The 114,437-nt window shown below is 59.3% G+C and carries 99 protein-coding genes and 2 tRNA genes (1 of these 101 running past the window's edge); 53 read left to right on the top strand and 48 right to left on the bottom strand.

Translation table 11 applies throughout. From position 1 onward, the window contains the following. Nucleotides 1-1,321, top strand: partial view of a DNA recombination protein RmuC gene (rmuC, locus tag ACQUTG_RS13725; RefSeq protein ID WP_428919953.1) — the 3' portion only. Its footprint begins 68 nt before the window's first position; 1,321 of the gene's 1,389 nt are visible here — the last part of the coding sequence; its start codon lies beyond the left edge, outside the window; the stop codon is at nt 1,319-1,321. 5 nt (nt 1,322-1,326) lie between these two features. Continuing rightward, the gene (locus ACQUTG_RS13720; protein WP_428919952.1) at nt 1,327-2,184 is read left to right on the top strand and encodes a hypothetical protein; all 858 of its coding nucleotides are present in this window, start codon (nt 1,327-1,329) and stop codon (nt 2,182-2,184) included. Between the two features lie 5 nt (nt 2,185-2,189). On the opposite strand, the gene ACQUTG_RS13715 is transcribed toward ACQUTG_RS13720, so the two are convergent. Continuing rightward, nucleotides 2,190-3,209 carry an AraC family transcriptional regulator gene (locus ACQUTG_RS13715; protein WP_428919951.1) on the bottom strand — a complete coding sequence of 340 codons (1,020 nt, stop codon included), beginning with the start codon at nt 3,207-3,209 and terminating at the stop codon, nt 2,190-2,192. Nucleotides 3,210-3,388: 179 nt separating this feature from the next. On the opposite strand from ACQUTG_RS13715, the gene ACQUTG_RS13710 reads away from it, so the two are divergent. Continuing rightward, complete coding sequence (locus ACQUTG_RS13710) at nt 3,389-4,447, top strand: CaiB/BaiF CoA transferase family protein (RefSeq protein ID WP_428919950.1); 1,059 nt, start codon at nt 3,389-3,391, stop codon at nt 4,445-4,447. A gap of 52 nt (nt 4,448-4,499) precedes the next feature. On the opposite strand, the gene ACQUTG_RS13705 is transcribed toward ACQUTG_RS13710, so the two are convergent. Further along, complete coding sequence (locus ACQUTG_RS13705; protein WP_428919949.1) at nt 4,500-7,292, bottom strand: MECDP-synthase; 2,793 nt, start codon at nt 7,290-7,292, stop codon at nt 4,500-4,502. Between the two features lie 226 nt (nt 7,293-7,518). Then, the gene (locus ACQUTG_RS13700; RefSeq protein ID WP_428919948.1) at nt 7,519-8,292 is read right to left on the bottom strand and encodes an enoyl-CoA hydratase; all 774 of its coding nucleotides are present in this window, start codon (nt 8,290-8,292) and stop codon (nt 7,519-7,521) included. Between the two features lie 182 nt (nt 8,293-8,474). On the opposite strand from ACQUTG_RS13700, the gene ACQUTG_RS13695 reads away from it, so the two are divergent. Further along, on the top strand, nt 8,475-9,989 hold the full coding sequence (locus ACQUTG_RS13695) for a fumarate hydratase (RefSeq protein ID WP_428919947.1): 1,515 nt from the start codon (nt 8,475-8,477) through the stop codon (nt 9,987-9,989). Nucleotides 9,990-10,220: 231 nt separating this feature from the next. Here the strand turns inward: ACQUTG_RS13695 and ACQUTG_RS13690 are convergent, their stop codons facing one another. Beyond that, nucleotides 10,221-11,675 (bottom strand): protein adenylyltransferase SelO, encoded by a 1,455-nt coding sequence (locus ACQUTG_RS13690; RefSeq protein ID WP_428919946.1) that lies wholly within the window; start codon nt 11,673-11,675, stop codon nt 10,221-10,223. Nucleotides 11,676-11,743: 68 nt separating this feature from the next. Here ACQUTG_RS13690 and ACQUTG_RS13685 point away from each other — a divergent pair, with 68 nt between their 5' ends. The 4 genes from ACQUTG_RS13685 to ACQUTG_RS13670 are packed head-to-tail and all read left to right on the top strand — an operon-like array spanning nt 11,744 to nt 16,503. Further along, on the top strand, nt 11,744-12,694 hold the full coding sequence (locus ACQUTG_RS13685; protein ID WP_428919945.1) for a hypothetical protein: 951 nt from the start codon (nt 11,744-11,746) through the stop codon (nt 12,692-12,694). 22 nt (nt 12,695-12,716) lie between these two features. Beyond that, nucleotides 12,717-13,520, top strand: a complete 804-nt coding sequence (locus tag ACQUTG_RS13680; protein ID WP_428919944.1) for an HAD-IIB family hydrolase — start codon at nt 12,717-12,719, stop codon at nt 13,518-13,520. A gap of 14 nt (nt 13,521-13,534) precedes the next feature. Next, complete coding sequence (locus ACQUTG_RS13675; RefSeq protein WP_428919943.1) at nt 13,535-14,758, top strand: glycosyl transferase; 1,224 nt, start codon at nt 13,535-13,537, stop codon at nt 14,756-14,758. Continuing rightward, nucleotides 14,755-16,503, top strand: a complete 1,749-nt coding sequence (locus tag ACQUTG_RS13670) for a sugar phosphorylase (protein ID WP_428919942.1) — start codon at nt 14,755-14,757, stop codon at nt 16,501-16,503. Before ACQUTG_RS13675 ends, ACQUTG_RS13670 begins: the two co-directional genes overlap by 4 nt. Nucleotides 16,504-16,598: 95 nt before the next feature. Here the strand turns inward: ACQUTG_RS13670 and ACQUTG_RS13665 are convergent, their stop codons facing one another. Beyond that, nucleotides 16,599-17,624, bottom strand: a complete 1,026-nt coding sequence (locus ACQUTG_RS13665; protein WP_428919941.1) for an NADP-dependent oxidoreductase — start codon at nt 17,622-17,624, stop codon at nt 16,599-16,601. A gap of 427 nt (nt 17,625-18,051) precedes the next feature. Here ACQUTG_RS13665 and ACQUTG_RS13660 point away from each other — a divergent pair, with 427 nt between their 5' ends. The 6 genes from ACQUTG_RS13660 to ACQUTG_RS13635 all read left to right on the top strand — a co-directional run bounded on the left by ACQUTG_RS13660 (nt 18,052) and on the right by ACQUTG_RS13635 (nt 28,573). After that, nucleotides 18,052-20,172 (top strand): type VI secretion system Vgr family protein, encoded by a 2,121-nt coding sequence (locus tag ACQUTG_RS13660; protein ID WP_428919940.1) that lies wholly within the window; start codon nt 18,052-18,054, stop codon nt 20,170-20,172. Continuing rightward, a complete protein-coding gene (locus tag ACQUTG_RS13655; RefSeq protein ID WP_428919939.1) occupies nt 20,169-23,537 on the top strand; it encodes a toxin VasX in 3,369 nt (1,122 codons plus the stop codon). The genes ACQUTG_RS13660 and ACQUTG_RS13655 overlap by 4 nt, the downstream gene beginning before the upstream one ends. After that, nucleotides 23,534-24,616 carry a hypothetical protein gene (locus tag ACQUTG_RS13650; RefSeq protein WP_428919938.1) on the top strand — a complete coding sequence of 361 codons (1,083 nt, stop codon included), beginning with the start codon at nt 23,534-23,536 and terminating at the stop codon, nt 24,614-24,616. Before ACQUTG_RS13655 ends, ACQUTG_RS13650 begins: the two co-directional genes overlap by 4 nt. Before the next feature lie 219 nt (nt 24,617-24,835). Continuing rightward, a complete protein-coding gene (locus tag ACQUTG_RS13645) occupies nt 24,836-25,249 on the top strand; it encodes a TA system antitoxin ParD family protein (RefSeq protein ID WP_428919937.1) in 414 nt (137 codons plus the stop codon). Continuing rightward, on the top strand, nt 25,233-25,811 hold the full coding sequence (locus ACQUTG_RS13640; RefSeq protein WP_428919936.1) for an AAA family ATPase: 579 nt from the start codon (nt 25,233-25,235) through the stop codon (nt 25,809-25,811). The genes ACQUTG_RS13645 and ACQUTG_RS13640 overlap by 17 nt, the downstream gene beginning before the upstream one ends. A gap of 134 nt (nt 25,812-25,945) precedes the next feature. Further along, nucleotides 25,946-28,573, top strand: coding sequence for a DUF6351 family protein (locus ACQUTG_RS13635; protein WP_428919935.1), 2,628 nt, complete (start codon nt 25,946-25,948; stop codon nt 28,571-28,573). 5 nt (nt 28,574-28,578) lie between these two features. Here ACQUTG_RS13635 and ACQUTG_RS13630 read toward each other — a convergent pair whose 3' ends face one another. Continuing rightward, entirely contained in the window at nt 28,579-29,532 is a 954-nt protein-coding gene (locus ACQUTG_RS13630) for a DUF1853 family protein (protein ID WP_428919934.1), read from the bottom strand. Nucleotides 29,533-29,596: 64 nt separating this feature from the next. On the opposite strand from ACQUTG_RS13630, the gene ACQUTG_RS13625 reads away from it, so the two are divergent. The 3 genes from ACQUTG_RS13625 (at nt 29,597) to ACQUTG_RS13615 (ending at nt 31,869) form a co-directional block, all read left to right on the top strand. Beyond that, nucleotides 29,597-30,037 (top strand): VOC family protein, encoded by a 441-nt coding sequence (locus ACQUTG_RS13625; protein WP_092004352.1) that lies wholly within the window; start codon nt 29,597-29,599, stop codon nt 30,035-30,037. A 64-nt stretch (nt 30,038-30,101) separates the two neighbouring features. Further along, on the top strand, nt 30,102-31,523 hold the full coding sequence (locus ACQUTG_RS13620; protein WP_428919933.1) for a hypothetical protein: 1,422 nt from the start codon (nt 30,102-30,104) through the stop codon (nt 31,521-31,523). Further along, nucleotides 31,495-31,869 carry a hypothetical protein gene (locus tag ACQUTG_RS13615; RefSeq protein WP_428919932.1) on the top strand — a complete coding sequence of 125 codons (375 nt, stop codon included), beginning with the start codon at nt 31,495-31,497 and terminating at the stop codon, nt 31,867-31,869. Before ACQUTG_RS13620 ends, ACQUTG_RS13615 begins: the two co-directional genes overlap by 29 nt. A gap of 49 nt (nt 31,870-31,918) precedes the next feature. On the opposite strand, the gene ACQUTG_RS13610 is transcribed toward ACQUTG_RS13615, so the two are convergent. Continuing rightward, nucleotides 31,919-32,446, bottom strand: a complete 528-nt coding sequence (locus ACQUTG_RS13610; RefSeq protein ID WP_428919931.1) for a cold-shock protein — start codon at nt 32,444-32,446, stop codon at nt 31,919-31,921. A 161-nt stretch (nt 32,447-32,607) separates the two neighbouring features. Here ACQUTG_RS13610 and ACQUTG_RS13605 point away from each other — a divergent pair, with 161 nt between their 5' ends. Continuing rightward, nucleotides 32,608-32,826 (top strand): SlyX family protein, encoded by a 219-nt coding sequence (locus ACQUTG_RS13605; protein ID WP_428919930.1) that lies wholly within the window; start codon nt 32,608-32,610, stop codon nt 32,824-32,826. A gap of 166 nt (nt 32,827-32,992) precedes the next feature. On the opposite strand, the gene dapE is transcribed toward ACQUTG_RS13605, so the two are convergent. From dapE to map, 6 genes are all read right to left on the bottom strand, one after another. Beyond that, entirely contained in the window at nt 32,993-34,123 is a 1,131-nt protein-coding gene (dapE, locus tag ACQUTG_RS13600) for a succinyl-diaminopimelate desuccinylase (RefSeq protein WP_428919929.1), read from the bottom strand. A 164-nt stretch (nt 34,124-34,287) separates the two neighbouring features. After that, a complete protein-coding gene (gene dapD / locus ACQUTG_RS13595; protein ID WP_428919928.1) occupies nt 34,288-35,316 on the bottom strand; it encodes a 2,3,4,5-tetrahydropyridine-2,6-dicarboxylate N-succinyltransferase in 1,029 nt (342 codons plus the stop codon). A gap of 149 nt (nt 35,317-35,465) precedes the next feature. Then, complete coding sequence (locus tag ACQUTG_RS13590; RefSeq protein ID WP_428919927.1) at nt 35,466-35,810, bottom strand: ArsC family reductase; 345 nt, start codon at nt 35,808-35,810, stop codon at nt 35,466-35,468. Between the two features lie 3 nt (nt 35,811-35,813). After that, a complete protein-coding gene (dapC, locus tag ACQUTG_RS13585; protein ID WP_428919926.1) occupies nt 35,814-37,013 on the bottom strand; it encodes a succinyldiaminopimelate transaminase in 1,200 nt (399 codons plus the stop codon). Then, nucleotides 37,010-39,655, bottom strand: coding sequence for a [protein-PII] uridylyltransferase (locus tag ACQUTG_RS13580; protein WP_428919925.1), 2,646 nt, complete (start codon nt 39,653-39,655; stop codon nt 37,010-37,012). The genes dapC and ACQUTG_RS13580 overlap by 4 nt, the downstream gene beginning before the upstream one ends. Further along, on the bottom strand, nt 39,656-40,426 hold the full coding sequence (gene map / locus ACQUTG_RS13575; protein ID WP_428919924.1) for a type I methionyl aminopeptidase: 771 nt from the start codon (nt 40,424-40,426) through the stop codon (nt 39,656-39,658). A gap of 252 nt (nt 40,427-40,678) precedes the next feature. Between map and rpsB the strand changes: the two genes are divergently transcribed. The 17 genes from rpsB to ACQUTG_RS13490 all read left to right on the top strand — a co-directional run bounded on the left by rpsB (nt 40,679) and on the right by ACQUTG_RS13490 (nt 56,766). After that, on the top strand, nt 40,679-41,431 hold the full coding sequence (gene rpsB, locus ACQUTG_RS13570; RefSeq protein ID WP_428919923.1) for a 30S ribosomal protein S2: 753 nt from the start codon (nt 40,679-40,681) through the stop codon (nt 41,429-41,431). A gap of 93 nt (nt 41,432-41,524) precedes the next feature. Next, a complete protein-coding gene (gene tsf / locus ACQUTG_RS13565) occupies nt 41,525-42,394 on the top strand; it encodes a translation elongation factor Ts (protein WP_428919922.1) in 870 nt (289 codons plus the stop codon). A 178-nt stretch (nt 42,395-42,572) separates the two neighbouring features. Continuing rightward, on the top strand, nt 42,573-43,301 hold the full coding sequence (pyrH, locus tag ACQUTG_RS13560; protein ID WP_428919921.1) for a UMP kinase: 729 nt from the start codon (nt 42,573-42,575) through the stop codon (nt 43,299-43,301). A gap of 70 nt (nt 43,302-43,371) precedes the next feature. Beyond that, nucleotides 43,372-43,929, top strand: a complete 558-nt coding sequence (frr, locus tag ACQUTG_RS13555) for a ribosome recycling factor (protein ID WP_113863504.1) — start codon at nt 43,372-43,374, stop codon at nt 43,927-43,929. Nucleotides 43,930-43,996: 67 nt separating this feature from the next. Further along, on the top strand, nt 43,997-44,767 hold the full coding sequence (gene uppS / locus ACQUTG_RS13550; protein ID WP_428919920.1) for a polyprenyl diphosphate synthase: 771 nt from the start codon (nt 43,997-43,999) through the stop codon (nt 44,765-44,767). 22 nt (nt 44,768-44,789) lie between these two features. Then, nucleotides 44,790-45,629 (top strand): phosphatidate cytidylyltransferase, encoded by an 840-nt coding sequence (locus tag ACQUTG_RS13545; protein ID WP_428919919.1) that lies wholly within the window; start codon nt 44,790-44,792, stop codon nt 45,627-45,629. Between the two features lie 2 nt (nt 45,630-45,631). After that, entirely contained in the window at nt 45,632-46,816 is a 1,185-nt protein-coding gene (ispC, locus tag ACQUTG_RS13540) for a 1-deoxy-D-xylulose-5-phosphate reductoisomerase (RefSeq protein ID WP_428919918.1), read from the top strand. Between the two features lie 49 nt (nt 46,817-46,865). Beyond that, nucleotides 46,866-48,215, top strand: a complete 1,350-nt coding sequence (gene rseP, locus ACQUTG_RS13535; protein ID WP_428919917.1) for an RIP metalloprotease RseP — start codon at nt 46,866-46,868, stop codon at nt 48,213-48,215. A 44-nt stretch (nt 48,216-48,259) separates the two neighbouring features. Next, nucleotides 48,260-50,578, top strand: coding sequence for an outer membrane protein assembly factor BamA (gene bamA / locus ACQUTG_RS13530; protein ID WP_428919916.1), 2,319 nt, complete (start codon nt 48,260-48,262; stop codon nt 50,576-50,578). Between the two features lie 46 nt (nt 50,579-50,624). Further along, nucleotides 50,625-51,122, top strand: a complete 498-nt coding sequence (locus ACQUTG_RS13525) for an OmpH family outer membrane protein (protein WP_428919915.1) — start codon at nt 50,625-50,627, stop codon at nt 51,120-51,122. 45 nt (nt 51,123-51,167) lie between these two features. Next, a complete protein-coding gene (gene lpxD / locus ACQUTG_RS13520) occupies nt 51,168-52,193 on the top strand; it encodes a UDP-3-O-(3-hydroxymyristoyl)glucosamine N-acyltransferase (protein WP_428919914.1) in 1,026 nt (341 codons plus the stop codon). A gap of 11 nt (nt 52,194-52,204) precedes the next feature. Then, complete coding sequence (gene fabZ / locus ACQUTG_RS13515) at nt 52,205-52,642, top strand: 3-hydroxyacyl-ACP dehydratase FabZ (RefSeq protein ID WP_428919913.1); 438 nt, start codon at nt 52,205-52,207, stop codon at nt 52,640-52,642. Beyond that, the gene (gene lpxA, locus ACQUTG_RS13510) at nt 52,642-53,433 is read left to right on the top strand and encodes an acyl-ACP--UDP-N-acetylglucosamine O-acyltransferase (RefSeq protein WP_428919912.1); all 792 of its coding nucleotides are present in this window, start codon (nt 52,642-52,644) and stop codon (nt 53,431-53,433) included. The genes fabZ and lpxA overlap by 1 nt, the downstream gene beginning before the upstream one ends. Nucleotides 53,434-53,450: 17 nt before the next feature. Then, complete coding sequence (lpxB, locus tag ACQUTG_RS13505; RefSeq protein WP_428919911.1) at nt 53,451-54,632, top strand: lipid-A-disaccharide synthase; 1,182 nt, start codon at nt 53,451-53,453, stop codon at nt 54,630-54,632. Further along, nucleotides 54,632-55,312, top strand: coding sequence for a ribonuclease HII (gene rnhB / locus ACQUTG_RS13500; RefSeq protein WP_428919910.1), 681 nt, complete (start codon nt 54,632-54,634; stop codon nt 55,310-55,312). The genes lpxB and rnhB overlap by 1 nt, the downstream gene beginning before the upstream one ends. A 209-nt stretch (nt 55,313-55,521) precedes the next feature. Then, nucleotides 55,522-55,598: transfer RNA gene (locus ACQUTG_RS13495), tRNA-Met, on the top strand. A gap of 265 nt (nt 55,599-55,863) precedes the next feature. Then, entirely contained in the window at nt 55,864-56,766 is a 903-nt protein-coding gene (locus ACQUTG_RS13490) for a hypothetical protein (RefSeq protein ID WP_428919909.1), read from the top strand. Between the two features lie 30 nt (nt 56,767-56,796). Here ACQUTG_RS13490 and ACQUTG_RS13485 read toward each other — a convergent pair whose 3' ends face one another. Then, entirely contained in the window at nt 56,797-57,582 is a 786-nt protein-coding gene (locus ACQUTG_RS13485) for a hypothetical protein (protein ID WP_428919908.1), read from the bottom strand. 231 nt (nt 57,583-57,813) lie between these two features. On the opposite strand from ACQUTG_RS13485, the gene ACQUTG_RS13480 reads away from it, so the two are divergent. Beyond that, nucleotides 57,814-59,145: an NADH:flavin oxidoreductase/NADH oxidase family protein gene (locus tag ACQUTG_RS13480; protein WP_428919907.1), complete on the top strand. Its 1,332-nt coding sequence runs from the start codon at nt 57,814-57,816 to the stop codon at nt 59,143-59,145. A gap of 9 nt (nt 59,146-59,154) precedes the next feature. Here ACQUTG_RS13480 and ACQUTG_RS13475 read toward each other — a convergent pair whose 3' ends face one another. After that, nucleotides 59,155-59,901 carry an SDR family oxidoreductase gene (locus tag ACQUTG_RS13475; protein ID WP_428919906.1) on the bottom strand — a complete coding sequence of 249 codons (747 nt, stop codon included), beginning with the start codon at nt 59,899-59,901 and terminating at the stop codon, nt 59,155-59,157. A 27-nt stretch (nt 59,902-59,928) separates the two neighbouring features. Beyond that, nucleotides 59,929-60,669: an NYN domain-containing protein gene (locus ACQUTG_RS13470; protein ID WP_428919905.1), complete on the bottom strand. Its 741-nt coding sequence runs from the start codon at nt 60,667-60,669 to the stop codon at nt 59,929-59,931. Between the two features lie 351 nt (nt 60,670-61,020). Between ACQUTG_RS13470 and ACQUTG_RS13465 the strand changes: the two genes are divergently transcribed. Further along, nucleotides 61,021-61,395, top strand: coding sequence for a fibronectin type III domain-containing protein (locus ACQUTG_RS13465; RefSeq protein ID WP_428919904.1), 375 nt, complete (start codon nt 61,021-61,023; stop codon nt 61,393-61,395). 35 nt (nt 61,396-61,430) lie between these two features. On the opposite strand, the gene ACQUTG_RS13460 is transcribed toward ACQUTG_RS13465, so the two are convergent. The 4 genes from ACQUTG_RS13460 to ACQUTG_RS13445 all read right to left on the bottom strand — a co-directional run bounded on the left by ACQUTG_RS13460 (nt 61,431) and on the right by ACQUTG_RS13445 (nt 67,593). Then, the gene (locus tag ACQUTG_RS13460) at nt 61,431-63,311 is read right to left on the bottom strand and encodes an ATP-binding protein (RefSeq protein WP_428919903.1); all 1,881 of its coding nucleotides are present in this window, start codon (nt 63,309-63,311) and stop codon (nt 61,431-61,433) included. A gap of 120 nt (nt 63,312-63,431) precedes the next feature. Further along, on the bottom strand, nt 63,432-64,538 hold the full coding sequence (locus tag ACQUTG_RS13455; protein WP_428919902.1) for a FecR family protein: 1,107 nt from the start codon (nt 64,536-64,538) through the stop codon (nt 63,432-63,434). Between the two features lie 88 nt (nt 64,539-64,626). Next, the gene (locus tag ACQUTG_RS13450; RefSeq protein WP_428919901.1) at nt 64,627-65,355 is read right to left on the bottom strand and encodes a response regulator transcription factor; all 729 of its coding nucleotides are present in this window, start codon (nt 65,353-65,355) and stop codon (nt 64,627-64,629) included. 63 nt (nt 65,356-65,418) lie between these two features. Then, nucleotides 65,419-67,593: a DNA topoisomerase III gene (locus ACQUTG_RS13445; RefSeq protein ID WP_428919900.1), complete on the bottom strand. Its 2,175-nt coding sequence runs from the start codon at nt 67,591-67,593 to the stop codon at nt 65,419-65,421. A gap of 122 nt (nt 67,594-67,715) precedes the next feature. On the opposite strand from ACQUTG_RS13445, the gene ACQUTG_RS13440 reads away from it, so the two are divergent. After that, the gene (locus tag ACQUTG_RS13440) at nt 67,716-68,072 is read left to right on the top strand and encodes a BolA family protein (protein WP_428919899.1); all 357 of its coding nucleotides are present in this window, start codon (nt 67,716-67,718) and stop codon (nt 68,070-68,072) included. Further along, nucleotides 68,069-68,692, top strand: coding sequence for an L-threonylcarbamoyladenylate synthase (locus tag ACQUTG_RS13435; RefSeq protein WP_428919898.1), 624 nt, complete (start codon nt 68,069-68,071; stop codon nt 68,690-68,692). Before ACQUTG_RS13440 ends, ACQUTG_RS13435 begins: the two co-directional genes overlap by 4 nt. Nucleotides 68,693-68,726: 34 nt before the next feature. Here the strand turns inward: ACQUTG_RS13435 and ACQUTG_RS13430 are convergent, their stop codons facing one another. Then, nucleotides 68,727-69,374: an MBL fold metallo-hydrolase gene (locus ACQUTG_RS13430; RefSeq protein WP_428919897.1), complete on the bottom strand. Its 648-nt coding sequence runs from the start codon at nt 69,372-69,374 to the stop codon at nt 68,727-68,729. Between the two features lie 68 nt (nt 69,375-69,442). After that, the gene (locus ACQUTG_RS13425; protein WP_428919896.1) at nt 69,443-70,939 is read right to left on the bottom strand and encodes a diguanylate cyclase domain-containing protein; all 1,497 of its coding nucleotides are present in this window, start codon (nt 70,937-70,939) and stop codon (nt 69,443-69,445) included. A gap of 187 nt (nt 70,940-71,126) precedes the next feature. Here ACQUTG_RS13425 and ACQUTG_RS13420 point away from each other — a divergent pair, with 187 nt between their 5' ends. Continuing rightward, a complete protein-coding gene (locus ACQUTG_RS13420) occupies nt 71,127-71,789 on the top strand; it encodes an alpha/beta hydrolase (protein WP_428919895.1) in 663 nt (220 codons plus the stop codon). Nucleotides 71,790-71,825: 36 nt separating this feature from the next. Here ACQUTG_RS13420 and ACQUTG_RS13415 read toward each other — a convergent pair whose 3' ends face one another. After that, the gene (locus ACQUTG_RS13415; RefSeq protein WP_428919894.1) at nt 71,826-72,404 is read right to left on the bottom strand and encodes a Tll0287-like domain-containing protein; all 579 of its coding nucleotides are present in this window, start codon (nt 72,402-72,404) and stop codon (nt 71,826-71,828) included. Between the two features lie 118 nt (nt 72,405-72,522). Between ACQUTG_RS13415 and ACQUTG_RS13410 the strand changes: the two genes are divergently transcribed. Beyond that, the gene (locus ACQUTG_RS13410; RefSeq protein WP_428919893.1) at nt 72,523-72,825 is read left to right on the top strand and encodes a monooxygenase; all 303 of its coding nucleotides are present in this window, start codon (nt 72,523-72,525) and stop codon (nt 72,823-72,825) included. Between the two features lie 41 nt (nt 72,826-72,866). Here the strand turns inward: ACQUTG_RS13410 and ACQUTG_RS13405 are convergent, their stop codons facing one another. The 4 genes from ACQUTG_RS13405 to ACQUTG_RS13390 all read right to left on the bottom strand — a co-directional run bounded on the left by ACQUTG_RS13405 (nt 72,867) and on the right by ACQUTG_RS13390 (nt 74,906). Beyond that, nucleotides 72,867-73,562 carry a hypothetical protein gene (locus ACQUTG_RS13405; RefSeq protein ID WP_428919892.1) on the bottom strand — a complete coding sequence of 232 codons (696 nt, stop codon included), beginning with the start codon at nt 73,560-73,562 and terminating at the stop codon, nt 72,867-72,869. A gap of 15 nt (nt 73,563-73,577) precedes the next feature. Beyond that, nucleotides 73,578-74,312: a HupE/UreJ family protein gene (locus ACQUTG_RS13400; protein WP_428919891.1), complete on the bottom strand. Its 735-nt coding sequence runs from the start codon at nt 74,310-74,312 to the stop codon at nt 73,578-73,580. Nucleotides 74,313-74,360: 48 nt separating this feature from the next. Then, nucleotides 74,361-74,735, bottom strand: a complete 375-nt coding sequence (locus ACQUTG_RS13395) for a hypothetical protein (protein WP_428919890.1) — start codon at nt 74,733-74,735, stop codon at nt 74,361-74,363. 94 nt (nt 74,736-74,829) lie between these two features. Next, nucleotides 74,830-74,906, bottom strand: a tRNA-Arg gene (locus ACQUTG_RS13390). An 84-nt stretch (nt 74,907-74,990) separates the two neighbouring features. Here ACQUTG_RS13390 and ACQUTG_RS13385 point away from each other — a divergent pair. Beyond that, nucleotides 74,991-75,701, top strand: a complete 711-nt coding sequence (locus ACQUTG_RS13385) for a TIGR04283 family arsenosugar biosynthesis glycosyltransferase (RefSeq protein ID WP_428919889.1) — start codon at nt 74,991-74,993, stop codon at nt 75,699-75,701. Beyond that, the gene (locus ACQUTG_RS13380; RefSeq protein WP_428919888.1) at nt 75,688-76,320 is read left to right on the top strand and encodes a TIGR04282 family arsenosugar biosynthesis glycosyltransferase; all 633 of its coding nucleotides are present in this window, start codon (nt 75,688-75,690) and stop codon (nt 76,318-76,320) included. Before ACQUTG_RS13385 ends, ACQUTG_RS13380 begins: the two co-directional genes overlap by 14 nt. Before the next feature lie 5 nt (nt 76,321-76,325). On the opposite strand, the gene ACQUTG_RS13375 is transcribed toward ACQUTG_RS13380, so the two are convergent. Both ACQUTG_RS13375 and ACQUTG_RS13370 read right to left on the bottom strand, forming a co-directional pair. Beyond that, nucleotides 76,326-79,163: an insulinase family protein gene (locus tag ACQUTG_RS13375; protein ID WP_428919887.1), complete on the bottom strand. Its 2,838-nt coding sequence runs from the start codon at nt 79,161-79,163 to the stop codon at nt 76,326-76,328. 31 nt (nt 79,164-79,194) lie between these two features. Continuing rightward, complete coding sequence (locus tag ACQUTG_RS13370; RefSeq protein WP_092004079.1) at nt 79,195-79,494, bottom strand: hypothetical protein; 300 nt, start codon at nt 79,492-79,494, stop codon at nt 79,195-79,197. A 382-nt stretch (nt 79,495-79,876) separates the two neighbouring features. Between ACQUTG_RS13370 and ACQUTG_RS13365 the strand changes: the two genes are divergently transcribed. Then, nucleotides 79,877-81,862: an SDR family oxidoreductase gene (locus ACQUTG_RS13365; RefSeq protein WP_428919886.1), complete on the top strand. Its 1,986-nt coding sequence runs from the start codon at nt 79,877-79,879 to the stop codon at nt 81,860-81,862. Between the two features lie 58 nt (nt 81,863-81,920). On the opposite strand, the gene rnt is transcribed toward ACQUTG_RS13365, so the two are convergent. From rnt to ACQUTG_RS13350, 3 genes are all read right to left on the bottom strand, one after another. Further along, on the bottom strand, nt 81,921-82,577 hold the full coding sequence (rnt, locus tag ACQUTG_RS13360; RefSeq protein WP_428919885.1) for a ribonuclease T: 657 nt from the start codon (nt 82,575-82,577) through the stop codon (nt 81,921-81,923). A 43-nt stretch (nt 82,578-82,620) separates the two neighbouring features. After that, entirely contained in the window at nt 82,621-83,652 is a 1,032-nt protein-coding gene (pyrC, locus tag ACQUTG_RS13355; RefSeq protein WP_428919884.1) for a dihydroorotase, read from the bottom strand. Between the two features lie 87 nt (nt 83,653-83,739). After that, entirely contained in the window at nt 83,740-84,666 is a 927-nt protein-coding gene (locus tag ACQUTG_RS13350) for a histone deacetylase family protein (RefSeq protein WP_428919883.1), read from the bottom strand. A 210-nt stretch (nt 84,667-84,876) separates the two neighbouring features. On the opposite strand from ACQUTG_RS13350, the gene ACQUTG_RS13345 reads away from it, so the two are divergent. Then, a complete protein-coding gene (locus tag ACQUTG_RS13345; protein ID WP_428919882.1) occupies nt 84,877-87,630 on the top strand; it encodes a GNAT family N-acetyltransferase in 2,754 nt (917 codons plus the stop codon). A gap of 37 nt (nt 87,631-87,667) precedes the next feature. On the opposite strand, the gene rdgC is transcribed toward ACQUTG_RS13345, so the two are convergent. The 8 genes from rdgC to ACQUTG_RS13305 all read right to left on the bottom strand — a co-directional run bounded on the left by rdgC (nt 87,668) and on the right by ACQUTG_RS13305 (nt 93,498). Next, entirely contained in the window at nt 87,668-88,594 is a 927-nt protein-coding gene (gene rdgC / locus ACQUTG_RS13340) for a recombination-associated protein RdgC (RefSeq protein ID WP_428919881.1), read from the bottom strand. A 100-nt stretch (nt 88,595-88,694) separates the two neighbouring features. Further along, entirely contained in the window at nt 88,695-88,895 is a 201-nt protein-coding gene (locus ACQUTG_RS13335; RefSeq protein WP_428919880.1) for a DUF2788 domain-containing protein, read from the bottom strand. A gap of 24 nt (nt 88,896-88,919) precedes the next feature. Beyond that, nucleotides 88,920-89,690, bottom strand: coding sequence for a peroxide stress protein YaaA (gene yaaA, locus ACQUTG_RS13330; RefSeq protein ID WP_428919879.1), 771 nt, complete (start codon nt 89,688-89,690; stop codon nt 88,920-88,922). 12 nt (nt 89,691-89,702) lie between these two features. Then, nucleotides 89,703-89,936 (bottom strand): glutaredoxin family protein, encoded by a 234-nt coding sequence (locus tag ACQUTG_RS13325; RefSeq protein ID WP_113863769.1) that lies wholly within the window; start codon nt 89,934-89,936, stop codon nt 89,703-89,705. After that, complete coding sequence (locus ACQUTG_RS13320) at nt 89,936-90,688, bottom strand: YciK family oxidoreductase (RefSeq protein WP_428919878.1); 753 nt, start codon at nt 90,686-90,688, stop codon at nt 89,936-89,938. The genes ACQUTG_RS13325 and ACQUTG_RS13320 overlap by 1 nt, the downstream gene beginning before the upstream one ends. A gap of 61 nt (nt 90,689-90,749) precedes the next feature. After that, complete coding sequence (gph, locus tag ACQUTG_RS13315) at nt 90,750-91,421, bottom strand: phosphoglycolate phosphatase (protein ID WP_428919877.1); 672 nt, start codon at nt 91,419-91,421, stop codon at nt 90,750-90,752. Then, nucleotides 91,405-92,121 (bottom strand): bifunctional 2-polyprenyl-6-hydroxyphenol methylase/3-demethylubiquinol 3-O-methyltransferase UbiG, encoded by a 717-nt coding sequence (gene ubiG / locus ACQUTG_RS13310; protein ID WP_428919876.1) that lies wholly within the window; start codon nt 92,119-92,121, stop codon nt 91,405-91,407. The genes gph and ubiG overlap by 17 nt, the downstream gene beginning before the upstream one ends. A 33-nt stretch (nt 92,122-92,154) precedes the next feature. Then, nucleotides 92,155-93,498, bottom strand: coding sequence for a TRZ/ATZ family hydrolase (locus tag ACQUTG_RS13305; RefSeq protein WP_428919875.1), 1,344 nt, complete (start codon nt 93,496-93,498; stop codon nt 92,155-92,157). A 212-nt stretch (nt 93,499-93,710) separates the two neighbouring features. Here ACQUTG_RS13305 and mtnA point away from each other — a divergent pair, with 212 nt between their 5' ends. Continuing rightward, nucleotides 93,711-94,772, top strand: coding sequence for an S-methyl-5-thioribose-1-phosphate isomerase (gene mtnA / locus ACQUTG_RS13300; RefSeq protein WP_428919874.1), 1,062 nt, complete (start codon nt 93,711-93,713; stop codon nt 94,770-94,772). Here mtnA and ACQUTG_RS13295 read toward each other — a convergent pair. From ACQUTG_RS13295 to ACQUTG_RS13275, 5 genes are all read right to left on the bottom strand, one after another. Next, entirely contained in the window at nt 94,761-95,501 is a 741-nt protein-coding gene (locus ACQUTG_RS13295) for a helix-turn-helix domain-containing protein (RefSeq protein WP_428919873.1), read from the bottom strand. The two genes, mtnA and ACQUTG_RS13295, sit on opposite strands and share 12 nt — an antisense overlap. Nucleotides 95,502-95,516: 15 nt before the next feature. Beyond that, nucleotides 95,517-97,688 (bottom strand): carboxy terminal-processing peptidase, encoded by a 2,172-nt coding sequence (locus tag ACQUTG_RS13290; RefSeq protein ID WP_428919872.1) that lies wholly within the window; start codon nt 97,686-97,688, stop codon nt 95,517-95,519. 219 nt (nt 97,689-97,907) lie between these two features. Then, the gene (locus ACQUTG_RS13285) at nt 97,908-100,058 is read right to left on the bottom strand and encodes a 3-hydroxyacyl-CoA dehydrogenase NAD-binding domain-containing protein (RefSeq protein ID WP_428919871.1); all 2,151 of its coding nucleotides are present in this window, start codon (nt 100,056-100,058) and stop codon (nt 97,908-97,910) included. A gap of 29 nt (nt 100,059-100,087) precedes the next feature. After that, nucleotides 100,088-101,296: an acetyl-CoA C-acetyltransferase gene (locus tag ACQUTG_RS13280; RefSeq protein WP_428919870.1), complete on the bottom strand. Its 1,209-nt coding sequence runs from the start codon at nt 101,294-101,296 to the stop codon at nt 100,088-100,090. Nucleotides 101,297-101,446: 150 nt separating this feature from the next. Continuing rightward, nucleotides 101,447-103,912, bottom strand: a complete 2,466-nt coding sequence (locus tag ACQUTG_RS13275) for a DUF349 domain-containing protein (RefSeq protein WP_428919869.1) — start codon at nt 103,910-103,912, stop codon at nt 101,447-101,449. 188 nt (nt 103,913-104,100) lie between these two features. Here ACQUTG_RS13275 and ACQUTG_RS13270 point away from each other — a divergent pair, with 188 nt between their 5' ends. Further along, nucleotides 104,101-104,580, top strand: a complete 480-nt coding sequence (locus ACQUTG_RS13270; RefSeq protein WP_428919868.1) for a regulatory protein RecX — start codon at nt 104,101-104,103, stop codon at nt 104,578-104,580. A 12-nt stretch (nt 104,581-104,592) separates the two neighbouring features. Here ACQUTG_RS13270 and mltF read toward each other — a convergent pair whose 3' ends face one another. Next, on the bottom strand, nt 104,593-106,110 hold the full coding sequence (gene mltF / locus ACQUTG_RS13265) for a membrane-bound lytic murein transglycosylase MltF (RefSeq protein ID WP_428919867.1): 1,518 nt from the start codon (nt 106,108-106,110) through the stop codon (nt 104,593-104,595). Nucleotides 106,111-106,389: 279 nt separating this feature from the next. Here mltF and purL point away from each other — a divergent pair, with 279 nt between their 5' ends. Together purL and ACQUTG_RS13255 are read left to right on the top strand one after the other, a co-directional pair. Beyond that, the gene (gene purL / locus ACQUTG_RS13260) at nt 106,390-110,295 is read left to right on the top strand and encodes a phosphoribosylformylglycinamidine synthase (protein ID WP_428919866.1); all 3,906 of its coding nucleotides are present in this window, start codon (nt 106,390-106,392) and stop codon (nt 110,293-110,295) included. A gap of 414 nt (nt 110,296-110,709) precedes the next feature. Beyond that, the gene (locus ACQUTG_RS13255; RefSeq protein ID WP_428919865.1) at nt 110,710-111,021 is read left to right on the top strand and encodes an NGG1p interacting factor NIF3; all 312 of its coding nucleotides are present in this window, start codon (nt 110,710-110,712) and stop codon (nt 111,019-111,021) included. Here the strand turns inward: ACQUTG_RS13255 and ACQUTG_RS13250 are convergent, their stop codons facing one another. Beyond that, the gene (locus tag ACQUTG_RS13250) at nt 111,022-111,576 is read right to left on the bottom strand and encodes an NUDIX hydrolase (RefSeq protein ID WP_428919864.1); all 555 of its coding nucleotides are present in this window, start codon (nt 111,574-111,576) and stop codon (nt 111,022-111,024) included. It abuts the gene before it with no gap. Nucleotides 111,577-111,673: 97 nt separating this feature from the next. Between ACQUTG_RS13250 and ACQUTG_RS13245 the strand changes: the two genes are divergently transcribed. Genes ACQUTG_RS13245 through purT form a run of 4 tightly spaced genes read left to right on the top strand, consistent with a single transcriptional unit; the run spans nt 111,674 to nt 114,173 of the window. Beyond that, entirely contained in the window at nt 111,674-112,261 is a 588-nt protein-coding gene (locus ACQUTG_RS13245; RefSeq protein ID WP_428919863.1) for an NUDIX hydrolase, read from the top strand. Nucleotide 112,262: 1 nt separating this feature from the next. Further along, nucleotides 112,263-112,796: a gamma carbonic anhydrase family protein gene (locus ACQUTG_RS13240; RefSeq protein ID WP_428919862.1), complete on the top strand. Its 534-nt coding sequence runs from the start codon at nt 112,263-112,265 to the stop codon at nt 112,794-112,796. Further along, on the top strand, nt 112,793-112,975 hold the full coding sequence (locus ACQUTG_RS13235) for a DUF1289 domain-containing protein (protein WP_428919861.1): 183 nt from the start codon (nt 112,793-112,795) through the stop codon (nt 112,973-112,975). The genes ACQUTG_RS13240 and ACQUTG_RS13235 overlap by 4 nt, the downstream gene beginning before the upstream one ends. Before the next feature lies 1 nt (nt 112,976). After that, the gene (purT, locus tag ACQUTG_RS13230; protein ID WP_428919860.1) at nt 112,977-114,173 is read left to right on the top strand and encodes a formate-dependent phosphoribosylglycinamide formyltransferase; all 1,197 of its coding nucleotides are present in this window, start codon (nt 112,977-112,979) and stop codon (nt 114,171-114,173) included. Here purT and ACQUTG_RS13225 read toward each other — a convergent pair. Next, nucleotides 114,139-114,437 (bottom strand): hypothetical protein (locus ACQUTG_RS13225; RefSeq protein WP_428919859.1); only part of this gene is annotated, 299 nt, incomplete at its 5' end. The two genes, purT and ACQUTG_RS13225, sit on opposite strands and share 35 nt — an antisense overlap.

Raw genomic sequence — 114,437 nt, 5'->3', positions numbered from 1 at the left:
CCGCAAGGTCGATGCCTGGCAAAACCGGGCCTTTGACGCTGAGACCCGGGTGGCCGGTCTGGAATCGGACGTTGGCGGCAAGCGACAGTGGGTCGAACAGCTGGAAGGCGAGCGCAAAAATCTTCAGAACCGGATAGAGGATCTTTCCGGCGAGTTGCACCGTGTGAGGCTGAGGCTTCGGGAGCAGGAAGTGGCCCTGGACCGGGAGCGCCGCTCGGCAGCGGAGAAACTGGAGTTGCTGGAGCGCAACCGGGATGCGCTGAAACAGGAGTTCGAAAACCTGGCCAACCGGATTTTCGATCAGAAGAACGAGCGTTTCACCCAGGAAACCCGCACCAGCCTGGACAGCCTGCTTAACCCCTTCAGGGACCAGTTGCAGGATTTCCGCAAACGCGTGGAGGACGTTTACACCACCGAGACCCGGGACCGCCAGGCACTGCGCAGCGAGATCAAATCGCTGCAGGAGCTGAACCGGCAGATTACCGAGGAAGCAGCCAACCTGACCAAAGCCCTGAAAGGTGACAAGAAGATCCAGGGTAACTGGGGCGAGCTGATCCTGGAGCGGGTGCTGGAGAAGTCCGGGCTGCGCAAGGGCGTGGAGTACGAAACCCAGGGCAGTTACCGGGATGGTGATCACCAGCTGTTGCGCCCGGATGTGGTCGTGCACCTGCCGGATAACCGGAACCTGATTGTGGATTCCAAGGTGTCCCTGCTGGCCTACCAGCAGTGGGTCAACGAGGAAGACGAGAATGCGCGGGCGGATGCGCTGAAACAGCATGTGGAAGCAGTGCGGAACCATATCCGCACCTTGAGCGAGAAAGACTACAGCCAGCTCCACGGCCTGCATTCGCCGGATTTCGTGCTGTTGTTCATGCCCATCGAACCGGCGTTCGTGGCAGCTTTTCAGCAGGACGAGAACCTTTTCGCAGAAGCCTTCGAGCGAAAGATTATTGTGGTCACTCCGACCACGCTCCTGGCCACACTGCGGACCATCGAGAACATCTGGCGATATGAACGCCAGAGCCAGAATGCCCGGCGCATTGCGGACCGGGCCAGTGCGGTTTACGACAAACTGAGGGTCTTTGTCGAAGCCATGGAGCGCCTGGGTAGCCAGTTGCAGACGGCCCAGGGCAGCTATGATTCGGCCATGAATACGTTGACCCGGGGCCGTGGTAACCTGATTTCACAGGCGAACCGGTTCGTGGAGTTGGGCGTGAGGGTCAAGAAAGAACTTCCCCGGGGCATCCTGGAGCAGGCCGAAGTGGATGCCGGAGATAGCGAGATGGAAGCGGCGATGAACGCCGATAACCAGCAGGAGTAAGAGCGATGGCAGTAGCATCTGGAACATTTCAACGACTGGCCCGGTTTGTGGCCCTGGTCGCCGCCCTGTCGGCCGCCGGCCAGGCGCATGCCCTGGCTCCGGAGCACGAGATGCGCCGCTTGATGCTGGCCACAGAAGAGGCGGTCAATGCCGGTAGCTGGGGCGAAGCCGGGGAGTACCTGAATCGGCTCCAGCAGCTGGAAGCGAAGAAGCCGGCCGAGTACTTTTTTTACCGCGGCCGGGTGATGCTTCAGGCGGGCCATCTGAACGAAGCCCAGTCGGCCCTGGAAGCCTATGTCACCCAGGCCGGAACCGAGGGCAGCCACTACCAACAGGCCCTGAAACTAATTACCGAGGTGGAGCGCACCCGCAAGTCCGGCTCGGCCGATCAGGCCAATGGCAAGCAGCCGCCCAAGGTGGCCGTGATCGAACCGGCGGGTAATCAGAGTATATCGTCACTGCGCAAGCTCTATCTCACCAACAATGACCGGGACGCCCTGCTGATGCATCTCAACAGCCTGCTGGATATGGCCGGCTGGCGTGCGGATCAGTCGGTTGTCCGGCTGGATAAGCCTGCGGATGTTGCTTACGAAGTGAGTGCGACCGACAGCGTTATCAGCTTCCAGGAGATTCGTCGTGAGTCGGGCAGTCGCCTCGTACGCAAGACCCAGACCATGGAAGTCTATGGTGTGAATCCCATGATCGAGTGGGGCTGTGAGGCCGCTGTGGCCAGCTGCTGGATCTACGATCCCCGCGACGGCTCACGGTTGATGCAACTCGGTTTCAATCGGGAGCGGGCCGGTGAAATCGCCCAGACACTGGGGCAGCTGGTCCGTCACCTGCAGGCGCCTGCCGGTTCCTGAGCCAATCAGGACTCGAGATTTCCCCGCTCACCCTCGCGATAGGCGCCGGGGGTGACGCCCGTCCATTTCTTGAAGGCGCGGTGGAAGGTCGATGGCTCGGTAAAGCCCACTTTCTCCGCGATGTCATTGATCGGCAATTCCTGCCGGCCCAGGTAGTAAATGGCCATGTCCCGCCGCAGCAGGTCCTTGATCTCCTGGAAGGAGGTGTTTTCCTGTTTCAGCCGACGCCGGAGAGTTTGCGGGCTGGTATGCAGCTCCGAAGCAATCCACTCGAAATCGGGCAGGGGCTTCGAGAAATCCCGGCCAATCAGTGCACGGATCCTGCCGGTCCAGGTGTTGCTTTCGTCGGGCCGGGAGAGCAGGTCCGCGGGTGAGGTCTTCAGGAATTGGCGCATTTCCGGCTTGTCCCGGATGACCGGAGCCGAGAGAAAGCGCTTATCGAAGGTGAGGGCGGTCTGGCCTGCTTCGAACTCCAGCGGGCAGTGGAAAATATGTCGGTACTCATCACCGTGGGGCGGGCGGGCATAGTCGAACTCGGCTTTGTCCAGTTCCACCGGCTGGCCGATCAGCCAGCTTCCCAGGCGATGCCAGATCACCAGAATGCTCTCGCGCAAGAAGTAACTGGGATCGTAGATCTCGCCTTCGATACGCAAGACCAGCCGCGCCTGTTCTTCTCCGACTTCCAGCTCCATGGTCACCATGGGCTCGAACAGGCGAGAGAACTGGAAAGCCTGGCGGTAAACGGCCTCAAGATTGGGGCAATCGATGACCAGGGCGCACATGGTCGCAAAGGTGCCCGTGCGGGCCCTTCGTGGTCCCATGCCCATGAACTCATCCCCGGTGCGGTTCCAGAGCACCTGCATCAGCCGGCTGAACTGGTCACTGCTGACCCGTGCCATCTCGATGCGAAGCAGATCCGGAGAAATCCCCGCTTCCTTCAGCATCTCCCGGGTGTCCAGCCCCTGCGCCTCGGCACCGACCAAGGCTGCCTGTACAAAATGTCTTGAAACCGTGAGGTTGGGCATCGCGTTCGCCATTCCATGAAAACGAAACCCATCATAAAACCCCGGGGGAACATTGCAACCGGCCTAACTGCCTGACGTGTGGAAGAATTGGTAAACGGGAATGGGGGAACCGGTAGTTGGCCCCGGGAGCAAAACACGGCAGCATGGGAAAAAACAAACGTCACAACAAGGAGAAAACCATGGCAGGCCCTTTGAAGTCACTGAAGGTTCTGGATTTCAGCACGCTGCTGCCCGGCCCCTACGCCACCATGCTGCTGGCCGATATGGGGGCAGAAGTGCTTCGAATCGAGGCACCGGACCGGGTAGACCTCATCAAGGTGATACCCCCCTTTGATGGCAAGTTCAGCACCGCGTTTTCCTACCTCACCCGCGGCAAGGACACCTTGCAACTCAACCTGAAGAAGGAGGGGGCTGCCGACAAGGTGAAAGAGCTGGTCAAGGACTACGACATCGTGGTCGAGCAGTTCCGCCCCGGTGTAATGGACCGCCTGGGTATCGGCTATGAGACCCTGCGTGAAATCAACCCCGGGCTGATCTACTGTGCCATTACCGGCTACGGCCAGACCGGCCCCTACAAAGACCGCGCCGGCCACGACATCAACTACCTCTCGATTGCGGGCGTCTCCAGCCACTGCGGCCGCGCAGACAGCGGCCCGCCCCCCATGGGCATCCAGATCGCCGACGTCGCCGGCGGCTCCCACCACGCCGTCATGGGCATCCTCGCCGCCGTCATCGAACGCCAGCAGACTGGCAAAGGCCAGTTCGTGGACATCAGCATGACCGACGCCGCCTTTGCCTTAAACGCCATGTCCGGCGCGGCCTGCCTGGCCGGTGGCGTGGAGCAGAAGCCCGAGGGCGGCATGCTCAACGGTGGGTCTTTCTATGATTACTACCAGACCAGTGATGGCCGCTGGCTGTCGGTGGGTAGCCTGGAGCCTCAGTTCTCGGCACGGCTGTGTGACGCGCTGGGGCTATCCGAGATGAAAAGCCAGGCCTTGAGTCAGAAGCCGGATGATCAGAAGCAGCTCAAGTCGGCCATCCAGGAGAAAGTGAAGGAAAAAACGCTGGCGGAGTGGCAGGAAATTTTCGCCGGGCAGGACGCCTGTGTGGAGCCGGTGCTGACGATTTCAGAGGCGGCGGAGCATCCGCAGTTGAAGGCCAGGGGGATGGTGATTGAGGTTGATCGGGGGGATGGGGTCAGGCAAAAGCAATTGAGCTGTCCTGTCCGATTTGGCTAGGTTCTAACGAAAAAAACCCCGGCGTGGCCGGGGTTTTTACATTTCTACCCTATCAGTTCTGATCCAAAGCAAACTCAACAGTCATGCTATCACCCAAAACTGCGGGATTCGTAACCGGGATGGCTTGTTGAGTAACATTGCCAATAACCTCGCCAATCATATCTGCAAATGCGGCTGAGGTATTTGAGCCCTCCGGACACACCTCGTTAGCTGGTGCTGCTGGTGCTACAAATGTGCCATGGTTCGCGTTCACGCAAGGATTTTGCCCAAAGTAGAACGATGCGGCATTTGCTGGGCTACCCACTGGAACAGGGTTGCTGGCTGAGATCAGGTTAGTACCTGTCCCGTCATTAAGTACTCCGCCGCCTGCACCAATGTCGATCAGCGCCATCAGGGGCTCAGTGCCCGCCAACGGAGCGGAGAGGGCCTGATCCAGAGGTGCAACGTTAGCCTCATTGGGAACCGTTAAGTCACCGACCACTTCTGACACCAAAATGCCTGTGCCATTGGCGGTTGCGAATGCGCCCAAGTTCTTGCCGTGGTTGACCGGGTCAACATTGTCGATAGTGGACTGAAGTACATACAGGAATGCCTCAAGTGTCGAGGTTCCCTGGGATACTCCAGCAGCAGCTAAGCCACCGAGCACTGGCGGTGCAAGGGATGGGGAGTTCTCAACCAGCTTGGTGAGCTGGCCACCAGTGTTCATCAGAGAAATGGAGGCTAACTCTGGGTAAAACAGAGTCCCCGTAGCTGAGTTCGTTCCCCGGAGCGTCGGATTTTCCAGCATCGACGCAAACACTGATCCAGTGATACCCCCAAGGGAGTGGCCCACAAAGTGAACATTCTTGGTTTGAAGCTGGTTTTGGCCGTAATCTGTGTTGCTGCCATCGATGTCGAGTGAACCGTTCGCAATGGTTGCTGACAGATTCAGCAAATCCATAACACCCTGTCTCAGGTTGTCTCTGGTTGTCTGCATGCTTGTCAGGTTTATAAACAGGCTGCCTGAGCGCACATCAGTGATAGCACTCTCTTGTTGCGGACTGAAGGCACCCTCTGGAGTGCTGTAATAGAAGTGGCGCTCCCCGACATAATCTGCATCCGGGAAATCAGCCGGGTCGATATACTGATCTGCGGGAGTCAGTCCTGGAACGGTGCCGACAGTGGATCCACCGAGTCCGTGGAGCGGCTGGTCAATGGCAATTGTCGCAATGCACTTGCCTTGACTTATGGACTGCGCGGTTAGGTTAATGGCTGGGATCGTTGCAACACTCCGATCAACCGTTATGCCATGCTGGAAAATCACCACGTCTGTGATGCCTGACCCGGTTGCGGAGCTACAGTCCAGAGCGCCTCCCGTTGCAGCAGAGACTGCAGCTACGTTGGGATAATAGATGGTAACTGGTACTGCTACTTTCGCATTCTCCTCAGGGAACGGCATGTATTGAGTCAGGTTGAAGGTTCCATCGCTATCTCGGGGGAAGCTAAAGTTGGAGAGAGATGGGTAAGTCTCTTTAAAGGCATCAATTGTAGCGTTTAAGCCGGCTTCCGCTTGGGTATCGCCACGCCACATTCCAGTAATAAGTGGCGTTCCATCTGTGCCGGGCAACTTTTGGTAATAGGGAAGCTCAATCGCGCCCTCTGAAACGTTGACTAGCTGTGCAGCTCCAATCAGCGCGTCGTTACCGGAGTTTGAAATAGCTGTCAAAGAAGCGGAAGACTGGATGGTGGAGTCATATACAGCGGTTGTTCTAGGCTTGGGGAATGGCAGGTCGGGAACGATGGACCCTACTACCTGCGGACCTAATGTTTCATCCTGACTGTATGGAGCGACCGCTGCTCCGACTTTTTGAGCCAACTCGGTGTTGGTCGGACTGGCGCTAAGTGCGTCTGCCAGGGCTGCAAACACTGTCGACGCTGTCGCATCTTCCGGCAGGTTGTCTTGCACAACTTGCAAAGCAGAGTAGAGAACGACTTGCTGGCCAAGTGTTTCGAGGTAAGTACCGGGAGCGGTAATCGCGTTGAATACCGTTTTGGTATTTGACGTCGTCATGGTGTAAGCAAGTGTTACATCCTGCTCAATGCCGTTTGCCCCTAACCAGGCATCAGACAAATTAATCGCCGCGTTCAAAACGTCGCGAATAGACTGGAAGCCCGGGTTACCCAGAGGCCCATCTCCGGCGATCTGGCTATACGGAACAGACTGTTCGGTTGGGCGACCATCTGCACCTTTTACCCCGTCTGTCACTAGCACCAGATATTTGGTCTGGTCTGCCAGCGGCTCAAGCGGAGTGATTCGAATGACGTTGTCCGATCCACCGTCAAGTGAAACAACTTCGGCGCGGATTCTTTGAGCGCCAAGCTTTTCGAGGTCAAAAGGTTGTTCTGTGTCGATGTAAGAGGGATTTGCGGTCAGCTCAATGTTTGGAGTGGCTGCAGACACCGGTTTCATGTTGAGCGGAACCAGATGAACTGTCTGGTTTGCAATGACGGTCTCTGGGTCGACTGAGCCATTCATGCGAATGTCGATTTGGCCTGAAGTTGAGTAGCCTGCCAAATCGCTTACAGACGCAGAAGCAGGGTCAGTGCCCGTAGAAAACCCGGTAAAATCGTAGTTAGTGCTCTGGCCCGCACCCAGCAAAAGAACAAGGTCAAAGTTTGCCGGAATGTCGAAGGTGGGAGATGTCAGTACGGGATCAAAAATGGGCCTGACAAGGGTGTTGTCGATTGTGGTATCAGTAATCTGATAATCCGGATTAGCATTCGCCCCCTCGTCACCGCTGCTCCAGCAGCCTGTAAGTCCAACGGAAGACGCCACGGCAAGACTTATTAGTGTTTTCTTGAACATGGGTGGAACCTTTTCCTGTTGTTGTGTCGTTATGTTCTTCTGAAATTTTGGTCAGCGCTTTGAGCCAATTTCGTAACTCTGACTATAGCGACAGTCTGGCAAGTGTTGATCAGCCAAAAGTGTGATTCTGGCCTTTCGGGTCATCCTCGCACGGATGGAGTTCGGCCTTTCTGAAAAATAGTTGGCAATGAACGCTTTGTCGAGCCTCCTCAGTGGCTTTTGCGAGTCAGTCGAAGGAGGAAAAATCGGGCTGGCGTTTTTCCATGAACGCACGGAATGCCTCGGCAGCTTCGGGCGATTGCAGGCGTTCGCTGAACAGCTTCCCCTCGGTCAGCATGGTGTCTGTCAGATCCTCCATTACCGGCCGGTTGAGTAGCTGTTTGGTGGCACGGAGGGCAGCGGGCGCCTGGGCGGCCAGCTGGCGGCACAGTTCCCGTGCGTTGTCTTCGGTTTCCGCAGGATCACAAACGCGGTTGATGATGCCCATCTGCAGGGCGTCTTCCGCGGTGAATGCGTTGCCCAGCATCAGCAGTTCGGCCGCCCGTACCCGGCCGAGCCAGGCGGGTAAAAGCAGGCTGGAGCCGCCTTCCGGGCACAGGCCCAGGTTGGCGAAGGGCATCTGGAAGCGGGTGTTGGTGCCCGCCACCACCAGGTCGCAGTGCAGCAGCATGGTGGTGCCGATGCCAACGGCCGGGCCATTGACTGCGGCCACCACCGGTTTGGTAGCGGTTGCCAGTAATAAAAGGAAGCGGCCGACCGGGGTTTCCCGGAATTCACCGGGCAGGCCCTGGGCGAATTCGCTCAGGTCGTTGCCGGCGGTGAAGCACTCCTCGGCACCGGTGAACAGGGTGCAGCGGATGTCGCTGCTGGATTCTGCCTGTTCCAGGGCGTCGCCCATGGCGGTGTACATGTCGTGGGTGAGGGCGTTCTTCCGCTCCGGACGGTTGAGGCGAACGGTCAGAATTCGGTCTGTTTTCTCGGTGAGGATGAGGTCGGTCACGGTATCTCCTGCGAACATGTTGTTATTTTCCGGGGATCGTCCCCCTGATCGATTGTTTTGTTACTTCCTTTTATAGCGCCTTCGCCTTCCGTCGCATCACTCGTTCGAACGATTTTCTGGTAAACTCTCGCCTCCCGATTTTTCGATGACACGAAATAACGAAACAAGCTGATGAGGCGCCTATGACCACCGTAATCCGCCAGGACGACCTGATTGAGAGTGTAGCGGACGCGCTGCAATTCATTTCCTACTACCATCCCAAGGACTTCATCCAGGGCGTGTATGAGGCCTACCAGAAGGAAGAGTCCCAGGCGGCGAAGGATGCCATGGCCCAGATTCTGATCAACTCGCGGATGTGCGCCCAGGGCCACCGTCCGATTTGTCAGGACACCGGCATCGTTACGGTTTTCGTGAACATCGGTATGGACGTCAAGTTCGAGTGCGACCAGCCGCTGGACGACGTGATCAACGAAGGCGTCCGTCGCGCCTACACCCACCCGGACAACGTGCTGCGGGCATCCGTGCTGGCCGACCCGGATGGCAAGCGCCAGAACACCAAGGACAACACCCCGGCCATCATCCACTACAAGATGGTTCCGGGTGACACTGTTGAGGTTCACGTGGCTGCCAAGGGCGGCGGTTCCGAAGCCAAGTCCAAGTTTGCCATGCTGAACCCATCCGACTCTGTGGTGGACTGGGTGCTGAAGATGGTTCCGCAGATGGGGGCCGGCTGGTGTCCGCCGGGCATGCTGGGTATCGGTATCGGTGGTACTGCCGAGAAGGCGATGGAGCTGGCGAAGGAATCCCTGCTGGATCCGATCGACATCCACGATCTGCAGGCGCGCGGCGCTTCTAACCGCGCCGAAGAGCTTCGTCTCGAGCTGTTCGAGAAAGTGAACGAGTTGGGTATCGGTGCCCAGGGTCTCGGCGGCCTGACCACCGTGCTGGACGTGAAAGTGAAGGATTACCCGACCCACGCCGCCAACAAGCCAGTGGCGATCATCCCGAACTGTGCGGCCACGCGCCATGCGCACTTCACCCTGGATGGCACTGGTCCGGCCCTGCAGACCCCGCCGAGCCTGGACGACTGGCCGGAGATCACCTGGGAAGTGGGTGAGAACGTACGCCGCGTGAACCTGGATACCGTTACTCCGGAAGACGTCAAAGAGTGGCAGCCGGGTGAAACCGTCCTGCTGTCCGGCAAGATGCTGACCGGCCGTGATGCTGCCCACAAGAAGATGGTCGACATGATCGAGAAAGGTGAGGAACTGCCGGTGGATCTCAAAGGCCGCTTCATCTACTACGTTGGGCCTGTTGATCCGGTGCGCGAAGAAGTGGTTGGCCCTGCCGGCCCGACTACCGCCACCCGCATGGACAAGTTTACCGACACCATGCTGGAGAAAACCGGCCTGACCGGCATGATCGGTAAAGCCGAGCGTGGCCAGGTCGCGATTGACGCGATCAAGAAGCACGGCGCGGTGTATCTGATGGCGGTGGGCGGTGCGGCTTACCTGGTGTCCAAGGCTATCAAAGGCGCCAAGGTTGTGGCCTTTGAAGAGCTGGGTATGGAAGCCATCTATGAGTTTGAAGTGGAAGACATGCCGGTGACCGTGGCGGTGGATTCACGGGGCAGCTCCGTGCACCAGACCGGGCCGGTTGAGTGGCATGACAAGATTATTGCTGCCAAGGCGGTTTAAGGGCTGAACATGGGGTGAGAAGAACTCCGGGGTCTGATGAAAGCTTTCATCTGACCCCTTTTTTAGCTTTGGAGTGTGGTTTAAGTTGGGGTCAGAAGAACAAAGTTCTTCAGACCCCTGTGCTCCGGGGTCTGATGAAAGCCTTCATCTGACCCCTTTTTAGTTTTGGGGTTTGGCTTAATTTGGGGTCAGAAGAACGGAGCTCTTCAGACCCCTGTGCCTCATGACTCCTCAGCTGGAACAGCTGATATTCAAATGCTTCCCCCAGTCCGGCGGCAGCGCTGCATACTTCTCAAGCTCCGGCTGCTCATCAAACGGCCGCCTGAGCACCTCCAATAACTCCTCCATCGGCTGATAATCCCCGTTCTGCGCCTCCAGAATCACTTGCTGGGCCAGGTAGTTCCTCAGGATGTACTTCGGGTTCACCTTGCGCATGGCGTATTCCCGCTCGTCGTGGGCGCGGGTTTCTTTTTGCAGGCGTTGTTCGTAGCGTTCGAGCCATTCGTCCGCGACGCTGCGGTCTACAAACAGGTCGCGTACCGGGTCATGGCCCTTGTCATAGAGGTTGGAGAGGCCCCGGAAGAAACGGGTGTAGTCCACGTGCTGTTCGTGGAGCATGCTGAACGTTTCCATGATCAGGCTGAGGTCGGAGTCATCCGGTTCGGCCAGACCAAGCTTGTCACGCATGTTCTGCAGGAAGCGTTCGTTATAGATCACCTCGTAACGCCTCAGTCCCCGGCGGACGCTGTCTTCGTCCATCACCGGCAACAACGCATTGGCCAGGTACTGGCAGTTTACAAAGCCGACCTGGGGCTGGCGGTTGTAGGCGTAGCGGCCCCCCTGGTCAGTATGGTTGCAGATATAGCCGGCGTCGAAGTCGTCGAGGAAGGCGTAGGGCCCGTAGTCGAAGGTATCGCCGATGATCGACATGTTGTCGCTGTTCATCACGCCATGGCAAAAGCCCACGGCCTGCCAGTCGGCAATCAGCCGGGCGGTTCGCTCAACCACTTCCTCGAACCAGCGGGTGTGGCGCTCGTCCTCCGGCAGATCGATCAGGTGTGGGAAGTGCAGGGCGATCACATGTTCGATCAGGGTCTTCACCGCTTCCGGCCCCTCGTGATGGGCGGCGAATTCGAAGTGGCCGAAGCGGATATGGCTCTCGGCCACCCGCATCAGCGCGGCGGCAGTCTCGATGGTTTCCCGGCGAATCGGATCCCCGGCGCTGACCATGAACAGGGCCCGGGTCGTGGGAATGCCCAGGAAATGCATGGCCTCGCTGCACAGGTACTCCCGGATGGTGGAGCGCAATACAGCCCGGCCATCGCCGAACCGTGAGTAGGGCGTGGTGCCGGCGCCCTTGAGGTGCCAGTCCCAGCGTCGGCCATCGGGACCGATGGTTTCCCACAGCAGCAGGCCGCGGCCGTCTCCCAGTTCCGGGTTGTACATGCCGAACTGATGGCCGGTGTACTTCATGGCCACCGGGTCCATGCCTTCCAGTAGCTCCGTGCCGGCCCCGACGCCGGTCCATTCCTCTGCCGAGCTCACATGAAAGCCCATCTGGCGCGCCAGCTCATGGTTGAAGGTAACCATTCTGGCGTTGGTCAGCGGCTTTGGCTGTACCCGGGTGTAAAAGCTGTCCGGAAGCTCCAGGTAGCGATGTTCGATCCGGAAACCTGTGTCATTCATACAATGCGTATACTCTCAGTTGGTACAGATTCTGCTGCTTTCAATTTAAACCGATTCAGGAAACCACCGTGTCTGAAAACGAACTCAACATCACCATTGAGACCCTGATCAGCCAGGAAGGTCTGCCTTCCTCATACGGACACACCGTCGAACAGACCATTCTGCCCCTGGCGCACCGGATTCTCGAACTCCGGCAGCGGCTGGGGCGGCCGGTGCTTATTGGTATCCATGGGGCCCAGGGCACCGGGAAATCAACCCTGACCCTGTTCCTCAAAGAAATCCTGAGCCGCCACTTTGACACGGCCACAGCCAGCTTCTCCATTGATGATATCTACCTTACCAGAGCAGAGCGGCAGAGACTTGCCGGACTCGTGCACCCGTTGTTCATCACCCGCGGTGTGCCGGGCACCCACGATGTGTCCCTGGGCCAGAAGGTGATCGACCAACTGCTCGCCGCAAAACCCGGGGACCGGACCGCAATCCCCGCCTTCGACAAGGCCCGGGATGATCGCGCGCCCCGGGACCGCTGGCCGGTGTTCGAAGGCCCGGCGGAGGTCATTCTGGTGGAGGGCTGGTGCCTGGGGGCTGCGCCGGAACCCGAAGAAGCGCTGGCCCGGCCGGTCAACACGCTGGAAGCCGAGGAGGATCCTCATGCCACCTGGCGCAGCTATGTGAACGAATGCCTTAAAGACAGCTACCGGGCGTTCTTCGACCGGCTTGATTACCTGGTGATGCTCAAGGCGCCATCCATGGAGTGCGTGCTGGAATGGCGCACCTTGCAGGAACACAAGTTGGCCGCACGCCATGCCAATGCACCAGAACAGGGCGGCCGCGACACGAGTGCTCTCTCGTTGCGCATCATGTCCGACGAAGAAGTGGCCCGATTCATCATGTACTACCAGCGCGTAACCGAGCATTGCCTCCGGGAAATGCCGGGCCGGGCCGATGTCCTGATTCCCGTCGGTGCGGACCATTCGCTGGAGGCTCCTCAGTTCAGGGAGCCTCCGGCCTCCAGTTAGCAACCCCAAGCGAGGAAATACCATGCCCAGGCCCCACCTGATTCTGTTCACCGATCTTGATGGCACATTGCTGGACCACGAGGACTATTCCTGGGAGGCCGCCCGGCCCGCTCTGGCCAGGGTAAAAGCGGCGGGAATCCCCCTGATCCTCAACTCCAGCAAGACCGCGGCGGAGATCGCCGTACTCCGGAACGAACTGGGCAATGGCGATCCCTACATTGTCGAAAACGGTGCAGCGGTCGTGATTCCGGCCGGCACTTTTGGCAATTCCTCGGAACAGGTGGTGAATTTTGGCGCATCCCGGGCCGTGGTGTTGTCGGCACTGGGTCGGTTGCGGACCGCCGGTGCACGCTTTCGGGGCTTTGAGGACATGTCGGCGGAGGAGCTGGCGGATGTCACGGGACTGGATGTCACTGCTGCTTCGCGGGCGATGCAACGCCATGGCACCGAGCCTCTGATCTGGGAAGGTACCGAGGAGGAACTACGCCAATTCGAGGCCTCGCTGGCGTCCGACAACCTTCGTTTGGTGCAGGGGGGCCGCTTCTGGCACGCCATGGGCATCTTCGACAAGGCCGATGGGGCCCGTTTCTTGCTGGGTAAATACCAGGAGCGCTATGGCCGCGAACCGGTACTGGCCATTGCACTGGGTGACAGCCCGAACGATCAGGGCATGCTGGAAGCGTCCGATGTCCCGGTGGTTATCCGGGGCGTCAACAGTGGGAACGTCCAGCTACCGTCAGACCGCCGCCCCATACGCTCCCTCAGATCCGGCCCCGAGGGCTGGAATGACTGTGTACTCAATCTGCTGCTTGAGTACGGGTATTAAAAAGGAGAGCCGCCATGGGCGACTTTTACCAGAACGGCATAGTCACCACCCTGCATAACCTTGTCCGCCGGCCGGTCGAGGAGATGGAAGCGGAACTGATGAACTTCCGCAAGGCCCGGCCCATGTCCCTTGTGCTGCCGTCGTTGTATTCGGAGCTGGAGGGGCCGGCGCTGAAAAACATCGTCAGTGAACTGGCGAAGGTGCCTTACCTCGATCAGATCGTCATCGGGCTGGACCGCGCCGATGAAGAGCAATACCGGCATGCGCTCGAGTATTTCTCCGATCTGCCCCAGGAGTTCAAGGTACTTTGGAACGACGGCCCGCGGCTGCGCGCCCTCGACCTCAAACTGCGGGAGCAGAACCTGGCGCCGACCGAGATGGGCAAGGGGCGGAACGTCTGGTACTGCTTTGGCTATGTGCTGGCCTCCGGTGTCAGCAAGTCCGTGGCCCTGCACGACTGTGACATCCTGACCTATTCCCGGGACCTGGTCGCCCGCCTGATTTACCCGGTGGCCAACCCCGCGTTCAACTATATGTTCTGCAAGGGTTACTACGCCCGGGTGGCGGATTCGAAAATGAATGGCCGGGTCAGCCGCCTGCTGGTGACCCCGTTGATCCGGGCCCTGAAGAAAGTCTGTGGCCCCAGCGATTTCCTGGATTACCTGGACAGCTACCGCTACCCGCTGGCCGGCGAGTTCTCGTTCCGCACCGACGTCATCAATGACTTGCGTATTCCCAGTGATTGGGGCCTGGAGATTGGCGTGCTGTCCGAGATGAAGCGCAACTACGCCACCAACCGGCTATGCCAGGTGGACATCGCTGATACCTACGATCACAAGCATCAGGAACTGTCCCCGGAAGATGCCAGTCGGGGTCTGTCCAAGATGAGTGTGGACATTGCCAAGGCCCTGTTCCGGAAACTGGCGACCAACGGCGAAATCTTCTCTAACGAGAAATTCCGAACCATCAAGGCCACTTACTTCCGGATAGCCCTGGATTTCGTAGAGACCTACCAGAACGACGCCGTCATGAACGGCCTGACGTTCGACCGTCACAAGGAAGAGAAGGCGGTGGAGCTGTTCGCCCAAAACGTGATGCGGGCCGGGTCGTACTTCCTGGATAACCCTATGGACACCCCGTTCATCCCGAGCTGGAACCGCGTCACCAGTGCCATTCCGGACATCAAGGAGCAATTGCTGGAAGCGGTGGAGCTGGATAACGAGGAGTACCGGCCATGAGCCAGCCCCTCAAGGCCAAGCTGGTCGGCATGCTGGAGGTGGTATACCCGGAACTGGACTGCGATTTCCTGGCGGAACAGCTGCTGGGCACCATGGAGGTGGCCCCGAATCAGGAGCCGCCACCGGCACACCAGAACAACTGGGACGAGTCGGACATCGTCTTGATCACCTATGCCGATACCGTCCAGCGTGAGGGTGAGAAGCCGCTGCAGACCCTGCATCGGTTCCTGACGGATTGTCTGGCGGAAACCGTTTCGGCGGTCCACATCCTGCCGTTCTTCCCGTACAGCTCCGATGATGGCTTTTCAGTCATGGACTATCTCGCGGTGAACGAGTCCCATGGCTCCTGGAGCGATGTCGAGCAGATTGCCGGCGACTTCAAATTGATGGCGGACCTGGTGATCAACCACATGTCCGCGCGCAGCCGCTGGTTCGAGAACTTCCGAAAGCGGGTCGATCCGGGCAAGGATTATTTCTTTGAGGGAAACCCGAAAGACGATCTGAGTGCCGTGGTACGGCCCAGAACCTCGCCATTGCTGACCCCGGTGCAGACCGAGGATGGCGAGCGGTACGTCTGGTGTACCTTCAGTGAGGACCAGGTGGATTTGAATTTCGCCAATCCCAGGGTGCTGATCGCGTTTGCCGGCATCATCAAACAATACCTCGACCATGGAGTGGTCATATTCAGGCTCGATGCCGTGGCGTTTCTCTGGAAAGAGCCTGGCACGCCCTGCATCCACCTCCAGCAGACCCACGAGCTGATCAAGATCCTGCGCCTGCTGATCGAGCACCATACGCCCGAGGCGGTGGTGATTACGGAAACCAACGTGCCCAACCGGGAGAACCTGACCTATTTCGGGAACGCCAACGAAGCGCACGTGATCTACAACTTCTCCTTGCCGCCACTACTCATCAACACGCTTGTGACGGGGAATTGCCGCCATCTCAAGACCTGGCTCATGAGCATGCCCCCGGCGCAGGTGGGGACCACCTACCTGAACTTTATCGCCTCCCATGACGGTATCGGGATGCGGCCGACGGACGGACTGCTGGAGGACGACGAGAAACAGCGCTTGATCAATACCATGGAGTCGTTCGGCGGCAAGGTGTCGTACCGTCGCACCGCCGATGGCCGTGATCAGCCATACGAGATCAACATTGCCCTGTGGGATGCCCTGAAAGGCACGGCAGAGGGTGGGGCGGACCACTGCCAGCTCCAGCGTTTCCTGTGTGCGCACACCATCATGCTGGCACTGGAGGGGATTCCGGCCTTCTACATCCACAGCCTTCTGGGCACGGAGAACGATTATGCCCGGGTGGAGAACACCGGCCGGCTGAGATCCATCAACCGCGGGCAGTGGCAGCTGGATAAACTGGAGGAAGAACTGGAAAACCCGCTGCGCCACCACAGCAAGGTCTACCACGAACTCAAGCGCCTGATCGGCATCCGCCGCGCCCAGCCAGCCTTCCACCCCAATGCCACCCAGTTCACCCTCCACCTGGGCCTGCAGCTCTTCGGCTTCTGGCGCCAGAGCATGCGCCGTGACCAGTCCGTATTCTGCATACACAACATCAGCAACGAAGTGCAGCAAGTGGCGCTCAGCGACATCAACCTCATCGGCACCGACCAATGGGTAGACCTGATCTCCGGCATGGCCATCGACGACCTCTCCGGCAGCATCACCCTGAAGCCCTACCAAAGCGTCTGGCTCTCCAACAAACCCGGCAGTAACTCAGGGGTCTGATGAACTTGTTCATCTGACCCCAAGTTAGGCCCACCCCCAGACTCGCCGTTAAAATCGGGGTCAGAAGAAAACTTTCTTCAGACCCCAACTTCACCTCACTCCGAAACCCGAATCAGCTGCTTACCGAAGTTCTTCCCTTTTAACATCCCCTTGAACGCCTCCACCGCATTCTCCAGCCCCTCGGCAACAGTCTCCCGATACTTCAACTGCCCACTGGCCACCCGTGAAGCAAGAATGTCGGTAATCTCCTGATGCCGATCCTGCCACTCGGTCACCAGGAAAAACCGATGCTCCGGCACCGGATCCAGGGCCTTGAGCACATGAAACGGCGTTTCCACGTCCGTCATATCCTTGGCGTTGTATGCTGACACATACCCACAGATCGGCACTCGAGCGCCCGGATTAAGCAACGGCGCCACTGCGCGGGTCACCGCACCACCCACATTCTCGAAATAGATATCGATACCATCCGGGCAGGCCGCCTTCAGATCCGCCTCAAGGTTGCCAGCCTTGTAATCGACACAGGCATCAAACCCCAGCTCCTCGACCACAAAGCGGCATTTCTCCGGACCACCGGCCACACCAACCACGCGACAACCCTCGGTCTTGGCCGTCTGGCCAACCACCGTACCAACGGGCCCGGAAGCGGCAGACACAACCACGGTCTCGCCACGTTGCGGTTTACCGACATACATCAGGCCACAATAACCGGTGCGCCCTGGCATACCGGCAACACCCAGATACGCCTGCAGCGGGACGCCCTCCTTCTGCTGAACCCGGTAAACCATCGGCGCATCAGCAGGGAAGGTCACATACTCCTGCCAACCGGAATAGCAGGTAACCAGATCACCCACCTTCATCTTGTCTGAGCGGGATTCAACGATCTGCGCGACACTTTCGCCAACAATCACCTCATCAATCCCGATCGGATCCATATACCCCTTGGCATCATTCATCCGGGGACGCATATAGGGATCCAGCGACAGCCAAAGCACCTTGGCAACTACCTCGCCATCCTCAGGTGGGCGGACCGAGCGCTCCTCCATGACCAGATCACCTTCCTGAATTTCCCCCTCGGGCCGCTTCTTCAACACGATTGCTCGATTCTTGTATTCGCTCACTGGAGTACCACCTATTTAGGTTGCATGATGAAACCAGATTAGAGTGCCGGAGAATAGACGGTGGGTCAATGATCCACATCTTGGGGGCTAATTCGAGGTCAGGATCTGCCTCAGGGGTCTGATGAAAACCTTCATCTGACCCCAAGTTCAGCCCACCCCAAAAGCTTCCGGGTAAAGGCGGGGTCAGAAGAAGGCTTTCTTCAGACCCCAAGGTCTTGCTCAAGGCCCTACTCAGGGGTCTCATGCTCAGGGGTCTGATGAACTTGTTCATCTGACCCCATCTTCACGTCCACCCCCCCAAACCCTGGATTTTCTCCCAAACCGCTGGTACCTTCTCCAACTTCGCGGGCTCCCCCCCATCAAGGATCCGATGGCCAAAACCCGCACCGATTCAACGGACCGAATCAACCCTTCAAGGACTGAAGACATGCCCCAGGCAAGCGGACTGCAGTTCACCGCCCGTGTCGGTGACTTCCCCTCTGATCATTTCGCCGTGGTCGCCTTTGCGCTGACCGAGAGCCTCTCCGAGCTGTTCCAGGGCCGACTGGAACTGGCCAGCACCGATCCCGACGTCTCTGCCGAATCCATGCTGGAACAACCCGTTGACCTGGTGGTCTGGCAGGACGGCCAACCCCTGCGCCGTTTCACCGGCGTGGTCAACGAATTCGCCCGGGGCGACACCGGCCATCGGCGTACCCGTTACGAAGTGTTATTCCAGCCCCCGCTCTGGCGCCTGGGTCTGATGCACAACAGCCGTATCTTCCAGGGCCAGAGCCCGGAGACCATCGTCCGCACCCTGCTGGAAGAGCGGGGCATTGTGGATACGATTTTCGATCTCAAGCGGGGCCCTCAGGAACGGGAATACTGCGTCCAGCACCGGGAAAGCGACCTGGCCTTTATCGAAAGGCTGGCCGCCGAGGAAGGCTGGCATTACCGCTACCAGCACGGCAGTGTGGATGGGGAAGACCAACCGGCCCTGATTTTTGCCGATCACCATGGCGATGCCCCGAAACTGGAGCCGGCACCCTACAACGGCCGGGCCGGGGGCAGTACCCGGCAACCCTGTATTTTCCGCTTCAAATACCAGGAGCGGGTCCGGGCTGGCTCGGTGGCCCTTAAGGACTACACCTTCAAAAATCCCGCCTACGCCCTGCTGCACGAGCAGGCGGACGCCGACCTGAACCACCGGGAAGACTACCAGCACTACGACTACCCGGGTCGCTACAAGGCCGACGCCAGCGGCCAGCCCTTCACCCGGGCCCGCCTGGACGCTCTGAGAAACGATGCGGCCACCGGCCACGGAGAAAGCAACCGACCGGATTTAGCCCCCGGCGCCAAAGTCGCGCTCACCGACCATGACAACGAAGCCCTGAATCGGGAGTGGCTGCTCACCGCCGTTACCCATACCGGCAAACAGCCCCGGGCCCTGGAAGAGGAGGGCGGTCAGGAACCGACCACCTATCACAACTTCTTTAGCGTTGTGCCCGCCGACCGAACCTGGTGCCCGAGCTGCGAACACAAACCCTGCATGGACGGCCCCCAGATCGCCATCGTCACCGGCCCGGAGGGCGAGGAAATCCACTGCGACGAGCACGGTCGGGTCAAGGTCCGGTTTCCGTGGGACCGATACTCGAAAAACAACGAACACAGCAGCGCCTGGTTAAGAGTCAGCCAGGGCTGGGCCGGCGGCCAGTACGGGTTCATGGCGCTGCCCCGCATCGGCCACGAAGTGATCGTCAGCTTCCTGGACGGCGATCCGGACCAACCCATCATCACCGGCCGAACCTACCACGCCACCAATCAGCCACCGTACGAACTACCGGCGCACAAGACCCGCACCACCCTGAGAACCAAGACCCATAAAGGCGAGGGCAGCAATGAGCTGCGCTTCGAGGACGAGGCGGGAGAAGAGCAGGTCTACATTCATGCCCAGAAAAACCTGGACCTGCTCACCGAACACAACCGCACCGAGGTCATCCGGAACGACAGTCACCGAACCGTGGAGGGGCAGAACTTCAGCCATGTGAAAGGCACGGAGCACTGCACCACCAATGGGGAAAAACGGGTGTCCATAGAGGCCGACTGCAGCCAGACCATAACCGGCACTTTCCACCAGAAGACCGGCCACACCATGGCCTCCGAAGCCGGTACCGAAGTCCACCACAAGGCCGGCTCCAAGGTTGTCCTGGATGCAGGAGCGGAACTCACCATCTCCGGCGGCGGCAGCTTCATCAAGCTGGACGCCAGTGGCGTGACCCTGAGCGGTCCGGGGATAAAGATCAATTCCGGCGGTGCGCCGGGAAGGGGTTCCGGCCAGTCTGCGAGCCTCCCGGAGTTGCCCCGGCTGCTTGAGGGTGTTCCACCGGAATCGGTAAGTCCTGCAGCACTGGCGACCATGGATCAGCGCCAGACGCCCGGCCCGGAAAACGTCGTCCACGACGGGTATAAAACGCCGGAAAGAATGTTGATCGTGGACATCATCGGTGGCCAATCGACACCGGAAGAAGTAACCGTTGAAACCGTTTCGGATAAGGGGTCAAAGGAATGACCGATCTTGTGAACTTCACCGATGAGAACCTGGACCACTCCCTGCGCCGGCGAGCTGAGTACGATGACAATGAACCCGGCAATCTGGTTCTGAAGGTCCCCACCCGGGCCGGCGGCCCCCTGACCATTCTGCTGGTGGAGCGGGCCCGTTCCAACATTGAGCAGGAGGAGTATCAGGAAAACACCCTCCTGAGAATCAAGCCCCTGGCCGAGATCCAGAGCAATCTGCCGGTGAAATCCGTCGGCCTGACCTTCCACACCGGACGAAGCGTGGCGCTCCTGAGACCCGGCTACCTCTACGTTTTTCGTGGCGACACGCTGTGGCGGGAACTCGAGATCAATGCCGACGGCATGATGAGTGATGTGGATGTGCAATCGGCGCGCACTGAGTGGGAGGCGAAGCCCTCCGAGAGCTTCCGCGCCCGGCCGGCTGTGGGCGAGTGGCAGCACGACATCCTCGTCCCGGCCATGTTGCAGGGGCAAGCCGTTATCCAGGACGTTCGGGTCGCCTACAGCGAAGTGCAGTGGGATTGGCAGTATGTCCGTCGGCTGGAGCAGGATTCGAAAGCGCTGCGGACCAGGACAACGAACATAGATCATGCCTGGCCAGCGGCCTTTGTCGATGACATCAACTTTGCCCGCGGTTACCCCGCATCGCCGATTAAGCAGGTGGATGGACTTCGGGCAAGGGATCTTGGCATCGAGTTGATGTTGGAGAACCCCAGCGATTTTAAGGAGGGGTTTGAGGGACCTGGTGAGGGTGAGCTTTGCGTAAAACTCGCTGATCGGATAAAGCAAGGCGAGGAGGGATCCAGCGTCGCGATTGATCTCGAATTGAAGTGTGCCCCCGGAGAGGATTTGATTGCTGAACTTCGCGAACAAAAAGGCCTCGTCGGCATAGCTATTCCAGACCCCATTTTCCGTCTCCGCCATTCTCTTGCGCAGCTACACCTGGCCCTGCATTACCTGGATGCCGTGGATATTTCGATCCAGAGCAATCCAATAGTTCATTCTGCGATGCTGATTCGCCAGGCCATTTTCGATCCTCAGCCGGATGGTAGCCCTTCCAATTTGTCTCGTTATGCAAGTGCCATCGACCGACAAAAACTGGATAAGGTGCTTGATACCGAGGAAAAAGACCATGCCATTCGCGTGATAGATGAGCATGTTGAGCGGGCTCGTAACTTTCTGACCGAACCGTCATTCGCTGCTGCCCTGAATGACTACCGGGAATGCGGTGATCACGCCATCTGCGAAGCCTATCTGCTTGCGGCCGATCTGATAAATGTACTTCAACAGATCCCGGGCGTTGTAAAGGCTCAAGGCAAGTCCTGTGACGAGAGCATATATGCCACCCTGAAAAACTGGATAACCGATGAACGGTTCCTTGAAGCTTGGGCGCCTCAGGAGCGAGCTGGTGCTGGGGATGAGTCAGGGCCCGGAAAAATGTCGCCATACCAGTCGCTTGCAGAATTAGCACAGAGTCAGACGGAAATCGATGAGGCCTTGCTGGATCGGCTTAATCTGCAATCCCTTGTGTACCTCGAAAAACAGATTAGCGAGAGGGATTCGGGCGATAGCACACTGAAAGATCTCTCCAATGCCGGCAAAGTCGGAGGGCTTATTTCTGGCTCACTAAGCGAATGGAGTGCCGCTGTTCTGACTGTGTCCAGGCGCCTGATCGAACAGGGGGCCGTTGAGCAGATTGAACTACAGCGCGTGATGCAGGCGGCTGCATCCAATATGGTGCTCGCGGACCCTGATCTCGCCGGTATCCGGGTTATGGACAGGGCACGTGCTGTCAGCGAGGGCACGATCCTCGGAGTGCAGGGTAACGGGCTGAATCGCGGGCTGACGGAGTTTGATCGCACCGAGGGGGTGCTGACTCGGAAGAACGATTATCTGTATGCAGACCTGCTTGATGAGTCCGGGCAGGTGACGGCTTCAACGAGCCCCGCGCGTGCAGCGAGTGAATTTGAGGACACGATCAACAAAGTGGCTGCCGGTACTATGGTTTTCTACGTTGCCGAGGGCCACGAAGAAGCGAAAAAGCTGAGTTTGGTGAAAGTGGACTTCGCAAAGCGAGTGGGTCGAGTGGTTGATGGTCCAGTCGTTTCTCGTGGGTTAGTGGCTTTGGCGGCGTTTAATTTGTTTGTTGAGGCTCAGATGGTTTGGAAGGCCCGGAACTCAAACCCGGAGTACGTTTTGCTCGGGATGGCAAAACCATTCGCCGGATCATTATCTGAGCTGATTGCAGCATCCCTTAAAATGAGCCAGGTGCTGGGGGCTCCGGATGCTGATTTGAAGGGCTCTACCCGATTTTATCGAATCGCTACGAGGCCGTTATTCGACGTAAAAAATTGGTTCTTCATTGGTAACAGACTTACGCGTGTTAGGGCGCAGACTTTGGTTCGTACCGTCGGGCTGGCAAGTTTCGTCGCGGGAGCAGTGGGCATTGTATTGAGCGGCTGGGAGATGCGTATTTGTCTCTCCAATAAAGATTTTGATTCCGCTGCAGGACACGCGATCGCCTTGGTTGGAGGTCTGGTTTTTGTTTCGTCTCCTCTTATGGCGACGTTATTGGCCATTCCCGGTTGGGGATGGGCGATTCTCGGTATGGGCATGATTGTCGGCGGAAATTTATACGCAGGACAAGTTGCGGACGAGGAGTTTACGAAGTTGCTCAAGCGAGGTCCCTTGGGCACATATCCAAGCGATACGGCGGGGGATGAAAGCGGTGAGGCTTTCTACAGTCAACTACTTTCATTGCTTTCACCAATTTACGTAACAGCCCAGAAATACCGTGACATCACTCCGGATCCAGAGCTCTCTCATCCTGAATATTTACCTGATGGGGATGATTATGTCATTACAGTCCGGTTTCCACTTATTGGCCGACTGAGACTAAACCATGAGCCACGTGCAAACCTTCCGGCTAACCCCTTAAATGTGGTTGTACAAGAGGTAGCCTACTCTTCATCCAGTACAGATATTCCTGTCACTGGCGTTTTCGAATCAGTTACCAATTTACGGCTCCTTAAGGCGACGCCACTCACGAAAATTACGGCAAGACGGTCTCTGCCCGATCAATCCGCTGTACGGTTTTTGGTCAAGCGCGAGTTTCAGGATTGCGATTACAAGAGCCTATTCTACGAAGAATCGGTTACAACTCGAGTAAGAGTTGGACTGCAGGCCACGATCAATACAGAGATTGGGCCGCTGGTTTTCCCTGCCCCGGTTTTTGAGAATTACGAACCGTTTGATGTGTCGCGTCACAGTAGCCCGCCTCCCAAAGCCCGTAAAATATTTGATCCATACGGCCAACCGGATTCGCCGTATTGGTATTTCACTGAGGTAGCCACATGAATCAAGGACAAGGAATGTTAAAACCCGCGAATACCGCCTATAGAGGGATTAATGCAGAGCCGTTGCCCGATAGCCCGGTAAAAAGACAACGGATTGGTGAAGAATTACAGCCTTTTGGCGAATACGCGGGAGTAATTCCCTATTTGCAGACGATAGAGGATGTTGAGGCCGTTCAAGGGCATGAGAAAGATGATCCTGATTTTATCGATCAAGACTGGTGGTGGGATCACCAACGAATTCGGTTTTTGAACGGAAAGTTGGGCCTCAAGGCGTTGATTCTGGTAATCCCTTTAGTGTGGGTGCTCTTCCTATGGCTAAGCGGAATTGCATTGATTGTTTGGGGAGCAGCGGAGCTTGTCAGCCAGCCGAATTTCACCTCTGCAGGAGCTGCAATTGTTCTGGTAGTGGGTTTCCTGCTATCACTCGGGTGGTTTGTTTTTGCCATATGGGTAACGCCAATGACGACAAACTGGATCATGAGCACTGGAATCGGCTTTTTTCTGAAGCCCTTCGAAAAACAGCTTGAGGAGAAGTTCGATAAGTCCCTTGAAGATGGCTGCAGTGAATTCAATCGGGTTACCGGCCAGGTCCGTTTTGCGTTGGGGCGGAAACGTTTCTTTGAAGCGCCATTTGTGGAGTTTGACGCCTATGTCGAGCGAGTTGTTCAACAAGGAGGTATTTTTTACCGGTTAATGTTCGTCCACCGATACACTCAGAAAACCTTTAACCAGACTTGGCTCAGCGGTATTGAAGCTTCTAAAACCGAAGTCCTCGCCCTCTGGGACATGCTCCAGCGCTACATGGATGTAACCCAGCCCCTGCCGGATGTACCCCGCCTGGAACCGTTTCGCCATCTGGATCCGGTGACCCGGGAGCACGATGAAAAGACCGGGCGCAATCCGCGCTACTGGCGCGATCTGGATATTGAAGCCTGGAAGCACGGGGGAGGGGTAGAGCTGTTGAATAGGCTGCGGAGCTATCCCTGGGGGAGCCGGGTGTGCAAGCTGACGCCGCAGCTGGGTAAGGTTTCATTGCAGGAGTATCGGGAGATTCGGCCGGAGGGGGCTTGGCCGATTTGATAGGTCTGAGGGCTAGCATGAAGTTGGGGTCAGAAGAAGGCTTTCTTCTGACCCCGGAGTTTGGAGGCTTTGGCTTGGGTTTTGGTGCTTGGTCTGAAAATGGGGTCAGAAGAAGGCTTTCTTCAGACCCCTGGGGGAAGGCGTCAAAATGCAACGGGCGTTGCAAAACGCAACATTCGTGGTAGTCTGGTCAATATACGTATAACACGGGAGGCCGTCATGACCACCGCTATTCGCCTTGATGACAATCTGGTTCGCCATGCCGCTGCGGAAGGGCAGGTTCATCGGCGTTCCACGCCTAAGCAGATCGAGTATTGGGCCGAGATTGGTCGCGCAGTTGCCGGGGAGGTGAGTGCGGAGGATCTGATTGCCATTTTGCAGGGTATCCGGAAGGTGTCGGTTGAGCCTGTGACGGCGGAACCGGTGAGCAGTGATGAGCTGTGGGCAGAGGTGGATCAGGCGCGGGAAAGCGGCGAACTCGGCCGGTCTATTGCCCGTGGGCGTACGGTCTACCAGTCTTCTCCGGAAAAGCCGGGTTATCTCGAGGCCATTCATCCGGACGGTAGCCGGGAAGTTGGCCAGTTCCGCAATGGACGCTTTGAAGCACTGAGTGACCGTGACGACGCAGCCTGAGCTCTGGTTGCTGGTAGGTGGCAATGGCGCCGGCAAATCGACTTTCTATGAGCGTTTTCTGGCCCGTCGAAATATTCCGTTCGTCAACGCCGACAAGATCGCTCGTACGTTGTGGCCGGATTATCCGGAGAAGCACAGTTACGAAGCGGCCTTGATTGCAGAAAAGGAGCGGTTCCGGCTGCTGGAGGAGCGCCAGAGTTTCTGTTTTGAAACGGTGTTTTCCCATCCTTCCAAAGTGGATTTTGTTGGTGCCGCCAAGGCCCATGGTTATCGGATCAGGATGTTTTATTTCCACCTGGAGCTGTCTGATCTGAACAAGGCCCGGGTTGTGTCGAGGGTTCGTTCGGGCGGTCACAGTGTGCCTGAAAAGAAAATAGAATCGAGAATTCCCAGAACGCTCTCTAACCTTCGTCAATGCGCAGGCCTCGTTGATGAGCTTTTCCTTGTTGATAATTCCAGTGCGGACGATCCATTTTTGCGCATCGCCGCCCTGGTGGACGGTGAGTGGCGAACCTTCCACTCACCCTTGCCGGAATGGGCCCGGAGCCTGATTGACTCTTGATGCTTTGAGAGCTGGTTCACATATCTGACGATGCATTCGGTCGGCTGGACCAACGCTTGAGAACATGACACTCCCTTATTATTTGCCGGGTTTCGAAACGCCCTGATAACGCAAATAATAAAGAGGTTTCCGTTATGTTCTCCAGAAAGGCGCTGGTGGCGGCCGTGTTTGTCGGATTGACCGGTTGTGGTGGCTCAGACTCCGGCTCGACCCAATCTCCGGACTCAGCCCAAACCCCGGGCTCAGTCGTCCCTGAATCCAAACCTCCAGCACAGGTGGGCGACAATAAACCGCTTCCCGAAGCCGAAGGTGAAATAAAGGTTCTTTCAAACCGTTCGGATCTCATCAGTGGTGGTGATGCGCTGGTAGAAATTGTTGCTGATAATATTCAGGAAGCGCGCATTCTGCTCAATGACGAGGATGTCACCGGCCAGTTCCAGCTAGTGGAGCCCAATACGATCCGCGGGCTCGTTTCCGGGTTGGGGCTTGGTAGCAACACCCTGGCCGCTCTGCTCGATAACAGAAACAGCAAGCTGACAGCGAGTATTACCAACCACCCTGCAGGTGGTCCGGTCTTTTCAGGCCCTCAGGTTCAGCCATGGCGTTGCACTAACCCGGAAGCCCTGGATGATCAGTGCAACCAGGAACCGGAATATCGCTTCAAGTATGTGCCCGCAGACAAACTGACCAGACTGTTTACTGAGTTTGATCCCTCCTCTCCAGGCCTGCCGGAAGCCTTTCTGCCCTACGATCCCGAAAATCCCCCACCCGAGGATGACATTGCCGAGATCACCACAGATGAAGGGGTGACCATGCCTTTTATCGTCCGTGTCGAAACCGGAGTTTTGAACCGGGACCGGTACCAGGTCATGTCGCTCTTCCAGCCCGGAGAGAATTGGAGCGCACTTAGCCCCCAGGACCAGTGGAATGGCAAAGTCCTTATCCATCATGGCGGTAATGTCGGTGTCAGCTATGGTATGGGGCGGCCACCCAATGGGGATATTTCAGGCCTGACGAACGGAAATGAACTTCTGCTGGGTGACAGCATTTCTGTTGCCCTGGCCCGGGGCTTCATCACACTGTCAACGGCCCAGGCGAACCTGGGGCACAATGTGAATCTGGTGACCGCGGCCGAGTCTCTGATGATGGCCAAGGAGCATATCATCGAACAATACGGACCCATCCGGTACACCATCGGCACCGGGTGTTCCGGTGGTGCGATTGCCCAGCAGCATGTCGCCAACGCCTATCCGGGCATTTATCAGGGGTTGATCGTTCAATGTTCCTATCCCGACGTCTGGACAACCGCAACGCAGTTCGCGGATTACAACCTGATAAGCAATTACCTGGGGCTCCAGATGCCGGAGAGCCAGGAGGAGATGCCGGGGTTCTTTGAGGGCCTGCTGACTAATGGCCTCTTGCCGACACAATGGCCTTTCATCTATGGGCACTTGCCGATTAATCCGGTTGTTTCCGATATGGCGTTCTTCCCGGCGGCCTATCCGGATCAGGAAAACTGCCCCGGCCTTCAAGACGGCGTAGCGGTTTACCATCCGGAAGAGCGGCCTGAAGGTCTGCGCTGCGGCCTCATTGACTATATGGTGAACCAGTTTGGCAAGCGACCGCCTGAAGTCTGGTCGGTGAACGAGCAGATACTGGGTAAGGGCTTTGCCGGCATCCCGCTGGATAACGAAGGTGTCCAGTATGGGTTGAGAGCACTGCAGGAAGGCTTGATCACCGGGGCGCAGTTCCTGGATTTGAATCGCGAGATTGGCGGCTTTGATGTCGATATCAACTACCAATCCGAGCGTACAAGGGGTGATATCGAGGCTATCGAGAACGCCTATCGCACCGGTGCCATCAATACCGCTGAAAATCTTTCTGGCGTGCCCATGATTGATTTGAGGGGGCCAGACCCTGGCTTTGCCCATGATGCCTTTCACTCCTGGCAGACCCGGGCGCGGATAGAAGAGGTGCAGGGGCATTCACTGAATCATGTGATCTGGTACGGAGCGTTTCCGATTGCCGGCGATACCGTGTTTACCACCGAAGCGCTACTGACCATGGATCAGTGGCTCGCGGGAATCGAATCCGATGAACGGGGAGATACGCTCCAGAACAAGCTGATTCGGAATCGGCCGGCATTTGCCCGGGATCGTTGTCTCTCCCTGTCCGGAGCGACTGCCGAATGGGGCGTGATCCTGCCGCTGACCGGGGGACTCCTATACCCCGACCCCGTTATTCCCGGCGTGGACTATGCGCTGGAGCCAAGATTACCGGCAGTCACAGGTGAAATTCTGGACGTCGCGACGGGCCAGGTCTGCGGACTCGATCTGGGGGCGCTGGGGCTTCCTTCTGTTGTGGCCGATCCCTTGTCCCCAATCACGGATGAGGTTGTGAAGGCCCAGGAACTTGTTGTCCAGACGCGCTTCGGTATGCCAAGAACTGTTGCTGGCGATGATATCCGGACACTCAACAATAAATGCGCGCTGAAGCCGGTCGATCCGAAGGATTATCCTGCAAATATTCTGCAAGGCATTTATACGCCCGAGAACTTTGCCCAGCGGGTGGCGGAAATTTTCCCGAACGGCGTGTGCGATTACAGCAAGCCGCCTGTGGGTCAGTCACCAACTGTCACCTGGCTGAAGTACGGGAATGATCAAGAGGTGGAGTATGGAGGCGAGCCTTTGCCGGCAAATGATGAGTGGGTGGAAGGCTGGGCATCGCCGGCTTTTGACGTGAATCTATCCTCCAATCAGTAGAGCCTTCATCGGGGAGCGGGCGCTTGTCCGTTCCCCGCAGCTGTCTCCACGGTGTGCAATTCCGGCCAGGCGCCGGGAACGACAAAATACCGGGAGCGCTCAACCCAGCATTCCCGTCCCGGATGCCATTCCATTCCCGCAAAAAGTGTTGGAATCCTCCGTTTCTCAACCTCGTGTATGGCTGCCCGGGCAGCCTCAGCATCGGGTTGTTCAATCTGGCTCCAGGGACCGATCCAGTGTGGTTTTCTCAGGGGTACCGATTGTTCAAGTTCTGTTAACTCGACATCATTGGCATACCGCCAATGTCCGCGCAGGTGATTTCGGGGCACGTAATCCGGGGGGGCCACGGTTTCCCCGATAGTGGGATAGAACAGATAGCCCGGCATGAAGATCCGTGAGGTGAGGGGGCCGCTGATACCGAGTTGTTCCAGGAGGACCTGTGTTTCCGGTTGGTGGGTGCGACGGCTCTGGTGATGGATGAGGTTGTCGGTCTTGAGGTCCAGACGGTCACGGGCATTGGGACCGTACCAGAGCGTCTGCTGACCTGGCCGAGGTACCCCGAGGTAGTATTTCACGGCGATTTCATGGTGTTCAATCCGGTCTTCGGTCCGGTTATGTACCACAAAATCAAGCTCGCCGATGGTGCGCCCGTTTGACTGTATCTGCTGGTTCTTCAGAAGAATTTCCCAACCGAGCAGTTCCTCCAATAAAACCTGATACAGTCGCTCAAAATAGAATCCCAGCCGGCGTTGCGGTGGTTCCCGGAGTAATGCCGGTGCTATGCCGGGCTCACGGTCCCATGCCTTGAGCGTTTCCAGGTGGTTTGGAGGCAGATAGCGGGCGGGTTCAAACGAAAGTGGCGAACTCAGGAGTTGAGGGGTGTGACACAGCCACGCCAGGTGCCTGACGGCGGGAGTTTGAAGGGCGCAGGGAATATCGCCGGTTGTGATGTCGTCCATGGGCCAAGGATACCGTAAACTATGTCTAAGCGGTAAGATGACCCCGATTGCACAAGGAGCGCGTATGCAATACCTCCACACCATGATCCGGGTGAGTGACCTGGACGAGACTCTGCATTTCTTCTGCGACCTGCTGGGCATGGTCGAGATCAACCGGAAGAGCAGTGAGAAGGGCCGGTTCACCCTGGTGTTTCTGGCGGCACCTGAAGACGAGGCGCGGGCCCGGGAAGACCGTGCGCCGATGATCGAGCTGACCTACAACTGGGATCCGGAGGAATACACCGGCGGCCGCAATTTTGGTCACCTGGCCTACCGCGTGGATGACATTTACGCCCTGTGCGAGAAGCTTCAGGCCAACGGCGTAACCATTAACCGTCCGCCCCGGGATGGCTATATGGCGTTTATCCGGACCCCCGACAACATCTCCATCGAGCTGCTCCAGAAAGGGGAGGCATTGCCTCCGAAAGAGCCCTGGGCAAGCATGGAGAACACGGGTACCTGGTAAGAACTGCCCCGAACCGACCACGGAAAGGCATCAGGATGATGCCGACACAACAGGGAGAAGTTGAATGGAAGACTGGCAAGGATGCCTTGATCCCCAGTGCCAGACCGCATTGCTGCGGGCCCGGGACAACGTCAGCGGGCGAGGTGGCGCAGCCATCACCGTTGAAGATTTCCTGCTTGCGCTACTGGACACCGATCCGTCGATCATACGGTACCTGCGTGGCTGCGGCGTTGATCTGGACGAACTGGTTCGCACCATCCAGTGTGAGCAGCCGATCGTCACTGAAGTGGGCGGGGAGGGGCTGCTGTCCTCCCAGCTGATCTACTGGCTGGCAAGCGCCCGCGAGGCCTTCACCGTACCCTGGCTGGATTGGCCCCACCTGCTGGATACCCTGGCAAGGCGTGCGGAGCGACTCGAGGGCAAAGCCTACGTGGCTCTTCTGGAGCAGGTTCCGAGGTGGCCCGAGCCGGCGGAGCCGGCGCCCCCGGAGGATTTGACCCCGGATGCCCATGCACCGATTGCCATCGCCGACCCGGAGTGGATTGAGTTAGCCGACGATGTCGCGGTGACCGTGGCAGCTTGTTGCCGGGCTCTCGTCTGGGTACGTGGCCCCCGGGGATCAGGCAAATCCAGCTGGCTGCAGTACCTGCTACCTGTGCTCGAGCGGGACTGCGTCGAGATCGATCTCCGCCGGGAAGCAGAACTGATGGCCAGTGATCTTCCCGTCATACCGGTGCGCGAAGCGGATAATGAGGCAGACTGTTCCCGAAGCTGGCCATTGCTGGTGCTCGACAATGTGTCGCCGGCTGATCTTCTGGCGTTGATGGACGCGCCGGGAGCGTTGGCGTCGGAACTGCTTACGAGCTGGTCCGGCCCCGTGTTGCTGCTGGGCCCGCAAGGACCGGATGATGCGTCGGCGGCTCAGGCTCTGCAGCACCGGCTGGGGCGCCGCCTCGATGTCCTGGATATGCCGCCGGCCAGTCAAACACAGCGAAAAGCCATCCTGACTGCCCACCAGTCCGCTATCGAAAGGCAATGGAATATTCAGTTACCACATTCGGTCATAGGTTATGTCGTGTCCAGCCGAAGCCGTTGCGTGAGTACGCCCGGCGGCATGCTCGAGTGGGTCGGGCGCGCTGCGGCACGCTTGAGCCTGTTTGCGGGAAGAGGGCCGGTGGAAGCAGCGGCGCTGGCCGGGCAGGCGGATACCCTGAGGCGGCAGGGACTGGTTGCCATGGCGCGGCAGGAGGCCGTTGAGGAGTTTGAGCAGTCTCTTGACGACATTGAGCTCCGGCGAGCTGCCGCGGAAGTTGCCTGGCGCGAACGCAAGGCCGCCGGCAACCTGCGCCGACTTTCTGTCGAGGATTTGCGACGTGAACTGGAACAGTGGGTTGCAGCGGGCCCCGGCCCGGTTCACTATGTGCTGCATTGTGACCAACAGCATGGAGATTCCGCGAGTGCAGGATCTGGAAATCTACATTCGTGACCTGGCACCGAACCAGGTGTCACAGTGGCTTGAGGCCAACGTTGACAACCTCGCCCTGGACGACACCGATGTGTCCGCGGTTATCAAGGGTACTGCCTCCTACGAGGGGGTCTCAGTGCGTATTACGCTGTACCCGGGAGCCTTTGGCAAGCGCTTCACATCGCTGGTGCTCGAAGGGGAAGAGCTGCCCTGGGGTAGCGACCTGGATTGCGCACGAAGTGCCTGGAGGGCAATGGATACCGAGATCCGCTGCAGTCCGGGTGACTGGCAGGAAGGTGAGCCGGTCGAGGATGAGAAGTGGTGGCGCCTGGACAGTCGCGGTGAACAGAAGGTGGTCTGGAATTGAAAAAGGCAGCCGCGAAGGCTGCCTTTTTCGTTGTCTTCAGGGGGGCGGATCAGTCGCTCAGGATTGAGACGTTGTCGGCCTGAAGACCCTTGTCAGCTTCAACGACGTTGAAGCGAACCAGCTGGCCCTGGCGCAGGACCCGGCGGCCGCGACCACGGATGGCACGGAAGTGCACGAATACTTCGTCGCCGCTGTCACGGACGATAAAGCCGAACCCTTTCTTGACGTTGAACCACTTCACGGTCCCTTCTTCATCGCCTTCCGGGGTGCTGTCATCGAAATCGCCCTCGTCCTCGTCATTATTACGCTGGGGACGGGAAGGTGCGCGACGGGCATTGCTCTGTGCGGTCTGTTGCTTGGCAGAGAGTGTTACGGCCAGGAAGCCGGCAATGCCGAACAGGACCAGGGTGATGATGTAGGCAGCAATGCCCCGGTTGCTTCCGAGAGCTTCAATCACTTCGCCGGCAGCAATCAGGCGCAGCGGCTCAGGGGTGGCGGTCAGAATAAAGGCCAGGATCAATGGTGCGGGAATCGCGATCAGAACAGCGACAAGGATCGCTTTGGCTGGATTACGCATTGAAGGTAACTTCTCCATTTTTGTAACGCTAACGATAAAGAACCGGATATCAGGTAAACTCACGCATCCGGCCGGTGAAAACCGCCAGATCCTGAAAATAAGGGGAGGCTGGCGGAGAAAAGCGGCATATTACCAGATAATCCCGAGCGCTGACCAAACCGATGACACAGAAAGACCTCGAAGCCCGACTCGACGAACTCGAAATGCGGATCGCCTTTCAGGATGAAGTGATCAACACCCTGAGTGAGCAGGTGGCCAAGCAGGAAATGGATATCCGGGAGCTGTGGGAGGCGAAGCGATTACTGCACAAGCAGCTGAAGGATGTGTCGCCGTCGAATATCAAGCCGGAGGACCAGGAGGCGCCGCCTCCGCATTATTGAGCGGCCAGGTCGGGGGCAGGCCCGAAGATGGGGTCTAACTCGGGGGGCTGATGAAGACTTTCATCTGACCCCGGTTTCAACTTGACTCGGGGTCAGATGAACGAGTTCATCAGACCCCTGGGGTACTTCAGACCCCTGGGGTAAAAGCTTTCTTCTGACCCCTCTTTCACGCCAGCAATTCCACCAGAATCTGCTCATAAATCTCCGACAGCGTATCCAGATCCTCCGCCTTCACACACTCATCCACCTTGTGAATGGTCGCGTTGATGGGGCCGAGTTCCACGACCTGGGCGCCGGTGGGGGCGATAAAGCGGCCGTCGGAGGTGCCACCGGAGGTGGAGAGTTCGGTTTCGCGACCGGTTACGGTACGGATGGCGTCCTGGCTGGCGGATACAAGCGCACCGCGGTCAGTCAGGAAGGGGCGGCCGCTGAGGTGCCATTGCAGGTCGTACTTCAGCTTGTGGCGGTCCAGGATGGCAACTACGCGCTCTTCCAGGCTTTCCGCCGTGTTCTCGGTGCAGTAGCGGAAGTTGAAATGCACCAGGCACTCGCCGGGGATGATGTTGCTGCCGGTTCCCGCCTCGATCCTGGTGATCTGGAAGGTGGTGGGCGGGAAAAAGTCGTTGCCGTTGTCCCAGAACTCGTTGGCCAGGGCGTCCAGTGCCGGCGCCACGGAATGCACCGGGTTCTCAGCCAGGTGCGGGTAGGCGACATGGCCCTGGATACCGTGCACGGTCAGGTAGCCGTGCAGCGAACCGCGGCGGCCGTTCTTGATCACATCACCGACCTGGTGGGTACTGGATGGCTCACCGATCAGGCACCAGTCGATCTTCTCGTTGCGGGCTTCCAGGGTTTCCACAACTTTGACGGTACCCTCTTTCGCCGGGCCTTCCTCATCGCTGGTAATCAGTAATGCGATGGAGCCACGGTGTTCGGGATGTGCCTTCACAAAACGTTCACAGGCAGTGATGAAGGCCGCCAGACTGCCTTTCATATCCGCCGCGCCGCGGCCGTAGAGGTAGCCCTCATTAATCACCGGATCGAACGGCGGATGCGCCCAGTTTTTCTCCGGGCCGGTCGGGACCACATCGGTGTGACCCGCAAAAGCCAGTACCGGGCCCTCAGAGCCCTTGCGAGCCCAAAGGTTGTCGGTGTCCCCGAAGCGCAGGTTCTCACCATCAAATCCCAGCGGCGCCAGTCGGGACATCATCAGCTCCTGGCAGCCGGCGTCATCCGGGGTGACCGATTGCCGGCGAATCAGATCCATGGCGAGTTCCAGGGTGGGCGATGTGCTCATTGCTTGACCTTGTCTGGTGTAAGTGGGGCAGGTTCAAAGTCGGAGTCTGAAGAAAGCCTTCTTCTGACCCCATTCTCAGCTTTAACTTGGGGTCAGATGAACAAGTTCATCAGACCCCTGGGGTGATCAGCCCCCTGAGATAGGCCAGACCCCGGTTCGGCTGATCAGTTATTCGCGTGCAGCTCTTCGTTCAGCTCAATCGCGGTCTTGTTGGTCTTGCACTCGACCGCGCCGGTCTGGCTGTTGCGGCGGAACAGGAGGTCCGGTTTACCGGCCAGGTCGCGGGCCTTGATCACTTCCACCAGTTCGTTGCTGTCGTCCAGCAGGGCGACTTTGGTGCCGGAGGTGATGTACAGGCCGGCTTCCACGGTGCAGCGATCGCCCAGGGGGATGCCGATGCCGGCGTTGGCGCCGAGCAGGCAGTTCTCGCCCACGGAGATGATGATGTTGCCGCCGCCGGAGAGGGTGCCCATGGTGGAGCAGCCGCCGCCGAGGTCGGAGCCCTTGCCGATCATCACGCCCGCGGAGATCCGGCCCTCAATCATGGAGGTGCCTTCAGTGCCGGCGTTGAAGTTGATGAAGCCTTCATGCATCACGGTGGTGCCTTCGCCCACATAGGCGCCGAGGCGCACGCGGGCGGTATCGGCGATACGGACGCCCTTGGGTACCACGTAGTCGGTCATCTGCGGGAACTTGTCGACGGACTTCACTTCCAGGGTCCGGCCTTCAATACGAGCCTGGAGCTGGCGGTCGGCCAGTTCGTTCAGGTCGATGGCGCCTTCGTTGGTCCACGCCAGGTTCGGCAGCAGGCCGAAGATACCGTCCAGCTTGACACCATGAGGCTTGACCAGGCGGTGGGAGATCAGGTGCAGCTTGAGGTACACCTCCGGGGTGCTGGAGGCGGTATCGTCGCTGGCAAGCACGGTGACCACGACCGGGCGCTCACTCTTGGCTGCTTTCTCGGCCAGCGTGGCCTGGTCGGTCTCGCCAACCTGGCGGAGGGCGTTCGCGAACTGGAGCAGCTGTTCAGCGTTGGCCTCGATGGCCTGATTGCCGCCCTGGTAATCGAGCGCGCCTTCAACCACGTCGATCAGCGCCTTGTCGGGGGTCATGATCGGCTGCTGGTAGTAAACCTCCAGCCACTCGCCCTGGTTGTTCTGGGTGCCGATGCCGATACCGAATGCAAAACTCATCTGGTGGTTGCTCCTGTCTTTAAATTTGAACATGGGGTCTGAAGAACGCTTTCTTCTGACCCCTTTTTTGAAATCTCAACTCGGGGCTGGGGCTGAAAACGGGGTCAGATGAAGGCTTTCATCTGACCCCACCTTCACCTTCACCAAAATTAGCCAATCCCCTTTTCAGCCCATTCGTCGGCCTTGAAACCGACAAAAACGTCGCCGTCATGCTCCACCACCGGCCGCTTAATGATGGACGGGTTTTCGAGCATGATGTCGTGGGCGGATTGGGCGCTAATGGTATCACGAACCTCGTCGGGAAGTTTGCGCCAGGTGGTGCCGCGGCGGTTGAGCAGGGGCTCCCAGCCGATCGCCTGTTCCCATTCGCTGAGTTTCTCGCTGCTCAGGCCGTCCTTTTTGAAGTCGTGAAAGTCGTAGGAGATGCCCTGGTCGTCGAGCCACTTGCGGGCTTTCTTGACGGTGTCGCAGTTTTTGATGCCGTAGAGTTTCATGGTTTATCCATTCGCCTTCACAAACTCAACAATCCGCCTCGCTGCCTCCACACACTCCTCCAGCGGCGCCACCAGCGCCATGCGCACGCGGTTTTCGCCGGGGTTGTGGCGATCCACGGTGCGGGAAAGGTAGCGGCCGGGGAGTACGTGGACGTTCTGCTGGGCGGACAGCTCCCGGGCGAAGGTTTCGTCGTCCATCGGGGTTTCCGGCCAGAGGTAGAAGCCGGCATCGGGGAAGTCGACGTTCATCACTTCCCGCAGGATGGGCACCACGGCCTCGAATTTGGCCCGGTAGGCGGCGCGGTTTTCGCGCACGTGGTCTTCATCGTTCCAGGCGGCGATGCTGGCCAACTGGTTGTGAATGGGCATGGCGCAGCCGTGGTAGGTGCGGTATTTCAGGTAGCCCTTCAGCACGTCCGCATCCCCGGCCACGAAGCCGGAGCGCAGGCCTGGCAGGTTGCTGCGCTTGGACAGGCTGTGGAACACGATGCAACGCTTGAAGTCATGCCGGCCCAGTGCCGCGCAGGTTTGCAGCAGGCCCTCGGGCGGGTTGCCTTCATCCGGGTAGAGTTCCGAGTAACACTCATCGGAGGCGATGATGAAATCGTGCTGGTCGGCAAGTTCGATCACTTTGGCCAGAGTGTCCCTGGGAATCACGGCACCGCTGGGGTTGCCGGGGGAGCACAGGAACAGCAGCTGGCAATCTTCCCAGACGCTCTCCGGTACCGCGTCAAAATCCGGAATAAACCCGTTTTCCCCGTCGCAGGGCAGATACACCGGATCCGCGCCGGCGAGGAAGGCCGCGCCTTCATAGATCTGGTAGAACGGGTTCGGGCTCACCACCTTGGCCGGCTTGCGGGTATCGATGACGGCCTGGACCAGGGCGAAGATCGCTTCACGGGTGCCGTTTACCGGCACCACATTGGCCGTCGGATCCAGAGAGCCCGCGGAGAGCTTGAAGCGCCGGGTGGCCCAGTCGGCGATGGCCTGCCTCAGTTCATCCGTGCCCTTGGTGGTGGGGTAGTTCGCCAGTTTGTCCAGGTTGTCGGCGATCACCTGTTTCACGAACTCCGGAGAAGGGTGCTTGGGCTCACCAATCCCCAGGGAAATTGGCGCCAGATGCTCGGGCACGCTGATGCCGGCCTTCAGCTTGGCCAGCTTTTCAAAAGGATAGGGGTGTAATCGGTCAAGATTCTGGTTCATTGAATATCGTCCAGCATTTTACAGAGGGCATCCTGAAGGGCCTGGCATTTCGTGGGATCGCTGAGCGGGCCGCCGTGCTCGTCGGTAACAAAGAACACGTCCTCAACCCGTTCGCCCAGGGTGGCGATCTTGGCGTTGCTGAGGCGGACCCGGTGTTCCAGTAGCACCTGACCAATGCGGGCCAGGAGGCCCGGGCGGTCCGGGGTGATCACTTCCATCACCGTGCGCTGGTTGACCGTGTCATTGGAGAAAGTCACCTCGGTGGGGAAGGCGAAGTGCTTCAGCTGCCGCGGCGTGCGCCGATGGATGATGTCCGGATAGTCCTCGGGATCGTCCAGCTCCTCGATCAGGCGCTTGCGCACCCGCTCCTTGCGGGCCGGATCCACGCCCAGGGGCTGGCCCTGCTCGTCCAGCACCACGTAGGAGCTGATCGAGAACGGTCCCTCGCCGGAGCTGATGCGGGCGTCAACGATGTTGAGGTTCAGTTGTTCCAGCACCGCCGTCGTCGCAGCAAACAGCGCCACCCGGTCTTTCATATAGATGATGATCTGGGAGTAACCCTCGCTGGGCCCGCCCCGGGTGTCCCGGATCAGGATCAGCGGATCGGGGTTATCGCCGTGGCGGATGATGGCTGCGGTCTGCCAGGCAATATCCACCGTGGAATCCTGAAGGAAGTAGTCTTCATCCACCGTGTCCCATACACCGTCGATCTGCTCGTCCGTCATGTTCTGGGCGTGCAGAATCTCCCGGGCTTCGGACTGGGTGGCCCGCACCCATTCCTGCCGGTCCACCGGCGTTTCCGTGCCCCGGCGCAAGGCCCGCTTGGCTTCGATGTAAAGCTGCCTGAGCAGGGAAGCCCGCCAGGTGTTCCACAGCTTCGGGTTGGTGGCGCTGATGTCGCACACCGTCATGATGTACAGGTAGTCCAGGTGCGCCTGGCTGGGCACGGCCTTGGCGAAGGCATGGATGATCTGCGGGTCGGAGATATCCTTGCGCTGGGCGGTCATGGACATCAGCAGATGGTTCTCCACCAGCCAGGACACCAGCTGGGTGTCCCGCTCGCTCAGATGGTGCCGCTGGCAGAACGCCGCCGCATCCACTGCGCCCAGTTCGGAATGGTCACCGCCGCGGCCCTTGGCGATGTCGTGGTAAAGGCCGGCAATATACAGGGTCTCGAGCTTCGGCAGGTGGTGAATCAGCCGGGAGGCCAGGGGGTAATCCGACCGGGTCTCGGCACGGTTCAGACGAACCATGTTGCGGATGACCCGCATGGTGTGGGCGTCCACCGTGTAGATGTGGAACAGGTCGTGCTGCATCTGGCCGATGATCTGGCCGAACTCCGGCAGGTAGCGCCCGAGCACGTTGTACTTTTTCATGGCGCCCAGGGTCTGGTCCAGGTCGTGTGGGGTGCGCAGCAGTTCCATGAACAGGGTAGTTACCGCCAGGTCCGAGCGGAACGCATCGTCAATCAGGTGCCGGTGCGCCCGCAGGGAGCGGATGGTGGTCGCCCGGATGCCCTTGATTTCCGGGTGCTGGGCCATCAGCACGAAGATCTCCATGATGGCATAGGGCGCGTAGGCGAAAACCTGGTTGTTCACCGCCTCTATATAGCGGTTGCGAATCTGGAAACGCTTGTTCAGCGGCTGGAAGTCGTCCTCGTCACCGGCACCGAGAATGGCCTCGTCATAGTACTGGAGGATCACGTCGGTGAGCTCGGCCAGGGCCAGCACGGTGCGGTAATAGGACTGCATCATCAGCTCGACGCCCAGGCGTTTGTCTTCGTCCCGGTAACCGAGCATTTCGGCCAGGGCGCGCTGGTGATCGAACAGCAGCCGGTTCTCGTTCCGGTCGGCCAGCAGCTGCAGGCCGTAGCGGAGCTTCCAGAGCAGGGTCTCGCCCTGGTACAGAATCTGGTGTTCCTCTTCGGTCAGGATGCTGAAGCGGGTCAGGTCGGCAATGTTCTGCAGGCCGAAGTGCCGCTTGGTGATCCAGCCAATGGTCTGGATGTCGCGTAACGCACCGGGTGAGCCCTTCACGTTGGGCTCAAGATTGTATTCGGTATCACCGTATTTCTTGTGGCGTTCCTGCTGCTCTTCGCGCTTGGCAATGAAGTAGTCGCGATCGGTGCTGACGTCGTCCGAGTAGACCTGTTCACTCAGATACTGCCGCAGGCTGTCCGGGCCGGCGATGGTCCGGGTTTCCAGCAGGTTGGTGAGGATGGTGACATCCTCACGGGCGGCGGCCATGCTCTCTTCGATACTGCGAACGCTGTGGCCGATGTCCAGCTTCAGGTCCCAGAGCAGGGTCACGAAGGCACCGAGGTCGTCCTGCCATTCTTCCCGAATGCCGTCCCGGGTCAGGATCAGCAGGTCGATGTCGGAATGGGGGTGCAACTCGCCGCGCCCGTAGCCACCGACGGCGACGAGCGCGATATCTTCGGAACTGGCGAAGGGGTAGCGGTTCCAGATCAGTCTCAGAACCGTATCGATCGTGTCCGACCTGGAATGGACGAGGGCCCGGACATCCGCGCCCTGGCGAAACGCCTTGGCATCAGCGGTGTACCTTTCCTTTAACAGTTCCCTTGCCGCGGAAACCGGAGACGGGTCATTGCTGATGCGGTGTTCCAGGTCGTTTCGGTCCACTTAGAAGGACTCTTCCGATCGTTTGGTCAGAATCTCGTGGCCGTCGGCGGTCACGAGGATGGTGTGTTCCCACTGGGCCGAAAGCTTGTGATCCTTGGTGACCACGGTCCAGCCGTCCGGCAGCAGTTTGGTCTGGTACTTGCCCTGGTTGATCATCGGCTCGATGGTGAAAGTCATGCCTTCCTGCAGCTCCAGGCCGGTACCCGGCTTGCCATAGTGCATCACCTGCGGCTCTTCGTGGAACACCTTGCCTATACCGTGGCCACAGTAGTCCCGGACCACCGAATAGTGGTGCTTCTCGGCATGTTTCTGGATCACGTTGCCGATATCACCGAGGCGGGTTCCGGGCTTCACCAGTTCGATACCTTTATAGAGGCATTCCTGGGTGATCCGGATCAGGCGCTCGGTGCCTGGCTTGGGCTTGCCCACGATCCACATCTTGCTGGTGTCGCCATGGTATTCATCCTTGATCACGGTGACATCGATGTTGAGGATGTCGCCGTCCTTCAATACTTTCTTTTCGGACGGAATGCCGTGGCAGATCACATGGTTGACCGACGTGCAGATGGACTTCGGAAACCCCTTATAATTGAGAGGCGCGGGAATGGCCTTCTGAACGTTCACGATATAGTCGTGGCAAATGCGATCCAGTTCCTCGGTGGAAACGCCGGGCTTGATATGCTCGTCGATCATTTCCAGAACTTCCGCCGCCAGACGGCCGGCTACGCGCATTTTCTCGATTTCTTCCGGGGTCTTTATCGATACCTGCATCGGGCTTCCTGTTGATTTGAATCAAACCAGCATTTTAAGGGCGCGGGAAGCTGCGTACAAGGAAGCTTCCCGGCAAAATTAATGGCGTTGCCGGGGCGATTTATGGTATAAACGCGCCCGCCGGAAACGAATCCGGCAAATTCACACACGTGTCGGCACGTTGTCCCAGGGTGCCTTCTTCTGTTTTATACGGGAGTTGGTTGGGTCAATCGGACGCGTGGAGGCCTAACCCGAAGCTAAAAGGTAAATATCATGGCTCAGGTAAACATGCGTGACCTGCTCAAGGCAGGTGCTCACTTCGGTCACCAGACCCGTTACTGGAACCCGAAAATGTCCAAGTACATCTTCGGTGCCCGCAACAAGATTCATATCATCAACCTCGAGCAGACTGTTCCTGCCATGGAAGACGCGCTGAAGGTCGTTCAGCAGCTGGCAGAGAACAAGAACAAGATCCTGTTCGTCGGTACCAAGCGTTCCGCCGCCAAGATCATCAAGGAAGAGGCACAGCGTGCCGGTCAGCCGTACGTAAACCACCGCTGGTTGGGTGGTATGCTGACCAACTACAAGACCATCCGTCAGTCCATCCGTCGCTACCGTGATCTGGAAACCCAGAGCCAGGACGGTACTTTCGACAAGCTGACCAAGAAAGAAGCCCTGGACCGTACCCGTGAAATGGACCGCCTGGAGCGTTCTATCGGTGGTATCAAGGACATGGGCGGCCTGCCGGACGCCATGTTCGTGATCGACGTGGACCACGAGCGTATCGCCATCAAGGAAGCCAACAAGCTGGGCATTCCTGTCATCGGTGTGGTTGATACCAACAGCGATCCGGACGGCGTTGATTACGTGATCCCGGGTAACGATGACGCCATCCGCGCCATCCAGATCTACGTGAAGGCTGTTGCCGACACCTGCCTCGAAGCAGCTCAGTCTGCCGGCGCAGGCGCTGACGAGTTCGTAGAAGTCAGCGAAGACGCGCAAGGCGCCGCTCCGGCCGCCGAGTGACGCGTAAGTTTCACGTTTGAGATGTAAGGTATGCCCGCCTGTTTATCCGGGCATACCTCCCCACCGAATTCGGACTATTTAAGAGGATTGAACATGGCTGCAATTACCGCTGCAATGGTCAAAGAACTGCGCGAGCGCACCGGTCTTGGCATGATGGAGTGCAAGAAGGCACTGGTTGAGGCTGACGGCAGTGTTGACGCTGCGATCGAAGAGCTGCGCAAGTCTTCTGGCCTGAAGGCCGCCAAGAAGGCCGGTCGTACCGCGGCCGAAGGTGTTTCCCTGGTCAAGATCTCCGACGACAACACCGTTGCCTACATCCTGGAAGTGAACTCCGAGACTGACTTCGTTGCTCGTGACGACAACTTCATGGCGTTTGCCAACGACGTTCTGGACGTTGCCTTCGAGAAGGGCGAGACCGACGTGGCCAAACTGATGGAAGGCGATCTGGAAGCCAAGCGTGAAGCGCTGGTTCAGAAGATCGGCGAGAACATCACTGTTCGTCGCATCGTGAAAGTAGAAGGCCCGGTTGTTGGCGGCTACGTTCACAGCAACAACAAGATCGCTTCCGTTGTGGCCCTGACTGCCGGTGATCCGGAAGTGGCCCGCGACATTGCCATGCACGTTGCCGCCGTAAACCCGCGTGTAGGCAAGCCGGAAGACATGCCGGAAGAAGAGCTGGAAAAAGAAAAGGATATCATCAAGGCCCAGCCGGATATGGAAGGCAAGCCTGCTGAAATCGTCGAGAAGATGATGGGCGGCCGTATCAAGAAGTTCCTGGCCGAGAACAGCCTGGTTGAGCAGCCGTTCGTCAAGAACCCGGACCAGACTGTCGGTGAGCTGATCAAGTCTGCCGGCGCCGAGCTGGTTGGCTTTGTTCGCCTGGAAGTCGGTGAGGGCATCGAGAAGGAAGAAGTCGACTTTGCTGCCGAGGTTGCTGCTGCAGCCGGTACTGGCAAGGCCTGATCCTTCCTGACGGTGCCGGGGCTGGCCTCCGGCACCAACCTGAGTCTGCCACGTTAGCTGGGGATACCCGGCTCTCGTGGCGGGCTTGTATCTGAGATACCCCTTTTTACGAGGAGTATGTCAGATACAAGCCTGAAACCGTGTACGCGGATAGCCATCAGACGAAAAGGGGATCACCATGCCGACATCTTCGAAAAACCAGCCCAGATACAAGCGTGTTCTGCTCAAGCTCAGTGGCGAAGCCCTGATGGGCGATCACGATTTCGGTATTGACCCCAAAGTCCTTGATCGCATGGCCCTGGAAATCGGTGCCCTCATCGGCATCGGCGTCCAGGTTGGCCTGGTGATCGGCGGCGGTAACCTGTTCCGCGGCGCAGCCCTGAATGCGGCGGGCCTGGACCGGGTCACCGGTGACCACATGGGCATGCTGGCCACCGTGATGAACGGCCTGGCCATGCGGGACGCCCTGGAGCGTTCCAACATCCGCACCCGCGTCATGTCGGCCATCCCCATGAGTGGTATCGTGGAGCATTATGATCGCCGCCGCGCGGTGCGTGATCTGAAAGAAGGTGATGTGGTGATCTTCAGTGCCGGTACCGGCAACCCGTTCTTTACCACCGATTCGGCTGCCTGCCTGCGCGGAATCGAGATCGAGGCGGATGCGGTCCTGAAGGCAACCAAGGTGGATGGTGTTTACTCGGCGGACCCGAACCTGGATCCGACCGCCGTAAAATACGACCACCTCACCTATGATGAGGTGCTGGACAAGAAGCTGGGCGTGATGGACCTGACGGCTATCTGCCTGGCGCGGGATCACGGTATGCCGCTGCGGGTGTTCGACATGAACCGCCCGGGTGTGCTGACACGCATCGTGACCGGCGAAAAAGAAGGTACACTGATCGAATAAATAACACGGTAAGCCGGCCCGCCAGAAAGGGTCGGCTCACGGAATGACCTGACGAATCGAGGATGCTGAAGTGATTAACGACATCAAAGCAGAAGCCGAGAAGAAAATGAAGAAGAGCCTTGAGGCTCTGCACTCGGCGTTCAACAAGATCCGGACTGGCCGCGCCCACCCGGCAATCCTGGACAGCGTGATGGTTAACTACTATGGCCAGGAAACGCCGCTCAAACAGGTGGCCAGCGTCAATGTGGAAGACAACCGCACCCTGACTGTCTCCCCCTGGGAGAAGAACCTGGTGCCGACCATCGAGAAGGCGATCATGACCTCCGATCTGGGCCTGAACCCGGCCACCAGCGGCGACGTGATCCGCGTGCCCATGCCCATGCTCACCGAGGAAACCCGTCGGGAGATGGTCAAGCAGGCCAAGGCTGACGCGGAGCACGGGCGGGTCTCCATCCGCAATGCCCGTCGCGACGCCAACAACATGATCAAGGAACTGCTGAAGGAAAAGGAAATCACCGAAGACGATGAGCGCCGTGGTGAGGACGAGATCCAGAAGCTGACGGACAAGTACATCGCTGAAGTCGAGAAGATGCTCAAGAGCAAAGAAGAGGACCTGATGGCGGTCTGATCCGTCGCGGTTCTCAAAAGCAGCACAGACGGTCCGGAGAGGTGCTCCGGACCGCGCAGGGGATTTCATGACGGGAAATGTAACCGCGGAAATTCCGGTGTCGGCGGACAGCCGGCCCCGGCATGTGGCCATTATCATGGACGGTAATAACCGGTGGGCGAAAGCCCAGCGGCTGACAGGAGTGGCGGGCCACAAGGCCGGCGTGAATGCAGTCAAGGCCGTGGTCGAGACCTGCGCCCGCGAGGGTGTCGAGGTGCTGACCCTGTTCGCCTTCTCCAGCGAGAACTGGCGCCGGCCGAAAGACGAGGTCTCCGCGCTGATGCGATTGTTCCTCATCGCCCTGGAGCGGGAGGTCCGGAAACTGCACCGGAACAACATCCGGCTGCGGATCATTGGTGATCGCTCCGCCTTCAGTCCGGTGCTCCGGGAGCATATGGACAAGGCCGAGGAACTTACCCGCAACAACACCCAGATGACCCTGGTCATTGCCGCCAACTACGGCGGGCACTGGGACATCACCCAGGCGACCCGGCAGGTGGCCGAAAAGGTTCGCAAAGGCGAACTGGCACCCTCGGACATCACCGATGACATGATCCAGCAGCATCTGAGCATCGGTGACCTGCCGATGCCCGACCTGATGATTCGCACCGCCGGTGAGCAGCGGATCAGCAATTTCCTGCTCTGGCACCTTGCCTACACCGAATTCTATTTCTCCCCGGTATTCTGGCCCGACTTCAAACACGAAGAGATGGGTAAGGCACTAGAGGCCTATGCCGGACGGCAGCGCCGATTTGGTCAGACCGACGACCAGATCGCGGCCAAGGCCGCACAACAATAATGATGCATAAGCGATTCCGACCGTGCTCAAGACCCGAATTATTACAGCCCTGATCCTGGCTCCCATCGCCATTGGCGGTATCTTCTTTCTTCCTCCCCTGGGATTCGCACTGTTCACCGGCGCCGTGATTACCATCGGCGCCTGGGAATGGGCCAATATGTCCGGTATTGAAGGGCAGGGCGGCCGTGTGGCCTACGCCGCGGTAACGGCAGCCATTCTCTTTGGCCTGCTGAACGTGCCGGCCGTGCTCGTGCTCTGGCTGGCCCTGGCCTGGTGGTTCATCTGTTTCCTGCTGGTCCGCAGCTATCCCCAGGGTTCCGACCGCTGGGGCAGTCTCCCCATGCGCGCGCTGATGGGCCTCTTCGTGCTGGTGCCGGCCTGGGTGGGCCTGAACCACCTGCGCACCGGCGGTTTCGAGTTCGGGGACGTGGCTAACAATCTGTGGGTCATCCTGTACGTGTTCTGTGTGGTCTGGGTGGCGGACATCGGCGCCTACTTTGCCGGTCGCGCTTTTGGTAAAGCCAAGCTCGCACCCCGGGTCAGTCCGGGCAAGTCCTGGGCGGGTGTCTGGGGTGGTCTCGCCGCAGTCGGGATCTTTGCCGTGGTTGTCAGCAGTCTGGCCTCGGCCAGTATCGCCGAAACCCTGTTGCTGGTGGTTGCCAGCCTGTTCACCGGCCTGGTTTCCGTACTCGGCGACCTGCTTGAAAGCATGCTCAAGCGCTTCCGTGGCATCAAGGACAGTAGCCAGCTGCTCCCGGGTCATGGTGGCATCATGGATCGGATTGATAGCCTGACCGCCGCCATTCCCGTTTTCGCACTGATCATCACCCAGCTTGGCTGGCTGACCACCGGACAGTGGTAACCATGGCCCAACGCACCGTCACCCTTCTCGGAGCCACTGGCTCCATCGGACTGAGCACCCTGGATGTCATCCGGCGCCACCCGGACCGGTTTTCCGTGTACGCGCTGACAGCCAGCACCCGGGCCGAAGAACTGGCGGTTCTGTGCCGGGAGTTCCGGCCGGCGGTGGCAGTCATGGCCAGTGCCCGGGCAGCGGAAACGCTGAAAGAATTGCTTGCCGACCTGCCGGAAATTCGCGTGATGGCCGGTGAAGAAGGGCTGTGTGAAGTAGCGGCCGCCTCCGAAGCGGACACCGTGATGGCGGCTATCGTTGGTGCAGCCGGCCTTCCGCCGACCCTTGCCGCGGTCCGTGCCGGCAAGCGCGTGCTGCTGGCCAACAAGGAAGCCCTGGTGATGTCCGGCCAGCTGTTCATGGACGCGGTGGCCGAATCCGGTGCCGAAGTGCTGCCCATCGATTCCGAGCACAATGCCATCTTCCAGTGCATGCCGGCGGACAAGGTCCGGGACCCGCAGGGCGCTGGTATTACCCGGATCCTGCTGACGGCTTCCGGCGGGCCGTTCCGCACCCATACCGTGGAGCAGTTGCGCTGTGTCTCCCCGGCCGAGGCTTGCGCCCACCCCAACTGGTCCATGGGCCAGAAGATCTCGGTGGACTCGGCAACCCTGATGAACAAGGGCCTGGAACTGATCGAGGCCTGCTGGCTGTTCAACACCACGCCGGCGAACATCGAGGTGCACGTGCACCCGGAGAGCATCATCCATTCCATGGTCGAGTATGCGGATGGTTCGGTGCTGGCCCAGCTTGGCAGTCCCGACATGCGCACGCCCATCGCCAATGGTCTGGCCTGGCCCGAACGGATCGATGCCGGTGTCGCGCCCCTGGATCTGTTCGCCATCGGCCGCTTCCATTTTGAACGGCCGGATCTGGTGCGTTTTCCGTGCCTGCGTCTGGCCGCGGAAGCCTTTGTGGCCGGCGGCACCGCCCCGGCAGCGCTGAACGCCGCCAACGAGATCGCCGTGGCGGCCTTTCTGGAAGGAACACTGTGTTTTGCCGATATCCCCGTTATTATAGAGCGAACACTGGCGGCCACCGAGGTGGTGCCCGCAGACAGCTTTGAGACCATCTTCGCCAAGGACGCCGAGGCCCGTCGGCACGCCAGGGAACAGATCGGCCTGCTGACTGTCTGAAATCGTCGGCGGTTTTGCTGCCTGGCCTCAGTCACTAACCGGGAACGCTATGCAGATCATTGAAACCATTCTGGCCCTGGCGCTGACCCTGGGCATTCTTGTCACCCTGCACGAATACGGCCACTTCTGGGTTGCCAGGCGTTGTGGGGTGAAGGTTCTGCGATTCTCCGTGGGCTTCGGTAAGCCCATGTTCTCCTGGTACGACCGCCACGGCACCGAATTTGCCGTTGCCGCCATTCCCCTGGGCGGTTACGTCAAGATGCTCGACCAGCGCGAAGGCCCGGTCCCCGAGGAGCTGAAGGATCAGGAGTTCATGTCCAAGTCCCCGGCGCAGCGGATCGCCATTGCCTCCGCCGGGCCCATTGCCAACTTCCTCTTTGCCATTTTCGCGTACTGGGTGATCAGTGTGGTGGGTGTGACCGCCGTCGCGCCCATTGTTGGAGAGGTAGACCAGGGCAGCGTTGCCGAAAGGTCGGGCCTGCAGGAAGGCATGGAAATCCATGCGGTGGACGGCCATCGGGTAACCTCCTGGCGCGATATCAGCATGCGCCTGCTCGAACGGACGGGTGAACAGGGAGAGGTAACGCTCGAAGTTTCGGATGACGGCGCCCGGGGAACCGTCAGTGGCGAGCTGGGTGGATGGTCGCTCAGCGACGACGCCCCGGATCCCATCGGTGAATTCGGTATTACGCCCTGGCGCCCGGAGATCCCCGCGGTACTGGGCGAGATTGCCGAAGGCGGCCGCGGGGACGTTGCCGGCCTTCAGACCGGAGACAAGGTGCTGACCGTCGATGGCGAGCCGGTACCGGATTGGCAGACTCTCGTGGAGCACGTGCGTAACGCGCCCGAGCAAACCCTGCAAATCACGGTGCTGCGGGAAGGGGCCGAGCGGACTGTTGAGGTGACCCCCGGCGAGCGTACCCTCGAAAGTGGTGAAGTCATCGGCTTTGTTGGCGTGGGCGTGCAGCCGGTGTCCTGGCCGGACGAGGCGCTCCGTGAGATCAGCTATGGCCCCCTGGCGGCAATACCCCAGGCCATCGGTGAAACCTGGTCCGACACCCGGTTGACCCTGGTTGCCATCAAGAAGATGGTAACCGGACTGCTGTCACCCACCAACCTCAGTGGTCCCATCACCATCGCCCGGGTCGCCGAGGCGAGTGTGAGCTCCGGTTTCGAGGATTTTGTCCGATTCCTGGCCTACTTGAGTGTCAGTCTCGGTGTATTGAACCTGCTGCCGATTCCGGTTCTGGATGGCGGCCATATTGTCTATTACACCATCGAGGCCATACGCCGGAAGCCGGTTTCCGAGGAGGCCCAGGCCATCGGATTACGGATTGGTATGGCATTGATCCTGACTTTAATGGTGTTTGCTCTTTACAACGACCTGATGCGGTTGTGAGAATTGCGGGCTCCTTACGCGCATTAACCAGGCGAAATATTTGAATGAGACGTTCTCTTCTAGGTGTAGCCGTTGGCCTCGCTGTGGCCTCTATGGGCATGAAGCCAGCGCTGGCGGATGAATTTACGGTAGCGGATATCGAAGTCGAAGGCCTCCAACGGGTCTCAGCGGGTACCGTTTTTGCCGCCTTTCCGGTGAACATTGGTGAGCAGGTGGATGAGGCGGAGCTTGCCAGCGCCATCAAATCCCTGTTCGGTACCGGACTGTTCACCGATATCGAGGCCAGCCGTGATGCCGGTGTCCTCATTATCACCGTGCGTGAGCGTCCCTCCATCAGCTCTATCGAGATCGAGGGCAACAAGAACATCGAAACCGAAATGCTGATGGATGCCCTGGCGGGTGCCGGCCTGCAGGAAGGTCAGGTATTTCGCCGCGCCACCCTCGAACGCCTGGAACTCGAGATTCTGCGCTCCTACATCGCCCAGGGCCGCTACAACGCCCGGGTGAAAGCGACCGCCGAGGAACTGCCCCGTAACCGGGTCGCCATCAGTCTGGATATCAACGAAGGCACCGTCGCGGCCATCCACCACATCAACATTGTGGGTAACAACGATTTCAGCGAAGAAGAGCTGCTGGGCCTGTTCGAGCTGGAAACCACCAGCTGGTGGAACTCCATCACCAACTCCGACAAATACGCCCGCGAGCGTCTAAGCGGGGATCTGGAAAGCCTGCGCTCCTACTATCTGGATCGTGGCTACCTCGATTTCACCGTCGAATCCAGCCAGGTGTCCATCTCCCCGGACAAGCAGAAAGTCTTTATCGCCATCGCCATCAATGAAGGCCCCCAGTACACCATCTCCGAGATCAACCTGAGAGGGGACCTGATTGTCGGCGAAGAGGAGTTGCGCAAGCTGATCCCGGTAAAAGAAGGCGACGTCTTCTCCCGGGCCCGCATGACCGCCATTTCCGAGGCGTTGTCCTTCCGGCTGGGCAAGGAAGGCTACGCCTTCGCCAACGTGAATGCCGTGCCTGAGCCGGCGGAAGACAATACCGCCGCCGTGACTTTCTATGTCGAGCCGGGCAAGCGCGCCTATGTGCGCCGCATCAACTTTGACGGCAACGTTTCCACCCGGGACGATGTCCTGCGCCAGGAAATGACCCAGATGGAGGGCGCGGTGGCGTCCTCGGACCGGATCGAGTTTTCGAAGACCAAACTCGAGCGCCTCGGTTTCTTCAGCACGGTGAATGTGGACACGGTTCCGGTACCGGGTACCGATGACCTGGTCGATGTGAACTATGCGGTCGAAGAACAACCCACCGGCAGTCTGTCGGCGTCCATCGGTTTCTCCCAGGATTCCGGTGTGATCCTCGGTGCCAACGTCTCCGAGAATAACTTCTTCGGTTCGGGCAAACGGGTCTCCTTTGGCGTCAACGTCAGTGATTCGGTCAAGAGTGCCAACATCTCCTACCTGGACCCGTATTACACCGTGGATGGTGTGAGCCGTGGCTTCAGCCTTTTCGCGCGGGAGACCGACTACGAGGAAGAGGATATCTCCTCTTACCTGCTGGACGAGTATGGCGGCCGGGTGACCTTCGGCTATCCGACCGACCAGATTACCCGCCTGAACTTCGGCCTGGGTTACACCCGTTCCAACATCAAGGAAGGGTTGTTCACCTCCCAGGAAGTCCGGGACTTCATCGTCGAGGAAGGGGATTCCTTTGACAATTACTTCCTGTTCGGCAGCTGGCGTCGGAGCACGCTGAACCGGGGCGTGCTGCCTACTGATGGTTACAGCCACTCGCTTTCTCTTGATGTGGCGGTGCCGGGCAGTGACCTGACCTTCTACAAGGCCACTCACAAGACTGACTTCTATTTCCCGATCGACGATGATAACCGCTGGGTATTCCGCGCCCGTTCCGAGATCGGGTATGGTGACGGCTACGGTGACCGCACCCAGATGCCGTTCTACGAGCATTTCTACTCCGGTGGCTATGGCTCAGTCCGGGGCTATGAAGCCAACTCCCTGGGCCTGCGGGCAACCAACAGCGAGTTCGACCTGTCCGAACCGGATCCGTTCGGCGGCAACCTCCTCACCGAGGGTGGTCTGGAGCTGATCACGCCGACCCCGTTTGCGGGCGACAGCCGTTCCATGCGCACCTCGGTGTTCCTGGATGCCGGCCAGGTGTTCGATACCGAGCGTGGTTTCGATCCGGAACTGAGTGAAGTGCGGTTGGCGGCCGGTGTCGGCTTCCAGTGGATCACGGCGGTCGGTCCGCTCGCCTTCAGCCTTGCCCAGCCGCTGAATGACAAAGAGGGGGACGACACCCAGGTGTTCCAGTTCTCCCTCGGCCAGACCTTCTGATGGCCACCGATAACAACAGTAAAGGATGAAACACAGGAGAAACACCATGTCCCGTATGATTACCCTGCTTGCAGCGGCTCTGATGGCCGTCAGCTTGCCTGCCTTTGCCGAGACCCGCATTGGCGTGGTCGACCTTCGCCAGGCGCTGTTTTCCTCTGACGAAGCCAAGGCCTTCAGTGAAACCCTGCAGAAGGACTTCGCCGGCGAGGAAGCCAGGGTCAGGGAAGCCCAGGAAGCAGCGCGCAAGCTGCAGGAGCGCCTGCAAAAAGACGGCGCCATGATGAACGAGACCGAGCGCAACGAGCTGACCGGCCAGTTCCAGCAGAAGGTCCAGGAGTTCAACATGCTCAAGCAGCGCCTGGACTCCACCGTGGCCCAGCGCAAGCAGCAGTTTCTCGAGAACGCCCGCCCGGAAGTGGACGCGGCGGTCAAGGAGTTGCTGGAAGAGAACAATCTGGACCTGATCCTGCCCAGCGAGGCGGTGGTCTATGTGAAGCCGGAAATGAATCTCACGTCCCAGCTGCTGGAAAAACTGAACCGTTAACCGATAGGGGGCGCCTCGGCCCCGGATGATGCTCTGGAGTATGTCATGACAGAAAAGTCCTACCGGCTTGGTGATATCGCCAAGGCACTGGGGGCAGAGCTGAAGGGAGACCCCGAGGTGCAGATCACCGGGCTGGCGACCCTCTCGGCCGCCGGCCCCGGACAGATCAGTTTTCTCGCCAACCCGGCTTACGGCAAATACCTGGCGGACACCCGAGCCTCAGCGGTGATCCTCTCGCCGGCCGCCGCCCAGGATTCTCCGACCAATGTCCTGCTATTGGACAACCCCTATCTGGGCTATGCTCGCCTCAGTCACTGGTTTGATCCCGCGCCCGTACCGGCAGCCGGCGTGCACGCCAGCGCGGTGGTGGATTCTTCTGCCCGAATCGCCGATAGCGCGAGCATCGGCCCGAACGCCGTGATCGAGGCGGAGGCCGAGATTGCCGAGAATGTGGTCATTGGCGCCGGGAGCATCATCGGTGCCCGCTGCCGGATCGGACGTGACACCGTGATCAGACCCAGGGCCACCCTGGCCCACGACGTGGTGCTCGGGCAGCGTTGCCATATTCTCAGTGGTGCGGTGATCGGCTCGGATGGCTTCGGCTTTGCCAATGAAAAGGGCGTCTGGCACCGCATTGCCCAGCTCGGCAGCGTCGTACTCGGAGACGACGTGGAAGTGGGCGCCAACACCACCATCGACCGCGGTGCCCTGGATGACACCGTCATCGGCGATGGCGTAAAACTCGATAACCTCATCCAGATCGCCCACAACGTCCATATAGGTGAACACAGCGCCATGGCGGCCATGGTCGGGATTGCAGGCAGCACCCGGATCGGCCGTCATTGTGTCTTCGGTGGTGCCTCCGGCGTGGCGGGCCATCTCGAAATCGCCGATCAGGTGCACCTCACCGGTATGACCCTGGTCACCGGCGACATCCGCGAACCGGGGGTCTACTCCTCGGGCACCAGTGCGGATACCAACCGGCAATGGCGCAAGAACGCCGTGCGCTTCCGCCAGCTCGATGTGCTTGCACGGCGGGTCAAAGAACTGGAAAAGAAATTAGAGGGCTGAGGCCGACCAACATGATGAAAATTAACGAAATTCTTGAATACCTGCCACATCGGTACCCGTTCTTGCTGGTGGACCGGGTAACCGAGATTGAGAAGGGAGTCTCAATCAAGGGGTACAAGAACATTTCCTTCAATGAGTCTTTCTTTCAGGGCCATTTCCCCGACAATCCGATCATGCCCGGCGTGCTCATCATCGAAGCTATGGCACAATTGTCAGGCATTCTCGGTTTTGTGACCGTGGGCCGGAAACCATCTGACGGCGTGGTACAATACCTCGCCGGGTCCAGCAAGGCCCGGTTCAAGCGCCCTGTGCTGCCGGGAGACCGCCTCGATATGGAAGCGGAATTCCTCTCCGGCAAGCGCGGCATCTATAAATTCGAATGCCGAGCGCTGGTCGACGGGGAAGTCGTCTGCACGGCAGAAATCTTGACCGCTGAGAGAGAAGTTTGATGGCGACAAATGACTGGTCGGGTGTCCATCCTCAAGCGATTGTAGACCCATCAGCCAAGCTGGCGGACAACGTGACCGTTGGCCCGTGGAGTTACATCGGCCCTGGCGTGGAAATCGGTGAAGGCACCGAGATCCTGTCCCACGTGGTAATCAAGGGGCCGACGTTTATCGGCCGCAATAACCGGATTTTCCAGTTCTCCAGTGTCGGGGAAGAGTGCCAGGACAAGAAATACGCCGGTGAGCCCACCACTCTGGTGATCGGAGACAATAACGTCATCCGCGAGAACTGCACCATTCACCGGGGCACTGTCCAGGATCGCGGTGAGACCCGCATTGGCAACGGCAACCTGTTGATGGCTTATGTGCATGTGGCTCACGACTGCATCGTGGGTGACAACACCATTCTGGCCAACTGCGCGACCCTGGCCGGCCACGTGTCGGTGGGTGATTTTGCCATTCTAGGCGGTGGTACCATGGTGCATCAGTTCTGCAACATCGGCTCCCACAGCATGGCCGCCGGTGGCAGCATCGTGTTGAAGGATATTCCCGCGTACGTGATGGCCAGCGGCCAGTCTGCCGAACCCCACGGCCTGAACGTGGAAGGCCTCAAGCGTCGCGGCTTCAGCAAAGACGCGTTGCTGGCACTCCGCCGTGCCTACAAGACGATCTACCGCCAGGGCCTGACGACCGAACAGGCACTTGAGGAGCTGGAGAAGAACTACGGCGACGTGCCGGAAGCCCGCCCGCTCATTGAATCCCTGCGCGGAGCACACCGCGGCATCATTCGCTGACCAGCCGGAGCCTTCCGGTGACGGAATCCACCAAACCAACCGTTATCAGCGAGCGCAAGCTCACCATTGCCATGATCGCCGGCGAGGCATCGGGGGACATCCTTGGTGCCGGCCTGATACGCTCCCTGAAGCGCCGCTACCCGAACGCCCGGTTTGTGGGCATCGGCGGCGAAGAGATGATCGCCGAGGGCTTTCATTCCCTGGTGCCCATGGAACGGCTCTCGGTCATGGGCCTGGTGGAGGTGCTGGGCCGGATCCGGGAGCTGTTCAGCATCCGCGCCCGCCTGATGGACTACTTCTTCACTAATCGCCCGGATGTGGTCATCGGCATCGACTCCCCGGATTTCACCCTGGCCATCGAACGGCGCTGCCGCGAGGCGGGTATTCCGTCCGTGCATTACGTCAGCCCATCGGTCTGGGCCTGGCGCCAGAAGCGCATTTTCAAGATCGCCAAATCCGTCGATCTCATGCTCACCCTGTTCCCGTTCGAGGCCCGCTTCTACGAAGAGCACAACGTCCCCGTGGCTTTTGTGGGCCACCCGCTGGCCGACCGCATTCCCCTGGAACCAAACACCGGCAAGGCCCGGGAGCAGCTCGGGCTGGACCAGAGCGCACCCTTGCTGGCGGTATTGCCGGGCAGCCGGGCAGGGGAGGTGGAACGCCTGGGTAACCTGTTCCTGGAAGCCGCCCGCTGGCTGCAGGAACGCCGACCGGATATCCAGCTGGTAATCCCCTGCGTGAACCGGGACCGCGAGAAACAGGTTCAGGCCCTGGTGGAATCCCTCGACGTAAAATTGCCGGTCACGATCGTGCGCGGCCAGTCCCGGGAAGTGATGGCCGCCTCCGATGTGGTCCTGCTGGCCTCCGGCACTGCCACCCTCGAAGCCATGTTGCTCAAGAAACCCATGGTGGTGGGCTACCGCCTGAGCAACATGAGCTACGCGCTTCTTTCCCGGTTGGTGAAGGTGCCCCATGTGGCCCTGCCCAACCTCCTGGCCAAGGAAGCACTGGTGCCAGAACTGCTCCAGGACGACGCCACGGCAGAAGCCCTGGGCGCCGCGGTGCTTGAGCGCATGGAGAACCTCGAAGAGCGGGAGCGGCTGCAACAGGCGTTTACCGAATTGCACCTGACCCTGCGCCAGAATGCGGACGAAAAAGCCGCCGAGGCCGTCTCCGGGCTGCTGGAGGAGAGAGCCTGATGGCCAAGGTAGAGCTACCGCCATTCGAATGCCGATACCAGGGTCGGTTACTGGCCGGTGTCGATGAAGTCGGCCGCGGCCCCCTGATCGGAGCGGTCGTCACCGCTGCCGTCATCCTCGATCCGGGCAAACCCATCGCCGGCCTGGCGGACTCGAAAAAGCTCACCGAGAAAAAACGCCTCGCCCTGTACGACGAAATCATCGAAAAAGCCGCCGCCTGGAGCCTGGGCCGCTGCGAGGCAAACGAGATCGACCAGCTCAACATCTACCAGGCCACCATGCTCGCCATGGAGCGCGCCGTCGCCGGCCTGGCCATCCCGCCCGAATACGTGCTGGTGGATGGCAACCGCTGCCCAAAATGGCATTGGCCATCCGAGCCTGTGATCAAGGGTGACAGCCGAGTTGCCGAAATCAGCGCCGCCTCCATCCTCGCCAAAGTCACCCGTGACCGGGAAATGGAAGAGCTCGAGGATCGGTATCCGGGCTACGAACTGGGCAAGCACAAAGGCTATCCAACGTCTGTCCATCTTGAAGCGCTAAGGCGTCTCGGGGCGACCCCGGAACACCGTCGTTCCTTCCGCCCGGTACAGGAAGTGATCGATACGGTTGGACTCTATAAAACGCCGGGGGAGGCCCCAGCCGAGGAACTTCACTTCCCCACGGACTTGTTTGAAAATTAACAATTGACAGGCCCGCTTCCGGTCCTTAATATACGCGCCACGTTGATCGGGGCCAGCCCCGAAAGACAACCAGTTTTGATGCGGGGTGGAGCAGTCTGGTAGCTCGTCGGGCTCCCAATCCCCGCAAGAGCCGAAGGGAGTCTCGACCTTCGGCTTATGAGCCCGACCCACCGGCGGACTCAGCAGTTAAATCGAGATGAAAAGTTTGATGCGGGGTGGAGCAGTCTGGTAGCTCGTCGGGCTCATAACCCGAAGGTCGTTGGTTCGAATCCAGCCCCCGCTACCAATACCGAAAAGGCCAGCTTTTGCTGGCCTTTTTGCTTTTCAGAATCCTGTTCTTCTCCGCCACTCCCTCATTGCCCGGTTTCCCGTCCTTACGATAGCCACACATATTTCTTGTTTCATTTTGTATATAGCTAATTGAGATCAAAATAAATATTCTCTGAATAGCATATAACTGGCACGGTGCGGCTTGGATCCAGTTCGGATTTGGGAGCACATTTATTGTAATAACGGGAACTCTTCTAATCAGGATATTAAGAGAGAGAATAATGGAATCAAATAACAATCGTTACATGGGACGAACATGGATTCGGGGTTTAGCGCTTTGCACCGTTCTCGGGCTGACGGCTTGTGGCGGTGGTGGTGGAGGTGGTGGATCCAGCTCCAGCACGACCACATTTAATGAAAGTGCTGCGACCATTGCCAGTGAGGAGGATGCCAAGACGGCAGCCGAGGCGACCACACAAGCAGCAACTCAGGCAGTGATTGAAGACGAGGCGGCAAACTTTGCCCCGGTTGCTGCCCAGATTGATTCGTTTAACGCGAATGAAGTCACCAAAGACCTGTCTCTGGAGATTCTTGAGGTTGCCAATCTGCCGACAGGCGCCACCTATGTCTACGACGGTGAGTGCGGCGGGTCGGCATCGGTGACATCGGACAACCAATCCCGCATGAAAATTGTCTATGACAATTACTGTATGCCCGTGGATGCCACGTCCAACTATGTCCTTAACGGTGTGTATGACGTCACCTATACCTTGAACGGTGATCAAATCGTCGAGTTTTCCGCAGACTTTGATTACACCGGCACCTATGCGGGTGAAACCTATCGAAGCAAAGGTAACGTGAGTTGCACCGGCGAGTTTCTCGACAACTGCACCTACTCCAGCACGTTCAATGGCACCAATGGACAGGCCTATCGCATTTCAGGCGTCTCGGTGACGGGTGACCAGTACTCTGGCTACAACATTTCCGCACGAGTGTACGACGGCGACCGTGGCTACGTAGATTTCCAGGGAACTGGCCTGATCCCCTGCAGTGGCGGTGGCTTCAGTAGCGGAACCATTACCTTCTCCGATTCTGACGGTGAGGTGATAACGGCCACATTCAGCACTTGCGGAGAGTATACGGTTACTTACAAAGGATCCTCTGTCCTGGTAACCCAGAACTGATCCCATGCCTGAAGCCGGGGCTGGGGTCGCCTAGAACCTGATCGCCAGCCTCAGTCCTTGCCGGACAGTTTCGCTGTCCGGCTCGGATACCCCAAACACAGTTCCGCTTCGCTGGACGAACACGGTGTTGCTCTCTCCGTGATCCCATCGCTCATAAAACCACCCGAGTGATAGATGGGGGGCCAACGCGGGTGACCAGTCGAATTCCATACGAAACCCGGTACCCTCGCCAAGATCCAGTTCTGGTCTGCCCAGGCCAACGGGCTCCAGACCCACCTCTACAGTACCCTCTACGGTCCCGAATACCTCACCCAGCGCGCAGACCTCGCCATAACCAAAGCCGCCACACCACCGTGCACCGGCACCTGCTTCCCACCACCGATAAAATTCATTCAGTCCCAGAGTTGAAGCGGTCGGGTGAATGGCCCGATCCCATCGCTGGTAACCGGCGACCAGATAGGGCGTGAGCGTGGATTGTCGCAATGCAAATGGAACCCCGGCCCGGAGCCGGTAATCGATCAAGCGTTGTGTAGTGGTAGTTTCGAGAGAGCGGCCGCCCTGGGTAAAGCCTTTGTAATCCACATCGCCCTTGGCATAACTGGTACCCGCTTCGAGCCAGGCAAAGCCAAGTTGTGTTTGGGCGCGAAGAAAAACACCGGGCAAATCGCCATCTTCACGGTTCAACGTTACGTTCTGGGAAGAAGTTTCTTCGTAGTCGAAGTATTGCCAGTGGCTACCAATCCGAACATCGCCGAAACACGGCGTGGTGCAAAGGGCCAGAGTGGTGAGCGTGCAGAGTTTCTTAGAGGAGTTCATGGTATGTAGGTCATAGAAAATAGGGTTGCCCGGCTGGAGATTCCGGTCCGAAGTTCGAGTAAGGGGATAAGTTATCAGAGGAGAAAGTCTATTTCTTTCTAACAATGATCAACTGCCTCCGGAGTCATAAGCCTTTTCCTGAAAAGTGCCGGCCTCGTCGGCCATTGCATGCCTCCCACGCCGGGGCCATGATTCTGACATCGACGAATCAACAACCATCAGGATGATGCCATGCCCCAATCGCCCCTTGCCCAACCCCTGAAACTCCCCTGCGGTGCCGTTCTGCCTAACCGGATCGCAAAGGCCGCGATGACCGAGGGGCTGTCAGACGACCACTTACACGCCACCCACCGGCACGAAACCCTCTACCGGCGCTGGTCCGATGGCGGGGCAGGGCTGCTGATCACCGGCAACGTCATGATTGACCATCGGGTACTGGAGCGGCCGGGCAACGTGGCGATCGATCCGGCGCCTGCGGAGGGCGAGCCGGAAGGTATGGCGCAACTGCGTGCCTGGGCCAAAGCCGGCACCCGCAATGGCAACCATTTGTGGATGCAGATCTCCCATGCCGGTCGCCAGTCGCCGCGCTACGTTACTTCGCGGCCGATGGGGCCCTCTGCGGTTCAGCTGTCCCTGATGGGGAACTATGCCCGTCCGCGTGCGTTGGCGGAGCCGGAGATCCTCGATTTTATCCAGCGTTTTGCCAACGTTGCCCGGATTGCCAAGGAGGCGGGTTTCACGGGCGTTCAGGTGCATGGGGCTCACGGCTATCTGTTGTCGTCGTTTCTTTCGCCAGTGACCAATCAGCGGACGGATCGCTGGGGCGGTTCACTGGAGAACCGTGCCCGTTTCCTGCTGGAAGTGGTTCGCGCGACCCGCGTGGCGGTGGGGCCGGAGTTTCCGGTGGCGGTCAAACTGAATTCTGACGATTTCCGCAAGGGCGGGTTCACCCTGGATGAGAGTGTGGAGGTGGTTCGCTGGCTCAACGAGGAGGGGATTGATCTGCTGGAGGTGTCCGGCGGCACCTACGAACAGCCCCGGCTGCTGGGATACAGCGGTGACGCTGAAACCGCAAGCGAGGGGCCGGCCGTGCGGGAGAGTACCCGTAAGCGGGAGGCCTATTTCCTGGATTACGCCCAGAAAATTCGCGAAGTCTGCGATTGCCCGCTGATGGTTACCGGCGGTTTTCGGACACGCGATTTTATGGAAGAGGTGGTCGCCAATGGCGAGACGGATGTGATCGGGCTGGGCCGCCCGCTCTGCACCGATCCGGGTACCCCCAGGGATCTGCTGGAGAGCCGCATCGACAAAACGGTCTGCCACGAGGATCACATCAAGCTCGCCCAGACCGGCTTGTTTTCGCCGGCCAGTCCGTTGATGCCACTCAAGGTGATTAATGTGCTGGGTGGTCAGGCCTGGTACTACCAGCAGATTTTCCGGCTCGCAGATGACAAAGAGGCCGATCCTGATCTGGGTCTGCTCAAGGCTGTCGGCGCTTACCTGAAGGATGAACTCAGCCGGGCCCGGCGGGTGAGGAAAGCCCGCCGGCACCGGAGGCTCTGATTACTCTGATTACATCGCGCGCGCAAAGACCTTGAACGGCAGGGCCTTGATGACGTAGCTCAGGGGCGTCCAGGGCCACCAGGGCACGTAGGCGCGGCGTTTCTCTTTGTCGATGGCGCTGACCAGGGCGGACACGCCGGTGTCCAGATCGACCCGGAAGGGCGCGTTCCTGGTGCTCCGGTTGATGTCGGTGAGGATGTAGCCGGGCATGATGTTGGTCACCCGGATGGGGGTGCCTTCGGTGTCCAATTGCAGGCCTTCGGCCAGGGAAGCCACGGCGGCTTTGGTGGCAGCATAGACGTTCATGGCGCCCCGGAAACCGCGTACGCCGCTGACGGAGGACATCAGCACCAGGTGGCCTGCGTTCTGGGCACGGAAGATTTCCATGGCTGCTTCGCACTGGGCGATTGCTGCGACGAAGTTGGTCTCCGCCGCCTGGCGGTTGGATTCGAAGTGGCCCTGACCAATCCCGTGACTGCTGGCCATGCCGGCGTTGACCACGATCCGGTCGAGGCTGCCCAGCTCTTCTTTGAAGCTTTGGAACACCTCCGGTACCCGGTCGTAATCGCACACGTCCAGCGCCTGGATGACCACGCGGATATTCGGGTAGCTTGTGGTCAGCTCGTGTTGGAGCGCCTCCAGATTCTCCACCCGCCGCGCACACAGCGCCAGATTGCAGCCTTTGGCCGCCCAGGCCCGGGCCATGCCCATGCCCAGACCACTGCTGGCTCCGGTAATCAGGATGTTACGTCGCATTCTCCACTCCTTGTTCTTGGCGCCGGCTTAGCCGGGGCTCTTTATGTAAACCACATTTTTCTCGCCAACCCGGATCTCGAACAGCTCACTGGCCTTGATCAGGTCGCTCAGTTTCTTGTAACCGTAGTTCACCGGCGAGAATGAGCTGTTGTTGGAAATGTATTGGCCCACCTTGCCAAGATGCGCCCAGCCATCGTCATCGGCGGTTTGCTCAACGGCGGTGCGCAAGGTTCTGACCAGCACCGAGTCACCCCGAAGCTGTTTGCGGCCCCATTTCTTCTGGGCTCTCGCGGCCGGTTCCGACCCGCTCTCGCCTTCCTCTTCGTCGGCCTCGTCCCGGAGGTTCTCGGTGTAGATGAACTGGGAGCAGGCATTCACGAAGGGCAGGGGTGTCTTCCGCTCGCCAAACCCGAATACGGGTAAGCCCGCTTCCAGGATGCGCATCACCAACGGCGTGAAGTCGCTGTCACTGGTCATCAAGGCGAAGGCGTCCACATTGCCGCTGTAGAGCAGGTCCATCGCGTCGATGATCATCGAGGCATCGGTGGCGTTCTTGCCGGTGGTGTAGGCGAATTGCTGGATGGGGCGGATGGCATTGGGGTGCAGTTTTTCAATCCAGCCGCCCAGTTGCGGGCCGTTCCAGTTGCCGTGGGCGTGCCGTATGTTCACGGCACCGTACTTGGCCAGTTCCTGGAGTACGCCTTCGATGGCCTGGTGGCTGACGTTGTCGCAGTCGATCAGCAGGGCAATTCGGTAGTTGGAGTTCATCTTCCTTGAGGTTTCCTTTTGGTTAGGATCTGAATCCGGTTAATTGGCAGTCTAACAGGAAGGGCTCGGATTTTACCCGCCGGTATCGAAAGCGAATTTCCTTACAATTTGGCAAGAAATTGCCCGCTCACCCTTTCCAAATTTCTCAAACTTTCCGACGTAACTCCCTGCCATCGTGCAACCTTGCGATTTCTACTTACCCGAACCTGTCCAAAAATTGACAATTTCGTAACTGGTCGAGCGCCATTCTTCACGAGGATAATCGCCGCGTTTTTGTGAAATTTTGTCAAATCGTCGGAAAAGTGGTGTCAAATATATATGAATAGTGTCATTAAAACGTCAGGGTCATTAATGGCTGCAGCTTTTCTGGGTGCGTTGCTCACAGGCTGTGGTGGTGGGGGGTCTTCCTCTTCTGATACTTCGTCCCAGGGGGCAATCGGGAATGGTAGCAGCAAGGCGCTGCTTAGCTGGACCGCGCCTTCCACCCGTGTAAACGGTGACGGCATCTCCATGGGTGAGCTGGACAGCTATATCATTCGTTACGGCCAGGATGCCGATAATCTTACTGAACAGGTGGTGATCAGTGATGCCGCCGAGGATGCCACCATGTCTTACACCGTCGGTGGTCTGGGCCAGGGTACCTGGTATTTCTCCATTCAGGTTCAGGACACCAGTGGCCTGCTGAGTCCTCCTTCTGCGGTTGTCAGTAAAACCATCCAGTCCTGATCTGGACCTATCGCCCGTGCCTGAAGTGTGCAGTCTCAGGCCAGCGGGTCGGCCATCGGTAGCTTCAGGGTAAACGAGGTTCCCTCTCCGGGAGTCGAAGCGACCGAAATCTCTCCCCGATGTTTTTCCACCACTGTCTTCACGAATGACAGCCCCAGCCCCGCGCCGTGAACGCCGGCCAGCTCCGTACTTTTCTGGCGCATGAAGCGGTCAAAAAGGTAGGGCAGTTCCTGCTGGTCAATACCGCTGCCTTCATCCGAAACCGTCAGGCAGGCCTGGTGGCCAGCCCGGAATACCTGGACGTTGACGGTGGAGCCGGGCGGGCTGTACTGCACGGCGTTGGTCATCAGGTTGATCACGGCCCGTTCCAGCAGCTCCGCATTGCCCCTTAGCCAGAGGTCCTCGGTGCCTTGCAGGGAAAATTCGATGTGTTTCTCGGCGGCCTGCTCGCTGACGCTGTCCCGGGCATTCTCGGCAATGGACAGGAACTCACATTCGTAGAACCGGGTCTCGGTCAGCTGTTCGGCACGGGCCAGCTGCACGAATTCCTCGGCCAGGTTGTAGCTGCGCCGGGCCAGCTTGCCCAGCTGTTCCAGCTGCGCCGGTTCGATGTTGGAGGGATCCCGTTTCAGCTGCTCGATGAGGGCGAGCTGTGACACCAGCGGCGAGCGTACGTCATGGGAGATAAAGTCGATAGCCTCCCGGTGCTGGCGCTGTTGTTCCCGCAACTCGGAGATGTCCGAGACGTTGGCGATGATGCCGTGCTGATCGCTATCCGGCAGTGCGAACGGTGCAAAGTGGATCAGGAAGTCTTTGTCATGGATGCGCAGGTCCACTGTGCGGCTCTGTTGCATGGTCAGGGTTTCCGAGATGGTTTCATGCCAGGGCGGAATTTCCCGGGGGTCGTGGCCCTCCAGGAGGCGGGCCAGGGGCATGCCGTCCAGACTCGGCATGGGGTCGCCGAACCATTCCTCGATGTGGCCATTGGCAAACCGGATAACACCCAGCTCGTCCGTCACGATGATGCCATCGGGCATGTGCTCGAAGCTGCGGCGGATGAACTGTTGCATTCGGTTCATGCGTTCCGTTGCCGTACGCAGGCGCTCTATGCGGGCTGAAATGTTTTCCCGGATCTCGGAGTGATCGGCAACGGGGGGCGCTTCTTCCAGGCGCAGGCGCCTGAGGTAGCGCTGAATCGCCTCCCGGCCCAGATCGTTGGGCATGGTAAAGCCCAGTGTGTACAGGGTTTCGCCCCGTTCGAGCCGAATCCAGCTCACCCGGGACTGATGCAGCCACTGCCCGGTGGTCAGGGAGTCCGGAATATCGTCTACGGTGAGGTCCTGGGCAGAGAGGATGTCTTTGCCGTCGGTCAGTAGCCAGCCTTCCGGCTGGAACAGCACGCGGAAGTAGCTTAGCAACTGGGACGGATGGCTCCGTGAGGGAGCCTGGAGGTTGACCCTGGGACTGGTGACCAGCCTGTCCAGTTGCTGGTTCAGAAAGCGGTTCGCCGTGGCCAGGCGAAGGCCGCTGGAAACCGGGAAGGCGACAAGGGGAATCAGCATGGCGTTGGCCACCGGTATCCAGATTCCGGCAATGAACAACACGACCATGCTCAACGCGGTGGCGGAGCCTGCGATTGCGACACAGGTAAATAGCGTACGGCTCGGGCGTGTCCGTGGCAGCACTACAGACATCAGTACCAGCACAACGAGGCTCAGGGCGGCGCCGGCCCACGCGGGCGCCTGCCGGATGAACCGGGCTTTGCTTTGCTCCGGGAAGGCCAGCTGGCTGCTGGAAAGCGCGGTTTCCAGCAGGCCCTGGTCAAGAATCTTGGGCAGCACTGACAGTTGGATCAGCAGCAGTATCGCGAGCAGGATCAGGCCCAGGTTCCAGGGAGTTGTTCTGATGATTGGCAAGTCCCGGCTCATGCGCCCTGCTGTTGGTGTTGGTCGTTCAAGGTATTGTTCCAGAAAGAACTCTTAGCGGGACAAAATACCGTTTTCAGGGGCGAGTTCCAAGGTTTGGATGCTATTGATCTAGCCGCGATTGCCACGGTCGGGGAGTGAGGTAACCTGTTGGCCGGAAACATCGCCCGATTTGTCGGGTGTGGCGATGCGATTGGGATAGACGGTGAGCGCACGGGGTGCCGTTGCCGCCACGGACTTTCCGCCGGCTTCGGTCACCACACGCCAGTAATACTGGCCCGGCTCAAGCGGCCTGGAAGGCAGCGCCCGGGTCTCGGGTGCCCACTCACTGGTGGCTATGACGTTCTGGAAGTCCCTGTCGCTGGCAACCTCCACTCTGGCGACTTCGTTCTCGCCATTGAGCTGCCAGCGGAACTCGGGCATATCGTCGTTAGCGCTGGCCCCGGCTGCCGGGTAGGACAGCGTGGCCGCTTGCGCCTGCAGGCGGACTTCCATCGGGACGGTGGCCGGCATGCCTGCAAGTCCGTTGGCGTCCAGGGCGGCGACCTGTATCTGGTACCCGCCGTTGTCCAGCAGGCCGATGTTGAACCGGTTGCCGGTAACTTCACGGCTGCCGATCCATTCGCCGCTGGCAGTCTCGAAGATGTCGAGCCGGTAGGCGGGTGCTTCCTCCCCATGCCAGGTCACTTCGAGCGGAAGTGTTGAGACAACGTCCGGCAGGGGAGCGATGTCGGGGGCATCCGGCAGCTGACGGATGGTAACACCGGTGTGTCCATCGGTGCCGATACTGGCCCGATACCCGGCGGGAATGCGTTGGGCCTTGCCGGGGGCACCAAAATCCACCATGCCCTCGGTAACCCGGACCAGCGTTGCTTCGGGAGAAGCCTGCACGGTAAAGGTCGAGTGCTGCGTCAGCGCAACGCCGGTTGCCGTCTCGATGTATACGGGAAGTGGATTCCAGTCGCCGGATTGTGCCCGAGCGTGAACTTTGCCCTCGATCAGCCGCACTCGCGGAGCGCTTTCCTTTGCCAGTTCAACAATCTGCAAGCGTGTGCGCGGAAACAGGCGCAGTTCGACGTCTTCGTTCAACTGGATCGTGGCGGTGCCGGCGCCGGATACAATTTCGTCGCCAGCCTGGAGGGAAGCTCCCCCGTCCAGTGGCATCGAGCGTTCGGACTCGCTGGGTAGAAGCTGCACGCTCGCAGTGGTGTAGGACACCTGAGTCGTCTCCGCCGTACTGTGAGTCGCTGCCGTTGCCAGCGAAGCTGTCAACGCAAACAGTATCAGGGGGCGGCGGAGCAGGGCGTCACTCATTGGCGGCGAGGGGTCTTTCCAGTTCGTCGTTGTCCAGGGCTTTCATGGCCTCAAGCCGGTAGCCCCGCTGGTAAATGGTCTTGATCCGGAAGCCATTCTCCGGGTTCAGGCCCAGGCGCCGGCGCAGGCGACTCATGTGAGTATCCACCGTGCGGGTGTTGATGTCACGGGCCAGGCCCCAGACGCGCTCAAGCAGCATTTCCCGGGTCAGCAGGCGTCCCTGGTTCTGGAACAGGAACAGGGTCAGGTCGAAGTCCTTGTCGGTGAGCGTGAGTTCTTCACCGTGCAGGGAGATGGAGCGCTGCTGGGTGTTGATCTCGAACGGGCCGTATATCAGGACTTCTTTCTCGTTGTCCGGGTTTGTGCGGCGGGAAAGCGCATTGATTCGCGCAGACAGCTCGGCTGCACGGGGCGGTTTTGCCAGGTAATCGTCGGCACCCGCATCCAGCGCCCGGACAATGTCGGATTCGCTGTCACGCTGGGTCAAAAAGATGACCGGGATGGGCCAGTTCAATTGCGCCCGAACATTCTCCAGCACATCGATGCCCGTCATGTCAGGGATCTGCCAGTCCAGGATCAGCAGGTCGTAACTGCGGTGTAACACAGCACTCAGAAAACTCTGGCCGGTGGGAAAGCTGTCGCAGTGGTGCCCACGTTCTGCCAGGATGTTCTGAACGTTCTGCGCCTGTTCGTGTTCGTCTTCAAGCAGAGCAATGCGCATGGTGATCTTCTCCCTTCGATATCAACCGATTATGGCAAAAAGCAAGGTCGGATTTCAGTATCGTTATGTATTATTGCGTAAACCCACTGCGGGTTTCCCGTTGTCATCGTCGACCGTTTGCCGGCAGGCAGGGAAATTGCTGCAACCCCAGAACCAGCCTTTCTTGCCTTTGCGACGCACCAGGGGTGAAAAACAGTGGGGGCACGGTATGGGCTTCTGGCCGGTGCCGTCGGCCGGAGCGTTGTCCTCAATCGGTCGGGTGCCTTTGCAGTCCGGGTAGCGGGTGCAGGCATGGAAACGGCCGAACTTGCCTTCCCGCTCCACCATCGGCGCGCGGCATTTGGGGCAGTGGATCGCCTGGCCGGCTTCCCGGGATTGCGGCTCCGGGCTGGCCTTGCCCTGGGGCCGGTTCATCAGGTCCCGGATTTCCTGCTTGAGGGTGTCGAGGAATTTGCGCGGGTCATCCTCGCCACGGCGAATGCCCTCCAGCGTTGCTTCCCAGACGGCCGTGCGATCCGGTTTGCTGACGGATTCCGGGAGCGCCTCGATCAGGGTCTTGCCCTTTGCGGTGGCCCGGATGTGCCGTCCTTCCCGGAACAGGTAGTCGCGCTTGAACAGGGTTTCGATGATGGCCGCCCGGGTGGCTTCGGTACCCAGTCCATCGGTCTCCCGCAGCGTCTTGCGCAGTTCGGCATCGCTCACGAACCTGGCGATGTTGGTCATGGCCGAGAGCAGGGTGGCGTCGGTGAAATGCTGCGGCGGCTGGGTCTTGCGTTCGGTTACCGTTGCCGCGTCGCAATGTACCGGTTCGTTTTTCTCCAGCCTCGGCAGTGGCGCTTTCTGGGGTTCCTGGCGCTGTTCCCGCAGTTTCAGTTCCAGGTTTTTCCAGCCCGGCTCCAGGATGGCGATTTCGGTAGCCCGGAAACGATGGTCCGTCACCCGGACGGTCAGACGGCCCTCACGGTGGATGGCATCCGGCGCAAACTGCATCAGGTAGAAGCGGCTGATCAGTCCGTAGACATTTTCCTCGGCCTGGGTCAGCTTGCCATTGGGCGTGGGCCGGTTGGTGGGGATGATGGCGTGGTGCGCATCGACCTGTTTGTCGTTCCAGGCCGCGCTCTTGCGGTCAAGGACAGCCTGCTCGCAGTGGCTGGCAAGAGCCGGGGCCACCCGGGAGATGGCCTGTACCACCTGCTGGCGATGGCCAAAATGTTCCTCGGGCAGGTAGCGGCAATCGGACCGGGGGTAGGTGATCAGTTGGTGCCGCTCGTACAGGTTCTGGGCAGTATCCAGAACGTCTTTCGCACCCATGCGGAACAGGCGGCCGGCCTCGATTTGCAGGGCGGACAGGGAGAGCGGCAATGGCGGTGCTTCGGGCCGGTCCCGGAAACGGGACTCGACGATGGTGCCCGGTCGGTCCTGGACGCTGGCGGCAATCTGCTCGGCCACCGAGCGGTCCATCAGGCGGTTTTCTTCGTCCAGATAGTCCTGGAATTGCTCATCCGGAAGCCAGCGGGCGTTGAACGGTTTCGGGTCTGCGCCCTCTTCGTGGGCCCGGAACTGCCCTTCGATGCGGAAGTAAGGTTTCGGCTCGAAGTTTTCGATGGTGTTGTCCCGCTCCACCACCAGGCCCAGCACCGGGGTCTGTACCCGCCCCACGGAATACACGCCCTGTTCGCCCTGCTGCTGGTAGCTGAGGGTGTAGAACCGGGTCAGGTTGATACCATAGAGCCAGTCGGCCCGTTGCCGTGCCAGGGCGGAGTGGGACAGGCGCCGGAATTCGCGGTTGTCCCGGGTGCTGCGGATGGCTTTGGCGACGGCCGAGGGTGTGAGGTCGTTGATCAGCAGTCGCTGTACGGGTGCCTGGGTGCCCACGTAGCGCAGCACCTCGTCCACCAGCAGCTGGCCCTCACGGTCCGGGTCGCCGGCGTGGACGATGGTGTCGGCCTGGCGAATGAGGGATTCGAGTACTTTCAGTTGCTGGCGGACGCTGTCCTTGGGGGTTACTTCCCAGCGTTCGGGGATCAGGGGCAGGTCTTCGGCCCGCCATTTTTTCCACACCGGGTTGTAGCGTGCGGGTTCCGCTGGCTCCAGCAGATGGCCGATACACCAGCTGACCGTGGCCGCTTCTTCGTCTTTGCCGCAACGGATCCAGCCCTGGCCTTTCTGGTGGGGGCCAGGGAGGGCAGCGGCGATGGCGCGGGCGAGGCTGGGTTTTTCGGCTATATAGAGGTGCATGGCCTTTGGTGTTTGCTGATTGGCGAGGGAATGTGGCTGTTTGGGGCGTTGGTGTCAAGGCTCTCGATTCGTGTAGTAGACTGTCCTCAATTCACCGACGAAAAGCAGCTGGAGCGCTTTTGATGAAAGTACAGAATGCCATTGAATCCAAACTGAACGATGCTTTCGATGCAAGTATCCTCCAGGTGGAAAACGAGAGCCACATGCACAGTGTGCCGCCGAATTCGGAGACCCATTTCAAGGTGACGATGGTGTCGCCGGCATTTGAGGGGCAGATGAAGGTGAAGCGGCATCAGACTATTTATAAGGTGCTGGCGGATGAGCTGGCGGGGCCGGTTCATGCGCTGGCGTTGCATTTGTATACGCCGGAGGAGTGGGAGGCCAGTGGTCAGGCTTCGCCGGAGTCACCGAACTGCATGGGCGGGTCGAAGGGTGATCCGGCTATGGCGATGAAAACCGGTCAGGGAGAGGGTTCATGAGTCAGTTTTTCCAGATTCATCCGGAAACGCCCCAGAAGCGGCTGATCAATCAGGCGGTGGAGATCCTTCGGCGGGGTGGGGTGATTGTTTATCCCACGGATTCGGCTTACGCCATTGGCTGTCATTTGGGTGACAAGCAGGCGGCGGATCGGATCAAGCGGATTCGCAAGCTGGACGACAAGCACAACTTTACTCTGGTGTGCCGGGACCTTTCGGACATAGGTGTCTACGCCAAGGTGGATAATACCCAGTACCGGCTGCTGAAGACGTTCACACCCGGGCCCTACACGTTCATTCTCGATGCAACCACCGAAGTGCCGCGCAGGCTGATGCATCCCAAGCGCCGGTCGATCGGGGTTCGGGTGCCGGACAACGCCATTGTCCAGGAGCTGCTTGGTGAACTGGGCGAGCCCATCATGAGCAGTACGCTGATCCTGCCGGGTGAAACCGAGCCCATGACCGATCCGGAGGAAATCCGGGATGTACTGGGCCATGAGCTTGATCTGATTATCGATGGTGGCTTCTGCGGCATGGAAGCCACCACAGTGGTGAATTTCACGGGCGATGTGCCGGAGGTGACCCGGGTGGGCAAGGGTGATCCCGAGCCGTTCCAGGTCTGATCAGGCGCCTGTCAGACAGATCCCGGGGCTGGTTTCAGCCCCGGTGATCGGAAACGAACGGGTTGCTGGCGCGTTCCTGGCCGAAGGTGGACATGGGGCCGTGGCCGGGGATGAAAGAGACCTCGTCTCCGAGTGGAAACAGTTTTTCCCGGATGGACCGGATCAGGGTGTTGTAATCGCCCTTGGGGAAGTCGGTGCGGCCGATGGAGCCCTGGAACAACACATCGCCCACCAGAGCCAGTCCGGATGCCCGGTGGAAGAATACGAGGTGCCCCGGTGTGTGGCCCGGGCAGTGCAGAACTTCCAGGGTCTGCTTTCCAACGGTCACTTCTTCACCATCCTCCAGCCAGCGATCTGGCGTGAATACTTCGGGCGCCGGGAAACCGAACATCTGCGCCTGCTGGGGCAGGCCCTGGATCCAGAAATTGTCTTCCTTGTGGGGGCCTTCGATAGGCAGTCCGAGTTCCTTCGCCAGCTCCGCGGTGCCGCCGGCGTGATCGATGTGGGCGTGGGTCAGCAGGATCTTTTCCACCGTCACACCTTCCTCTTCGACCGCGGCGCGGACCCGGTCCAGGTCGCCACCGGGATCGACGACAGCAGCCTTACGGGTTTCCTCGCACCAGATCAGTGAGCAGTTCTGCTGGAACGGCGTGACGGGAATGATTCTGTATTTCAGGGACATACCTTTTCTCGGATGGCTTCGAAAATTGATGAAGGGTTTATGGTACCAGTTTCCGGAGGTGCCAGGGTTCAGGCAAAGCTGACCCCACCGCGCCCGGAATCTTTGGCCTGGTACATGGCGGCATCGGAGGCCTGCAGGAGTTCTGTCACGGTGGTGCCGTTGTCCGGATAGATAGCCACACCGACCGAGGCACCTACCTGTACGGCGTGATCCTTGATCCGGAACGGTTGCTCCGCGACGGCGGTGATTTTTTCCGCGATCACAAAGGCATCATCGGTGTTGTCCAACGGTGCGGTGATTACCAGGAATTCGTCGCCACCGTGGCGGCCAACCACATCCTCGTCCCGAACGGATCCTTCAAGGCGTTTGGCGATGACTTTCAGCAGTTCATCCCCCGCCTGGTGCCCGTACCGGTCGTTTACCGGTTTGAAGTGGTCCAGGTCCACAAACATCAGTGCAAAGCGGCTGTTATCTCTGTGAGCCTGGTCGATTGCATGCTCCAGAAGTTTGAGTATTGCCGCCCGGTTCGGAAGGCTGGTCAACAGGTCATGATCCGCCTGCCGGCGGATTTTGCGTTGCGCCTGCTGCAGCTCGTCGTTGGATCTGGCAAGTTCGGAGGCCTGCTGGGCGATCCGTTGTAACACCGGCCTGAGAGATCTCCAGACCAGAAAACCGGCGAGGAGTGAGAGCACCAGTGTCACCATGACACTGAAAACAATGTCCCGGATAACCGTACCGAAGATTTCATTGACTTCCGCCCACACGTGCACTTCCCAGGGGTAGTCTGGCAGAGGACGCAGAAAGGACATGACACGGGTTCCGTCTTCCAGTGTTGCCCGGAAGGAATTGCCGAAAATGCCGGTCTGGATATTCAGCTGCTTTGCAAGGCACGGGTCTGCCGGCAACATCACAAACTGGCCGGTCTCCTTATTGATGGTGATTCGTTTGGTTCGGTCCTTGTCCAGCAGACAGATTTGGGAGTTTTCAGGCCCCTCGAAAATGCTGCGCAACGAATCGAGGCTGAACAGCAGGAGGTCATACCCGACCACCTTACCGGCGAAGGTGATCGGACTGTCGACATGGAGCAGGGGCGGGCTGGTCACTCCGCTGTCCAGTGGGTACGTCAGTATGTCGAGTTGCTCCCGCAGGGGCAGCCGGGCAGGTAACCGGTCCGCCATCGGACCAATGCGAACCAATTCCGAGCCGTCGGCATCGTAGCGGACAATCGCCCGAAGGTTGGTCAGGCCTTCTGCTGCGTCCCCGAGGCGGGGACGGGTAAAGTCCGCCAGGTCCGTTCGTGTGATTTCGCCGTTGTGATACTGAGCCAGTCTTCTGGCCAGTTCCGAGCGACTGGCGGTTTGTGCGGCCAGGTTGCGATGCTGATCGAAGGCAGCCCGGATGCTGGCGGCCTCGGCATCGGCGAAGTTGGCAGCGGAAAGTTCGGCGCGGGAGTGGATCTGGTTGATCAGGGGAGTGGCCACAATGGTGGCGACCAGAATGCCTGTGAGTACAACAGCGACGACGGCTGTGATGATGATATGGCGTTTATGTTCAGTGATATCCATCGATAGCCGTGCCGGGAAGAACTGTTGCAATAAGTGACATACTATAGCTGATTTTTCAGTCTGAAAGGATGGTTAGCCAAAGGCCCAATGGAGAGTTGGCCTGGCCGCCCATGCTGGATACTTTCCGTGTAGACTGAGCCCTCGGTTACCCTGAGTGGTATCAAAATATTCACCCGATGGAGAGAACATGAAAGCATTGCAGACCCTGCAAATCGAAACCGGCGAAGATCCCCGTGTGGTTGTCATCTGGCTTCACGGCCTGGGCGCCAGTGGCCACGATTTCGAGCCGGTGGTACCGGAACTCGCATTTGCCAGGGAGCAGGCTGTCCGGTTCATTTTCCCCCACGCGCCGGAGCTGCCGGTGACGATAAATGGTGGCATGGTGATGCCCGCCTGGTACGACATTCTCGCTATGGATATCGACAGGAAAGTGGACGCGCCCCAGCTCAAGGCCTCTGCAGATGCGGTTGCCCAACTGATTGAACAGGAACTGGAAAAGGGCATTCCCAGTGAGAACATCCTGATTGGCGGTTTCTCCCAGGGGGGCGCGGTGGCCTATGAGCTGGCGCTGAGTTATCCCGAAAAACTGGGTGGGCTGTTTGTGCTTTCCACTTACTTTGCCACCGCCGACAGTATCCGGCTGGCGGAAGCCAATCGCCATATCCCGGTGTTTGTCGGTCACGGCAGCTATGACCCGGTAGTCCCGGAATCCTTGGGCGATGCGGCCCGGGGCATGCTTGAAGAACTGGGCTTCGAACCCGAGTATCATCGTTACCCGATGGAACACAGCCTGTGCCTGGAGGAGGTCCGGGATCTGGATCGGTTCTTCAGTCGTTGCCTCGGCAGCTAAGGGCGAGGCTGCCAACCGGCAGCCCGCGCCTTGGCCTTACTTCGTGGTTGGCTGGTAGGTCACCACAAAGGCACCCCTGAGATCACCCTCGGAAAAGCCGGTGGCCTGGTCATTCGGATACAGCTCGGCCAGCTTGGCTTTTACGTCCGGATCAATGTTTTTGCCATGACAGCCCAGGCAAAGCTTTTGGGTCGGAATGGCACTCATGTACCGGAACGCCGGTTGTCCGGACGCCTCGGACACCTGCCACACTTCCACCGGCTTGCCGTTCTTCACCGGCTGCTTGTCCATTGCCAGCAGCTGCATCTCTTGCCAGTCGGTCGGAGCGTTATCCGGATTACGGACCTTCAGGCTGGTCCGGCTGATGGTCCATTCCTCGCTGCTGTTACTGGCAGCAATTTCAGGCGCCACGGTGTTGCAGACACCGATACCGTTAGTAAGTCCGCCCTCCTTGATGGCTGCCTGGAGGGCCTTTTTGAGTGAGCCGCCAAAGGCTTTCACTTTCGCGCGGGCCTCGGTAACCAGCTCATCTGTGGGTTGCGCCGGTGTTTCCGCGAGGGCGGGCACGGAAAGCATCGATAACAGCGCAGCCGCCGTAAAAATTTGTTTGGCCATTGAGTATCCTCCCTGTTGATGTGGCATAAGTATATAACATGAGTTTAGCCCACAACTTGAGCCAGGGCAGGGCTGCGACGATTTGTCGTCCTGCACTGAATGAAAACAGGAGATTGCTATGAAAACCCTTTTACAGGTTGATTTCCCCTTTACCGGACCCTTTGGCGAGGAAATGGCCAGTGCCATGAGAGACCTTGCCGAGTCCATTGCGCAGGAGCCGGGGTTTATCTGGAAAGTCTGGACCGAGAATCCGGAAACCCAAGAGGCCGGCGGCATCTATCTGTTCGAAGACGAGGCCAGTGCCCGTGCCTACCTGAAAAAGCATACCGAGCGGCTGAAGGGGTTCGGGATCCCGGAGGTGAATGGCAAGGTTTTCCGGGTGAACGAGGCGTTGTCGGCGATTGATAACGGGCCGGTGTAGGGCTGGCAGTAGCGCCAGCCCTCATCAGTTTCTCGGCTGGATTAGAGCACCTTTTTCAGCTTGCCGTAATCACCACCGGTACGAAGCACCAGCGTGATCTCGTTGTCATTCCGATTGCGGAAGAACCAGCCGTGATCGCCGGTAAATGCAGCCACCAGCTTGCCTTCGTCTTCCGGAACACCTCGTCCCTTCTCATAGGAGATGGACTGACCACTGCCATTACCGTGGGTGTCGTAATTAATGGGGCCACCCTCAGACACCCAGTAGAACCGGGCTACAGCGCCTTCTTCCATGGTGAGTTTGAACTCGGTCCCTTCGCCAGGGGTCAGAACCACGCGCACTTCATCCTGCCACTGAGGTTCCGCAGGTGCAGGCTCTGATGCTGCTTCTTCCGGGGCGGGCTCAGCTTCAGGTGCGGAAGCCGAGGCCGTTTCCTGAGCCGGTTCGGCGGCGATAGGTTGGGCTGCTTCCGGAGCCTTCTGATTAGCCGAGGATTGCACGGCAACCATCTGGGCAGCCTCGTCCGCGGCGGCTTCCTCGGCGAGCTGTTCCTTGATCTCGCCCATTTCAGTCAGGCCCAGAAGGCGGCCCGCGCCGGTTGGGTCCAGCGCGTATTCTGCGGGCATTACGACGGTAACCAGCAGAACCAGCGCCACAATGGCTGCGATGATGGTTGAGCGAATCAGTTTGGCGGTGCTGGGTAATTCTTCACGGTTTGGTATATCAGTGTTGTACATAACAAATCTCCAGAATCAGGCGACAAAGTAACCGGTGAGCTGATAGCCAAAGAGCAGGAAGCCTGCGCTCATCATGGCGACATTGGCGGTGTAGGCGTGGCGGAAAAAGCCATCTGTTTTGCGCCAGAAGCTGATGGCAATCAGGATCATGGTCAGGGCAATGAGTTGCCCGATTTCCACCCCCACATTGAAGGCGAGCAGGTTCGGGATCAGTCCATCCGGCGAGATGTCGTACTCGATGATCTTTGTGGACAGGCCAAAGCCGTGGAAGAACCCGAAAATGAGGGTGGCAGCCTTGGTGTTGGGCTGGAAGCCGAACCAGCGCTGGTAGGCTCCGATATTGTCCAAGGCCTTATACACAATCGATAGGCCGATAATGGCATCAATGAGGTAGCTGTTGATGCCGACATTGAAGTACACGCCCAGCAACATCGTGGTGGAATGCCCCAGCGCAAACAGACTCACGTAGATAGCGATGTGCTGCATGCGGTATAGGAAAAAGATGACCCCCAGCAGGAACAGCAGGTGGTCATAGCCGGTGACCATGTGTTTGGCCCCGAGATAGATAAAAGCAATGAGGTTCACGCCGGTGATTTCCTGGATGTACCCCTTGTCGCCCTGGGCGACAGCATGGGCCAGCACCTCGGTGCTCATTCCGAGCAGTCCGAGGGTCAGGAATATCCAGATGAGGCGATTTCCGCCGGCGAGGTTTTGCGCACGCCAGCGGCCGTCAAGCAAAGTTGACAACATAATGACTCCGTCAGTTTTCGTGTTATTGGGCTGCAGTGGCAGCGAGACTCAAACGGTGAGCGGTGCTTTGGGCGGGCGGTCGAGTCGATAACGAAAACTGCGGGGAGAGTCTCCGGCGAACGGAACAGGCTGCCGGAAGGCGAGCACATGGCTGGAGACAAGACGGATGGTCAATTGATCAACGGAATCGTGGGTGTGGTTGCCAGAATCGTGATGCAAGGGAAGGTCTGGTTTTTCGTCGGCGTCATGGCTGTGATGATCGTGACTGTGCGGGTGATCGCCTAAGTCCGTTGCCGACGTCTCAGTCAGTTCAGCGATGCCATGGGATGAGGCTTCACCGACGACCGAAAGGGTCATCCCGGCCAGTGCCACCAGCATGACAAGAAGCGGAAACAGTTTTTTACGGTGAATAGCCGTAATCATGAGCGTCAGATTGCTGGTCCGGCTGGTGGATCAATTCGGGGTCTGAGAATAGCATGCCCGCAGGGGAGCAGGGATTAAAAATGGTCAATCTGGGTGGTACCCCCGGCAGGACTCGAACCTGCTACCTATCCCTTAGGAGGGGATCGCTCTATCCAGATGAGCTACGGGGGCAAATCTGCGAGAAGGCCGGTATGATAGCGGGGGAAAGCTTGTGGCTCAAGGTGTTGGTGTGCTGACTGGTTTTTCGGGAGTGTGATGGTGTCCGAGCCGTTGTCGTTAAGCGTGATTGTTCCGGTGTGGAAAGAGGCCGGCGCCATCGTTGAAACCCTGCAAGCGCTTCAGCCGCTGCGCGGGTCTGGCCATGAGGTGATCGTGGTGGATGGCGGCAGCCCGGACAGGACGGCTGAACTTGCCCGGCCGTGGTGTGACCGGGTGGTGGTATCCGGCAAGGGCAGGGCGGTGCAGATGAATGCCGGGGCTGCCGTGGCCGCGGGCAATGTGTTGCTGTTCCTCCATGCTGACACCCGGCTGCCCGAGTCGGCTCTTGCTGAACTTGAACAGTTCTCCCGGACCCGTTTCGGCTGGGGGCGTTTCGATGTGGCCCTGAGTGCCCACCGCCCGATCTTCCGGATTATCGCCTGGTTTATGAACTGTCGGTCCCGCCTGACCGGCATCTGTACCGGCGACCAAGGCATGTTTGTGCGCCGGGATGTGTTCGAGGCCCTCGGCGGGTTCCGTGAAATTCCATTGATGGAAGATGTGGAAATTTCTGGTCGGTTGCGTCTGGTGTCCCGCCCCTGGTGTATTACCGATCCGGTGGTCACCGACAGCCGGCGCTGGGAACAGAACGGTCCCTGGCGTACTATTCTGCTGATGTGGCGATTGCGTTGGCGTTACTGGCGTGGTGAATCGCCGGAATCTCTGGCGAAGGCCTATCGATCGGATGTCCGAAATGCCTCTGAGTAATCCCCCCTCCGCTGTTTTTCTCCAGTTTGCCAAGTGGCCCGAAGCAGGCAAGGTCAAGACCCGGCTGATGCCGGAGTTAGGCCCTGTCGGCGCGCTCGAGGCCCACATCCGTCTGACCCTGATGGTGCTCGATAACCTGTGCGCCACCGGTTATCCGGTCGAGTTCTGGTGGGATCGGGAGGTGGACGAACCAACCGACGAGGCCTTGCCCATTCTCGAAGAGGTCGAAGGCGCAGGCCTCATTCAGATGGTGCAGCAGGGCAGCAGCCTCGGTGAACGAATGGAGGCGGCATTGGGCCAATCCTTACAAGAGTACGACCGGGCCCTGGTGGTTGGCAGCGATTGCCCTTCCGTGGATCCGGATTATGCCCGGCATGCCGTGGCGTGCCTGGCGGATCATGATGTGGTGCTGGGTCCCTCGGATGATGGTGGATACGTTCTGATCGGCGCTTCCCAGGTTGTGGAGGGCATGCTGGATGATATTGAGTGGGGAACTCCACAAGTGCTGAAGCAGACTTGCGAACGACTCGAAAAAGCGGGGCTCAGCTACTTTCTGCTGGAGCCCCGCTGGGATGTGGACGAGCCCGGGGACTGGGCCCGTTTTCTGGGTAGTCGCTGAGTCGGTCAGCTCGCCGGCACCGGCGGCAATTCGGTGAGTGTGCCCAGGGCCCGATCGGCCTCCAGACCATTGCCACCGGTGACCACCCGCAGTGCCTGGTCTCTTTCCAGCACAGACTTGCGGAAGGTATCCAGCAGGTCCTGCCTGGTGACGTTCTTCACCGCCTCGGCAAGCTGCTCCCTCGAGTTGAAGGTTTCCATGCCCCGGTCGATTTCCCGCCAGTAGCGGCCGGAAATATCCCCCAATTGCCGATCCTGTTCCAGCAGCTTGCTGATCACGGCCTGTTTCTCCTGAGTCAGGCGTTCTTCGGTCATGCCGGACAGTACACTCTCAAAGCCTTCCGAAAACTCCCGTACCGCACGATCAATCTCGGTTTGCGTTGCCGAGGGCGATTGCACCACAAATCCCAACGCCGGCGTTTCAAGCATTTCGAACGGGGTGGCATACACGATGTACCCCAGCTGACGGTTGGTGCGGATTTCCTCATAAAACGGGCTGCTGATGATCTGTCCCAGCAAGCGATAGCGGGCCCGCTCCGCGAAGCTGGTGTTATCCCCCTGCATATAGAGGGTATAGCCGGTATCCGGGTGATCCACGGCCAGGGAAACCTCGGTCTCTTCCTCGGGCAGTTGGCGCACCTGGCTACGGGGGACTTCGGCCAGCCGGCTGTCATCCAGCACAATGGCCTCCACCTGCCTGGCCAGGTTCAGGGCGTAGGATTCGGTGACATTGCCGTGGGCCAGCATGACCGGATCAACCTCACTCAGCAGGTTCCGGGCAAAGGACCGCAGCTCGTCCAGGGTGATTTCCCGGGCAGCGGCCAGTTTCTCATCGGTGCTCCAGGCGCGTTCGATCAGCGCGGTCTGGACAAACTCGGAGGTCTGTTCGACCGGGCGGTTTTTGGCCTGGTTCTGCAGGTTGTCGATCAGGTTCTGACGGGCAATCCGGAACCGTTGTTCGGTCAGCAGCGGATCACCCACCTGAAGCAGAATCCGGTTGAGCAGGGTGTGGAGTTTGTCGTTGTAGCCGCCCACGCGGATGGTGATGCCCCGCAGGTGGGAGTAGACGCTGTAATCCAGGCCCGCAAGGCTGGCGGCGTAGGAGGAGGCGTTCAGGTTGCTATTGACCGCATCCACCAGGACCTTGGTCAGTACCGCGCTGCGGGCACTGGCCCGGGCGGCTGGCGTGCGCAGGCTCACGAAGACGTTGGCCTTGGGCGTACCGAACCGCGTATCCCGGGCAAACCAGATTTCCATCCCCTCCTGGCTGCCCAGTTGCACCGGGTGCGCCATGGTGTCGCCGGAAACCAGTCCAAGGTTCTCCGGAACAAAGGGGTTGGGCTGAGGCAGTGCCAGTTGGGCTGCCAGCTGTTCCGGCGCGCCGGTGGTGATTTCCGAAGGCGTCAGTTCGGTCATCTGCCAGGCGGCGTCGTACCACTGGGTGGTGTTGGGCTCTTCAAGTTGCGGCTCCGGAGCCAGTACGAAAACCATCAGGTTGTCCGGAGCCAGCCGGTCCAGAATGTCGCGGTACTGCTCAGGCGCATACCGTTCCATCAGCCAGGGGGCACTCAGGATGTCGTCGGCGGGATAGTGCTGGAGCTGGCCGGCCAGGCGCATGGCCTCATGCAGTGGCTCCCCCTGCTCCCGGAAGCGGAAATCGATGGTGGCCAGCTGCTGCATTTCGCGGAAGCGGTCTTCGCCGATACCGGACTGGCGAATCCGCTCGATGTAGTCGAACACCAGCGGCAGGATCTCGTCCTGGCGTTCGAGGCCCTCGGGCGTCAGTGCCATGCTGATTTCCAGCGTCGCGTTGTCGCCGGTGTCCATGCCCAGCCCGGCGGACAGACTGTCGGCCAGTCCTGCGCGCTTGAGCACGTCGAACAGGCTGCCGGGGCCTTCATGGCCCAGCAGGTTGGCAATATAGCTCGCCGGCTTGGTCCGGTAGTTGTCCTGCTGGGACGGAATCGGGAAGCTGAGGGTAAGGCTACGGACATCCTTGATGGCATCCGCGGTGACCTTGGCTGGCAGGTCGTCGCTCCGGAACATCGGTTCCGGGTGCGCTTTCTGCTCAAGACTCCGGTTTTCGATGGCACCGAACTTCGGACGAACCATGGATTCAAGCTCGTCCAGGGACTGGGGCCCATAAACCGAGAGCGTCATAAGGTCGGCGGAGTAATGATCTTCCCAGAACTCGACCAGATCCGGGCGCAGCGGGTTCTGTTCGGTATTTTCCAGGGTGCTCAGGTTGCCCACGGCAAACTGACTGAAAGCATGATCCGGATTGGCCACGGCTTTTTTCACGGAGTAAAAACGTCGGCCATCATCTTTCTGCTTGGCGCTGAATTCCGAGTGCACGGCATTGCGTTCGCGGTCCACCAGTTCCGGGGTGAACAGCGGAGCGGAGAACTGCTGGGCGAATCGGTCCAGGGCGGGTTCCAGGAACTGAGCCTGCACATCGAAGAAGTAGTTGGTGTCCTGGAAAGCGGTGAAAGCATTGTGACTGCCGCCATGGCTCTTGATGAACTGCTGGTATTCGCCGGGTTCCGGGTACTTCTCGGTGCCCAGGAACAGCATGTGTTCGAGGAAGTGGGAGAGGCCCTCGCGCCCCTTCGGGTCATCTCCGCTACCCACGGCGACGTTCAGCGATGCGGCCGCTTTGTCCGCTTCCGGGTCGGAAACCAGGATCGCCCTGAGGCCGTTATCCAGCTCCAGGTACCGGTACTGGTTGTCGTCGTTCGGGCTCTTGCGGATGTCTCCCGCGGCCAATGCCAGGCTGCTGAACAGGAGTAACGCCAGGCAGGACAACACTCGAAGGTATGGGCGGATCGGCTTTCCGTGGGTCATAGGGCCTCTGCGGTCTGTGGGTTCGGTGGATTCAGTGCATAAGGGCGTTGCGGGTTGCCTCTGGCTGCTGGTCCAGGGTTTTACGAGCCAGATCGGCCGCTTTCTCACTGTCCAGCTGGCCCGACGCAATCCGCTCAAGCACGGTGGCCATGATGGCGACTGACTGGCGGTACTCGGAGAATTCGGCCTGGAAGGCCTGGTCGATTGCTTCGTACACTGCCTGGATTTTTTCCTCCCGGGAGCCGGAGTTGGCGGCGGTATCATTGATGGCCTTCAGGCATGCCCGGGCGATGGCGATGTAGCGTTCAGTGTTCGGGTTGTCTTTTTGCATAGATGTGGTTTTCAGGGAACCTTGTTGACTGTGACATGAAATGACGCCGGAAAGCGCAATAAGTTCCTGATTATGGCATTGCCGGCCAACTGTTTCATGGCTTTCTGTGACGGGATTTTCAAGGCCGGCAATCCGGGCACCCTGTGCTAGTCTCAGAGACAATGTGTCGGAAAAATCGCCAGGCCCATCGCAGGGCCTGTCCGGTAATTAGAGTAATGGCTCTATACAAAACAATAGCTTAAAGAGTAAATGCTCTAAAAAAGTTCGATACATGAACGTTGCAATTAAGTACAATGCCGGCGTTTTCGGGTGACTACGACTTTAGTCGAATGGCGCCCGGCATGGATAGACAAAAACAGAGCAACAGGCAGGGTGGAATTTAATGAACTACTTCCTTACTGGTGGTACCGGATTTATTGGCCGTTTTCTCGTTGAGAAGCTTCTGGCGCGTGGCGGCACCGTTCACGTACTGGTTCGCGAACAGAGCCAGGACAAGCTCCAGAAGCTCCGGGAGCGCTGGGGCGCGGATGAAACCCGCGTCAAGGCGGTGATTGGTGATCTGACCAGTCCGAATCTGGGGATCGACGCCGACGCCATGGCGTCCCTCAAGGGCAATATCGATCATTTTTTCCATCTTGCCGCCGTCTATGACATGGGCGCGGATGAGGACAGTCAGCAGGCGGCCAACATTGATGGAACCCGGGCGGCAGTCCAGGCGGCAGAGGCCATGGGCGCGAAGCACATCCATCATGTCTCCTCCATTGCAGCGGCAGGCCTGTTCAAGGGTACTTTCCGCGAGGACATGTTCGAGGAAGCGGAAAAGCTCGATCATCCCTACCTGCTCACCAAACATGAGTCCGAAAAGGTGGTGCGGGAAGAGTGCAAGGTGCCGTTCCGTATTTACCGGCCGGGCATGGTGATCGGCCATTCCGAAACCGGTGAAATGGACAAGGTGGATGGTCCCTATTACTTCTTCAAGATGATCCAGAAGATTCGCCACGCACTGCCCCAGTGGGTGCCCACCATCGGCATCGAGGGCGGCCGCCTGAACATTGTGCCGGTGGATTTCGTGGTAGATGCACTGGATCACATTGCCCACCTCGAAGGTGAGGACGGCAACTGTTTCCACCTGGTGGATTCCGATCCCTACAAGGTTGGCGAGATCCTCAATATTTTCAGCGAGGCCGGCCACGCGCCGAAGATGGGCATGCGCATCGATTCCCGGATGTTCGGCTTCATCCCGCCGTTTATCCGCCAGAGTGTCAAGAACCTGCCGCCGGTGAAGCGTATTACCAGCGCGGTACTGGATGACATGGGTATTCCGCCATCGGTGATGTCGTTCATCAACTATCCCACCCGGTTCGACGCCCGCGAGACCGAGCGGGTGCTGAAGGGCACCGGCATCGAAGTACCGCGCTTGCCCGACTATGCTCCGGTGATCTGGGATTACTGGGAACGCAACCTGGATCCGGACCTGTTCAAAGATCGCACCCTCAAGGGTACGGTCGAGGGCCGGGTCTGCGTGGTCACCGGCGCAACCTCGGGGATTGGTCTGGCGACCGCCCAGAAGCTGGCGGATGCCGGTGCCATTCTGGTCATCGGTGCCCGCAAGCCCGAGCGGCTGAAGGAAGTGGCGGCGGAGCTGGAATCCCGCGGTGCCAGCGTGCACGCCTATCAGTGCGATTTCTCGGACATGGACGCCTGTGACGAGTTCATCAGGACCGTGCTGGACAACCACGGCCACGTGGATGTGCTGGTAAACAACGCCGGCCGTTCCATCCGCCGGTCCCTGGATCTGTCGTTTGACCGCTTCCACGATTTCGAGCGCACCATGCAGCTGAATTACTTCGGCTCTGTGCGGCTGATCATGGGCTTTGCCCCGAGCATGCTGGAGCATCGCCGCGGTCACGTGGTGAACATTTCCTCGATCGGGGTGCTCACCAACGCCCCGCGGTTCTCGGCCTATGTGGCGTCCAAGTCGGCCCTGGATGCGTTCAGTCGCTGTGCGGCGGCGGAATGGTCTGATCGGAATGTGACCTTCACCACCATCAATATGCCGCTGGTGAAGACGCCGATGATTGCGCCGACGAAAATCTACGATCAGGTGCCGACCCTGACACCGGACGAGGCGGCGGACATGGTGGCCGATGCGATCGTCTACCGGCCCAAGCGCATTGCCACCCGTCTGGGTATCTTCGCTCAGGTGCTGCACGCCCTGGCGCCGAAGATGGGCGAGATCATCATGAACACCGGTTACCGGATGTTCCCGGATTCACCGGCGGCCGCCGGCAGCAAGTCCGGTGAGAAGCCGAAAGTGTCCACCGAGCAGGTGGCCTTTGCAGCGATTATGCGGGGTATCTACTGGTAACAGTGGACCACGCCGCCATTAAAAAACCCGCTTCGGCGGGTTTTTTAATGGGTATTGGTTATTGCTCGGGGATTTCCACCGGAGGCGGCGGAAAACCGCCCAGCTCCTTCCACCGATTGACGATGCCGCAGAACAGGTCGGCGGTTTTCTCGGCGTCATAGGCGGCCGAGTGGGCTTCCTTGTTGCTGAACGGAATGCCTGCCAGCTTGCAGGCCTGGGCCAGCACCGTGTGGCCATAGGCAAGGCCCGCCAGGGTCGCGGTGTCGAACGTGGAGAACGGGTGGAACGGGTTGCGCTTGATGTCGGCGCGCATGGCGGCAGCAAACACAAAGTTGTGGTCAAAGGTGGCATTGTGGCCCACCAACACCGCCCGTTTGCAGTCATGGGCCTTCACCGCCTTGCGGATCGGGCTGAAGATCTCACTCAGGCCTTCACGCTCAGGCACTGCCTCACGGCTCGGATCCCACGGGTCGATGCCGGTAAAGTCCAGGGCAGATTGTTCCAGGTTCGCGCCTTCAAACGGGTCGATCTGTTGCAGGTGGGTTTCGCCCCGGCGCAACAAGCCGTCGTCATCCATGGTCAGCAGCACCGCTGCCACTTCCAGCAGGGCATCCCGCTCGGGGTTAAAGCCGGCGGTTTCCACATCGACCACCACGGGCAGGAAACCACGGAAGCGTTTGGACATGGGATGCGGTTCTTTGTTTTCGTCTGTCACTCGAACTCCGGTTGTCGACAGTGTGTGTACGCGGCGTAACAGATTACGCCATTTGCCAGTTAACGGTTTCACCGGCTTTCAGGGGCACAATGGAGCCGCCTGCCAGGGGCAGTTGCTCGGGCATGGTCCAGGGCTTGCGCACCAGGGTGATGGTGTCCTGGTTGCGGGGCACGCCGTAGAAGTCGGCACCATTATGGCTGGCGAAGGCCTCGAACTTGTCCAGGATACCCAGTTCCTCGAAGATTTCCGCGTACAGGCCAATGGCGCCGAAGGCAGAGTAGCAACCGGCACAGCCGCACGCGGCTTCTTTCTTGTCCCTGGCGTGGGGGGCGGAATCGGTGCCCAGGAAGAAACGCTTGTCGCCGCTGGCCACCGCGTCCCGCAGGGCCTGCTGGTGAAGATTGCGCTTCAGGATGGGCAGGCAGTAAAGGTGGGGGCGGATGCCGCCAACCAGCATGTGGTTGCGGTTGTACATCAGGTGTTGGGGCGTCAGTGTCGCGCCGAGGTTGTCACCCTTGTAGTCACGGACAAAGTTAGCGGAATCGGCGGTGGTGATGTGTTCGAGCACCACCTTCAGGCTGGGGAAGGCTTCCAGGGTGGGTGCCAGTACCCGCTCGAGGAACACTTTCTCCCGGTCAAAGATATCGATGTCCCCATCGGTGACTTCGCCATGCACCAGCAACAGCATGCCGCAGTCGGCCATGGCCTCCAGCACGGGATAGATGTTGCGAATATCCTTCACCCCGGAAGCAGAGTTGGTGGTGGCACCGGCCGGGTAGAGCTTGGCGGCGATGACGCCGGCGGCCTTGGCTTCCCGGATCATCTCCGGCGTGGTGGCTTCGGTCAGGTACAGGGTCATCAGCGGTTCGAAGTCGGTGCCGCTGGCAGCTGCCAGGATGCGTTCGCGGTAGGCGTTCGCGTCCGCGGCGGTGACCACGGGGGGCACCAGGTTGGGCATGATGATGGCGCGGCCGAAACAGGCGGCGGTGGCCGGGACCACGTCCTTGAGGATATCCCCGTCGCGGACGTGCAGGTGCCAGTCGTCCGGACGGGTGATGGTCAGCTGTTCTGTCATGGGTGTTTTCCGGGAGGCCTGAAAATTTGCCGAATTATATCAGAAGGTGAACAGCGTTGTTGCTCACCCTCCCGGAGAACCTGTGGATCAGTAGACGGAGTCCAGAACTTCCAGGTGGGTGGCCACGCTCTCGGCCAGCGCCCTGAGGTGGTAGCCCCCTTCGAGCGTGGAGATGACCCGGTCGTTGGAGTAATCGTTGGCGACGCTGGTGATCATCTCGGTGAGCCAGCGGAAGTCTTCGGTCTCCAGGTTCAGCTCCGCCATCGGGTCCAGCTTGTGGGCATCGAAGCCGGCGGAGATCAGGATGACCTGGGGTTTGAAGTCCTGCAGCTTTTTAAGCCAGACGGCCTCTACGGTTTTCCGGTACTCGGTGGAGGAGCAGCCTGCTTCGATGGGCGCATTGACGATGTTTGGCGCCTGCCGGTGGACGTGGGAGTGGGGATAGAACGGGTGCTGGAAGCTGGAGCACATAAGAATGCGCTCGTCGCCGCCCACGATGTCCGCAGTGCCGTTGCCCTGGTGTACATCGAAATCCACGATGGCCACCCGGTCGAGATGGTGGAAGTTCAGCGCCCGCATGGCGGCGAGTGCAATGTTGTTGTAGAAACAGAAACCCATGGATTTGGCGCGCTCGGCATGATGGCCGGGAGGTCGGGCGCAGACAAAGGCATTGGTAACCTGGCTGCTCATCACCATGTCGACGGCCTGAACGTTGGCGCCGGCGGCCAGGCGGGCGGCCCTCAGGGTGTCGGGCATCATCGCGGTGTCCGGGTCGGTAAAGACTCGGCCGCGGGTGGGCTCCATCAGTTCCAGCTGTTGCAGGTATTTTTCCGGGTGTACGGCCAACAGCTGGTCACGGGTGATCTCTTCCGGACGAACCCAGTCCAGATCCTGTTCCAGGTGCGTGTCTGCGAGGTAGGCGAGGATCGTCGAGATACGTTCCGGGCATTCCGGATGGTCCGGGCCCATATTGTGCTTCATGCAGTCGTCGTGGGAAAAGAATGCCGTGGTCATACGTCTCTGTTCGTCCGGAATATGCTTGTATTTTCATCAATGTTATCAGGGAAAACCGCAGTCCGTCGTATTTCTTTGGTCTTATAGGGCTGATAGCCGTTTTACATCAATACCGGAAGGCCTAAGATAAGATATACATTGGTAAGTATTCTGATTTATTGACGTTATCACCTGAACCGGCCCGGCGGGGGCTGGTCTGAGGAGACCGCTTTGAGCACCCGTTACCTGGAAAGTCTTTTCAACCCGAGTTCCATCGTCGTGATTGGTGCCTCCGAGCGCGCCGACAACCTGGGTGGCATGGTCCTTCGGAACCTTCTTGGTGGCGACTACCCCACAGAGAAGCTTCTGGTGATCAACCAGAGCGGCTACGACAATGTCCACGGTGTGCCTTGCGTGCCCAAAGTGGCAAAGATGGATTTCACGCCGGACCTGGCCATTATCTGTACCCCGCCCGATACCGTCGCAAAAACCATCAAGCGCCTGGGCGAGGCGGGTGTGCGAACCGCCATCGTGATGACCGGTGGTATGTCCCGGACCCACAGCAAGACCGGGCAGCCCCTGATGTACTCGGTTCGCGAGGCCGCCAAGGAGACCGGTATCCGTGTGCTCGGGCCGAACACCATCGGCCTCATGGTGCCGGCTCGTAGTCTGAACGCTACCTACGCACACATGGGGGCCATTCCCGGGCGTGTGGCGTTTGTGGGGCAGAGCGGCACCATCGCCAGCTCGGTGCTGGACTGGGCGTTTGCCCGGGGCGTCGGGTTCTCCTATTTCCTGACCCTGGGTGATGGCATGGACATCGATCACGATGACCTGATCGATTACCTGGCCCAGGACACCCAGACCCGCGCCATCCTCCTGCACATCGAGAACGTGCCCAACCCCCGGCGCTTCATGTCGGCGGTTCGGGTGGCTTCCCGCACCAAGCCGGTGATTGCGGTCAAGTCCGGCCGGGTGCCGGAATCGGAATGGTTCCACCACGAACTGCCTGCCGGCCTGAAACGCAGTGACCCGATCTACGATGCCATGCTGCAGAGGGCTGGTGTGTTGCGGGTGGATGGCCTGGGGCAGATGTTCGATGCCCTGGAAACCCTGACCCGTATGCGACCCTTGCGCCGGGAGTCCCTGGCGATCATGGCCAACGGCGTCGGCCCGGGTGTGCTGGCGGTGGACCGGCTGGCGGATCTGGGCGGCGAACTGGCGGAATTGTCGGAGCAGAGCATTGAATCCCTGGCCGAATTGTTACCCCCGTACTGGACCCGCAAGAATCCCATCGACCTGAACTACGACGCCTCTCCGGAACTCTACGCCCAGGCCATCAAGATCCTGGCCAAGGACCCGGAGGTGGCCAATGTGCTGGTCATGTACGCTCCCAGTCTGACCGAGGACAGCCTGCAGATCGCCGATGCGGTGGTGCAGGCCTCGAAGGGGACGCGCCTGAACGTGTTCACCTGCTGGCTGGGCCAGAGCACGGTGATGGAATCCCGGGAGGAATTCTACCGGGCGGGGCTTCCATCCTTCTTCAATCCGGAGAAGGCGGTGATGGCGTTCATGCAGCATGTCCGACACCAACGGGTACAGCGCCTGCTGACCGAGACCCCGGAGTCCTTCACCGACCATTTCGCCGACCGGACCCGGCCCCGCCGGCTGGTGGCCAACGCCCTGCGCTCGGGACGGATGCATCTGTCCAACCGGGAAGCCCGGGACGTGATCCGGGATTACGGCATCAATACCATCGACACCATTTACTGCGACGACATCGAGGAGGTTCTGGAAGCCTTTGCGGTGGAGCGCCGGCCGGTGGATATTACCATTGTGCACGAGCAGGCCTGCCACCCGTTCCTGGACCTGAGCCCGACCCAGCGTCGCTACAAGGGCACGGTGAAGAAGCTCAACAGCGAGGCAGCGATCATGGACTCCTGTCGCTTCCTGATGGAGGAGTACCAGGAGCATTTCCCGAACAGTGGGTTCCTGGGTTTTGCGGTCCAGCGCTCCTACCAGCATGTGGGCGGCGTAGAGTTCAGTGTGGGTATTACCCGGGATTCCGAATTCGGGCCGCTGGTGGTGTGCGGGGCCTCGGGCGCCCAGATCAATGTGATGACGGACCGGCAGATTGCGTTGCCGCCGCTGAACATGGTGCTGGCCCGGGAGCTGTTGCGGCGTACCTACATGTACAAGCTCCTGAAGGAGCACAGCCTGAAGCCGGAGGAAGACATCCGGGCGGTCTCCGAAACCCTGGTGACCTTGTCCCAGATCGTGATCGATATTCCCGAGATCAAGGGGCTGGAGATCTCGCCGCTGCTGTTCAACGAGAGCGGGGCGGTGGCGGTCAACATCGCCATCAACCTCGATGACACCCCGACCAGGCCGATTATCCAGCCGTATCCCCGCGAACTTGAAGAGTGGATTGTGTTGCCCAAGTCCGGCCGCCGGGTGATCATCCGGCCGGTGCTGGCGGAGGACGAGCCCGCACACCGGGAGTTTCACGAGCACCAGTCGCCGGAATCGATCCGCTACCGGTTCTTTCAGTACCGCAAACACTTCTCCCGGGAAGACGTGGCCCAGATGGTGCAGATCGACTATGACCGGGAGATGGTGTTCATCGCCAACGCGCCCCGGGAAGATGGTGAGGGCGAGGAAACCCTGGGCACCGTGCGTACCTGGACCGATGCTGACAACCTTCGCTGCGAGTTCGCCGTAATGGTGGATGACAAGATGAAAGGCGAGGGCCTGGGGGTGGCGCTGATGCAGAAAATGATCGATTACTGCCGCGCCCGGGGCACCGTGGAGATGATTGGCAATGTGCTACCGGATAACCGGCCGATGTTGCAGCTGGCGGAGCACCTGGGTTTCGAGATCAAGTACAACACCGAAGAAGAGGTGATGGATCTTCGGCTGGTGCTTAACGAGCCGGAGAAGGATTGGCAGAAGGAGCGGCTGAAGAAACGCGGGGCGCATCTCTAAGACGGGGTCAGATGAAAGCTTTCATCTGACCCCATTTTCACTCTTCGACAATCGCCGAGCGATCCTCGCCACCAAGTGCCTCCAGCAGCCCCGGAATCATCCGCGACAGCTCCAGCGTCATCAGGCTGAAGGCGGCGTCAAACTTGGCCACGGCATCATCGGCGTCAACATCATCCAGCTGCTCCTGCAGGGTCTCGCCGAACTTCAGGCGGCGGATGCCCAGCTCCTCGTCGAGCACGAAGGAGACGTTGTCGTCCCAGGTGACGGCGAGTTTGGTGACCTGCATGCCGGCTTCCAGGTGGTTGCGGATTTCGTCGGCTTTCAGGTCGAGGCCTTTGCAGCGCACCACACCGCCATCCTCCGAGGGATCCTTCAGTTCGCACTCGCTGCCCAGGGCAATGCTGGCGGGCAGGTCGATGGTTTCGTTCAACCAGCCGGTAAAGGTGAAGGCGGGTGACTGCTCCACCGCGGGCGGGCGAACCGGCAGGGAGCCCAGGCTCTTGCGCAGGGTAGAAGCCAGATCTTCCGCCTGTTTGGCAGATCCTGCGTCCACCACCAGAACGCCGTCCTGGGGTGCCAGGTAGGCGTAGCAGCGGCGGTTTTTGGAAAAGGCCTGGGGCAGCATCTCCAGCATCACCTGTTCCTTGATTTCGTCCTTCTCCTTGCGACGCACCTTGCGGCCCTGCTCGATTTCAATGGCTTCGGCCCGCTCTTCCACGGCTTCCTTCACCACGGGGCCCGGCAGGATCTTCTCTTCCTTGCGCAGGGAAATCAGGTGATAACCATTGGCGCTGTGCACCAGCTGCTCGCCATGCTTGCCCAGCGGCGCCACCCAACCCTGACGGCTGGTTTCCTGGGGGCCGCAGGGTTTGAATGCATCGGCCTGGAGCTTCTCCTCCAGCTCTTCAGGGGAGATATCAAACGGCTTGGTAAAACGGAATACACGGGCGTTACGAAACCACATCAGGTTCGGTCCTTGCTCTTGATTTGAATCGGTGACGGTTCGAAAAGGGGGAAGGATGATACGGCCACCGGATGGTGGCCGTAAAGTGACGGGTATAACGCTATATTTGCATGATCTCGACCAGAACGGTCTTGACGATAAAGCCGATCACGCCGGCGCCGAGTACGGTAAACAGGGCCATGGTGCCGAATCGGCCAGCCTGGGACTTCTTGGCGAGATCCCAGACGATGAAACCCATCCAGACAATCAGGCCGGTCAGAAACACCAGCATGGCGATCTGGGAAAAGACTGCTTCGTTCATTGATTACTCCGATAACAACTGAAATTACTGTTCGTCGCGCAGGAAAACCCAGTTGTTCTTGTCGGACTGGTCTTCGCTGAAATAGTAGCCTTCGAGGTTGAAACCTTTGAGGTCGTCGGCCTGGGTGATGCGATTCTGGATCGCATAGCGGCACATCAGGCCCCGGGCTTTCTTGGCGTAGAAGCTGATCATCTTGTACTGGCCGTTTTTCCAGTCCTTGAACTGGGGAGTAACGAGCCGGCCATCGAGTTCTTTCTTCTTCACACTCTTGAAATACTCGTTGGAGGCCAGGTTCACCAGTACACCATCATCCTCGGCCAGCAGGCGGTTGATCTCGTCGGTGATCTTGTTGCCCCAGAAGGCATAGAGATCCTTGCCCCGCTTGTTTTCAAACCTGGTCCCCATTTCCAGCCGGTAGGGCTGCATGAGATCCAGGGGACGGAGTATGCCATACAGGCCCGAGAGCATGCGCAGGTGTTCCTGGGCGAAGGCAAAGTCCTCTTCGCTGAAGCTTTCCGCGTCCAGGCCGGTATACACGTCGCCCTTGAACGCGAGAACGGCCTGGCGGGCATTCTCCGGCGTGAACGGCGTGTGCCAGCTCCGGAAGCGCTCGGCGTTGAGCTGGCCCAGCTTGTCACTGATGCTCATCAGGTTGCTGATCTGGTGCGGCTCCAGTTCCTTGAGCTGGTCAATCAGTTCGCAGGCATCGTCCAGGAAGTCCGGCTGGGTGTAACTTTCCGTCGCCAGCGGGCTCTCGTAGTCCAGCGTCTTGGCAGGGGAGATAACCATCAACATGTCAGGAAATCCTCATTGCAGAAAGGTCAGTAACTGGTCCCTGGTAAATGGCCAGTCCAGCTCCGCACCGGTGTCGTTACGGCGCAGCACCGGAATCCGGGTGCCATAACGTTCAACCAGCTCTTCAGACTGGGCGATATCCACCACGTCCACCGGAATGGGTTCCGGCATCGGCGTGTTGACCAGCAGGGCTTCTGCCAGTTCGCACAGGTGGCATTGGGAGGTGGTGTAAAAGTACAGTTCCATTATTTCTTGGGCTGCGCGTCCAGTTGTTCGCCATTCACGCCCTGGCTGTCCTTGCCCATCAGGTACAGGTAGATAGGCATCAGGTCTTCCGGCGCCGGGTTCTGTTGCGGGTTTTCCGCCGGGTAGGCCCTGGCGCGCATATTGGTCCGGGTGGCGCCCGGATTCAGGCTGTTGACGCGGATGTTGTGGCGCTCGTCGTCCAGCTCATCAGCCAGCAGCTGGCTCAGGCCCTCAACGGCGAACTTGGAGACGGCATAGGCACCCCAATAGGCCTTGGCCTTTCGGCCGACGCCGGAGGAGGTGAAAACCACCGAGGCGTTATCGGACTTCCGGAGCAGTGGAATCATGGCGCGGCTCAGCAGAAACGGCGCTGTGGCGTTCACATGCATCACCTTGTTCCACATTTCCGGGTCGTACAGCTCTACCGGGCTGCGGTTACCGAGGATGGCAGCGTTATGCAGCAGGCCATCCAGCCGGCCGAAGTTGTCTTCGATGGTCATCGCCAGCTCTTCGTATTCCTTCACCGCCGCGCCTTCGAAGTTCATCGGTACGATGGCCGGCTTGGGATGCCCGGCGGCCTCGATCTCGTCGTAGACCTCTTCAAGCTTTGACACGGTACGACCCACCAGGATCACGGTGGCACCATGGGCGGCATAGGCCTTGGCGGCGGCAAGTCCGATTCCGCTGCCGGCACCCGTCACCATCACGATGCGGTCCTGCAGAAGATCGGCGGGTGCTTGGTAATCTTGCATAACCTGTCTCCGTTTCAGGTTGTTGCCGGTCTGTATGCCGGATACGGATTCAATTGAGGCGCTATTGTAACAGCTTTGCCAGATCGCTGACGGTATCGGCTATGAGGTCGGCTTGCCATAAATCAACCGTCTCCGGCTTCTCGATGTAGCCATAGCGTACCGCGATGGTCCGCATGCCGGCATTGCGACCGGCCTCGATATCCCTCTCGTGGTCACCCACATAAATGGCGGTCTGCGGTTGTGCACCGATTTGTGTGCAGGCCAGGAACAGGGCCTCAGGGTGGGGTTTGCGTTGGGCCACATGGTCCGGACAGACCACCGCGGCGCAGCGTTGGGCCAGGCCAAGGGCCTCCACCAGCGGAGCGGCAAAGCGTACCGGCTTGTTGGTGACAATGCCCCAGGGTATATCCCGCTCTTCAAGACTGCGCAGGAGTTCTTCCATCCCTTCGAACAGGGTGGTCTCGACGGCGACGCCGGCCTCGTAGAGGTCCAGGAAGGCGGTGTGCTTTTCCGTGTACTCCGGGTGTTCCGGTTCCAGGCCGAAGCCCACCCGTATCATGGCCCGGGCGCCGTTGGAGACGGAGCGGCGGATCTGCTCCGGAGGCAGCGGCGCCAAACCGTGCTGTTCCCGCAGCTGGTTCAGGCAGCGGATGAAATCCGGTGCCGTGTCGATCAGCGTGCCGTCCAGGTCGAACAGCACCACGGACGGTTTCGGATCAGTCGTCACGGGCATCCCTGGCGTGCATGAGGTAGTTCACGTCCACGTCCCGGCCGAGTTTGTAGACCTTGGTGATCGGGTTGTAGGTCATGCCCGTGAGCTCCTGCACCTCCAGACCGGCGTGGCGCAGGTGATCGGACATTTCCGACGGGCGGATGAACTTCTTCCACTCGTGGGTACCCTTGGGCAGCATGTTCAGCACATACTCGGCCCCGACGATGGCGAACAGGAAGGATTTGGGATTCCGGTTGATCGTGGACACAAACATGTGTCCGCCGGGTTTGAGCATGGCCGCGCAGGCCCTGATCACCGAGGCGGGGTCCGGCACGTGTTCGAGCATTTCCAGGCAGGTGACCACGTCGTACTGGCCGGCCTGGTCCGAGTCACGGGCCAGGTCTTCGACCGTGGTTTGCCGGTAGTCCACCTTGATGCCACTCTCCAGGCCGTGGAGCTTCGCGACGGACAGGGGCGCTTCGCCCATGTCGATGCCGGTCACATGGGCTCCCCGCTGGGCCATGCCTTCGGTTAGAAGGCCGCCACCGCAACCCACATCGAGTACCTTCTTGCCGGCCAGGGAGACTCGCTCGTCAATGTAGTTCAGCCGCAGCGGGTTGATGTCGTGCAGCGGCTTGAATTCGCTGGAGGGATCCCACCAGCGGCTGGCCAGGGCCTCGAATTTGGCAATTTCATTCCGGTCTACGTTCTGATTGGTCATGTTGGTCTCTGCCTGGAAAACGTCTGAAATCGGTTATTGGGCCTGATATTGCCGGATACGGTCACGCCAGTCATTGACCCTTAGCATGAGGTCGGCCACATCGATCCGGGTCAGTTTGCCTTCCTGTAACTGAGGTACGCCGTGAATCCAGCTATGGCTTACCGCCCGGGCGTGATTGCTGTATACCAGATGGGAGGCTGGGTCATAGACCGGCTGCAGGAATGGATCACTCAGATCGATGGCGATGATGTCTGCCAGTTTGCCGGGTACCAGGGAGCCAAGATCGTGTTCACGACCGAGTGCCCGGGCACCATTGATGGTAGCCATGGCCAGTGCCTGGTGGGCGGACAGGGCTGCAGCATCGCCGGCGACGGCCTTGGCTACCATGGCGGCGCTGCGGAGCTCACCAAAAAGGTCGAGATCGTTGTTGCTGGCTGCGCCGTCAGTACCGATGGCGACATTGATGCCTTGATCAATCAGCTTCTGTACCGGACAAAAGCCGCTGGCCAGCTTCAGGTTGGATTCCGGACAGTGGATGACATGGGCCCCGCTGGTAGTCAGCCGTTCGATGTCGGAATCATCAATCTGGGTCATGTGCACGCACTGGGTGCGGGGGCCCAGCAGGCCTTTCTCTTCAATGCGCCCGGTTGGCCGCTGGCCGAATTTTTCGACGGCATCCGCCACTTCAAACGCGGTTTCGTGCAGGTGAATCTGGATCCGGGCGCCAGTAGCCTCCGAGAGCGCCAGGGCGCCGCCCAGTGGTCCGTCAGAGACAGTGTAGGGCGCATGGGGACCGATCGCCGGCGTAATGTATTCATCGTCTTTCCAGGCCTCGATCAGGTCGGCCCCTTTCCTCAGATATTCCTCAGGCCCTGAGCCCCAGGCAGTGGGGAAGTCGATCAGGGGAAAACACACCTGCGCCCGCATGCCCGCATCGTGGGCGGCCTGGGCAACGAGCTCCGGAAAGAAGTACATGTCCGAAAAGGTGGTGGTTCCGGTGCGCAGCATTTCGGCCATGGCCAGTTGGGTGCCATCGGCAATGAACTGCTCACCGATAAACTGGTGTTCCGCCGGCCAGATGTGATCGTTCAGCCAGGTCATCAGCGGCAGGTCGTCGGCCATGCCCCGGAACAGGGACATGGCGGCATGGCCGTGCATGTTGATCAGGCCGGGCATGACTACGTGATCGGGCAAGTCGATGGTTTCCCTGGCACGGTAGTCCCGGTCCGCCTCGTCCTGCGGGAGCAGGGCAAGTATTCGCGATCCCTGAAGGATGATGGCGTGATTCTCCAGGATGACTCCGGCGGGCTCGATGGGAATCACCCATCTGGCATTGATTCGGATATCAGCCGCGGTGGTGATGGTTTCTGCCGTCATGGACCTGCCTTACAGCACTGGGCGCACTCAGTGCGCTCCGAAATGAAGTGTAGCCCGAAAGTATAACCAGTGGCCGCGGCAAGGACTACCCGGGGACTTGTTTAATGCGTGGCTTGGCACCAACCTGAATAGAACAGCGAAATTTTCGGGGTGCTTCCCCGGCCATCACCGTTATACTGCGGGCTTTTGAAGGACTGACACGGAGCACGTTTATGGCGAATGAATCCCGTCCGGCTGAACGTAACATCGGTACCGTGGCCATGCGCTGGCACGGGCACTCCCTCGAGCTACTGGATCAACGGCTGTTGCCCACGGAGGAGCACTGGATTACCTCGGAAGGGGCTTCAGGTGTTGCCCAGTGCATCCGGGACATGGTCGTGCGAGGTGCTCCGGCTATTGGTATCAGTGCCGCCTATGGCGTCGCCCTGGCGGCCCGCCACGCGGGTGGTGGCGACTGGAAGGCGGAAATCCGGCAGGCGATCCGGGAGCTGGCGGAATCCCGGCCGACGGCCGTGAATCTGTTCTGGGCGTTGCAGCGGATGGAGAAGGTATTTCATGAATGCCATTCCCTGGATGAGGCGGTAAAACGCCTGGCTGCAGAGGCCCAAAGCATTCACGAAGAGGACCTGGAAGCCAATGTCGCCATGGCCGATCATGCCTTGCAATTCATGAACCCGGAAAAGCCGATATCGGTACTGACCCACTGCAACACAGGGGCTCTGGCCACTGGCGGCTATGGCACTGCCCTGGGCGTCATCCGCCGGTTACACGAGAAAAAGCTGCTGCGGCGAGTCTATGCCGATGAGACCCGGCCCTGGCTGCAGGGCAGCCGGCTGACAGCCTGGGAACTGTCCCGGGACGGCATTCCGGTGACCCTCAATGCTGACGGCGCGGCGGCCGCCATCCTGGCAAGCGGCAAGGTGAAATGGATCGTGGTGGGCGCAGACCGGATTACCGCCAATGGTGACGTTGCCAACAAGATTGGTACGTACAGCCTCGCGGTACTGGCCCGGCACCATAAGGTCGGGTTCATGGTGGTGGCGCCGTCCAGTACGGTCGATATGTCCCTGGCTTCCGGCCGCGACATCCCCATCGAGGAACGGGACGGCACCGAAGTGCACGAAATCCGGGGCATTCCGCTGGCGCCGCCGGGTGTGCAGGTCTTCAATCCAGTGTTTGATGTGACGCCGGCCAGCCTGATCGATGCCATCGTCACGGAGAAAGGCGTCATCCACAATCCCAATATCACCGGGATGCGAGCGCTATTTGGTTGAGGTGTCGTCCTCGCCCTCATAGCGGGCTTTCAGATTGCGGACTTCCTGCTCCTGTTCTTCCACGAAGTGCAGTGACATCTCGAAACTCTGGCGGGTGAATTCCAAGACCCGCCGGAACCCTTCATCGGACAGGTTCCGGGCGTCATCGTGGCGGCGGAAGATGTTGATGAATTCCCGCTCCCGTTCAAACTGCAGCGGGAGTCTGCCCACCCCCCAATCGTTCAGTATCTTCCAGACTTCCGGGTTGTAGTTCCGGGTGGTGCGCATGATGAAGGGGATAGGATCATTGCGGGCAATCAGTGCCGCCAGGCGCAGGATCAGTTCGAAGGAGAGGGTAGCGGTGCCATTCTCGATGGCCTCGAGCACCGACTTGTCCCTGAGGTTGAGTGCCTCGCTCATCTCCGTCAGCGTGAGCCCCGCGACTTCACGAATGTCTCTCAGGGACTGGCCGGCCAGCAACATCGCCCGGAGCTGGTCCTGGGAGTTGATCAGGGCCCGGCCAAACCGGAGTGACGTGTCGGTGGCGCGGGCGCCGAATCGAAGAGCGGAGCCGGTGAGCTGATAGATGCGGTCGACCAGGTTTTCCGGCGCTTTCTCGGCCGCGCCGGATGTGTCCATGGCTTCCACTTTCTCCATGGACTTCATGGCGTGGAGCGCATCCAGCAGCATGTCCCGGATTTCCCGGGCATGCTGCTGGTTGCTTTTTGACGCTTCCTTCCTGGAGGTCATAAAAGGGCCGCTGGCTTACTGAGCCGGTGCCTGGACTGCAAAGTGCCGGAGCTGCAGGATGGAAGCCATCTGCTGATCCAGTTCCAGCATATCCGCCATGATATGGCCGCCTTCACGGATCACGAAGTCCAGCTCATCATCGGTGGTATCCAGATCGGCAGCCTGGGCGTCTTGCCAGTCCTCAAGGGCTTCCAGGGAGTCGAACGGTTCTTCACCGCGCAGTTCCCGGCGGGCATTGGCAATGGTCAGGCGGGTACGCTCGATCTGCTCATGCTGAGCCTTGCGCTCCTCGAAGTTCAGGCTGACGGTCTCAAGCTGCCTCTGCTTTTCCAGGAATTCGATTTCCCTCTGAAGCAGTTTGAATTCCGGACTGGTGTCAAACCGGGTCTCGTGGCGCTTGCGCAGCTCACCGATGATGCCGCTGAAATCGAAGTAGCGGGTGTGGGGCACTGCCTCAATCTGATCCCAGGGCAGGGCATGATCGAGGGCATCCTCTCCGATCCGGGTCTTGTCGATCCTGGAGGGGATCTCGATATCCGGAATCACGCCCTTATGCTGGGTGGAGCCACCGGACACCCGGTAAAACTTGGACTGGGTGATTTTCAGCTGACCGTGATTCAGCGGGCGAACCGCCTGTACGGTGCCTTTGCCGAAGGTCTGGGAACCCACGACGAGCCCGCGACCATAATCCTGGATGGCGCCGGCAAAAATTTCCGATGCCGAGGCGCTCATACGGTTGACCAGCACAACCAGGGGACCGTCGTAGGCGACTGACGGATCTTCATCGTTCAGGACCTGGATATCATTATTGGCGTTGCGGATCTGAACTGTCGGGCCCTTGTCGATAAACAGGCCGACCAGATCGTTGGCCTCATGCAGGGCGCCGCCGCCATTGTTGCGCAGGTCAACAACCAGGCCGTCAATGCCATCATCCTGCAGTTCGCCGATCAGCTTGCGCACATCACGGGTCGTGCTCTTGTAGTTCGGATCACCGGCCTGCATGGCCTGGAAATCGGCATAGAACGTGGGGATGGTGATCACACCCACCTTGTAGTCCTCGCCGCCCCGTTCGAGCTCGATCACGTCCTTGCTGGCGCTCTGCTCCTCGAGTTTCACTTCGTCCCGCTTGATGGCGATGGTCTTGGTGACCGTCTCGTCCGAGGCGTTGGCGGGAATGACCTCCAGGGTCACCACGGAATCCCGGGGGCCGCGGATGAGATCCACGACTTCATCCAGGCGCCAGCCGATCACGTTAACGGTTTTTTCGCCTTCCTGGCCCACCGCAACGATGCGGTCGGCCGGCTGCAGTTGGCCCTGTTTGGAGGCCGGTCCACCCGGCACCAGGCGCACAACCTTGGTGAATTCGTTATCGGATTGCAGGACTGCCCCGATGCCCTCCAGCGAGAGGCTCATATTGATGTTGAAGTTCTCGGAGGTGCGGGGGGAGAAGTAGGAGGTGTGCGGGTCCCACATGCTGGTAAAGGCATTCATGTAGGCCTGGAAAGCATCCTCGCTGCGAGCCTGGTAGGCGCGCTTGAGCTGGCCCTCGTAGCGCTGGCGCAGGTTTTCTTCGATCTTGTCGTCTTCGGTGCCGTTCAGACGCTGGGCAAGCACCGCATTCTTGATGCGCTTGGTCCAGAGTCTGTCGAGAGCGGCGGTGTCAGGCTCCCAGTCTGCCTTGGACCGGTCCAGCAGGACAGTTTCCTCGGCGGAGAAGTCCAGGTTGTCGAGGCCCTGATCGAGCGTTTTCACCGCGAACTGGAGGCGCTCGATGATGCGTTGCTGGACCAGGTTGTAGATATCAAAACCGGGCTGGAGTTGGCCGGTTTTCAGGGCTGAGCCCAGTTGGGTTTTCACCCTGTCAAAGCGCTGGATGTCGGCCTGGGTCAGGTAGATCTTCTGTCCATCGAGGTATTCCAGGTAAGAGCTGAAAACGTCCCCGGAAAGTTCGTCGCTGATGCCCAGATCCCGGAAGTGGGTGAACTGCAGTTGGCGGGCGATCAGAATGTTGGCCCGGGCCTGGTCAATGGTCGGGGCAACCGGCTCGTAGACCTTGTTGTCTTCCGGTTTTGCCTGCAGCCCGAGTGGCGTCGAGACCAGCAAGGCTACAGCCAGCGCCCGGCACAGGCCTTTACCTCGACCGGTGAATGGACGGCGACGGGACATCATGTTTTCCGCGATGGTCATAAATACTTACCTGACGGTGCTGGGTAATCAATAGCCACATTTATGGCGATATCGAACCCGTGAGCGATAAATTTATTGTAGGCAAGCGCTATCTCCGTTGCCATAGGCTGGGAGTATCGGTTCGTGACAATCTGTCCATGAAATGGTCAGGTTGGTAACGGCAAAGGCAAACGGAAGAATGAGGGGCCGGCGAGCAAAATGCCCGCCGGCGAGGCGGAGTCAGGCGAACTTTGTGTTGGCCTCGGCCTTCTCCAGGAGCATACGGGGAGGCGCAAAACGCTCGCCGAATTGCGATTCCAGCTCTTTGGCACGCTCCGTGAAGGCGCGCACGCCATACTGGTTGATGAACTGGATAGCACCACCGGTCCAGGGCGCATAGCCGATACCGAAGATGCTGCCGATGTTGGCATCCTCCACGGTTCTGAGCACGCCTTCTTCCAGGCAGCGGACCGTCTCGATGGCCTGGATGAACAGGATTCGGTCTTTGAGGTCCTGCAGTGAGGTGGCGCGGGCCTTGTCCTGGTTCACGAACAGGTTCTCAAGCTCCGGCCAGAGGTATTTCTTGCCCTTGTCCGGATACTCGTAGAAGCCGGCGCCGGCCGCCTTGCCCTTGCGGCCATGTTCGTTGACCATCGCATCGATGATCACCTCGGCGGGATGGGCGTTCCAGGTGCCGCCGGCTGCCTCGGTGTCCTCTCTGCTCTGATCCCGGATGTGTTGCATGAGGGTCATGCTGACTTCATCCGAAATTGCCAGCGGACCAACCGGCATGCCGGACAGCACACCCGCGTTTTCTATACTCGACGGGTGAATGCCTTCGCCGAGCATGGCAATGCCTTCATTGACGAAGGTACCGAATACCCGGGAGGTGAAGAATCCCCGGCTGTCATTCACCACGATCGGGATCTTGCCGATCTGCTGGACGTAATCGAAGGCGCGGGCGAGGGTGTCATCGGAGGTTTTGGCGCCCACGATGATTTCCACCAGCTGCATCTTGTCCACCGGCGAGAAGAAGTGCAGGCCAATGAAGTTCTCGGGCTTCCCGGAGGCTTCGGCCAGTTGGGTAATGGGGATGGTGGAAGTGTTGGAGGCGAAGATGCCGTTGGCTACCATTTGTGGCTCAGCCTCCCGGGTTACCTTGCCTTTCAGGTCGCTGTCCTCGAACACCGCCTCGATAATCAGATCGCAACCCTCGAGATCATCGGCAGAAGCCGTCGGCGTAATCCGGTTCAGGATGGCGGTTTTCTGTTCATCGGTCATGCGGCCACGGCTGACTTTCTTGTCCAGCAGCTGTTCGGAATAGCGTTTGCCTTTTCCGGCGTTCTCCACGGACACATCCTTGAGGACAACGTCGACACCGCGGACGGCGGTGGCATAGGCAATGCCTGCCCCCATCATACCCGCACCCAGCACGCCCACCTTGCTGAAGGTCGCACGGTCAACGCCGTCCGGTCGGCTACCACCCGCCTTGATGGCGTTGAGCTGGAACCAGAAGGTGCCCGTCATGTTCTTGGCGACCTGGCCCACCACCAGTTCGGTGAAGTAACGGGTCTCGATCAGGCTGCCGTTATCGAAATCCACCTGCGCGCCTTCCACGGCGGCGGACAGGATGCGTTCAGGCGCCGGGTAACAGCCCCTGGTTTTCTGCTTGAGCATGGCCGGAGCGATGGCCAGCTTCTGGGCCATGGCCGGGTGGTGCGGTGCACCGCCGGGAAACTTGAAGCCTTTCTGATCCCAGGGCTGCTGTTTTTCCGAGTGGGCTTCAATGAAGGCCCGAGCGGTACTCAGCAGTTCCTCAGGGGTGCTGACCAGTTCATCCACAATACCGGCCTTGAGGGCCGCCTCAGGATTCACTTTCTTGCCTTCCATGAGGAAGGGGAAAGCGGCTTCCAGGCCAATCATTCGGGGCAGTCGCTGGGTGCCGCCGCCACCGGGCAGCAGGCCCAGGGTGACTTCCGGCAAGCCGAGCTGGATAGTGTCGTCGTCCAGGACGATGCGGTGATGGCAGGCCAGGGCGATTTCCAGGCCGCCACCGAGGGCAGTACCGTTGATGGCAGCCACCAGGGGTTTGCCGGTAGTTTCCAGGAAACGCAGGTCGGCCTTGAGGCCATTGACCATGTCTTCGAATTCCTGGGCCTGCTCCCGGGTGACGCTATGCAGTTCCTTGAGGTCGCCGCCGGCGAAGAAGGTTTTCTTGGCCGAGGTGATGATGATGCCGCGGATGTTCTCAAGGTCGCCCTTTACCCGGCTGACAGTTTCGGACAGACCGGCGCGAAAGTCCGCGTTCATGGTGTTGGCGGACTGGTTCGGCATGTCGATGGTTAGGGTCAGGATCTGGTCTGAACCCAGGTCGTACTTGATGGCACTCATGTTCGGTTCTCCTGTTGTGGAACGTGGGTTCAAACGCGCTCGATGATGGTGGCAATGCCCATGCCGCCGCCGACACAGAGAGTGGCGAGGCCATAGCGCAGTTCTCGGCGTTCCAGCTCATCCAGCAGGGTACCGAGGATGATGGCGCCGGTTGCACCCAGGGGATGGCCCATGGCGATGGCACCACCGTTCACGTTCACTTTCTCGTCCGGAACCGAGAGTTCCCTCTGGAAGCGCATCACCACGGAGGCGAAGGCTTCGTTCACTTCAAACAGATCAATCTGGTCTGCAGTCATGCCGGCTTTTTCCAGCGCCTTGCGGGCTGCCGGGGCAGGGCCGGTCAGCATGATGGTCGGGTCGGTGCTGGTGACCGCGGTGGCGACAATGCGAGCCCGCGGCGTCAGACCCAATGCCTTGCCCTTGACTTCGCTGCCAATGAGCATGGCGGTCGCGCCATCCACGATGCCGGAGGAGTTGCCGGCGTGGTGGACGTGGTTGATCTTCTCAACGTAGTGGTATTTTTCACGGGCGACGCCATCAAAGCCCATTTCGCCCATCATCTGGAAGGAAGGTTTGAGCCCGGCCAGGGATTCGAGGGTGGTGTTACCACGCACGTGTTCGTCGCGGTCCAGGATGACCACGCCGTTCTGGTCGGTGACAGGAATGATGGATTTGCTGAAATAACCCTTTTCCCAGGCGTTGGCCGCTTTCTGTTGGGACCGGACGGCAAATCCGTCCACATCCTTCCGGCTGAAACCCTCAATCGTGGCGATCAGGTCGGCCCCGATGCCCTGCGGCATGAAGCCGGTGTGCAGGTTGGTTTCCGGGTCAGTCGCCCAGGCACCGCCGTCGGAACCCATGGGCACGCGGGACATGGCTTCGACACCACCGGCCACCACCAGGTCCTCCCAGCCGGAGCGGACTTTCATGGCGGCCAGATTTACGGCTTCCAGGCCGGAGGCACAGAAACGGTTGAGGGTAACGCCTGCTACTTTTTCGTCCCAGTCCGCCGCCAATGCTGCAGTCTTGGCGATGTCGGCGCCCTGGTCCCCGACTGCGGTGACGCAGCCCATGACGATGTCGTCCACCTGGCTGGTGTCGAGGCTGTTGCGCTCCTGCAGGGATTGGAGCATTGAAGTCAGCAGGGTGATGGGTTTGACGCTGTGCAGCGAACCGTCTTTCTTGCCACGACCCCGGGGGGTGCGGACTGCGTCAAAGATATACGCCTCGGTGGTCATTACCTTTCCTCTGGTGGTTTTGTCGAATTATCGTTATCAGTCGACTAACCATAGCCCCTGCAGGGCAGGGTGGGTAATGACGCGGGCTGCCAATCCCATTGGCGAAATTGCTCAGACGACAATGGGCTGGCAGCACCTCGAGTGGTTTTATCAGTCGGTAACGCCCGCAAGGGCGTTGTTTAGCCGCTCTGAGAGGGCGGCCTCCGGGGTGTTGTCAGACGGTTGCAGACACCACTGGGCAACCAGTTTCTCCAGCTCCGAGAGGCGGTCACCGGTTTGCTCGCTGTTGCCCATACCCTCCGACAGGCGCTGAACCTGGATTTCCATCCGGCGTTGCTGGTCTTCGGCGGGTGATTCCGCGCCTGCCAGTATTTCGGCCCGGATAACCAGCTCCCGGTCTGACAGCCCGGTCTGGTTTGATGCCAGCGTTTGCCAATGACCGGGAAGCTCGGACGGAGCCACACCGCCGTTGCCACGAGCCCGGACCAGCTCTTGCCACTGGCTGACCTTTTGCTGCAGAAGCTTGTCGTCCAGGGCCTGCTGGAACTGCAGTCGGGCTGCCTGCACGCGGTCCTTCACGTCCTGGGAGAGGGTGTTGCCCTTCGTCTCACGGAGTTTCTCCAGCGCATCTCCAAGGGTCTCGGCGGAGCTGTCAGCGGTGACACCGGCCAGTTGATCAAGAAGCTCCGTGGCTTCCCGGTCAGCGGTTTCGGTGGCCTGCTGCCGGGCATTGCGCTGGGCATCCCTGCGGGCAAAGATCTGGTCACAGGCTTTGCGGAAGGCTTGCCAAAGCTTGCGGTCCTCACGGTGACGGGTAATGCCAATGGCTTTCCACTCGGACTGCAACGCCTTGGCTTCGTTCATGGCTTCCTGCAGGGGTTCATGCTCGATCAGCGCCTCGGCTTTCTCCACGATGGCCTGTTTCAGGCCTTCATTTCTCCGACGCTCCTCGTCGAGCGGTGACTCGAGGCGCTTCAGCAGGTCATCGAACCGTTTCTGTACCGGCCGGTTGTCACGGAATTCAACCGGCCAGGCCGCTTTCCACTCCTGCCGGGCGGTCTGGTGGATACGCTCGGCACCTTTCCAGTCGATAGTGGTCCAGTCGGCATTCTCGAGGAAGGTCTCCAGCTCGGCGCAAATGGCCTGGCGCTTTTCCAGGTTGGCCTGCTTGAGTCCGGATTTCGCCTCGAAATAGGCTTTGCACGGTTCGAAGGCGCGATCGGAGGCGCTCTTGAAGCGGGTCCAGAGAGCCCGGTCAGAGGAGCCGCCGAGCTCCCGCCATTCGGTTTGCAGCTCCTTGATGCGTTCGGCTTTCGCCTCTGGCTCCATGGGCTGTTCGGCGAGGTACTCCATTTGCTCGCATAGGGATATCTGCTTGGGCTCGGTGGCAAAACCCTGCCAGTCGCTGAGTTCACGGAACTGGCCGGTGAGCAACTGTATTCTGGCCTGGAATGGCTTGGCATGGCGCCGGTCCAGGTCCCGGAACTGATTCTGTGCGGTCTTCAGGAGTTGCCGGGATTCCCTGAACTGCTTGGCCTCCAGAGTGGACTCCAGCTTGTCCAGGGTGATTTTCAGGTTATCGACACGGGCCTTCTGGTCGCCCTGGTCCTCTTTCTGGGCAGGTTTTTCCGTACGCTTGCCGGCCAGTTTGCGCACAGGCTCAAGCAGCGCTGGCTTCGGGAATCCCTCGGGCCAGTCGATCTCGCGGATCAGGGTCTTGGCCTGTTCCTGCTGTTCTGTGGTGACCGCCTCATCTGAATCCAGTGCTGCGGAGAGTTCACCGATGTGTTCACGCGCCTGGGTCAGTCGGCGCAGGGCCGACAGGTAGTTCCTCAAGGCCAGCATCGCCGACTCGTAAGTCTTTTGTTCCTGCCGGGACACGTCGGTATCCCGGGTGGCTTCCAGCCAACGGTTCTCCTGGGTTCTCTGGAGTGCGTCCAGGGAGGAGAGCGAGGGCAGGGAATCACCGGTCTGGGATTTGAGGTCTTCCAACGTGCTTGTGAGCAGTTCCAGGGTTTCCTCGCGCTGACGGAGTTGCTCACTGTGGCGTTTTTCCTCCTGGCGGGCTGCCTCCATCTCCTGCAGGCGCTCACGGCAACGATGGGTAGCCTCGAGGAACTGCTGAACCTGTTCCGCCGTTGCCTGGCTTTCCAGTTCCTTCCACTGGTTGGTCAGGGCTTCCAGGCGAGCCTGGTAGAGCTTGGTGTCCTCGCTGCGGGCCTGCTCCTGCGCATTGTTGATCAGGGTCGTGATGGTGCGGGCAACGTTTTCCTGGCGCTCCATCTCCTGGCGGTGGGCCTGCAGCGCCTGTTTGACGGTCTGGTAGACACCTTTGTCCCGGCCCTTGGCCTGCTTCTGGACCTTTTGCAGTTGCTCGGGGTCGGTCAGGCCCTTGGCGGCGGACAGGCGAATGTCTGCGGTCACACCCTCCAGGGCAAGTTTTCCCAACTGCTCCTGTGAGGGAGAACCCTTCAGCAATCCGAGTTGGCCCTCCCTCTGGTCGGCGCGCAAATCTTCCTGGGGTACCTGGGGCTGTTCGGGCACGTCCTTGCGGGGTTTTCCGGTCGTCTCTGATGACTTGCGGGATTTGAACAGTTTCTGGATGAATGCGGCCATGAAGGTGTCCTTTGGGATTGAAACCAGTCCTCGGTGTCCGGCAAAGTGAGCCGTCACCGGCCATCGGCCCTGTCGAGCCGGGTACACGCATAGCGCGAAGCCTGTTCAGGTTTTCACGGGCTCCGGGCTATGCTTTGGAAATCGGTGGCTAGTCTAGCGTTTTGGGTACGTTCGCGGAAAGGGTCTGAATGGCAAAACAGGAAAATCAGGACGAACAGGGATACAAAGCACGGGCGGCTGCCCTGAGATTGCTGGCTCGCCGTGAACACAGCCGTCTGGAATTGTCCCTGAAGCTCAGGCAGCGCCGCTTCGACAGTGGTCTGATCGAGGAGGTGCTGGACGAGTACGAGGAACAGGGCTGGCTTGATGACCACCGGTTTGCGGATGTCTATGCCCGCCAGAGAATGGATCTTGGTTACGGCCCCCTGAGGATACTTGGCGAACTGCAGCAGCGGGGCGTTCACCATACGCCGGAGTGCCTCGACGCCATGACCGACGAGGACTGGTGTGCGGTTGCCATCAAGCTGAGGGAGCGGAGGTTCGGCCTGTCAGACCTGGATGACGACTGGGATACCAAGGTGAGACAGGCCAGATTCCTGAATCGCCGCGGGTTCTCGGCCTCCCAGGTTGAACGGGCCCTGGAGGCCCGGGAACTCCCGGAGGGCTGACTCGCCGCAGTCTCAGAGAGTCGGTGGGATCAGCCCCAGATCTTTGGGCAGGCTGGCCCTGAGTGCGGAGGTGGCTGGTTCTTCCGCGCTGCTGCCCGAATCGGCTGAGCCTGTCCCGGGTTCGATTCCCACAATCTGTGGCTCTTCCGGTTTCGCGGGCGGCGCGGGCGTTATGACCCTTGCCAGCACGTCGTAGTAGCGGCGGATATTCTGCACGTAGATCACCGGTTCCTGGCCGCGGGCAAAGCCGTATCGCGTCTTGGTGTAGTACTCCTTCTGGGCCAGCAGCGGCAGGAATTCCTTGACGTCCATCCAGCGGTCCGGGTCCTTGCCGGCGCTCTCGGTCAGCCGTCGGGCATCTTCCAGATGGCCAAAGCCAACGTTGTACGAGGCCAGTGCAAACCAGGTCCGGTCAGGTTCGGGAATTCTCTCCGGTATCTTGTCGTGGACCATCTGGAAGTACTTGGCACCGCCCTGAATACTTTCCTCCGCGTCCAGTCGGTTGTTGATGCCGACGTAGCTTGCTGTATTGCGGGTCAGCATCATCAGGCCGCGGACACCGGTGGGTGAGACGGCATTCGGCCGCCAGTGTGACTCCTGGTAACCGATGGCTGCGAGCAGGCGCCAGTCCATGTTGAAGTCCCGGGCATAGTCCCGGAACAGCTTCTCGTACTTCGGAAGGCGGTTTTCCACGTGGTGCATGAATGTGCGGGCGCCGACATAGTTCAACCGGTCCAGGTGCCCGTAAAAACGCTCTGACAATTGCGCCAGCACGCCGTCGTTCTGCAGCCGCTGAAGGAACTGCTCGGCGGCCTGGACCAGGGTGCCGTCCTGTTCTTTCGGGAACAGCCATACCAGTTCCCGCGGTTCGCCGAGGCTGAACGCCTCTTTCACGTGCGGGTAAAAAACGTGGTTAAGCTCGAGTTCGTTGGAGGACACCACGGCAAACGGGAATTCACCACTCTCAACCCGTGCCAGTACGCCCGGAGCATCGAGCCCCGGATGAACCTCCCATGAAATGTCTGCCTCGGAAGCGGACGCCTCCATGAGGTGTTCGTGATCGCTGTCGGCAATCAGGTGGAGCGTTTGCCCGGCCAGGGAGTCGAGGGACTCGGGGTGCTCCATGTCCCGGTGATAGACTACAACGGACTGAGCCTGGATGCCGGTGGGGATGGCCTCGTATTTGTCCTCGAAGTCGGGCTGCAGAGACACTCCGGCCATGCCGATGTGGGCGTAGTTGCGCTCCAGTACCGAAAGGATTTCCGTGTTGTCGTCGGCAACGCGTACCTTCAGTTCGACACCGATTTCGTCGGCAAACCGCTTTGCGAGCTCATAGTCATAGCCCGTTACCCCTTCTCGACCCTTGAAATACATGGAGGGCGCAATCCGGGTGATGACGTGGAGAACACCTTCATTCTGTACTTCCTGGACGGTACTCGGGCGCGAGCAACCCGTCAGAGCCAGCGTGGCTCCTAACAGAAACACAAAACGCGCCGGAAAGGCGCCGAGGTGATTGAAAAATCTGGACAAATCCCTGATCTCCGTAGCAGCTGTATCAGCCAGATACGCTCGGTTTCGGTGAGCGTATTCCTTTGTCATGCTGTGCGTAGCGTCCGTTGCCACGCTAACCATGATCCCCGCCCCGTCGCGGATGGTCAATAAAGTTGCTCAATTAATGTGCAAAATAATGTCAATTTTACAGTCCGGAATAACCGCAGCGGCGCTGTATCCTCGATGCGCTTTCAAGTATCATTGCGGCCTTTCAAATAGCACCGGACTTCCTCTTTTCGCGCGATACAGGTTGATATCATGCTTGAACTTCGCGGCGCACCCGCGCTTTCGCCTTTCCGCTCCCGCAAACTGCATTCCCGAATTCAGGAGATTGTTCCTGAAGTCCAACACGTCTATGCAGAGTTCATGCACTTTGTGGACCTGGAATTTGATCTCTCCGATTCCGAACAGGCTATTCTCGACCGCCTTCTGGTCTACGGGCCCAGCGTTCCGGTAGAGGAGCCGGATGGTGTTCTGTTCCTCGTGGTACCGAGACCCGGCACCCTGTCCCCCTGGTCGAGCAAGGCGACAGACATCGCCCGTAACTGCGGACTGCGTCAGATCCATCGCATCGAACGGGGGGTCGCCTATTATATCCGGGCCACCAGGAAACTTGGCCTCGATCAGCGTGAAAAGATCGCCGCGCTGCTGCATGACCGGATGACCCAGAAGGTGTTTCACGAGATGGGCGGCGCCGAACTGCTGTTCAGCCACGAAGAGCCCCGCACCCTGGGCCGCGTGCCGGTGCTGGCGGGTGGTCGTGATGCCCTGGTCAAAGCAAACCGGAACCTGGGCCTTGCGCTGGCGGATGACGAGATTGATTACCTGGTGAAATCCTTCACCGATCTCCAGCGTGACCCGACTGACGTCGAGCTGATGATGTTCGCCCAGGCGAACTCCGAGCATTGCCGCCACAAGATCTTCAACGCCTCCTGGGATATCGATGGTGAGGGCCAGGAGAAATCCCTGTTTGCGATGATCCGGAACACCTATGAGATGAATAGCGAGGGTGTGCTGTCCGCATACAAGGACAACGCCTCCGTGATCCGTGGTAGTCGTGGTGGCCGCTTTTTCCCGGACCCCGAGACCGGTGTGTACGGTTACAACGAGGAAGACATCCACATCCTGATGAAAGTGGAGACCCACAACCACCCGACGGCGATCGCACCTGCGGAGGGTTCTGCTACCGGTTCCGGCGGCGAGATCCGGGACGAGGGCGCCACCGGTCGCGGCTCCAAGCCGAAGGCGGGGCTGACGGGGTTCACGGTATCGAACCTGAACCTGCCGGATGATCCCCAACCGTGGGAAATCGGCTACGGCAAGCCGGACCGGATCGCCTCTGCGCTGGATATCATGATCGAGGGCCCGATTGGCGGTGCTTCGTTCAACAACGAATTCGGCCGCCCGAACCTGGCGGGCTATTTCCGTACCTTCGAAGAGAAGGTACCGGGCCCGGCTGGTGAGGAAGTCCGTGGCTACCACAAGCCAATCATGATTGCCGGCGGCCTCGGCAACATTCGCGAGCAGCATGTGGAGAAGGGCAACATCCCGGTTGGCGCCAAGCTGATTGTACTGGGCGGTCCGTCGATGCTGATCGGCCTGGGCGGTGGTGCCGCCTCGTCCATGGATTCCGGTTCCAGTAACGAAAATCTGGATTTTGCTTCCGTGCAACGGGACAACCCGGAGATGGAGCGTCGTTGCCAGGAGGTGATTGATCGCTGCTGGCAGATGGGCGATCAAAACCCGATCTGCTTCATTCACGATGTCGGTGCGGGTGGTCTCTCCAACGCCATGCCTGAGCTGGTCAAGGACGGCGGCCGCGGCGGCAAATTCGAGCTCCGTGATATTCCCAGTGATGAGCCCGGTATGTCTCCGCTGGAGATCTGGTGCAACGAGTCCCAGGAACGTTATGTGATGGCCGTGGCGCCGGAGAACCTGGATCTGTTCGATGCCCTCTGTCGTCGCGAGCGTTGCCCTTACGCGGTCATAGGCGAGGCCACCGAAGAACATCACCTCGCGCTTGGCGATTCGTACTTTGACGACAAGCCCGTGGACCTGCCGATGGAAGTCCTGTTCGGCAAGCCGCCCCGTATGCACCGGAGCGTCAGCCGCTCCTCGTTCACCAAGCCAATCTTCGATTCCACCAGGATTGATGTGAATGACGCGATCCGCCGGGTACTGCGTTTACCCTCTGTGGGGTCCAAGAGCTTCCTGATCACTATCGGTGACCGGACCATTACCGGCCTGGTGGCCCGCGACCAGATGGTCGGCCCCTGGCAGGTACCTGTCAGCGATGTAGCGGTCACTGCAAGCTCTTTCGATGTGCGCACCGGTGAAGCCATGGCCATGGGCGAACGCACCCCGGTTGCGGTCATTGATGCGCCGGCATCTGGTCGTATGGCCGTGGGTGAGGTGATCACCAACCTGGCTGCGGCGCCGATTGCCAACCTGTCCGATATTCGCCTGTCCGCGAACTGGATGGCAGCAGCCGGCCATCCGGGTGAGGACGAAAACCTGTATGAAACCGTGCGTGCGGTGGGTATGGACTTGTGCCCGGCGCTGGGTATCACCATCCCGGTTGGCAAGGACTCCATGTCCATGAAGACCACCTGGGAAGAGGAAAGCGGTGAGCAGAAGAGTGTGACCGCGCCCCTGTCCCTGATCATCAGCGGTTTCGCGCCGGTGACCGACATTGCCCGTACCCTGACGCCTGAACTGGTCACCTATGCCGGTGAAACTGACCTGATCCTGGTGGATCTGGCGGCCGGCCAGAACCGTCTTGGCGGCTCCGCCCTGGCCCAGGTCTATCGCCATGTGGGTGCGGTGGCACCGGATCTGGATGACCCGGAAGACATCAAGGCGTTCTTCGCAGTCATTCAGGGTCTGAATGCGGACGGCAAACTGCTTGCCTACCACGACCGGTCCGACGGCGGTCTGTTCGTAACCCTGGCGGAAATGTGCTTTGCCGGTCGTACCGGTGTGGATATCAAGCTCGATGGCCTGGCTGAAGATGCCTCCCAGTTCGCCCGTGAACTTTTCAACGAGGAGCTCGGGGCGGTCATCCAGGTTCGCCGCGAGGACACCGGGTTCGTTTTGCAGCAGTTCTCCGGCGCCGGCCTGGGCGATCACACCAGTGTAATCGGTACCCTGAACGAGGACGATCGCCTGCGCCTGAGCTTCGAGGGTGAGAAAGTGGTGGACGAGCCTCGTTCAGAACTTCAGCGTCTGTGGGCGGAGACCAGCTACCGGATACAGTCCCTCAGGGATAACGCCGACTGTGCCCAGGAAGAGTTCGATAACCTGCTGGATGCAGAAGATCCGGGTCTGCATGTTGATCTGAGCTTCGATATCAACGAGGACGTTGCTGCCCCTTACATCAACACCGGCGCCCGCCCGAAAGTCGCGGTCATGCGTGAGCAGGGTGTGAACGGCCAGGTGGAGATGGCGGCGGCATTCGATCGTGCCGGCTTCGACGCGGTTGACGTGCACATGAGTGACTTGCTTGCCGGGCGTGTGACGCTGGATGGTTTCAATAGCCTGGTAGCCTGCGGTGGCTTCTCGTACGGCGATGTCCTGGGGGCTGGCGAGGGTTGGGCAAAGTCCATCCTGTTCAGCGACCGGGTTCGGGATCAGTTCGCCCACTTTTTCAACCGCCAGGATACGCTTGCGCTGGGCGTCTGTAACGGCTGCCAGATGCTGTCCAATCTCCACGAGCTGATTCCAGGCAGTGAAGGTTGGCCGCGCTTTGTGCGTAACCAGTCCGAACAGTTCGAGGCCCGATTGGTGATGGTGGAAGTCGCTTCCTCGCCGTCCGCGTTCCTCGACGGTATGGCCGGCTCCCGGATGCCCATCGCCGTAGCGCATGGCGAGGGTCGGGTTGAGTTCCCCTCGGGCGCCTCTGCCGCCGCGTTGTCCGAGAACGAGCTGGTTGCCTTGCGCTATGTTGATAATCGGGGTCAGACAACCACCCGTTATCCATACAATCCCAACGGTTCGGAGGATGGTATCACCGGTGTTACCACCCGCGATGGACGTGTGACGATCATGATGCCTCACCCGGAACGGGTTTTCCGTGCGGTTCAGCACTCCTGGCGCCCGGAAGGATGGCAGGAAGATGGTCCCTGGCTGCGGATGTTCCGTAATGCGAGGCGTTGGTTCGGCTAAACGGCATTGAACCGGAAGCCGGTGTCGGAGATGCTCTTGCAGAGCTTTTCCGGCGCCGGCTTTTTTGTTTCGGCATATGCTCCTTTTCGGGGCGATTTTCAAGGGGAAAACACGCCGAATTTTGCAAAAATTTCCTTGACTCAATTATTTTATGCACATTCTCGGTGCTTCGTTGTGTGATCTGTGCACAAAACCCGGGAAATTGGTTCAATAATTGGCCGGATATCATAAGATATTGAAATATAACATTTTTATGAGTTGGGCCAATTTGTCGCCAATTTGAGTTGAGTCCAGTAATCATGGGGGTTCGGGGCATGTTCCCAAAAACTTTCCCCAGAGTTATCCACAGATTCTGTGGGTAAGTTTCTAAGCTATTAATCTGTACAAAAAATATCCGATCTCGCAGGAGGTTTCATGTACAAGATGTGTTATTTCGTTCCGGAATCTTACCTTGAGCAAACCAAGCAGGCATTATTTGCGGCGGGGGCTGGCCGGATTGGTGACTACGACAGTTGTGCCTGGCAGTGCAGGGGGCAGGGCCAGTTCCGTCCGCTGGAAGGCAGTGATCCCTATCTAGGCTCGCAGGGTGAGGTCGAGATAGTGGATGAGTTCAAGGTGGAGTTGGTCTGTGAGGACAGTCTTATTTATGACGCCTTGGAAGCCCTCAAGCAGGCTCATCCCTATGAGGAGCCTGCCTATGAGGTATTCCGAATCGAGGATCTCTGATCAGGCCTTGCCCGAGGCAGACATCGGTCGCCGGATGTCCTTGAGGTGAACCTGGTAGTTTTCTGTCTTCATGTCTTCGAGGAACAGTTCCAGGGTTTTGCGCACCGTTGGGAAAGAGATTTCATCCCAGGGGATGTCCTCTACCGCAAACAATCTGGACTCCAGGGATTCCTCCCCGGCACCAAACCTGCCCTCGATAAGGGTGGCCCGGTAAAACATGTGGACCTGGTTGATGTGTGGAACATCAATGATCGAGAACAGGCCATGGATATCCACTTCGGCCAGGGCCTCTTCACGAGTTTCCCGCGCCGCGGCCTCAATGGTGGTTTCGGCGTTCTCCATGAACCCCGCAGGAAGGGTCCAGTATCCGTACCTGGGTTCGATGGCGCGTTTGCAGAGCAAAATCCTGCCTTCCCAGATCGGAACCGTACCGGCGATAATCCGCGGGTTCTGGTAATGTATGGTCTCGCAGCTGACACAGACATAGCGGTGCCGGTTATCGCCTTCGGGGATGCGTTGTTCCACCGGATGGCCGCATGTGCTGCAGTACTTCATGATTTTCCCCGTATACTGAATTGGTTTTGGTAGTCAGTTTAACGATACCGACTGCTGCTGTCTCACCTAACAGAAAGAAGTTCCCGGGAGACCAGATTTGCGAGATTTTCTCACTGAGCGACTGGCTGGCTATGCCCCACAACAGCTCGCCCTTGATTATCCCGAAGCCGGGATTCTGGTGCCGGTTACCGATGATCCCCGTAATCCGGAAATGGTGTTTACGCTCCGTTCCTCCAATTTGAGCACCCACCGGGGGCAGGTGGCCTATCCGGGCGGAAAGCGGGATCCCGGGGATCCGTCTCTGGCAGCAACGGCACTGCGGGAAACCCATGAGGAAATCGGCCTGCCACCGGATCAGGTGGAGGTAATTGCTCCGCTGAGTCAGGTCATGTCCCGCTACGGTATCCTGGTGACTCCCTACGTTGGCGTGGTGCCGGCTGATCACTCTCTGGAGCCCAACCCGGCTGAAATCGAGAGTGTGTTCCGCGTTCCCCTGTCATTTTTCCTGGAAGACCGTCGGGAACGAACCGATGCCCTCAGTTTTCTCAACAATACGTTCTACGTTCCCTGCTATCGCTGGGAGCGTTACCAGATATGGGGCCTGTCCGCGGTGGTTCTGGTTGACTTCCTGAACGCCGTGTACGATGCCCGGATTGATTTGCTGGAACCCCCTCAAGGAGGCTGACATGTTTTATGAACTTGGAGAGCGGAGGCCGCAGCTGGAAGGCGACGACCAGTTTGTTGCCCACAATGCGACCGTGATCGGCAACGTCAAGCTGATGGAAAAGAGCAGTGTCTGGTACAACGTGGTCATCCGCGGTGACAACGAGCTGATCACTATCGGCCCGGAAACCAATGTTCAGGATGGCTCGGTGCTCCATACCGATCCGGGGATTCCTCTGACCCTTGGTCGGGGGGTGACGGTTGGCCACAAGGTCATGCTTCACGGATGTGAGATCGGCGACTATTCTCTGATCGGAATCAACGCGGTTGTGCTGAACGGCGCCAAAATCGGCAAGCATTGCCTGATCGGTGCCAATACCCTGATCCCGGAGGGCATGGAGATCCCGGACGGATCCATGGTGGTCGGCTCCCCGGGCAAGATCAAGCGCGAATTGAACGACAACCAGAAGAAGATGCTGGAGATGAGTGCAGCCCATTACGTCGAGAATGGCGCCCGGTACATTCAACAACTGACAGCCTGCGATCCCGATAAATGAACGTATCCGATAAAGTCCGCTCACCCTGCGTGAGTGTGTGTGCCCTGGACGAGAACGATGTCTGTATCGGATGTCATCGTACCGGGGACGAAATCCTGCGCTGGACCCAGATGAGTAACGATGAGCGAAGGGAAGTTCTGCGCCAGGTGGCAAAGCGAGAAGAAAAGGTGGTCCTTTGACATGACAGATAACAGCAGCGTACGTATCGGTACTCCTTTAAAGAACAATGCCTTCAAGGTGTTGTTTTGCGGCTCCGGTGAACTTGGCAAGGAAGTGGTCATCGAGTTGCAGCGTTACGGCGTGGAAGTGATTGCCGTTGATCGCTATGCCAACGCGCCGGCAATGCAGGTTGCTCATCGCTCCCACGTGATCGATATGCTGGATGCGGTAGCGTTGCGTTCAGTGATCGAGCAGGAGAAGCCGAATCTGATTGTTCCGGAGATCGAGGCGATCGCTACCCCGGAGTTGGTGAAGCTGGAGGAAGAGGGGTACCGGGTTATCCCGACTGCCCGGGCGGTTAACCTGACCATGAACCGGGAAGGGATTCGTCGGCTGGCTGCCGAGGAGCTTGGCCTGCCCACGTCACCCTACCGCTTTGCCGGTAACAAAGAGGAGTACCTGGCGGCTGTAGGGGTGGTTGGTTTACCCCTGGTGGTCAAGCCGGTGATGAGCTCCTCCGGTAAAGGGCAGAGTACGGTCAAGACCGAGGGTGACATCGAGGCTGCCTGGGAGTACGCGCAAAGTGGGGGGCGCGCCGGTAAGGGGCGGGTGATCGTTGAAGGCTTCGTGGACTTTGATTATGAGATCACCCTTCTGACCTTGCGTCATCGTGATGGGATCTCCTTTTGCGAGCCGATTGGTCATCGCCAGGAGGATGGCGACTACCGGGAGTCCTGGCAGCCCCAGCCGATGTCGGCCAGGGCGCTGGAACGGTCCCGTGAGATCGCCGCCGCCGTGGTTGAAGATCTGGGAGGCTACGGAATCTACGGTGTGGAGCTGTTTGTTAAAGGAGACGATGTCTGGTTTTCCGAAGTATCTCCGCGCCCCCATGATACCGGTCTGGTAACGCTCGTCTCCCAGGATCTTTCCGAGTTCGCGCTTCACGCTCGCGCGATCCTTGGCCTGCCGGTTCCCGCTATCCGTCAGAACGGCCCGAGCGCATCGGCCGTGGTACTTCCTGAAGGTGATTCCGGCGAGGTGGCATACGCTGATCTGCAATCTGCTTTGACTGAGCCGGATACACAGCTGCGCCTGTTTGGTAAGCCCGAACTCAAAGGAAGGCGACGGATGGGGGTGGCGCTGGCCCGGGGAGAGTCAATAGAAGAGGCCAGGGCGAAGGCCCTTAACGTTGCCGCTGCAGTAAAGGTAGAGGTCTGATTTTCTCCCTGGGTGGATTACGTCCCTCGGGGTATTTGCAGGGTGGTGCATTTTCAGTATAGTTTTTGATCGAACTGTTCGGCGTTTGACCGGTCGAATAGGTGGAAACCGAAGCACCGGAAAATAAACCGAAATTGGTCGTTGACAGTTTTCCTGAGGGCTGTAGAATGCGCACCACTTCTGAGGGACAAGCCACTGACGCAGCGGCGGCCCGAGGGAGTAACTGCTTGAAAGTTTTGAAGAAAATGGTTTCAAGATTTCTTC

Source organism: Marinobacter sp. DUT-1 (assembly GCF_050379415.1).
Classification (GTDB): domain Bacteria; phylum Pseudomonadota; class Gammaproteobacteria; order Pseudomonadales; family Oleiphilaceae; genus Marinobacter.
Note: the sequence above shows the minus strand (reverse complement) of the source record. Positions and strands in the feature narration are given on the sequence as shown.

What these genes read in the sequence shown, in the direction of transcription:
- ACQUTG_RS13720 (WP_428919952.1), top strand. Translation starts at nt 1,327, where the DNA reads ATGGCAGTAGCATCTGGAACATTTCAACGACTGGCCCGGTTTGTGGCC.
- ACQUTG_RS13715 (WP_428919951.1), bottom strand. Translation starts at nt 3,209, where the DNA reads ATGCCCAACCTCACGGTTTCAAGACATTTTGTACAGGCAGCCTTGGTC.
- ACQUTG_RS13710 (WP_428919950.1), top strand. Translation starts at nt 3,389, where the DNA reads ATGGCAGGCCCTTTGAAGTCACTGAAGGTTCTGGATTTCAGCACGCTG.
- ACQUTG_RS13705 (WP_428919949.1), bottom strand. Translation starts at nt 7,292, where the DNA reads ATGTTCAAGAAAACACTAATAAGTCTTGCCGTGGCGTCTTCCGTTGGA.
- ACQUTG_RS13695 (WP_428919947.1), top strand. Translation starts at nt 8,475, where the DNA reads ATGACCACCGTAATCCGCCAGGACGACCTGATTGAGAGTGTAGCGGAC.
- ACQUTG_RS13690 (WP_428919946.1), bottom strand. Translation starts at nt 11,675, where the DNA reads ATGAATGACACAGGTTTCCGGATCGAACATCGCTACCTGGAGCTTCCG.
- ACQUTG_RS13680 (WP_428919944.1), top strand. Translation starts at nt 12,717, where the DNA reads ATGCCCAGGCCCCACCTGATTCTGTTCACCGATCTTGATGGCACATTG.
- ACQUTG_RS13675 (WP_428919943.1), top strand. Translation starts at nt 13,535, where the DNA reads ATGGGCGACTTTTACCAGAACGGCATAGTCACCACCCTGCATAACCTT.
- ACQUTG_RS13670 (WP_428919942.1), top strand. Translation starts at nt 14,755, where the DNA reads ATGAGCCAGCCCCTCAAGGCCAAGCTGGTCGGCATGCTGGAGGTGGTA.
- ACQUTG_RS13660 (WP_428919940.1), top strand. Translation starts at nt 18,052, where the DNA reads ATGCCCCAGGCAAGCGGACTGCAGTTCACCGCCCGTGTCGGTGACTTC.
- ACQUTG_RS13655 (WP_428919939.1), top strand. Translation starts at nt 20,169, where the DNA reads ATGACCGATCTTGTGAACTTCACCGATGAGAACCTGGACCACTCCCTG.
- ACQUTG_RS13650 (WP_428919938.1), top strand. Translation starts at nt 23,534, where the DNA reads ATGAATCAAGGACAAGGAATGTTAAAACCCGCGAATACCGCCTATAGA.
- ACQUTG_RS13645 (WP_428919937.1), top strand. Translation starts at nt 24,836, where the DNA reads ATGACCACCGCTATTCGCCTTGATGACAATCTGGTTCGCCATGCCGCT.
- ACQUTG_RS13635 (WP_428919935.1), top strand. Translation starts at nt 25,946, where the DNA reads ATGTTCTCCAGAAAGGCGCTGGTGGCGGCCGTGTTTGTCGGATTGACC.
- ACQUTG_RS13630 (WP_428919934.1), bottom strand. Translation starts at nt 29,532, where the DNA reads ATGGACGACATCACAACCGGCGATATTCCCTGCGCCCTTCAAACTCCC.
- ACQUTG_RS13625 (WP_092004352.1), top strand. Translation starts at nt 29,597, where the DNA reads ATGCAATACCTCCACACCATGATCCGGGTGAGTGACCTGGACGAGACT.
- ACQUTG_RS13620 (WP_428919933.1), top strand. Translation starts at nt 30,102, where the DNA reads ATGGAAGACTGGCAAGGATGCCTTGATCCCCAGTGCCAGACCGCATTG.
- ACQUTG_RS13610 (WP_428919931.1), bottom strand. Translation starts at nt 32,446, where the DNA reads ATGCGTAATCCAGCCAAAGCGATCCTTGTCGCTGTTCTGATCGCGATT.
- ACQUTG_RS13605 (WP_428919930.1), top strand. Translation starts at nt 32,608, where the DNA reads ATGACACAGAAAGACCTCGAAGCCCGACTCGACGAACTCGAAATGCGG.
- dapE (WP_428919929.1), bottom strand. Translation starts at nt 34,123, where the DNA reads ATGAGCACATCGCCCACCCTGGAACTCGCCATGGATCTGATTCGCCGG.
- dapD (WP_428919928.1), bottom strand. Translation starts at nt 35,316, where the DNA reads ATGAGTTTTGCATTCGGTATCGGCATCGGCACCCAGAACAACCAGGGC.
- ACQUTG_RS13590 (WP_428919927.1), bottom strand. Translation starts at nt 35,810, where the DNA reads ATGAAACTCTACGGCATCAAAAACTGCGACACCGTCAAGAAAGCCCGC.
- dapC (WP_428919926.1), bottom strand. Translation starts at nt 37,013, where the DNA reads ATGAACCAGAATCTTGACCGATTACACCCCTATCCTTTTGAAAAGCTG.
- map (WP_428919924.1), bottom strand. Translation starts at nt 40,426, where the DNA reads ATGCAGGTATCGATAAAGACCCCGGAAGAAATCGAGAAAATGCGCGTA.
- rpsB (WP_428919923.1), top strand. Translation starts at nt 40,679, where the DNA reads ATGGCTCAGGTAAACATGCGTGACCTGCTCAAGGCAGGTGCTCACTTC.
- tsf (WP_428919922.1), top strand. Translation starts at nt 41,525, where the DNA reads ATGGCTGCAATTACCGCTGCAATGGTCAAAGAACTGCGCGAGCGCACC.
- pyrH (WP_428919921.1), top strand. Translation starts at nt 42,573, where the DNA reads ATGCCGACATCTTCGAAAAACCAGCCCAGATACAAGCGTGTTCTGCTC.
- uppS (WP_428919920.1), top strand. Translation starts at nt 43,997, where the DNA reads ATGACGGGAAATGTAACCGCGGAAATTCCGGTGTCGGCGGACAGCCGG.
- ispC (WP_428919918.1), top strand. Translation starts at nt 45,632, where the DNA reads ATGGCCCAACGCACCGTCACCCTTCTCGGAGCCACTGGCTCCATCGGA.
- rseP (WP_428919917.1), top strand. Translation starts at nt 46,866, where the DNA reads ATGCAGATCATTGAAACCATTCTGGCCCTGGCGCTGACCCTGGGCATT.
- bamA (WP_428919916.1), top strand. Translation starts at nt 48,260, where the DNA reads ATGAGACGTTCTCTTCTAGGTGTAGCCGTTGGCCTCGCTGTGGCCTCT.
- ACQUTG_RS13525 (WP_428919915.1), top strand. Translation starts at nt 50,625, where the DNA reads ATGTCCCGTATGATTACCCTGCTTGCAGCGGCTCTGATGGCCGTCAGC.
- lpxD (WP_428919914.1), top strand. Translation starts at nt 51,168, where the DNA reads ATGACAGAAAAGTCCTACCGGCTTGGTGATATCGCCAAGGCACTGGGG.
- fabZ (WP_428919913.1), top strand. Translation starts at nt 52,205, where the DNA reads ATGATGAAAATTAACGAAATTCTTGAATACCTGCCACATCGGTACCCG.
- lpxA (WP_428919912.1), top strand. Translation starts at nt 52,642, where the DNA reads ATGGCGACAAATGACTGGTCGGGTGTCCATCCTCAAGCGATTGTAGAC.
- rnhB (WP_428919910.1), top strand. Translation starts at nt 54,632, where the DNA reads ATGGCCAAGGTAGAGCTACCGCCATTCGAATGCCGATACCAGGGTCGG.
- ACQUTG_RS13490 (WP_428919909.1), top strand. Translation starts at nt 55,864, where the DNA reads ATGGAATCAAATAACAATCGTTACATGGGACGAACATGGATTCGGGGT.
- ACQUTG_RS13485 (WP_428919908.1), bottom strand. Translation starts at nt 57,582, where the DNA reads ATGAACTCCTCTAAGAAACTCTGCACGCTCACCACTCTGGCCCTTTGC.
- ACQUTG_RS13480 (WP_428919907.1), top strand. Translation starts at nt 57,814, where the DNA reads ATGCCCCAATCGCCCCTTGCCCAACCCCTGAAACTCCCCTGCGGTGCC.
- ACQUTG_RS13475 (WP_428919906.1), bottom strand. Translation starts at nt 59,901, where the DNA reads ATGCGACGTAACATCCTGATTACCGGAGCCAGCAGTGGTCTGGGCATG.
- ACQUTG_RS13470 (WP_428919905.1), bottom strand. Translation starts at nt 60,669, where the DNA reads ATGAACTCCAACTACCGAATTGCCCTGCTGATCGACTGCGACAACGTC.
- ACQUTG_RS13465 (WP_428919904.1), top strand. Translation starts at nt 61,021, where the DNA reads ATGGCTGCAGCTTTTCTGGGTGCGTTGCTCACAGGCTGTGGTGGTGGG.
- ACQUTG_RS13450 (WP_428919901.1), bottom strand. Translation starts at nt 65,355, where the DNA reads ATGCGCATTGCTCTGCTTGAAGACGAACACGAACAGGCGCAGAACGTT.
- ACQUTG_RS13445 (WP_428919900.1), bottom strand. Translation starts at nt 67,593, where the DNA reads ATGCACCTCTATATAGCCGAAAAACCCAGCCTCGCCCGCGCCATCGCC.
- ACQUTG_RS13440 (WP_428919899.1), top strand. Translation starts at nt 67,716, where the DNA reads ATGAAAGTACAGAATGCCATTGAATCCAAACTGAACGATGCTTTCGAT.
- ACQUTG_RS13435 (WP_428919898.1), top strand. Translation starts at nt 68,069, where the DNA reads ATGAGTCAGTTTTTCCAGATTCATCCGGAAACGCCCCAGAAGCGGCTG.
- ACQUTG_RS13430 (WP_428919897.1), bottom strand. Translation starts at nt 69,374, where the DNA reads ATGTCCCTGAAATACAGAATCATTCCCGTCACGCCGTTCCAGCAGAAC.
- ACQUTG_RS13425 (WP_428919896.1), bottom strand. Translation starts at nt 70,939, where the DNA reads ATGGATATCACTGAACATAAACGCCATATCATCATCACAGCCGTCGTC.
- ACQUTG_RS13420 (WP_428919895.1), top strand. Translation starts at nt 71,127, where the DNA reads ATGAAAGCATTGCAGACCCTGCAAATCGAAACCGGCGAAGATCCCCGT.
- ACQUTG_RS13415 (WP_428919894.1), bottom strand. Translation starts at nt 72,404, where the DNA reads ATGGCCAAACAAATTTTTACGGCGGCTGCGCTGTTATCGATGCTTTCC.
- ACQUTG_RS13410 (WP_428919893.1), top strand. Translation starts at nt 72,523, where the DNA reads ATGAAAACCCTTTTACAGGTTGATTTCCCCTTTACCGGACCCTTTGGC.
- ACQUTG_RS13405 (WP_428919892.1), bottom strand. Translation starts at nt 73,562, where the DNA reads ATGTACAACACTGATATACCAAACCGTGAAGAATTACCCAGCACCGCC.
- ACQUTG_RS13400 (WP_428919891.1), bottom strand. Translation starts at nt 74,312, where the DNA reads ATGTTGTCAACTTTGCTTGACGGCCGCTGGCGTGCGCAAAACCTCGCC.
- ACQUTG_RS13395 (WP_428919890.1), bottom strand. Translation starts at nt 74,735, where the DNA reads ATGATTACGGCTATTCACCGTAAAAAACTGTTTCCGCTTCTTGTCATG.
- ACQUTG_RS13385 (WP_428919889.1), top strand. Translation starts at nt 74,991, where the DNA reads ATGGTGTCCGAGCCGTTGTCGTTAAGCGTGATTGTTCCGGTGTGGAAA.
- ACQUTG_RS13380 (WP_428919888.1), top strand. Translation starts at nt 75,688, where the DNA reads ATGCCTCTGAGTAATCCCCCCTCCGCTGTTTTTCTCCAGTTTGCCAAG.
- ACQUTG_RS13375 (WP_428919887.1), bottom strand. Translation starts at nt 79,163, where the DNA reads ATGACCCACGGAAAGCCGATCCGCCCATACCTTCGAGTGTTGTCCTGC.
- ACQUTG_RS13370 (WP_092004079.1), bottom strand. Translation starts at nt 79,494, where the DNA reads ATGCAAAAAGACAACCCGAACACTGAACGCTACATCGCCATCGCCCGG.
- ACQUTG_RS13365 (WP_428919886.1), top strand. Translation starts at nt 79,877, where the DNA reads ATGAACTACTTCCTTACTGGTGGTACCGGATTTATTGGCCGTTTTCTC.
- pyrC (WP_428919884.1), bottom strand. Translation starts at nt 83,652, where the DNA reads ATGACAGAACAGCTGACCATCACCCGTCCGGACGACTGGCACCTGCAC.
- ACQUTG_RS13350 (WP_428919883.1), bottom strand. Translation starts at nt 84,666, where the DNA reads ATGACCACGGCATTCTTTTCCCACGACGACTGCATGAAGCACAATATG.
- rdgC (WP_428919881.1), bottom strand. Translation starts at nt 88,594, where the DNA reads ATGTGGTTTCGTAACGCCCGTGTATTCCGTTTTACCAAGCCGTTTGAT.
- ACQUTG_RS13335 (WP_428919880.1), bottom strand. Translation starts at nt 88,895, where the DNA reads ATGAACGAAGCAGTCTTTTCCCAGATCGCCATGCTGGTGTTTCTGACC.
- yaaA (WP_428919879.1), bottom strand. Translation starts at nt 89,690, where the DNA reads ATGTTGATGGTTATCTCCCCTGCCAAGACGCTGGACTACGAGAGCCCG.
- ACQUTG_RS13325 (WP_113863769.1), bottom strand. Translation starts at nt 89,936, where the DNA reads ATGGAACTGTACTTTTACACCACCTCCCAATGCCACCTGTGCGAACTG.
- ACQUTG_RS13320 (WP_428919878.1), bottom strand. Translation starts at nt 90,688, where the DNA reads ATGCAAGATTACCAAGCACCCGCCGATCTTCTGCAGGACCGCATCGTG.
- gph (WP_428919877.1), bottom strand. Translation starts at nt 91,421, where the DNA reads ATGCCCGTGACGACTGATCCGAAACCGTCCGTGGTGCTGTTCGACCTG.
- ubiG (WP_428919876.1), bottom strand. Translation starts at nt 92,121, where the DNA reads ATGACCAATCAGAACGTAGACCGGAATGAAATTGCCAAATTCGAGGCC.
- ACQUTG_RS13305 (WP_428919875.1), bottom strand. Translation starts at nt 93,498, where the DNA reads ATGACGGCAGAAACCATCACCACCGCGGCTGATATCCGAATCAATGCC.
- mtnA (WP_428919874.1), top strand. Translation starts at nt 93,711, where the DNA reads ATGGCGAATGAATCCCGTCCGGCTGAACGTAACATCGGTACCGTGGCC.
- ACQUTG_RS13295 (WP_428919873.1), bottom strand. Translation starts at nt 95,501, where the DNA reads ATGACCTCCAGGAAGGAAGCGTCAAAAAGCAACCAGCAGCATGCCCGG.
- ACQUTG_RS13290 (WP_428919872.1), bottom strand. Translation starts at nt 97,688, where the DNA reads ATGACCATCGCGGAAAACATGATGTCCCGTCGCCGTCCATTCACCGGT.
- ACQUTG_RS13285 (WP_428919871.1), bottom strand. Translation starts at nt 100,058, where the DNA reads ATGAGTGCCATCAAGTACGACCTGGGTTCAGACCAGATCCTGACCCTA.
- ACQUTG_RS13280 (WP_428919870.1), bottom strand. Translation starts at nt 101,296, where the DNA reads ATGACCACCGAGGCGTATATCTTTGACGCAGTCCGCACCCCCCGGGGT.
- ACQUTG_RS13275 (WP_428919869.1), bottom strand. Translation starts at nt 103,912, where the DNA reads ATGGCCGCATTCATCCAGAAACTGTTCAAATCCCGCAAGTCATCAGAG.
- ACQUTG_RS13270 (WP_428919868.1), top strand. Translation starts at nt 104,101, where the DNA reads ATGGCAAAACAGGAAAATCAGGACGAACAGGGATACAAAGCACGGGCG.
- purL (WP_428919866.1), top strand. Translation starts at nt 106,390, where the DNA reads ATGCTTGAACTTCGCGGCGCACCCGCGCTTTCGCCTTTCCGCTCCCGC.
- ACQUTG_RS13255 (WP_428919865.1), top strand. Translation starts at nt 110,710, where the DNA reads ATGTACAAGATGTGTTATTTCGTTCCGGAATCTTACCTTGAGCAAACC.
- ACQUTG_RS13250 (WP_428919864.1), bottom strand. Translation starts at nt 111,576, where the DNA reads ATGAAGTACTGCAGCACATGCGGCCATCCGGTGGAACAACGCATCCCC.
- ACQUTG_RS13240 (WP_428919862.1), top strand. Translation starts at nt 112,263, where the DNA reads ATGTTTTATGAACTTGGAGAGCGGAGGCCGCAGCTGGAAGGCGACGAC.
- ACQUTG_RS13235 (WP_428919861.1), top strand. Translation starts at nt 112,793, where the DNA reads ATGAACGTATCCGATAAAGTCCGCTCACCCTGCGTGAGTGTGTGTGCC.
- purT (WP_428919860.1), top strand. Translation starts at nt 112,977, where the DNA reads ATGACAGATAACAGCAGCGTACGTATCGGTACTCCTTTAAAGAACAAT.